The 115,343-nt window shown below is 39.0% G+C and carries 105 protein-coding genes and 1 pseudogene (2 of these 106 running past the window's edge); 21 read left to right on the top strand and 85 right to left on the bottom strand.

Annotated elements, in window-relative coordinates; translation table 11 throughout:
* The 8 genes from AC27JL_RS05765 to AC27JL_RS05730 form a co-directional block, all read right to left on the bottom strand.
* On the bottom strand, positions 1 to 1,119 hold the 5' portion of the coding sequence (locus tag AC27JL_RS05765; protein ID WP_487195064.1) for an EAL and HDOD domain-containing protein. Its footprint begins 96 nt before the window's first position; only the first 1,119 of its 1,215 coding nucleotides appear in the window; it begins with the start codon at positions 1,117 to 1,119; the stop codon falls past the left edge of the window.
* 92 nt (positions 1,120 to 1,211) lie between these two features.
* On the bottom strand, positions 1,212 to 2,747 hold the full coding sequence (locus AC27JL_RS05760) for a glycogen synthase (protein ID WP_487195063.1): 1,536 nt from the start codon (positions 2,745 to 2,747) through the stop codon (positions 1,212 to 1,214).
* Between the two features lie 70 nt (positions 2,748 to 2,817).
* The gene (glgC, locus tag AC27JL_RS05755) at positions 2,818 to 4,119 is read right to left on the bottom strand and encodes a glucose-1-phosphate adenylyltransferase (protein ID WP_006791778.1); all 1,302 of its coding nucleotides are present in this window, start codon (positions 4,117 to 4,119) and stop codon (positions 2,818 to 2,820) included.
* A gap of 18 nt (positions 4,120 to 4,137) precedes the next feature.
* Complete coding sequence (locus AC27JL_RS05750; RefSeq protein ID WP_487195062.1) at positions 4,138 to 6,669, bottom strand: glycogen/starch/alpha-glucan phosphorylase; 2,532 nt, start codon at positions 6,667 to 6,669, stop codon at positions 4,138 to 4,140.
* On the bottom strand, positions 6,662 to 8,725 hold the full coding sequence (glgX, locus tag AC27JL_RS05745; RefSeq protein ID WP_487195061.1) for a glycogen debranching protein GlgX: 2,064 nt from the start codon (positions 8,723 to 8,725) through the stop codon (positions 6,662 to 6,664). Before glgX ends, AC27JL_RS05750 begins: the two co-directional genes overlap by 8 nt.
* Entirely contained in the window at positions 8,718 to 10,955 is a 2,238-nt protein-coding gene (glgB, locus tag AC27JL_RS05740; RefSeq protein ID WP_487195060.1) for a 1,4-alpha-glucan branching protein GlgB, read from the bottom strand. The genes glgX and glgB overlap by 8 nt, the downstream gene beginning before the upstream one ends.
* Entirely contained in the window at positions 10,956 to 12,947 is a 1,992-nt protein-coding gene (gene malQ / locus AC27JL_RS05735; protein WP_487195059.1) for a 4-alpha-glucanotransferase, read from the bottom strand. It lies immediately after the preceding gene.
* A 9-nt stretch (positions 12,948 to 12,956) separates the two neighbouring features.
* A complete protein-coding gene (locus AC27JL_RS05730; protein WP_487195058.1) occupies positions 12,957 to 13,259 on the bottom strand; it encodes an isoamylase early set domain-containing protein in 303 nt (100 codons plus the stop codon).
* Positions 13,260 to 13,646: 387 nt separating this feature from the next.
* On the opposite strand from AC27JL_RS05730, the gene AC27JL_RS05725 reads away from it, so the two are divergent.
* Positions 13,647 to 14,561, top strand: coding sequence for a hypothetical protein (locus AC27JL_RS05725; RefSeq protein ID WP_487195057.1), 915 nt, complete (start codon positions 13,647 to 13,649; stop codon positions 14,559 to 14,561).
* Positions 14,562 to 14,594: 33 nt separating this feature from the next.
* On the opposite strand, the gene AC27JL_RS05720 is transcribed toward AC27JL_RS05725, so the two are convergent.
* The gene (locus tag AC27JL_RS05720; RefSeq protein ID WP_487195056.1) at positions 14,595 to 15,023 is read right to left on the bottom strand and encodes an Lrp/AsnC family transcriptional regulator; all 429 of its coding nucleotides are present in this window, start codon (positions 15,021 to 15,023) and stop codon (positions 14,595 to 14,597) included.
* 182 nt (positions 15,024 to 15,205) lie between these two features.
* Here AC27JL_RS05720 and AC27JL_RS05715 point away from each other — a divergent pair, with 182 nt between their 5' ends.
* The 4 genes from AC27JL_RS05715 to AC27JL_RS05700 are packed head-to-tail and all read left to right on the top strand — an operon-like array spanning position 15,206 to position 19,791.
* Positions 15,206 to 16,411 carry an aspartate aminotransferase family protein gene (locus tag AC27JL_RS05715; RefSeq protein ID WP_487195055.1) on the top strand — a complete coding sequence of 402 codons (1,206 nt, stop codon included), beginning with the start codon at positions 15,206 to 15,208 and terminating at the stop codon, positions 16,409 to 16,411.
* 45 nt (positions 16,412 to 16,456) lie between these two features.
* Entirely contained in the window at positions 16,457 to 17,491 is a 1,035-nt protein-coding gene (gene astA, locus AC27JL_RS05710; RefSeq protein WP_487195054.1) for an arginine N-succinyltransferase, read from the top strand.
* Between the two features lie 7 nt (positions 17,492 to 17,498).
* The gene (gene astD / locus AC27JL_RS05705; RefSeq protein WP_487195053.1) at positions 17,499 to 18,965 is read left to right on the top strand and encodes a succinylglutamate-semialdehyde dehydrogenase; all 1,467 of its coding nucleotides are present in this window, start codon (positions 17,499 to 17,501) and stop codon (positions 18,963 to 18,965) included.
* A 22-nt stretch (positions 18,966 to 18,987) separates the two neighbouring features.
* Positions 18,988 to 19,791 carry a DUF1338 domain-containing protein gene (locus AC27JL_RS05700; RefSeq protein ID WP_243534104.1) on the top strand — a complete coding sequence of 268 codons (804 nt, stop codon included), beginning with the start codon at positions 18,988 to 18,990 and terminating at the stop codon, positions 19,789 to 19,791.
* A gap of 77 nt (positions 19,792 to 19,868) precedes the next feature.
* Here AC27JL_RS05700 and AC27JL_RS05695 read toward each other — a convergent pair whose 3' ends face one another.
* On the bottom strand, positions 19,869 to 21,149 hold the full coding sequence (locus AC27JL_RS05695; RefSeq protein WP_243534102.1) for a flavohemoglobin expression-modulating QEGLA motif protein: 1,281 nt from the start codon (positions 21,147 to 21,149) through the stop codon (positions 19,869 to 19,871).
* Between the two features lie 145 nt (positions 21,150 to 21,294).
* Here AC27JL_RS05695 and AC27JL_RS05690 point away from each other — a divergent pair, with 145 nt between their 5' ends.
* The 7 genes from AC27JL_RS05690 (at position 21,295) to AC27JL_RS05660 (ending at position 28,143) form a co-directional block, all read left to right on the top strand.
* A complete protein-coding gene (locus tag AC27JL_RS05690) occupies positions 21,295 to 21,552 on the top strand; it encodes a DUF3081 domain-containing protein (protein WP_006791765.1) in 258 nt (85 codons plus the stop codon).
* On the top strand, positions 21,552 to 21,857 hold the full coding sequence (locus tag AC27JL_RS05685) for a hypothetical protein (protein WP_243534100.1): 306 nt from the start codon (positions 21,552 to 21,554) through the stop codon (positions 21,855 to 21,857). The genes AC27JL_RS05690 and AC27JL_RS05685 overlap by 1 nt, the downstream gene beginning before the upstream one ends.
* Positions 21,858 to 22,349: 492 nt before the next feature.
* Positions 22,350 to 22,925: a transcriptional regulator BetI gene (betI, locus tag AC27JL_RS05680; protein ID WP_008127893.1), complete on the top strand. Its 576-nt coding sequence runs from the start codon at positions 22,350 to 22,352 to the stop codon at positions 22,923 to 22,925.
* A 1-nt stretch (position 22,926) separates the two neighbouring features.
* Positions 22,927 to 24,390 carry a betaine-aldehyde dehydrogenase gene (gene betB / locus AC27JL_RS05675; protein ID WP_138739677.1) on the top strand — a complete coding sequence of 488 codons (1,464 nt, stop codon included), beginning with the start codon at positions 22,927 to 22,929 and terminating at the stop codon, positions 24,388 to 24,390.
* 11 nt (positions 24,391 to 24,401) lie between these two features.
* Positions 24,402 to 26,069, top strand: coding sequence for a choline dehydrogenase (gene betA, locus AC27JL_RS05670; RefSeq protein ID WP_487195052.1), 1,668 nt, complete (start codon positions 24,402 to 24,404; stop codon positions 26,067 to 26,069).
* Between the two features lie 145 nt (positions 26,070 to 26,214).
* Positions 26,215 to 27,432, top strand: coding sequence for a BCCT family transporter (locus AC27JL_RS05665; protein WP_008127897.1), 1,218 nt, complete (start codon positions 26,215 to 26,217; stop codon positions 27,430 to 27,432).
* Between the two features lie 9 nt (positions 27,433 to 27,441).
* Complete coding sequence (locus tag AC27JL_RS05660; protein ID WP_039037422.1) at positions 27,442 to 28,143, top strand: TorF family putative porin; 702 nt, start codon at positions 27,442 to 27,444, stop codon at positions 28,141 to 28,143.
* Positions 28,144 to 28,218: 75 nt separating this feature from the next.
* On the opposite strand, the gene AC27JL_RS05655 is transcribed toward AC27JL_RS05660, so the two are convergent.
* From AC27JL_RS05655 to fdxA, 5 genes are all read right to left on the bottom strand, one after another.
* A complete protein-coding gene (locus AC27JL_RS05655) occupies positions 28,219 to 30,141 on the bottom strand; it encodes a putative bifunctional diguanylate cyclase/phosphodiesterase (RefSeq protein WP_487195051.1) in 1,923 nt (640 codons plus the stop codon).
* 93 nt (positions 30,142 to 30,234) lie between these two features.
* Positions 30,235 to 32,142 carry a putative bifunctional diguanylate cyclase/phosphodiesterase gene (locus AC27JL_RS05650; RefSeq protein WP_487195050.1) on the bottom strand — a complete coding sequence of 636 codons (1,908 nt, stop codon included), beginning with the start codon at positions 32,140 to 32,142 and terminating at the stop codon, positions 30,235 to 30,237.
* Positions 32,143 to 32,371: 229 nt separating this feature from the next.
* Positions 32,372 to 32,830 (bottom strand): Sbal_3080 family lipoprotein, encoded by a 459-nt coding sequence (locus AC27JL_RS05645; RefSeq protein ID WP_004586456.1) that lies wholly within the window; start codon positions 32,828 to 32,830, stop codon positions 32,372 to 32,374.
* Positions 32,831 to 32,851: 21 nt separating this feature from the next.
* On the bottom strand, positions 32,852 to 35,095 hold the full coding sequence (locus AC27JL_RS05640; protein ID WP_487195049.1) for a carbohydrate binding family 9 domain-containing protein: 2,244 nt from the start codon (positions 35,093 to 35,095) through the stop codon (positions 32,852 to 32,854).
* A gap of 146 nt (positions 35,096 to 35,241) precedes the next feature.
* Positions 35,242 to 35,565: a ferredoxin FdxA gene (fdxA, locus tag AC27JL_RS05635; protein WP_006791755.1), complete on the bottom strand. Its 324-nt coding sequence runs from the start codon at positions 35,563 to 35,565 to the stop codon at positions 35,242 to 35,244.
* A 192-nt stretch (positions 35,566 to 35,757) separates the two neighbouring features.
* On the opposite strand from fdxA, the gene AC27JL_RS05630 reads away from it, so the two are divergent.
* Both AC27JL_RS05630 and AC27JL_RS05625 read left to right on the top strand, forming a co-directional pair.
* The gene (locus AC27JL_RS05630) at positions 35,758 to 37,365 is read left to right on the top strand and encodes an NAD(P)/FAD-dependent oxidoreductase (RefSeq protein ID WP_008127910.1); all 1,608 of its coding nucleotides are present in this window, start codon (positions 35,758 to 35,760) and stop codon (positions 37,363 to 37,365) included.
* 89 nt (positions 37,366 to 37,454) lie between these two features.
* Entirely contained in the window at positions 37,455 to 38,951 is a 1,497-nt protein-coding gene (locus tag AC27JL_RS05625) for an amidase family protein (protein WP_487195048.1), read from the top strand.
* Between the two features lie 33 nt (positions 38,952 to 38,984).
* Here the strand turns inward: AC27JL_RS05625 and AC27JL_RS05620 are convergent, their stop codons facing one another.
* From AC27JL_RS05620 to dapA, 21 genes are all read right to left on the bottom strand, one after another.
* Complete coding sequence (locus AC27JL_RS05620) at positions 38,985 to 40,286, bottom strand: DEAD/DEAH box helicase (protein ID WP_006791752.1); 1,302 nt, start codon at positions 40,284 to 40,286, stop codon at positions 38,985 to 38,987.
* An 89-nt stretch (positions 40,287 to 40,375) separates the two neighbouring features.
* Positions 40,376 to 41,605, bottom strand: coding sequence for a beta-ketoacyl-ACP synthase (locus AC27JL_RS05615; protein WP_277055041.1), 1,230 nt, complete (start codon positions 41,603 to 41,605; stop codon positions 40,376 to 40,378).
* Positions 41,605 to 42,330: a 3-oxoacyl-ACP reductase FabG gene (gene fabG, locus AC27JL_RS05610; RefSeq protein WP_076919770.1), complete on the bottom strand. Its 726-nt coding sequence runs from the start codon at positions 42,328 to 42,330 to the stop codon at positions 41,605 to 41,607. The genes AC27JL_RS05615 and fabG overlap by 1 nt, the downstream gene beginning before the upstream one ends.
* A complete protein-coding gene (locus AC27JL_RS05605) occupies positions 42,327 to 42,782 on the bottom strand; it encodes a hotdog family protein (protein WP_277055042.1) in 456 nt (151 codons plus the stop codon). The genes fabG and AC27JL_RS05605 overlap by 4 nt, the downstream gene beginning before the upstream one ends.
* A complete protein-coding gene (locus AC27JL_RS05600; protein ID WP_277055043.1) occupies positions 42,775 to 43,944 on the bottom strand; it encodes a beta-ketoacyl-ACP synthase in 1,170 nt (389 codons plus the stop codon). Before AC27JL_RS05600 ends, AC27JL_RS05605 begins: the two co-directional genes overlap by 8 nt.
* On the bottom strand, positions 43,944 to 44,531 hold the full coding sequence (locus AC27JL_RS05595; protein WP_277055044.1) for a DUF3261 domain-containing protein: 588 nt from the start codon (positions 44,529 to 44,531) through the stop codon (positions 43,944 to 43,946). The genes AC27JL_RS05600 and AC27JL_RS05595 overlap by 1 nt, the downstream gene beginning before the upstream one ends.
* Entirely contained in the window at positions 44,519 to 45,757 is a 1,239-nt protein-coding gene (locus AC27JL_RS05590) for an NAD(P)/FAD-dependent oxidoreductase (RefSeq protein ID WP_277055045.1), read from the bottom strand. Before AC27JL_RS05590 ends, AC27JL_RS05595 begins: the two co-directional genes overlap by 13 nt.
* 4 nt (positions 45,758 to 45,761) lie before the next feature.
* Positions 45,762 to 48,008 carry an MMPL family transporter gene (locus tag AC27JL_RS05585; protein ID WP_487195047.1) on the bottom strand — a complete coding sequence of 749 codons (2,247 nt, stop codon included), beginning with the start codon at positions 48,006 to 48,008 and terminating at the stop codon, positions 45,762 to 45,764.
* Between the two features lie 29 nt (positions 48,009 to 48,037).
* Entirely contained in the window at positions 48,038 to 48,559 is a 522-nt protein-coding gene (locus tag AC27JL_RS05580; protein ID WP_277055047.1) for an outer membrane lipoprotein carrier protein LolA, read from the bottom strand.
* 14 nt (positions 48,560 to 48,573) lie between these two features.
* The gene (locus tag AC27JL_RS05575) at positions 48,574 to 49,002 is read right to left on the bottom strand and encodes an acyl-CoA thioesterase (protein ID WP_039037437.1); all 429 of its coding nucleotides are present in this window, start codon (positions 49,000 to 49,002) and stop codon (positions 48,574 to 48,576) included.
* Positions 48,995 to 50,557, bottom strand: coding sequence for an HAL/PAL/TAL family ammonia-lyase (locus AC27JL_RS05570; RefSeq protein ID WP_475604454.1), 1,563 nt, complete (start codon positions 50,555 to 50,557; stop codon positions 48,995 to 48,997). Before AC27JL_RS05570 ends, AC27JL_RS05575 begins: the two co-directional genes overlap by 8 nt.
* Positions 50,541 to 51,500, bottom strand: a complete 960-nt coding sequence (locus AC27JL_RS05565) for a lysophospholipid acyltransferase family protein (RefSeq protein ID WP_277055049.1) — start codon at positions 51,498 to 51,500, stop codon at positions 50,541 to 50,543. Before AC27JL_RS05565 ends, AC27JL_RS05570 begins: the two co-directional genes overlap by 17 nt.
* Entirely contained in the window at positions 51,490 to 52,239 is a 750-nt protein-coding gene (locus AC27JL_RS05560; RefSeq protein ID WP_475604452.1) for a glycosyltransferase family 2 protein, read from the bottom strand. Before AC27JL_RS05560 ends, AC27JL_RS05565 begins: the two co-directional genes overlap by 11 nt.
* Positions 52,232 to 52,597, bottom strand: a complete 366-nt coding sequence (locus AC27JL_RS05555; protein ID WP_039037441.1) for an ApeI family dehydratase — start codon at positions 52,595 to 52,597, stop codon at positions 52,232 to 52,234. Before AC27JL_RS05555 ends, AC27JL_RS05560 begins: the two co-directional genes overlap by 8 nt.
* Positions 52,581 to 53,951, bottom strand: coding sequence for an AMP-binding protein (locus AC27JL_RS05550; RefSeq protein ID WP_475604451.1), 1,371 nt, complete (start codon positions 53,949 to 53,951; stop codon positions 52,581 to 52,583). The genes AC27JL_RS05555 and AC27JL_RS05550 overlap by 17 nt, the downstream gene beginning before the upstream one ends.
* Complete coding sequence (locus AC27JL_RS05545; RefSeq protein WP_254844967.1) at positions 53,938 to 54,474, bottom strand: COG4648 family protein; 537 nt, start codon at positions 54,472 to 54,474, stop codon at positions 53,938 to 53,940. Before AC27JL_RS05545 ends, AC27JL_RS05550 begins: the two co-directional genes overlap by 14 nt.
* Positions 54,475 to 54,506: 32 nt before the next feature.
* Positions 54,507 to 54,752, bottom strand: a complete 246-nt coding sequence (locus AC27JL_RS05540; RefSeq protein WP_004586477.1) for an acyl carrier protein — start codon at positions 54,750 to 54,752, stop codon at positions 54,507 to 54,509.
* Positions 54,753 to 54,774: 22 nt separating this feature from the next.
* Entirely contained in the window at positions 54,775 to 55,032 is a 258-nt protein-coding gene (locus tag AC27JL_RS05535; RefSeq protein ID WP_277055052.1) for a phosphopantetheine-binding protein, read from the bottom strand.
* Positions 55,029 to 55,814 (bottom strand): lysophospholipid acyltransferase family protein, encoded by a 786-nt coding sequence (locus AC27JL_RS05530; protein ID WP_487195046.1) that lies wholly within the window; start codon positions 55,812 to 55,814, stop codon positions 55,029 to 55,031. The genes AC27JL_RS05535 and AC27JL_RS05530 overlap by 4 nt, the downstream gene beginning before the upstream one ends.
* Entirely contained in the window at positions 55,807 to 56,502 is a 696-nt protein-coding gene (locus AC27JL_RS05525) for a beta-ketoacyl synthase chain length factor (protein WP_487195045.1), read from the bottom strand. Before AC27JL_RS05525 ends, AC27JL_RS05530 begins: the two co-directional genes overlap by 8 nt.
* A 119-nt stretch (positions 56,503 to 56,621) precedes the next feature.
* Positions 56,622 to 57,539 (bottom strand): 4-hydroxy-tetrahydrodipicolinate synthase, encoded by a 918-nt coding sequence (gene dapA / locus AC27JL_RS05520; protein WP_487195044.1) that lies wholly within the window; start codon positions 57,537 to 57,539, stop codon positions 56,622 to 56,624.
* A gap of 172 nt (positions 57,540 to 57,711) precedes the next feature.
* On the opposite strand from dapA, the gene AC27JL_RS05515 reads away from it, so the two are divergent.
* Complete coding sequence (locus tag AC27JL_RS05515; RefSeq protein ID WP_487195043.1) at positions 57,712 to 58,365, top strand: DUF6058 family natural product biosynthesis protein; 654 nt, start codon at positions 57,712 to 57,714, stop codon at positions 58,363 to 58,365.
* A 113-nt stretch (positions 58,366 to 58,478) separates the two neighbouring features.
* Here AC27JL_RS05515 and AC27JL_RS05510 read toward each other — a convergent pair whose 3' ends face one another.
* The 3 genes from AC27JL_RS05510 to AC27JL_RS05500 all read right to left on the bottom strand — a co-directional run bounded on the left by AC27JL_RS05510 (position 58,479) and on the right by AC27JL_RS05500 (position 60,964).
* Positions 58,479 to 58,766, bottom strand: a complete 288-nt coding sequence (locus AC27JL_RS05510) for a putative quinol monooxygenase (RefSeq protein WP_203987465.1) — start codon at positions 58,764 to 58,766, stop codon at positions 58,479 to 58,481.
* A 64-nt stretch (positions 58,767 to 58,830) separates the two neighbouring features.
* A complete protein-coding gene (dkgB, locus tag AC27JL_RS05505; protein WP_487195042.1) occupies positions 58,831 to 59,646 on the bottom strand; it encodes a 2,5-didehydrogluconate reductase DkgB in 816 nt (271 codons plus the stop codon).
* 145 nt (positions 59,647 to 59,791) lie between these two features.
* Positions 59,792 to 60,964: an MFS transporter gene (locus AC27JL_RS05500; protein WP_039037448.1), complete on the bottom strand. Its 1,173-nt coding sequence runs from the start codon at positions 60,962 to 60,964 to the stop codon at positions 59,792 to 59,794.
* Positions 60,965 to 61,078: 114 nt separating this feature from the next.
* Between AC27JL_RS05500 and AC27JL_RS05495 the strand changes: the two genes are divergently transcribed.
* Entirely contained in the window at positions 61,079 to 61,966 is an 888-nt protein-coding gene (locus AC27JL_RS05495) for a LysR family transcriptional regulator (protein ID WP_487195041.1), read from the top strand.
* 58 nt (positions 61,967 to 62,024) lie between these two features.
* Positions 62,025 to 63,062 (top strand): metal-dependent hydrolase, encoded by a 1,038-nt coding sequence (locus AC27JL_RS05490; RefSeq protein ID WP_487195040.1) that lies wholly within the window; start codon positions 62,025 to 62,027, stop codon positions 63,060 to 63,062.
* On the opposite strand, the gene AC27JL_RS05485 is transcribed toward AC27JL_RS05490, so the two are convergent.
* The 5 genes from AC27JL_RS05485 to AC27JL_RS05465 form a co-directional block, all read right to left on the bottom strand.
* On the bottom strand, positions 63,059 to 63,979 hold the full coding sequence (locus tag AC27JL_RS05485) for a GGDEF domain-containing protein (RefSeq protein ID WP_487195039.1): 921 nt from the start codon (positions 63,977 to 63,979) through the stop codon (positions 63,059 to 63,061). The genes AC27JL_RS05490 and AC27JL_RS05485 overlap by 4 nt on opposite strands.
* Before the next feature lie 2 nt (positions 63,980 to 63,981).
* Positions 63,982 to 64,791 carry an alpha/beta fold hydrolase gene (locus AC27JL_RS05480; RefSeq protein ID WP_487195038.1) on the bottom strand — a complete coding sequence of 270 codons (810 nt, stop codon included), beginning with the start codon at positions 64,789 to 64,791 and terminating at the stop codon, positions 63,982 to 63,984.
* 153 nt (positions 64,792 to 64,944) lie between these two features.
* Complete coding sequence (locus tag AC27JL_RS05475; protein WP_006791740.1) at positions 64,945 to 65,211, bottom strand: hypothetical protein; 267 nt, start codon at positions 65,209 to 65,211, stop codon at positions 64,945 to 64,947.
* A 313-nt stretch (positions 65,212 to 65,524) separates the two neighbouring features.
* Positions 65,525 to 65,911 (bottom strand): OsmC family protein, encoded by a 387-nt coding sequence (locus tag AC27JL_RS05470; protein ID WP_487195037.1) that lies wholly within the window; start codon positions 65,909 to 65,911, stop codon positions 65,525 to 65,527.
* Positions 65,912 to 65,920: 9 nt separating this feature from the next.
* Positions 65,921 to 66,310 (bottom strand): cytochrome b562, encoded by a 390-nt coding sequence (locus AC27JL_RS05465; protein WP_487195036.1) that lies wholly within the window; start codon positions 66,308 to 66,310, stop codon positions 65,921 to 65,923.
* Positions 66,311 to 67,009: 699 nt separating this feature from the next.
* Between AC27JL_RS05465 and AC27JL_RS05460 the strand changes: the two genes are divergently transcribed.
* Positions 67,010 to 69,853 carry a TonB-dependent receptor domain-containing protein gene (locus tag AC27JL_RS05460; protein WP_487195035.1) on the top strand — a complete coding sequence of 948 codons (2,844 nt, stop codon included), beginning with the start codon at positions 67,010 to 67,012 and terminating at the stop codon, positions 69,851 to 69,853.
* Between the two features lie 45 nt (positions 69,854 to 69,898).
* Here the strand turns inward: AC27JL_RS05460 and AC27JL_RS05455 are convergent, their stop codons facing one another.
* From AC27JL_RS05455 to AC27JL_RS05360, 20 genes and pseudogenes are all read right to left on the bottom strand, one after another.
* Complete coding sequence (locus tag AC27JL_RS05455) at positions 69,899 to 71,677, bottom strand: sugar phosphorylase (protein WP_487195034.1); 1,779 nt, start codon at positions 71,675 to 71,677, stop codon at positions 69,899 to 69,901.
* A 40-nt stretch (positions 71,678 to 71,717) separates the two neighbouring features.
* Positions 71,718 to 72,938, bottom strand: a complete 1,221-nt coding sequence (locus AC27JL_RS05450; protein ID WP_006791735.1) for a glycosyltransferase family protein — start codon at positions 72,936 to 72,938, stop codon at positions 71,718 to 71,720.
* Positions 72,931 to 74,676 carry an HAD-IIB family hydrolase gene (locus tag AC27JL_RS05445; protein WP_487195033.1) on the bottom strand — a complete coding sequence of 582 codons (1,746 nt, stop codon included), beginning with the start codon at positions 74,674 to 74,676 and terminating at the stop codon, positions 72,931 to 72,933. The genes AC27JL_RS05450 and AC27JL_RS05445 overlap by 8 nt, the downstream gene beginning before the upstream one ends.
* Positions 74,677 to 74,820: 144 nt before the next feature.
* The gene (locus tag AC27JL_RS05440; protein WP_006791733.1) at positions 74,821 to 76,059 is read right to left on the bottom strand and encodes a uracil-xanthine permease family protein; all 1,239 of its coding nucleotides are present in this window, start codon (positions 76,057 to 76,059) and stop codon (positions 74,821 to 74,823) included.
* 138 nt (positions 76,060 to 76,197) lie between these two features.
* Complete coding sequence (gene upp, locus AC27JL_RS05435) at positions 76,198 to 76,827, bottom strand: uracil phosphoribosyltransferase (RefSeq protein ID WP_006791732.1); 630 nt, start codon at positions 76,825 to 76,827, stop codon at positions 76,198 to 76,200.
* 142 nt (positions 76,828 to 76,969) lie between these two features.
* Complete coding sequence (locus AC27JL_RS05430; protein ID WP_487195032.1) at positions 76,970 to 77,926, bottom strand: protein kinase family protein; 957 nt, start codon at positions 77,924 to 77,926, stop codon at positions 76,970 to 76,972.
* A gap of 121 nt (positions 77,927 to 78,047) precedes the next feature.
* Positions 78,048 to 78,431 carry a DUF4174 domain-containing protein gene (locus tag AC27JL_RS05425; protein ID WP_487195251.1) on the bottom strand — a complete coding sequence of 128 codons (384 nt, stop codon included), beginning with the start codon at positions 78,429 to 78,431 and terminating at the stop codon, positions 78,048 to 78,050.
* A gap of 231 nt (positions 78,432 to 78,662) precedes the next feature.
* Positions 78,663 to 79,067 carry a hypothetical protein gene (locus AC27JL_RS05420; RefSeq protein WP_487195031.1) on the bottom strand — a complete coding sequence of 135 codons (405 nt, stop codon included), beginning with the start codon at positions 79,065 to 79,067 and terminating at the stop codon, positions 78,663 to 78,665.
* Positions 79,068 to 79,375: 308 nt separating this feature from the next.
* Positions 79,376 to 79,822: a hypothetical protein gene (locus tag AC27JL_RS05415; protein ID WP_305398892.1), complete on the bottom strand. Its 447-nt coding sequence runs from the start codon at positions 79,820 to 79,822 to the stop codon at positions 79,376 to 79,378.
* A 197-nt stretch (positions 79,823 to 80,019) separates the two neighbouring features.
* Positions 80,020 to 80,152: pseudogene (locus AC27JL_RS05410) on the bottom strand (IS3-like element ISCps9 family transposase); the annotation flags it as partial.
* A gap of 85 nt (positions 80,153 to 80,237) precedes the next feature.
* A complete protein-coding gene (locus AC27JL_RS05405) occupies positions 80,238 to 80,501 on the bottom strand; it encodes a hypothetical protein (RefSeq protein WP_487195030.1) in 264 nt (87 codons plus the stop codon).
* 983 nt (positions 80,502 to 81,484) lie between these two features.
* Positions 81,485 to 82,114, bottom strand: coding sequence for a hypothetical protein (locus tag AC27JL_RS05400; protein ID WP_277055070.1), 630 nt, complete (start codon positions 82,112 to 82,114; stop codon positions 81,485 to 81,487).
* A 108-nt stretch (positions 82,115 to 82,222) separates the two neighbouring features.
* Positions 82,223 to 82,654, bottom strand: a complete 432-nt coding sequence (locus tag AC27JL_RS05395; RefSeq protein WP_487195029.1) for a hypothetical protein — start codon at positions 82,652 to 82,654, stop codon at positions 82,223 to 82,225.
* Between the two features lie 105 nt (positions 82,655 to 82,759).
* The gene (locus tag AC27JL_RS05390; RefSeq protein ID WP_487195028.1) at positions 82,760 to 83,248 is read right to left on the bottom strand and encodes a hypothetical protein; all 489 of its coding nucleotides are present in this window, start codon (positions 83,246 to 83,248) and stop codon (positions 82,760 to 82,762) included.
* Positions 83,249 to 83,353: 105 nt separating this feature from the next.
* The gene (locus tag AC27JL_RS05385) at positions 83,354 to 83,659 is read right to left on the bottom strand and encodes a hypothetical protein (protein WP_039037464.1); all 306 of its coding nucleotides are present in this window, start codon (positions 83,657 to 83,659) and stop codon (positions 83,354 to 83,356) included.
* 129 nt (positions 83,660 to 83,788) lie between these two features.
* The gene (locus AC27JL_RS05380; RefSeq protein ID WP_487195027.1) at positions 83,789 to 84,403 is read right to left on the bottom strand and encodes a hypothetical protein; all 615 of its coding nucleotides are present in this window, start codon (positions 84,401 to 84,403) and stop codon (positions 83,789 to 83,791) included.
* Positions 84,404 to 84,535: 132 nt separating this feature from the next.
* Positions 84,536 to 84,859 (bottom strand): hypothetical protein, encoded by a 324-nt coding sequence (locus tag AC27JL_RS05375; RefSeq protein ID WP_487195026.1) that lies wholly within the window; start codon positions 84,857 to 84,859, stop codon positions 84,536 to 84,538.
* 130 nt (positions 84,860 to 84,989) lie between these two features.
* Positions 84,990 to 85,334, bottom strand: a complete 345-nt coding sequence (locus AC27JL_RS05370) for a TonB family protein (protein ID WP_487195025.1) — start codon at positions 85,332 to 85,334, stop codon at positions 84,990 to 84,992.
* Positions 85,335 to 85,447: 113 nt separating this feature from the next.
* The gene (locus AC27JL_RS05365; RefSeq protein WP_487195024.1) at positions 85,448 to 85,747 is read right to left on the bottom strand and encodes a hypothetical protein; all 300 of its coding nucleotides are present in this window, start codon (positions 85,745 to 85,747) and stop codon (positions 85,448 to 85,450) included.
* A gap of 134 nt (positions 85,748 to 85,881) precedes the next feature.
* The gene (locus AC27JL_RS05360) at positions 85,882 to 86,808 is read right to left on the bottom strand and encodes a hypothetical protein (RefSeq protein ID WP_487195023.1); all 927 of its coding nucleotides are present in this window, start codon (positions 86,806 to 86,808) and stop codon (positions 85,882 to 85,884) included.
* A gap of 378 nt (positions 86,809 to 87,186) precedes the next feature.
* Between AC27JL_RS05360 and AC27JL_RS05355 the strand changes: the two genes are divergently transcribed.
* Positions 87,187 to 87,297, top strand: a complete 111-nt coding sequence (locus tag AC27JL_RS05355; RefSeq protein ID WP_235591591.1) for a hypothetical protein — start codon at positions 87,187 to 87,189, stop codon at positions 87,295 to 87,297.
* 190 nt (positions 87,298 to 87,487) lie between these two features.
* On the opposite strand, the gene AC27JL_RS05350 is transcribed toward AC27JL_RS05355, so the two are convergent.
* The 5 genes from AC27JL_RS05350 to AC27JL_RS05330 form a co-directional block, all read right to left on the bottom strand.
* Positions 87,488 to 89,743 carry an acyl-CoA dehydrogenase gene (locus AC27JL_RS05350; protein ID WP_487195022.1) on the bottom strand — a complete coding sequence of 752 codons (2,256 nt, stop codon included), beginning with the start codon at positions 89,741 to 89,743 and terminating at the stop codon, positions 87,488 to 87,490.
* A gap of 472 nt (positions 89,744 to 90,215) precedes the next feature.
* The gene (locus AC27JL_RS05345) at positions 90,216 to 91,244 is read right to left on the bottom strand and encodes a zinc-binding dehydrogenase (RefSeq protein WP_010556710.1); all 1,029 of its coding nucleotides are present in this window, start codon (positions 91,242 to 91,244) and stop codon (positions 90,216 to 90,218) included.
* A 9-nt stretch (positions 91,245 to 91,253) separates the two neighbouring features.
* Entirely contained in the window at positions 91,254 to 92,666 is a 1,413-nt protein-coding gene (locus tag AC27JL_RS05340) for a TolC family protein (RefSeq protein WP_487195021.1), read from the bottom strand.
* Positions 92,659 to 95,811, bottom strand: coding sequence for an efflux RND transporter permease subunit (locus tag AC27JL_RS05335; RefSeq protein WP_008127493.1), 3,153 nt, complete (start codon positions 95,809 to 95,811; stop codon positions 92,659 to 92,661). Before AC27JL_RS05335 ends, AC27JL_RS05340 begins: the two co-directional genes overlap by 8 nt.
* A 10-nt stretch (positions 95,812 to 95,821) precedes the next feature.
* Complete coding sequence (locus tag AC27JL_RS05330) at positions 95,822 to 96,991, bottom strand: efflux RND transporter periplasmic adaptor subunit (protein ID WP_487195020.1); 1,170 nt, start codon at positions 96,989 to 96,991, stop codon at positions 95,822 to 95,824.
* Between the two features lie 120 nt (positions 96,992 to 97,111).
* On the opposite strand from AC27JL_RS05330, the gene AC27JL_RS05325 reads away from it, so the two are divergent.
* Positions 97,112 to 98,050: a LysR family transcriptional regulator gene (locus AC27JL_RS05325; RefSeq protein ID WP_033018912.1), complete on the top strand. Its 939-nt coding sequence runs from the start codon at positions 97,112 to 97,114 to the stop codon at positions 98,048 to 98,050.
* Here AC27JL_RS05325 and AC27JL_RS05320 read toward each other — a convergent pair.
* From AC27JL_RS05320 to AC27JL_RS05290, 7 genes are all read right to left on the bottom strand, one after another.
* Complete coding sequence (locus AC27JL_RS05320; protein ID WP_286890198.1) at positions 98,047 to 99,081, bottom strand: GGDEF domain-containing protein; 1,035 nt, start codon at positions 99,079 to 99,081, stop codon at positions 98,047 to 98,049. The two genes, AC27JL_RS05325 and AC27JL_RS05320, sit on opposite strands and share 4 nt — an antisense overlap.
* Before the next feature lie 105 nt (positions 99,082 to 99,186).
* Positions 99,187 to 100,158, bottom strand: a complete 972-nt coding sequence (gene moaA, locus AC27JL_RS05315) for a GTP 3',8-cyclase MoaA (RefSeq protein ID WP_487195019.1) — start codon at positions 100,156 to 100,158, stop codon at positions 99,187 to 99,189.
* A gap of 198 nt (positions 100,159 to 100,356) precedes the next feature.
* On the bottom strand, positions 100,357 to 102,648 hold the full coding sequence (locus AC27JL_RS05310; RefSeq protein ID WP_487195018.1) for a xanthine dehydrogenase family protein molybdopterin-binding subunit: 2,292 nt from the start codon (positions 102,646 to 102,648) through the stop codon (positions 100,357 to 100,359).
* A gap of 12 nt (positions 102,649 to 102,660) precedes the next feature.
* Positions 102,661 to 103,149: a (2Fe-2S)-binding protein gene (locus tag AC27JL_RS05305; RefSeq protein WP_010556716.1), complete on the bottom strand. Its 489-nt coding sequence runs from the start codon at positions 103,147 to 103,149 to the stop codon at positions 102,661 to 102,663.
* Positions 103,150 to 103,385: 236 nt separating this feature from the next.
* Complete coding sequence (locus AC27JL_RS05300; RefSeq protein WP_487195017.1) at positions 103,386 to 103,985, bottom strand: nucleotidyltransferase family protein; 600 nt, start codon at positions 103,983 to 103,985, stop codon at positions 103,386 to 103,388.
* Between the two features lie 3 nt (positions 103,986 to 103,988).
* The gene (locus tag AC27JL_RS05295) at positions 103,989 to 105,008 is read right to left on the bottom strand and encodes an XdhC family protein (protein ID WP_487195016.1); all 1,020 of its coding nucleotides are present in this window, start codon (positions 105,006 to 105,008) and stop codon (positions 103,989 to 103,991) included.
* Between the two features lie 167 nt (positions 105,009 to 105,175).
* Positions 105,176 to 106,036, bottom strand: a complete 861-nt coding sequence (locus AC27JL_RS05290; protein WP_487195015.1) for a DUF6279 family lipoprotein — start codon at positions 106,034 to 106,036, stop codon at positions 105,176 to 105,178.
* Between the two features lie 399 nt (positions 106,037 to 106,435).
* Here AC27JL_RS05290 and AC27JL_RS05285 point away from each other — a divergent pair, with 399 nt between their 5' ends.
* Positions 106,436 to 107,161, top strand: coding sequence for a tetratricopeptide repeat protein (locus tag AC27JL_RS05285; protein ID WP_006791705.1), 726 nt, complete (start codon positions 106,436 to 106,438; stop codon positions 107,159 to 107,161).
* A gap of 68 nt (positions 107,162 to 107,229) precedes the next feature.
* On the opposite strand, the gene AC27JL_RS05280 is transcribed toward AC27JL_RS05285, so the two are convergent.
* The 9 genes from AC27JL_RS05280 to dnaK form a co-directional block, all read right to left on the bottom strand.
* Positions 107,230 to 108,648 carry a coniferyl aldehyde dehydrogenase gene (locus tag AC27JL_RS05280; RefSeq protein WP_487195014.1) on the bottom strand — a complete coding sequence of 473 codons (1,419 nt, stop codon included), beginning with the start codon at positions 108,646 to 108,648 and terminating at the stop codon, positions 107,230 to 107,232.
* Between the two features lie 139 nt (positions 108,649 to 108,787).
* Complete coding sequence (locus AC27JL_RS05275) at positions 108,788 to 110,254, bottom strand: SLC13 family permease (protein WP_487195013.1); 1,467 nt, start codon at positions 110,252 to 110,254, stop codon at positions 108,788 to 108,790.
* A 204-nt stretch (positions 110,255 to 110,458) separates the two neighbouring features.
* On the bottom strand, positions 110,459 to 110,722 hold the full coding sequence (locus AC27JL_RS05270; protein ID WP_008127470.1) for a CBU_0592 family membrane protein: 264 nt from the start codon (positions 110,720 to 110,722) through the stop codon (positions 110,459 to 110,461).
* Between the two features lie 149 nt (positions 110,723 to 110,871).
* A complete protein-coding gene (locus AC27JL_RS05265; protein ID WP_008127468.1) occupies positions 110,872 to 111,123 on the bottom strand; it encodes a hypothetical protein in 252 nt (83 codons plus the stop codon).
* A gap of 110 nt (positions 111,124 to 111,233) precedes the next feature.
* A complete protein-coding gene (locus AC27JL_RS05260) occupies positions 111,234 to 111,611 on the bottom strand; it encodes a response regulator (RefSeq protein WP_006791700.1) in 378 nt (125 codons plus the stop codon).
* Between the two features lie 56 nt (positions 111,612 to 111,667).
* Positions 111,668 to 112,072 (bottom strand): DUF1761 domain-containing protein, encoded by a 405-nt coding sequence (locus AC27JL_RS05255; protein ID WP_039037633.1) that lies wholly within the window; start codon positions 112,070 to 112,072, stop codon positions 111,668 to 111,670.
* Between the two features lie 104 nt (positions 112,073 to 112,176).
* Positions 112,177 to 112,638: a Cys-tRNA(Pro) deacylase gene (ybaK, locus tag AC27JL_RS05250; RefSeq protein ID WP_487195012.1), complete on the bottom strand. Its 462-nt coding sequence runs from the start codon at positions 112,636 to 112,638 to the stop codon at positions 112,177 to 112,179.
* An 87-nt stretch (positions 112,639 to 112,725) separates the two neighbouring features.
* Positions 112,726 to 113,865, bottom strand: a complete 1,140-nt coding sequence (gene dnaJ, locus AC27JL_RS05245; RefSeq protein WP_006791697.1) for a molecular chaperone DnaJ — start codon at positions 113,863 to 113,865, stop codon at positions 112,726 to 112,728.
* 201 nt (positions 113,866 to 114,066) lie between these two features.
* A protein-coding gene (gene dnaK / locus AC27JL_RS05240) for a molecular chaperone DnaK (protein ID WP_008126292.1) crosses the window boundary here: on the bottom strand, positions 114,067 to 115,343 show its 3' portion. The gene runs 640 nt beyond the window's last position; the window shows 1,277 of its 1,917 coding nt (coding positions 641-1,917); the start codon falls outside the window, past its right edge — the gene reads right to left on this strand; its stop codon occupies positions 114,067 to 114,069.

Below are 115,343 nucleotides of genomic sequence, written 5' to 3'. Positions count from 1 at the left end.
TTCGAGTGCCCACCAGCTGCCGGTTTCGTATGCTTTAACAACTTTTAAAATGTAATACAGTGTGTTTTTTTCTTCGAGCAAGGCTGCTTTTATCTCATCCTGAAAAGGTAATTTTTCAACAAGCAAGCTCATTGGTTGATCTAATATAGCGTCAAGAAGCGAAAACAAGCCGGTTAAAAACGCCTCTCCTGACTGATGCTTAGCCACTTTTTTAGCAATCAATTCACAAAAGCGCGCACGTACGACGCACACTTGCATTAGCTCTGCAGGCTTTTTACCAGCGGTGTGAGCGGTCACAATTAAACTAACAAACTTTTTTAACCGCTCCTGGCCCAAATAAACCAGCGCTTGCTTTAAGGAGGCTATTTTACTTTGTATGGGAAATACGCCGCTGTTAATTAAACGTAGTAATTTATAAGCCAGTGCGGCATCCAATTCAAACAACGCTGCTATTTTGGTTAAATCTGGATTCGGGCCCATTATTTCAGCATATATTGCAACGACTAACCCGTAGTTATAATCAATGTCGTTGTGCTTCATCATGGTGGGTTTTGCAAAAAAGTAACCTTGAAAGTAATCAAAGCCCATGCCAGCAGCAACTTCGTATTCTTCCTGAGTTTCTATTTTTTCTGCGAGTAACTTAATTTGTTTGTGATCTTTGAGCTTTTTTATAATAGGGTGAATATCGTCTAATGGGGTTATGGTTATATCAAATTTAATGAGTTTAACCAGCTTTAAAAAGCGATCCCATTGTGGTTTGTATACAAAGTCATCAAGGGCTAAATTAAAGTTACTATGAAAGAGTTCTCGGCATAACTCGTAATTTGTATCAGTGGGCTCTATGCTTTCAAGAAGCTCTATTACAACATCTTGGCACGGTAAAAAGGCACACAGGTCAAGCTCTAAAGATTCAGGCCCAATGTTGATGAGTGCTTTTTTACCAGAGGTGATATGGCGTGTGCCCAAATTAAGTTGATTTTCCATAATAAGCCGTGCAGTTGCCTGCCCTTCGGCTATATCAGGAAAAAAGTTTTTAGGACTGTCCCTAAAAAGTAGCTCGTAAGCAACTACTTTTTGACGCCGATTGAAAATTGCTTGCCTTGCAACAAATACAGACACTTTACCTACTTTATTTTATTCCATTAATACCAAGTTATTAATAGCGTAAATAATCTAAAATGTCACTGTGCTTAAGTTAAATTAAACAAACTTTATTGGTACAGGGTTGAAATGTAATCACTTGCAACCTGAGACCACGAAAAGCGTACTGCTTTAGCATTAGATTTTATTTGCTGCCATTTTTTTGGATGTTGTTTATAAAATGCTAGCGTTTCGGTTAAACATGAAAGCAAAGTATGTGTTTGCTCACGTAATGTTGCGCCATTAAAACTAAACCCATTTTGATTGTGTTTTACCGTATCTTTTAATCCGCCAACACTATGTACTAAACAAGGTTGGCCTGCGCGCATTGCCAGCATTTGGCTTATTCCGCAAGGCTCAAACGAACTAGGCATTAAAAATAAATCACCTAATTGATACATTAAATCACCTACTCTTTGCGCATAACCTTTTAAAAATAGTAAATTTTCGTTACGTGCCATAGCTTTTGTAAACAATGCTTCTAGCGCTTTATCGCCAGAGCCTAATATGATTAAACGCCCACCCTGTTCATTAATACTATTACATACTGCGTCTATCGCAAGTTCACCATTTAATGGCTGACATAATAACAATACTTTTTGTTCTGTGAGTCTACCTACGCTTGTAACAATTGGCCCATTATTTGGTGTCGTTTTAAATTGCTTTAATCGTTGGTGCGCAATGTAGTGAACGCTTTCAAGCTGTTCGCTGTTGCTCATCCAAGCAAATAAGCTTTTTTCTGCCTCGTTGAACAACTCGTCCATAACTGCATTTGCAACTTCCAATGCAGGGTATTCACAGCCATTCAAAATGCCGACCACTTTACCTTGTTCGGCTGCATTTTGTAGGTCTTGTTCAAGCCCCTCCCCACCAAAAAAGCCATCATTGTAATTACTGGGTTTAAGCACTTCTTGGCTGTAGGTAGGCGACACTAAATGAATTTTGTCTGCTAAATTAATGGCGCTTCGCATTGGGTTAAAACAATTTGCATACCTTGGATCGCACAAGTGTTGCCCGTTGTAACTTAATGATGGAAACCAAGCTTCTAAGCTCGATTCATCGTGCTTAAAAGGCCTTATTCCTTGTAGTGCTAAATTGTGCACTGTGTACGCTAAATGTATATCGTGTAAAGCACTGTAACGTGGCTCAAACTTAAGTAAAACAGCAACGCATGCGCTATGCCAGTCATGTAAATGCAGCGTACTTGGGCGTTTAAGTAGTCCTTGCAATAATGCTTCGCAAACAGCCGCATTAAATAGCGCAAACTTTGTTGCATCGGTTGCAAATGGCCTACCCGGTGCATCATTACAATAAACGCTACCCGATTCACTAAACATTGGGTGGCTTATTACAATTTGAGTTATGTTATTTTTTGTTTGATCCACTTTAAACAAAGTCATTAAATGAGATTGAGCATTAAACGCCACGGTTACTTCACCTATGTAATGCCTATTTAATGGCTCAAGTCCATAATCTGGGATCACCACATCAACCGATACGCCATGCTTCGCAAGAGCCTTCGGGGCATCACGGACTACATCTGCTACACCGCCTACTTTAGCGCCAGGTAACGCATCGTTCTCTGCTGCAACCATTAATACATGCATTAATTTACTACTTCCTTTGTTTTAATAAGCTTACCCGCTTTAGGGCAAGCTTGTTTTGCCTAACTCTGTATTAAGCTAGTTTCTTATTTTCTTGTGTTTGACGCTCTAACTTTTTAGCAAGTTCACTAAGCATGTCGCGGGTAACAAGTACAATGCCTTTTTTTGATACCCTAAAACCATTTTCTTCATCTGTTTTACGGTCAAACCCTATTTCAAGCCCTGCAGGTATTTCACAACTTCTGTCTATTATTGCACGTTTAATTTTACAACCGCGGTTAATAATAGCACCCGGTAAAATAACCGATTGTTCAATTTCACAAAACGAGCGCACATGCACGTTAGAAAATAACAATGATTTTCTTACTGCCGAACCCGAAATAATACACCCTCCAGAAACTGTAGAGTCAAGGGCCATTCCTCGCCTGTCGTCATCATCAAATATAAATTTAGCTGGGGGTAATTGCTCTTGGTATGTCCAAATTGGCCACGCTGGGTCGTACAGATCAAGTTGAGGCTCAGGCATAACAAGCTCCATGTTAGCCTCCCAAAATGAGTCGAGTGTTCCTACATCGCGCCAATATGGCTGACCTTCCTGTTGAGGGTCTCTAAATGGGAATGCAAAAACGTTATGTTCTTCAATAATCGCGGGGATTATGTCATGCCCAAAATCACGTCCTGAGCCTTCATTTTCAGCATCTTTCTTAAGTTGCTCAAATAAGAACTCAGTATTAAATATGTAGTTACCCATGGATGCTAAACATGTACCCGGCTTGCCTGGCACTGAGCTTGGCATAGCTGGCTTTTCATCAAAACGACAAACACGACTTTCTTCATCTACTGTCATTACACCAAAGGTATCTGCAGCTTCTTCAACGGGTACTTCAATACAACACACGGTCATATCGGCCCCTTTTTGAACATGTTCAGCAAGCAATGCACCGTAATCCATACGATAAACGTGGTCGCCTGATAAAATCATTACATATTTAGGTAACTCATGACGAATAATATCCATATTTTGAAAAACAGCATCGGCGGTGCCGCAATACCATTCATCACCATGGCGTTGTGATGCAGGTAATATTTCAACCGATTCACCTAATTCCTTTTTAAAGTGCCCCCAAGCTCGATTTACGTGGCGAATAAGTGAGTGAGATTTATACTGTGTTGCTATACCCACACGCCTAACACCCGAGTTGATACAGTTAGACAAAGGAAAATCAATAATTCTGTGTTTACCACCAAAGTAAACGGCTGGCTTTGCACGCCAGTCGGTCAATTCGTGCAGGCGAGAACCACGACCACCAGCCAGTATTAACGCATACGTTTCTCTAGTTAGGCTACTTATGTAGCGATTTGCATAATTAGGCATACTATTCTCTCCATTTATCTAGCTTTTAGTGGCTTTACTGGTAGTTGTCGTTGAGTCAGTGTCACTAGTATTGAGTGGGGTTAAATGCCAAATGTCGTCACTGTATTGGCTTATGGTCCTATCACTTGAAAATATGCCACTGGCAGCGGTATTTAAAATACTCATTTGCGTCCAATAAGCTTGATCAGCATAGGCTTTATCTACTTGCTTTTGTGCAGATACGTAGCTTTCGAAATCGTGTGCAACAAGCCATGGATCGTGTGGGCTCTTAATTGCATTAATTACATCGTCAAATAGGCAAGGTTCAAATAAATTAAAGTGCCCGCTTTCTAGCAAGTGCATAACATTGGCTAAGTCGCTATTTTGTTCAATTAAATGTGCGGGGTTATAACGCGACTTAATATCATCAATCTGATGTGCCTCTGCACCAAATAAGAAGAAATTATCGGCACCAACGGCATCTCTAATTTCGATATTGGCGCCATCTAACGTGCCAATAGTTAATGCACCATTCATCATGAACTTCATATTACCAGTGCCTGAAGCTTCTTTACCGGCGGTTGAAACTTGCTCAGACAAATCAGTAGCTGGACAAATAACTTCCATGGCTGTCACATTGTAATTAGGTAAAAAAGCCACGCGTAAATACGACGACGCGAGGGGATCTTTATTGATCACATCTGCCACATTATTGATTAGCTTAATTATTTTTTTAGCCATGCAGTAACCCGGCGCAGCCTTACCACCGAGTAAAACACAACGTGGCACTAATCCTTGTGTATCACCACGACGAATGCGGTCATATAAATGGATAACATGGAGTATATTTAGTAACTGACGCTTGTATTCATGAATCCGTTTAACTTGTACATCAAACATCATGGATACATCAAACTCTACACCACAGCGCTCTTTCACTAAATCAACTAAACGTTGTTTGTTTGTTACTTTGGCTTTTTGCCACTGTGCTTGAAATGATGTGTCATCATAAAAACGACGTAGCTGGTTTATTTGAGCAAAGTCATGTACCCAATCGGTGCCTATTTTCTCACTAATCAATTCACTCAATGTAGGGTTACAATGGGCAAGCCAACGGCGAGGTGTAACCCCATTGGTTTTGTTATTAAACTTGTTAGGCCAAAGTGTATAAAACTCTTTAAATAAACCCGCTTTTAATAGCTCTGTGTGCAGTGCAGCAACACCATTAACTGAATAGCTGCCCACAATGGCTAAATAAGCCATGCGAATTTGCGGCTCCCCACCTTCCTCTATTAGTGATAGCTCTCGCTGTTTATCAACATCACCAGGCCAATGCTGTGCAACTTCGGCTAGAAAACGTGCGTTTATCTCAAATACTATTTCTAAAATACGGGGTAACAATTTTGAAAATAATGAAACTGACCATTTCTCTAACGCTTCTGGCAATAATGTATGATTTGTGTAGGCCATTGTTTTTGTGGTTATTTGCCATGCATCATCCCAGTCGAGCTCGTAATCATCAACTAACACTCGCATAAGCTCTGCCACAGCAATACTTGGATGAGTATCGTTTAATTGAAAAACATGGTAATCGGCAAAATCAGTAAAGCTTTCACCATGATCACTCACCCACTGATCAACAATATCTTGAATACTCGCTGATGATAAAAAGTATTGTTGGCGTAGTCGTAGCTCTTTACCATTTTCACTGCTGTCGTTAGGGTAAAGTACCATAGTGATTTGTTCGGCTAAGTTTTTTTGTGCAACTGCTTCTGAATAACTACCCGCGTTAAATTCAGTTAGATTAAATTCGTCGGTCGCTTCTGATTTCCATAAGCGTAGCGTGTTTACAATATTGTTTTTATAACCAGGAATGGGCACATCGTAAGGCACTGCTAACACGTCATGGCTACTAACCCACTGGCGGTGTTCCCTACCTTGTTTATCAGTATAACTATTTACATAACCACCGAACTTAATGCGCTTAGAATGCTCGGGAGCACTTAGCTCCCAAGGGTGACCCTCACGAAGCCAATTATCTGGTTGCTCTATTTGATTACCATCACTAATTGATTGGTTGAACATTCCGTATTCGTATCTAATGCCGTAACCCACAACGGGTAAAGCTAAACTTGCACAACTATCTAAAAAACACGCAGCTAAGCGCCCTAAGCCACCATTACCAAGGCCTGCATCATGCTCTGCGTCTTCGACCGTTTCAATTTCGGTACAATATTCTTGTAGTGCCGATGACACTTGATCCTCTAAATCAAGATTTAATACCGCATTGCCCAGGGCACGCCCCATTAAAAACTCAAGTGAAAGATAACTGGTTTTTCTGCTTTTTTGCTGTTTGATTTTTTTATTCGTTTCTCGACACCGTGCCACTAAACGATCCCGGATCGTCAATGCTAATGCATGGTACAAATACAGCTGTGACTCACCGACTTTATCTCGCCCTAGGGTGTAATAAAAATGGCGCGTTAAATCATCTTTTAAGGTGCTTTCGTCTATTACTGGGCCTTCTTGCCACCCCTTTACAACACATACTTGTTCAACTTGCTTAGCCATTAGCTACGTCCTCTAAGTTAGCACTAAAAACCCAACTACTTTGTGCAGAAATTTCAACGGGTGCATCTTGGTGAGTTGTTAAAGATGCATTATTTACACTTGATAAAACCATTTGCCACGAGGCATTAATAGGTGATGGAGGCAACTGACAACTGACTGATTTTTTATTAGCATTGAATACAATAAGTAATGCGTGTTTATTTTGCTTATCAAGCAAGCTATACATTAAAAATTGACGCGAATTCTCATGCCAATGCGAATCTGTCATAGTGTCACCTGTTTCGGTAAACCATTTCACTGTGAAACGTTCATCTATATCGTCTAAAAACACACTGTGTTTAAATGCACTATGAGCACGCCTAATTCTAAGTGCGTCGTCTATAAATTGAGTCAATGAATGATTAAGTTGTGACTCTTTCCAGGCAAGCCAACTCGTACGGTTATTTTGACAATATGCATTGTTATTACCCCCTTGAGAATGTGCCATTTCGCTGCCAGCAGCAATCATAGGCACACCTTTAGAAAGGATTAATGTGAGTAAAAAGTTTTTTTGTTGTTGTAATCTTAATGCGGCTACTTTTTCATCAGTGCTAAAGCCTTCTGCCCCGCAATTAAATGAGTAATTAGCACTGTGGCCATCTCTGTTATTCTCGCCATTAGCTTCATTGTGTTTATGCTCGTAACTCACTAAATCTGCAAGCGTAAATCCATCATGGCTGGTTATAAAATTAATACTATTTAATGGGCCTCGGTGGCTATGCTCAAATATATCAAACGAGCCATGTAAGCGTTTAGCCACGTTGGCTATAATCCCTTCATCGCCTTTCCAATAACGACGAATTACATCTCGGTATTGGTCATTCCACTCTCGCCAAGGTGGAGGAAAAGCCCCGAGTTGATAACCACCAGGGCCAATATCCCATGGCTCACTAATTAACTTTACCTTATTTAAAACAGGGTCTTGAGCAATAGTTTGTAAAAACGTATGCGCTGAACTAAACCCAGCCTTTGAGCGGCCCAGTATTGTTGCTAAATCAAATCTAAAGCCATCAACACCCATTACTTCAACCCAATATCGCAAGCTATCGAGCACTAACTGCAACGTTTTTGGGTGATCTATATTAATGGTGTTACCACACCCAGTATCGTTTATGTATACATTGGGTTGAGCTTCTACTGTGCGGTAATAAGCAAGGTTGTCTAAGCCGCGCAACGACAATATGGGGCCATCATTACCCGCTTCAGCTGTATGGTTGTAAACAACATCTAAAATAACTTCAATATCTGCAGCATGAAGCTCCTTAACCATCTGTTTAAACTCGTTAATATCGTCGTTTACCAAATAGTCTTTGTGAGGAGTGAAAAAGTTAAGCGTGTTGTATCCCCAATAATTTTGTAGGCCTTTGCCTGTTAAAAATTGCTCGCTAATGAAAGCATGCACAGGGAGTAGCTCTATTGCTGTTACACCAAAACTTTTTATATGGTCAATAAAATGCGGGTGGCTCAATCCTAAAAATTTGCCTTGCAGTGCCTTAGGTATTTGAGGATGACGACACGTAGTCCCTTTTACATGACACTCATAGATGACGGTTTTCGACCATCTGTGATTCGGTTTTTTATGTTCATACAAATCAATTGATGACACTTTTGATTTTGGTATATCAATGGCATTGTTAACGGTACTTTTGGTGCCTATTGGCATTTGGCCATAATGGCGTTCACTCCATGTAAACTCACCAAATAAATCTTTTGCGTAAGGGTCAATTAATAATTTATGTTCATTAAATAGCGAGCCAGTATCAGGGTTATATTCACCCTCAACCCTAAACCCATAAAGTGCCCCAGTGGTGAGAGGTGCAATATGGATACTCCAAATACCACCTTCATTTATATTCATAGCCACTTTTAGTATTTCAGAGTGGCCACTTTTATCAAATAAACACACATACGCTTGTGTCGCTTTTGGCGCGTACAATGAAAAATTAACACCATTTAAATGCAAGCTCGAGCCAAGAGGCTCAACAAGGCCGTGAGTTACTTCAAATTGATTACTCATCTTGTACCTTTTGCAAATAAATTGTTGTTAAGCCACCGATAGCAATAGTGATGCTTTGGTTAAAACCATGTTGAGGATTGTCGTTAGTGACAACAGTATTTGATTGGTTTTGCGATACTTTAATACCGGAACCAAAAAATTCGCTTTCATCCGTGTTTATTATTACTTTATAAACGCCTTTGCTCGGAACGCCTAAGGTATATTCTTGATATGACATAGGCGTAAAGTTGGCAATCACAACTACAAAGTCATGGGCATTTTTAGCGTAACGTACAAAGCTTAAAATGCTTTGCTCGTTATTATTGTTGTCAATCCAATCAAATCCTGCAGCACTTGAGTCAAGTTCATACAGCGCGGGTTGATTTTTATAAACCTCATTTAACGTTTTTACTGTCTGCTTTATACCTTTATGACTTTCATGTTCTAGTAAATGCCAATCAATAGAATGATCATGCCCCCACTCAGCACGTTGAGCTATTTCCCCCCCCATAAATAACAACTTTTTACCTGGGTGTGCCCACATAAATGCATAATAAGCACGTAAATTTGCGAATTTTTGCCAATCATCGCCCGGCATTTTTTCAATTAGCGCGCCTTTCCCATGAACAACTTCATCGTGACTCAGCGGTAAAATAAAGTTTTCACTAAATGCATATACCATCGAAAACGTGATTTCGTGATGGTGATGTTGCTTATAAAGTGGGTCACGTTGCATATACAACAAGCTATCGTTCATCCACCCCATATTCCATTTATAGCCAAAGCCTAGTCCATTGTGCTCAACACTCTGCGTAACACCTGGCCAAGCAGTCGACTCTTCTGCCACCATCATAATGCCAGGGTTGTTTTTATAACTGCGTAAATTAACCTGTTTGAGGCATTCAATTGCACCAAGGTTTTCGCGACCGCCATAGCAATTAGGTATCCACTCACCTTCTTTGCGGCTGTAATCTAAATACAACATTGACGCAACGGCATCTACTCTTAAACCATCTAAGCCAAATTGATGAAGCCAATACATTGCATTAGAAATCAAAAAGCTCTTAACTTCTGGACGGTCATAATTATAAATATAAGTATTCCAATCTGGATGAAAGCCTTGGCGCATATCGGCATGTTCGTACAAGTGCGTACCATCAAATCGGTGTAAACCATGGGGATCACTTGGGAAATGCCCAGGAACCCAATCAAGTAAAATCCCTACGTTATATTTATGGCATTGCTCTACAAAATATTTAAAGCTGTTGTAATCGCCAAAACGACTGGTTGGAGCAAACAGCCCAACAGGCTGATAGCCCCATGAACCGTCAAACGGATATTCACTTATGGGCATAAGCTGTAAGTGGGTAAAGTTCATTTCAAGCGCGTAGCTTACGAGTTTGTCGGCAAGTTCGGTATAACTTAAATAACGATTACCTTCACCTCGCTGCCACGACGCTAAATGCACCTCATAGATACTGATTGGTGCGTCTATATGATTACGCTTTTGCCTATTGCTTATTGCTTGTTCACTTAACGCTATTGCCTCTGGTTTGTATTGAAGAACACTCGCGGTACCAGGAGCCTGTTGCATTTTAAAAGCGTAAGGGTCTGCTTTTTCTATTACCTCACCACTTTGCGCTGTAATGGCAAATTTGTAGCACATGTCTGCTTTAAGCTCGGGAATGAATAACTCCCACACACCACTGGCAGGGTGAAAACGCATAAAATGTCGATTCGCTTGCCAAAAATTAAACTCACCAATAATTGAAACGCTGGCTGCATTAGGTGCCCACAAACAAAAACGAACGCCATCTACATCTTGCTGGTTGGTAAAGTGCGCGCCAAAGTGCAAGTATGCATGCTCTAAACTGCCCTCGTTAAATAAGTACATGGCATCTGTATCAAGCTCACTGTTAAAACTATATTCATCAAAAAACGTAGTCGAAGTGTCGCTATATTTGGCTGTACATAAATAAGGCGAGGTAGGCAACTGACTTACACGGGCTATAAATAAATTACTGTGCTTATATCTTTGCGTTTCAACTATTTGATTGTCAATTGACAAAGAAACATGGTGGGCATCAGGTAAATATACACGTACTTCTATATTTGATTCACTTACTTTATGTGCACCTAAAAAGCTAAATGGGTCTTTAAATCGCCCTATATTAAGTGCATTAACTTGGGCATCGTAGTCAGCGCTTTGAGATTTAGGTAATGCCGAACTATTTGAAGCTGTACTGCTCATTTAACCTTTCCTTATTGAATCGATTGCAGCTAAAAGCCTGGCGTTGTTTGCAAAAATTTCTTCACATGTATGTGTTAATACACGTCGCCAATTTGGATATTCTTTGTCTGTACCAGGAATATTCACCGGATATTGCTGTTCATCTAAATCATCTATTTGTAGTGCAAACAATCGAGAATCTGAGCCAGCTAAACACTGGCTAAGCGCACGATAAACCGACTTAGCATCGCTGTGTATCGTTAATGTAAGATTAGCTGTAGCATTGATAAAACGAAGCAGTCGCGTTTTTTCATCGATTCTCTGGTTGGTAATTTGCGTTGATTGTTCGTCGTCAATTAAGTGATATTGTTGTTTTATAGCTATGTCATCGTGCTGCCACCAGCCTGTAAAGGGCGGTACATCATGATTTGCAATCATCAATAAGCACTGAGGGGGTAATTCGTGTAACGGTAAAAAATCACCATCGTTTTGCTTTTCAAAATAAAATAAACTGTTTGAAAAAATACCACTACTTGATAATGCATGCTTTACTTCTGGAGGAACAATGCCTAAATCTTCACCTATAACTATGCTTTGATTAATATGCGACTCTATTTTCAAAATGGCCAGCAAATGTTCAAAGGGATAATAAATATAGCAACCATCTCGCTGACCATTATTTTCAAAACACCACCACAAGCGGCGAATAGCCATAACATGGTCGATTCTTAGCCCGCCTACATTCTGCATATTTTCACGAATTAACGAGCGGTAAAATGAGTAGTTATTGTGTGCTAAACTTTGCGGGTTTAAAGCCGGTAACCCCCAATCTTGCCCGCCCTCAGCCCAAGGATCAGGCGGTGCACCCACACTGGCATTATCGGCGAATAATGACCGTTGTGATTTGAACTCAACACCATCGCCAGCGCACCCAACAGCTAAATCATTAATCAGACCTATTGCCATACCCCCTTTCATACACCGCTCTTGACATAAACCAAGTTGAAGATGCGCTTGCCACTGTAGGTAATAATCAAAAAGAGAGGTTTGTGAATCTATTGTTTGTAAGGTGGGCTGATGTTTATCGCAAAAAGCATTGAATGCATCACGACGAAGCTTACTGGCTGTTAATTCAAAATGGCCGTACAGTGCTTTAAATAATTTATATTTAACGCGACTAACATCCTCGTAATTAATAAACTGCCCGCATTTATTTAAAAGAGAAGTCGCCTCATTACTTTGCATAATTTTTGCTAATTCAGCATTGTTTTTACTGTCTTCGCACAAATCAACAGAAATGTATAAAGGGTTTAGTAACGCACGACTATTAGGGCTGTATGGGCTTGCACGCTCAGGCATTTCGCAAAACAACAAATGCAGAGGGTTGAGCAAAATGTAATCCATATTGTGCTCACAGCACAAATCAACAAGCGTGAGTAAGTCTGAAAAGTCGCCAATTCCCAGTCTTTCTTTATTTTTAAGCGTATATAACTGAACCGACAACCCCGTTTTTTTTGTATCTTCAACTTGAAAAACACGCTCGGGCACAGACCAGATATCAGTACCTGCGTGCTGTTCACCTACTGTAATGTCTGCGTGGTAATACCCTGTTGGTATTGAAGGTAAAGGCAGTGCAATTTCAATATAACGGACACCATTAAAGTAGTATTCACCTGTAATTATTAAATCATCAAGGTTAGTAAATTCACACTCTATTCCCAGTTGTTCAACACTTACTAATGCAGTTTGGCTAAGTTGTCTGTCATCTATTTTCACTTTTAAATAACAGTCTGTTTGCTCAATTAAACTTACATTTGGCAAGAGCTGCATCCAAGGCTCTACATCGAGCTTGTAATTTAATTGAGCTATTTTGTTATGATCGTTTGTATCAACACCACAACATTGCAGGGCACGCTTGCGTGTATCTTCACTGAAAAATATGTGCTCGCCTGTGTATTTAGTAAACTCATAACCAATACCGTGTAAGTAAAACAACTGCGAAAGTTTGTTCATTTACAGGCCTTAATTAATACGTTGGGTGTTAACAATACTATTTTCAGTTCCAAAACTGTTAGCCTCATAAGCGTCTGCTGTATGATCGTTATCCCAAAATTCGCCATTTATTAAATAACGAAAGTGGTATTGTTGATCTAGAGGAAGGCGTTGTTTGCATTTAAACACGCCTTGTTTTTTATTAAGCTTCATTGGCAAGGGCTGCCAACTGTTAAACTCGCCAATTAAGCAGACTTCTTGCGCATCTGGGTGAGCAAATTCAAAGGTGATTTCCGCTTCATCTTTTGTTTTAAAAAATCGTTTATGCAACATAGTAGGCTCCAACTAAACAGTAAAAGGTATTTAATTATTGCCACAGGGCCTATTTTTAAGCTGGCGATGTGGGATTGTATTCAGTCAAACTTTAAGCTAACCGTATTAAAGCAAAATTTTGTTTACGCAATATTACAGTGCAACAAGTCTTTTTTATCGCACTTTATTAGTGCGTAAAACATAAAATATAGATATTAAGAATGACATATTTAGTACACAGCAATTTTCAAACCAATTGGAGCGATTTAACTATTTAATACTTACCTTTATTACACTGATGACTTGGTTTGAAGTAAAAAGAGAGCTTACCCAATAAACTGCTTTTGTTACGTATTCACATCAGTGATAATACACATCAAGTTAACGCTCTGAAATATCGTAAATTTCATGTTGAAAAAAAGCATTTTATTAACTACGGCATTAATTTTTTTAGTTGTCGCAGTGTTTATTATTTCCTCAATCTACACCTTATACAGTAAAAAGGAAATTTCATTCGACCCTAAACTCAAAGAAATATCAGGCATTGAATTTGATAAGCGCGATCGCTTGTGGGCAATTAATGATGGGGGTGACGATCCAAAGCTTTACCGCTTAAATAAAGATGGGTCGATTGCGCAAGAAATTTTAGTTTCTAATGCTAAAAACATTGATTGGGAAGACATGACTCAAAATAAATTTGGTCATTTCTTTTTAGGTGATTTTGGCAACAATAAAAATGATAGGCGTTGGCTGACTATTTATAAAATAGAGAATCCAATTGATATTAAAACCGATACAACAAATGCCGAAATAATAAAGTTTACGTACCCTGAAATGGATGGCAATCCAATAAAACCAAGTAATCGTAATTTTGATCTAGAAGCGTTTGTAGCCCTGGGTCGTCACCTTTATTTATTCACTAAAAACCGCACAGAACCTTTTGATGGCATTACAAATTTATACAAAGTAGGCGACCACGCTGCTAACTTTAAAGCCCAATTAATAGGATCTTTTAAAACCTGTACAACAATGGAAAAACTGTGCTGGATAACCTCTGCAGCGTTAAGCCCAGATCGTAAAAAACTCGTACTACTTGACTCTACCAGTATTTGGTTATTTGAGAACTTTAAAGGTGATCAGTTTTTCTCTGGTGATGTGTCTAAAATAGATTTAGGCATCGTTACGCAAAAAGAAGCCATCACTTTTTATGACGATAATACAATTGTATTCACCGACGAGGAGTTTAAAGGAATTGGTGGTAATGCCTACTTTCTAAAACTTGATAAAGCAAAAAAAGTGGTTGTTAAACGCGCTCTCCCATAGTGCAATAAAACATAAATTTACATAGGAAGTACATCAACGTTTAAACTTGGTTTCTAAAATAACCGAAGAAGTTGTACGTTCCACACCATCTAAATTACCAATATCATCGAGTAAATGGCTGAGTTTTTCTAAGTTTTGTGCTTGTACAACTGCAATTAAGTCAAACTCACCACTTATAGCATAAAGCTGTGATATCGCATCAATTTGCTTTAGCTCAATATTCGTCTTAGTAGTGAGCTTTTGAATCACCTTTATTGACACATGTGCCGATACCATTTTACTTAAAAAAGCATCGCCGTAATCTACGCTATACCCTTTTATAACACCGCTTTCTTCAAGCTTTAACATACGACTTTGCACAGTAGAGCGCGATAAATTAAGAATTCTAGCTAAATCAGAAATACTCGCTCTAGCGTTGGTTTTAAGGACAGAAAGTAACTTTTCATCTTGTGGAGTTATCATATTGCTTATTGATTTCGTTATTTTGACTTTTATTGTAATCATTTTTCACAAAATAGCACTGCAAATTTAACCTATAACCTTCGATAATAACCACTAATAACAAAAATTACCTAGCTGAGAAAACGCTAACGTTTTTATTTTGCTAATCTTTATTCAATATTCACAATTTTTAGGTGTACATAATGCAAGTAACAAGAGACTTATTTAACGATGTAATGGTGCCAAACTACAACCCGTCGGCAGTTATTCCAGTGCGAGGCGAAGGCTCACGTGTATGGGATCAAAATGACAATGAGTTTATTGATTTTGCAGGCGGTATTGCCGTTAATTGTTTAGGCCACTGTCACCCAGCGCTTGTTAATGCGCTAAAAGAGCAAGGTGAGAAAATTTGGCACTTATCAAATGTAATGACTAATGAGCCTGCCCTGCGTTTAGCACAAAAAATGGTTGAAGCAACATTTGCAGACAAAGTGTATTTTGCAAACTCAGGCGCAGAAGCTAACGAAGCAGCACTCAAGCTTGCTCGTCGTTTTGCTTTAGATGTACACGGCGAAGAAAAATCGCAAATCATTGCCTTTAACAAAGGGTTTCACGGCCGTACATTTTTTACTGTAACTGTGGGCGGGCAAGCTGCTTACTCTGATGGCTTTGGCCCTAAACCTGGCGACATTATGCATTGTGATTACAACGACATTGCAGCATTTGAAGCACTCATCAGTGATAAAACATGTGCCGTAATGATGGAGCCACTACAAGGTGAAGGCGGTATTATTTCACCAACAGATGAATTTGCTAAAAAAGTACGCGAGTTATGTACTAAACACAATGCACTGCTAATTTTTGATGAAGTACAAACCGGTGTTGGCCGCACTGGCGATTTATACGCTTACGAAGGCTTAGGTGTAGTGCCCGATATTTTAACTACAGCTAAAGCGTTAGGTGGTGGTTTTCCTATTGGCGCTATGATCACCCGCACTGCTATTGCAGAGCATTTAAAAATAGGTACGCATGGCTCTACGTACGGTGGCAACCCACTTGCCTGTGCAGTAGCAGAAGCAGCCTTTGATACAGTAAATACACCTGATGTACTAAACGGCGTAAAAGAGCGTGAACAGTTATTCCGCGATGGCTTAAACGCAATAAACGAAAAATACAACGTATTTAGCGAAGTACGTGGTAAAGGTTTACTTATTGGCGCTGTGTTAAACGATAAATATGAAGGCCGCGCACGTGACTTTTTAGTTGCCAGTGCTAACAATGGTTTAATGAACCTTGTTGCAGGCATGAACGTGATTCGTTTTACCCCTTCTTTAGTTATTCCATTTGAAGATATTAAAGAAGGCCTAGCACGCTTTGAAAAAGCAGTAAGCGACGTAGTAAACGGCTAATTTAATTAAGCGCGCCTCAGGGCGCGCTGTTGGAGCAAGTAATAAATGCAAGTATTACGTCCTATTACCACTGATGACTTTGCTGCACTTAAGCAAATTGCGATTGAATCGGGCCATGGGTTTACCTCACTTCCGGTGGACGATGAGCAATTAAAAGACAAAATAGACCGCGCCGAAAAAAGCTTTGCTAAAAATATCAATCAGCCACTCGATGAAAGCTACTTATTTGTTTTAGAAGACAGTGAAACAGGTGAGGTTATTGGAACAACCGCCATAGAAGCCGCTGTTGGCTTATCGGTGCCGCTTTACCATTACCATTTAGGTAAAACAGTACACCACTCACCTACACTTAATGTTTATAACACCGTAGATATTTTAAGCATGTGTAACGATTACACCGGATGCTCTGAAATATGTACTTTGTTTTTGCGCGAAAACAACCGCAAAGGTTTAACCGGGCGCTTTTTATCACGCTCACGCTTTTTATTTATGGCGCAGCATAGCGAACGCTTTGCCGATACCGTGATTGCTGAAATGCGTGGTGTAAGTGACGAAGAAGGCCATTCACCGTTTTGGCAGTGGTTGCAAGAGCACTTTTTTAGTATTGAGTTCCCCAAGGCCGATCATTTAGTAGGACTTGGCGATAAAGTGTTTATTAGTGAGTTAATGCCTAAATACCCTATTTACGTCAACTTACTCAGTAAAAAAGCCCAAGCAGTGATTGGCAACGTGCATGATAAAACTAAACCGGCGCTCAAACTGCTCGAAAAAGAAGGTTTTGAGCATCGTGGCTACGTTGATTTGTTTGATGCGGGCCCAACGGTAGAAGCAAAACTTGGTAATATTCGCAGTATTCGTGAGTCTCAAGTATGCCCTATTACAATTGGCGAGCTGGAACATATTAGCCAGCACAGCTCAGATACACTTGCCGTATGCAACCAAGGTGTAAGTGAGTTTAGAGCTACATTTACCCAGCACGCTCACTACAATCATGCAAAACACACATTAGTAATAAGCCAAGAAGTGGCTGATGCCCTTAATCTATCCCAAGGAGATGCAGCGCGTTTTTTCCGCCTGTAAAACAAATATGAACACACACCTTATAAATAACCAATGGCATACAGGTCAAGGCCCCGCTTTTAACTCTATTAACCCAAGTAACGGCGAAATTGTGTGGCAAGGTAATGGCGCAAATGCCGAGCAAGTAGATTCTGCAATTAATGCAGCTAGAGCCGCACAAGTACAATGGGCAGATACGCCAATTGAGTCGCGTATTACCATACTTGAAAACTTTGTAGCGCAATTAAAAGAGCACAGCGAAGAATTTGCAGCCATTATAGCGCGCGAAACCGGCAAGCCTCTTTGGGAAACACGAACAGAAGTAGGCGCTATGACAGGTAAAGTAGCCATTTCTATCAAAGCCTATAATGAACGCACCGGCACAACAGAAAACCCAATGCCGGGTGCTAAAGCCTTTATACGCCATAAACCACACGGTGTTGTAGCTATATTTGGTCCTTACAACTTCCCTGGGCATTTACCTAATGGCCATATCGTACCGGCTATTTTAGCGGGTAACACCGTGGTATTTAAACCGTCTGAGCTAACCCCTCACGTTGCTGAATTTACTTTATCACTTTGGTTAAAAGCAGGCTTACCAGCAGGTGTGATTAACCTAGTGCAAGGTGAAGTAGAAACAGGTAAAGCACTTGCTTCACATAAAGACATAGACGGCTTATTTTTTACCGGCAGCTCAAACACCGGCCATTTATTACATAAACAGTTTGCAGGCCACCCAGGTAAAATATTAGCACTTGAAATGGGCGGTAATAACCCATTAATAGTTAAAGATGTAGCCGATGTAAACGCTGCAGTGCACGATATTATTCAGTCTGGCTTTATTACTTCTGGCCAGCGCTGTACTTGTGCCCGCCGCGTGTTTATTGAGAATTCAACCAATGGCGATGCCATTTTAGAAAAACTAATTAGCGCGACTAAAAATATTGTTGTTGACGACAGTTTTGCAACTGACCAGCCATTTATGGGTGCAATGATAAGCGAAAGAGCAGCCCTTGGTATGGTTGCTGCGCAAAAAGAATTAGTTGAAAGCGGCGGCGAAATACTCGTTGAGCTTAAGCAGCTAAAAGCAGGCACCGGCTTTGTAAGCCCAGGTATTATTGATGTTACACATATCGCTAACATGGCCGATGAAGAACACTTTGGCCCGCTTATAAAAGTTTACCGCTACAACAACTTTAACAGCGCAATAGCAGAGGCTAATAACACCAGCTTTGGTTTATCAGCAGGCTTACTTGGCGATAACGAAGATGATTACAGCCACTTTTTAAAGCGTATTCGTGCTGGCATTGTAAATTGGAACCGCCCTATTACGGGTGCATCTAGTGCTGCACCGTTTGGTGGTATTGGTGCAAGTGGTAATCACCGTGCTAGCGCTTATTATGCTGCAGATTACTGCGCTTACCCTGTTGCGTCGGTTGAATCAGAAAAAGTGAATTTACCGCAAACTTTAGCACCTGGCTTAGTAATAGAATAATACCCATTTTTAAGGATTTAACATGCATACTAACGTAAATACATTATTTGAAAACCTATGGGATAACTATTTAGCCGTTACTCCATCGGCAGATAAAATTCATGACCTTTTAGGTTCAACCCAAAAAGACGACATAATTAACGACCATATTGCGCTACGTACGTTCAATATTGAAAAAGTAGGCCTTGAAAAACTAGCAGCACACTTTTTAGCGTTAGGTTACACAGAGTGCGGCGAATACCACTTTGAAGCTAAAAAGCTATACGCTAAACACTACGAACACAGCGATCCTCAGCAACCTAAAGTATTTATCTCTGAGTTATTAGTAGAAAAGTGCTCGCCAGAGTTACAAGCTATTGTTACCGATATGGTAAATCAAATTGATGAAAGTGCTGTAACGGCTGATAACTTTTTATATTCAGGTACACATTGGCAAGTAAGCGGTGAAACCTACAAGCAGTTATTAGCAGAAAGCGAATATGCTGCGTGGATGTCGGCATGGGGCTACCGTGCAAACCACTTTACTGTAAATATTAATATGCTTGCCAAGTTTGATAACATTCACGATGTTAACCAAGCGCTTAAAGATGCAGGCTTTGCGCTTAATACATCAGGCGGCGAAGTAAAAGGCTCACCAGAAGTGCTATTAGAGCAATCATCAACGCTTGCTGATGATTACGCCGTTACCTTTAGCGATGGCGAGCTACGCATCCCTAGTTGTTTTTATGAATTTGCCATTCGATACCCGAAAGCCGATGGCGAACTTTACACGGGGTTTGTTGCAGCGTCTGCAGATAAAATATTTGAAAGCACTAACGCACGCTAATTTGATGAAAACAAAAAAAAGCCCTTACGGGCTTTTTTTATGCTCACGAACTTAAGCATGCAGATAAAATACCTACATCATAAAAACAAGGGTTTATAGTCGTTTTCTAGTTGTTCAAAAGATAAGTCACCAATAAAGCGCCCAAAACTCAACCATGTTGCTAGTCCGCGTAAATCTTTAAAATGCGGGGGAACAAACTTAGGGCTTTCAATCACACCTAAATCATGAAGCTGGGAAATTAATCTAAAATCATCAATAGACAACTTACCGACTAATAACAACGGTAACTGATCGATTCGCCCTAACTGAATTGCCACACGTATTAAGTTATACACTAAAACAAAGCCTTTTATGTAGGCAATGTCTTTAGTAAACGGTAATCCTGTTGCTGTGCTGCCTCTAAATACACGCTGAGCCAACGTATAACTATCGTCTTTAGATATTCCTTGAGCTACGTAATCTCTATATATGTCTACAAACTCAGCCCCATCTATCACCTTGGTAACCGCTTGAATACGGTTAACTAATTTTGATAAGCGCCTAGGGGTAGATTTTAAAGTAATAATTTCAGTTAATACTGCTAAGCCCTCTTGTGTTACTGTTGAGCTTGGTGTGCCCTTACTTAAACAGGTTAAATAAGGTTGGGCTAAACCATTTTGAGTCGTGCCCACATGAATCCACCCTTCATGTACTTCTAATATATCTAATTCACGTTGTGAAAATTTAACATCTTGGTTTAGCTTTATATTGTTAGCACCTGCTGCTGCGTCGCTTACAATCCCATCGCTCAACATAACCTCTACATTTATACCTGGCATACTACTATTAACTTGCTCTGATAAAATTCGCACCGCGTCGCTAGCATCTATATTTTTAGGATCATCGGGTAAAATGTCGGCCATTAATAAATTTTGCAGTGGTTGCTCTAGCATATTCGCAAGCTCGGAGAGTGAAGGCTCACACGCATGGAATAAATCTTTAGGATGACCAAAAAGCTCAACTGATAAATCATGAAATTCAGGAGTACCTCGGTACTCCAACATACTTAATACCGTTTTATATTCGCCACACATTTTACCCATATATTGAGAAATGGGGTTTAACTGACCTAACTGGTTAATAATGTTTCGGTGTAATGTTGAAAACGCTTGACGCAACTCGCTAGGCACAAAGCCTAAATCGCGCTGTTGGTAGTATGCACGATCTATTAGAGGGTTTTTTTGACACTTTTGCCTAAAAAATTCCTCTTTGATCTGTTTATCCCAATTTATTGCATCAAGAATTCGAATAGGTGTTTGAAGTGCAATTAGTTGGTCTGATAACTCACGAGTTTTAAGCAGTAACGCCTTGTCTATCATGGTGAAAGCTCAATAAAAAATGAACCATGAGCATAATTTATAAACAGTAAATCGCCAAGTATTATCAATCAATTTTATCTGTTGTTTTAAGCTGATCGACCCTCATATCTAATACGTATTGAATCTTAAATTAAAGGTGTGATATATGAAAAATGAACTCGACAATAAACAAATACTTGCCGTGTACGAGCGAATACAAAAACGCGGAGAAACGAACGATGAAGGTAAGCATTATCAAGGTGTTACTGCATTTTCAGATATAGATGGATACACAATTTATTTACAAGGTAGTGGCGTACTATTACGCTTTGGGTTTCATAATACTTATCATCTTGATTACGAGCACGATAAACATAAAGATGATTTCTTAAAAAAATTACACAATATTGCTAACGAGGAATAATGTATCCAAGAAAAGTAAGAAAGCGCAGCGACAGCAAGCTCAATACTGCCTTTATTAATCAGGTAATAGCTGCGCTTAAATCAGATCCATCTAAACTCGCCGTCATTCAAAAAAACCTTGAACAATACAGAAGCCAACGCCATTTAAAACGGGGGTTTTTACTCGCAATAGAACGCTTTGACTGGGTATTTGAGGCAAGTGATGATGTTAATTTTATTTGTGAACAAATATTATCTGACGACTATATTGGAAATCGCCTAAGACGTTACCCCCTTCTATTCAAAGGCGTGATTAGCGAACAATAATAGCTATTATTTATACTAAGTAACATCTACACAAGCCAGATAAAAAGCCTCAGGTAATTTCCAAATTAGCGTGGTTAATATTATTTAGCCAGAGCTAGTTCCCTTTCTGTGCCCATAGTAATACTAACCTTCCTTAAGTTATTAGTGCACTAAGTAATTGTTGTGTTTGTGCTCACTTGGATTAAAAAAATACTATTAGTACTCTAATTATTACCACTCAAATAAATTTATTCATCTTTTATTTGATAACAAGGAGTAAAGATATAATTACACTCTTAAGTATTTCCAAAACAACATCTAAACCACTGTTTTAAATAGTAATTAACCATCTATTTCATCTATTTGCTTAAGCACTTCTCCTGTTGGTTTTATTAATAATTCATCTACATTTTAGTATCTGACTATTTACTTCACCCTTGAATTGTTAGAGCTATTACCTTAAGCTTATCTTTATTGAACGTTCAATTAATAAAAATTATGCCTAAAGTTGGAATGGAACCTGTCAGGCGTCAACAGTTAATTGACGCAACAATTGAGTCAGTGGCGATGCGTGGATTACAAGCAACCACTATTAACAGCATCAGTAAAAATGCAGGTTTATCGTCAGGCATTATTAGTCATTACTTTGGTGGTAAGCAGGGTTTAATAGAAGCAACTGTTCGTTATTTGCTTTCTAATCTTAAAAAAGACCTTATTGAAAAAGTGTGCAACAACACCAGCGCTACACAGCGCCTTATGTTTATTGTTGAAGCTAACTTTGCGCTTGTACAACAGCGCAGTGATACAACCAAAACTTGGTTGAGCTTTTGGGCGCAATCAATGCACGATGACGAACTCCACCGACTGCAAAATGTAAACAGTAAACGCTTGCAAAGTAATTTAGCATTCTCATTTAAGCAATTAATGCCTATTGAGCAAGCAAAACAAGCTGCTGAACTTAGCGCCGCTATGATTGATGGCCTATGGTTGAGAGCAGTATTGAGTAAATCAGACAAAAACCAGTTTAAACACAGTGAAACTCTAGCAAAAAGCTATGTAAATTCACTCATCAAGCAATATGGAGCCTAGCGTGAGCACACCAGTCTATCAAAATTTTATTAATGGCCATTTTCTTGCTAACCAAAGCGGTGAAACTTTTGATGTAACTAACCCTGCAACAGGTGAAGTTATTTACAGTGTCGAAGTTGCCGATGAATTTGTTCAAAACGCAGCCATTGAAAGTGCAAAGCAAGGTTTTGCACAGTGGTCTAAAATGACACCTATTGAACGCAGCCGTATTTTATTAAACGCTGTGGCAATACTTCGCGAACGTAACGATGAGCTTGCCTTAATAGAAGTGCTTGATACCGGTAAGCCAATGCAAGAAGCAAACTGTGTTGATATAGAAACCGGCGCCGATGTAATTGAATACTTTGCAGGCCTAGCCCCTGCGCAAGTAGGCCAACAACAAATGGTAGGCGAAGACTTTTACTATACACGTAAAGAGCCATTAGGGATTTGTGCCGGTATTGGTGCGTGGAACTACCCGCTACAAATAGCATGTTGGAAATCAGGCCCAGCCCTTGCTGCTGGCAACGCATTTATATTTAAACCATCTGAAGAAACGCCACTAGGCGCTATTAAACTTGCCGAAATTTTTGTAGAAGCGGGCGTACCTGCTGGCGTATTTAATGTAGTACAAGGTGCGGGTGATGTAGGGCAATGGTTAACTGCACATAGTGAGATTGACAAAGTGTCGTTCACTGGCGAAGTAGGCACAGGTAAAAAGGTAGTCGCAAGTGCTTCAGGTACATTAAAAGACGTAACCATGGAGCTTGGCGGTAAGTCGCCGCTTGTTGTGTTTGATGATGCAAATATAGAGCAAGCAGTAAGCGCAGCCATGCTAGGTAACTTTTATACCCAAGGCGAAATTTGCACTAACTGTACACGTATTTACGTTCATAAAAATATATATCAGCAATTTATTGATGAGCTTAAAACGCGAACAGAGAAAAATATTATTGCGGGCGACCCGCAAGATTTAAACACTAACTTTGGTGCGCTAATCTCTAAAAAGCATCAAGACTTAGTGATGAGTTATGTCAATAAAGGGATTGAAGAAGGCGCAACACTGCTTACCGGTGGTTCAACGCTTTCACCTGAATCTGCGCCTAATGGCTACTTTGTTGCACCTACCGTGTTTATTGATTGCAACGATGAAATGACTATCGTTAAAGAAGAAATATTTGGCCCAGTAATGAGCGTACTTGTTTTTGAAGACGAAGACGACGTAATTGCACGGGCTAATGGTACTCACCTAGGCCTAGCTGCGGGCGTATTTACAAGCGATATTAAACGCGCACACCGTGTTATTCATCAATTAGAAGCGGGTATTTGTTGGATTAATGCCTATGGTAACTCACCTGCTGAAATGCCTGTTGGTGGTTATAAGCAATCTGGTATTGGCCGTGAAAATGGCATAGAAACACTTGATCATTACACGCAAACTAAGTCTATTTATGTTGGTATGGCCGACATAGAAAGCCCATTTTAAGGCGCCCTACTATGAGTAATCATTACGACTATATTATTGTTGGTGCGGGATCTGCGGGTTGTGTTTTAGCTAACCGATTATCTGAAGATTCAAGCAACAAAGTGTTACTACTAGAAACCGGTGGCAGTGATAAAAGTATTTTTATAAAAATGCCAACGGCGCTGTCTATTCCTATGAATACCGACAAGTACGCATGGCAATTTCATACTCAACCAGAACCGTATTTAGATAACCGAAAAATGCATTGCCCTCGCGGTAAGGTACTTGGGGGCTCGTCGTCGATTAATGGCATGGTGTATGTACGCGGCCACGCAAAAGATTTTGATGAGTGGCAACAGCACGGTGCTAATGGTTGGGATTACCAATCGTGTTTACCGTATTTTCAAAAAGCGGAAAGCTTTTACCTTGGTGAAAACGCATATCGAGGTGGCAATGGCCCACTTGGCGTTAATAACGGTAACGAAATGCAAAACCCTTTGTACACCACGTTTATAAAAGCAGGTGTAGAAGCCGGTTACGCTAGTACAGACGATTATAACGCGTCACAGCAAGAAGGCTTTGGCCAAATGCACATGACCGTTAAAAACGGTGTACGCAGCTCGGCTTCTCGTGAATATTTAGACCCTGTAAAATCACGTAGTAATTTAACAGTCATTACTGGCGCACTTGCTCAAAAAGTTATTCTAGACGGTAAAAAAGCCACAGGCATTGAGTACAAAGTAAACGATAATGTTCAAACAGCACATGCAGCAAAAGAGGTTGTTTTAAGTGCAGGCCCTATTGGCTCTCCGCATATATTACAGCTATCTGGTATTGGCGATAAAGACATCCTTGAAAAAGCAGGCGTTGAAGTTAAACACCACTTACCGGGTGTGGGTCAAAATTTACAGGACCATCTTGAATTTTACTTTCAATACAAATGTAAGCAGCCAATTACACTAAACGGAAAATTGGGTCTTATTTCCAAGGGCATGATCGGCGCTAAATGGTTACTTACTCGAAAAGGTTTAGGCGCTACTAACCACTTTGAGTCATGTGCATTTATCCGCTCAAAGCCTGGAGTTGAATGGCCTGATATTCAGTATCACTTTTTACCAGCGGCTATGCGATACGATGGGCGTAGTGCATTTGCAGGTCATGGTTTTCAAGTTCACGTAGGTCATAACAAACCAAAAAGCCGTGGCAGCGTTACTATTCAATCAGCTAACCCTGAGCAACCGCCACAAATTTTGTTTAATTACTTACAGCACAAAGACGACATTGAAGGCTTTAGAGCCTGTGTGCGTTTGACTCGCGACATTATTGAGCAAAGTGCCTTTGATGATTACCGTGATGAAGAAATTCAACCAGGTAAACACATTCAAACCGACGAAGAAATAGATGCCTTTGTACGCCAAGCCGTAGAAAGTGCTTACCACCCTTCTTGCTCATGCAAAATGGGTGAAGACGAAATGGCCGTAGTTAATTCAAATACCCAAGTACATGGTATTGAAGGCTTACGTGTTGTTGACTCTTCTATTTTTCCAACGGTTCCTAACGGAAACCTTAATGCGCCTACGATTATGGTTGCAGAAAAAGCGGCTGACATCATTTTAGGAAATGTGGCATTACAAAAAGCAAATGCTGATGTTGCTATGACTCAAAATTGGCAAGAAACACAGCGTGAAGCAAAAATTTAATCAGCTACTTATAGGGTTAGCCTCGTCAGACTAACCCTATAAGCCTTGCAGTGGCGAACAACATAAATTGGTTATGTTGTAATAATGCAAGATTGAACAATAAAAAACGGAGTGCTTATGAATAACTCACTATTGGAGGGTAGCAATGACCATTTGGCTTAATGCTGGTATTATTTTTACCCTACTTGCAATTACAATCATTTTATTAAAATGGGGTAATGTACGTGTTGTTGGTGTTACACCAGTTAAAACACTTACTTTTATAGCAATACTCTTTACCTCAGGCCTTGATGTTGGCCTTATAATGTTTCCTTTAACTGAGTTTGCAGGTTATGCAGACATAAAAGCAAGCCCAGAATACGCGTTTGCAAATCCACTGGCCATTGAGTTTGGTTACTGGGGCTTTTTAATCTGGGGATTTTACTTTCTTACGTGCTTTTATTTCTGTGTAATAGAACCTAAAGTTAAATTTTTCGAAATTCCTTGGGTTAAATTTATCAATAATGTAGTAATTATTGGTACGTGTGCTTTTACCGCATACCTTTTACTTTCAAACCTTCCGTGGTATTTACCTGAAATTGGTGATGGTTCAAGTGTCGTTTCTGAGTTTTACTTAATTGTATTTGCAGCAATTTGTTTTGCGGTATATTCAAGTACAGATATTAAGTACGTACGATTTTTAAGTATTTCTACAACTTGGTTATTCATAGCACTAATTGGGTTTATGTGGGCTGGTGCCTTTGTATTGGGTGACAGTCAAATGTCAGCATTCACAGATAACTTAGCCTCTATCGGCACATACTTTGCCAACATAAATGAATTTGTTTTACCGCTTAACGATTACCATGAGTTTTACCTATTTTGGTGGTTTGCTTGGAGTATTATGATTGGACAGTTTACTTCTCGTTTTGTTGGCGGGTTAAAAACTTACCAAGTACTTGGCGCTATGTTGATTTTCCCTTCAATACCAATCGCAATTTGGTTCAGCGTACTTTACCACTATCATGAAGCGGGCATTCCAACGCAAGGCATTAAAAACTTTGCGATGGTATTTGTAGGTATTGTGTTTGTAATTAATTCACTTGATTCGTTAGTGCGTTTATACACAGATAATTTAAACATCACTGTAAAACGCTTTGGTAAAGCGAAGTATATGATTGGAAACATACTTGCTCTTTCATTATTAACATTATTGTTCAAGCTAGAGTTTTTACAAATACAGTGGGTAGGCGCATTGGTGATTGCCTTGTTTTTCCTATGTGCTGGCTTCATTGGCTATAGCAAATTTAAAACCGTTAATAGTATTGATAGCTCACCAAAAGCAAACAAGATTGACTACACTAAAATTGAGACACAAAGTTAGGGATTTATAATGAACAACAAACTAAAACAACTTGCAGTAGCATTGCCACTAGCACTTTTATCAACAACGGCAGCTGCAGACTGGTCAACAACTATTACAGCAGCATCAGATTACACTTTTAATGGTGTAAGCCAAACAGATAACGACCCTGCATTACAAGCAAGTTTAGATTATGCTTTTGATAATGGCGTGTATGCCGGTGTATGGGCGTCAAACGTTGACTTTGGTGACGATACTGATTTTGAACTAGATGGCTATGTTGGTCGCTATGTACAATTAAACGACAAGTTTAGCGTTGACTACGGTATTGCATACTACACATACCAAGGTAATAACAGTGATGGAAATTACCCAGAGGTTTACACTAAATTTGGTTACGCAAGTGACTACGGCCAAACAGAGCTTAACTTTTGGTACAGCTGGGATTATTTTGGAACAAGTGCGGGCCATGTAGTTTCAATGATTGCTCATACTTATGAACTTGCACCAAATCATGCAATACGTGCAAGTTTTGATATCTCTAATTCACTTGACGGTGAAAAATGGGCTTGGGATGTAAACCAAAAGAAATCGTATAATCACTACCGTCTTGCTTATCAAACAAGTTACGAAGGTTTTGGTATTGAAGTAGCAGCTGAAAATACTAGCCTTGACTACGATTACGCCGATGAGCGCATCGTGTTAGCAATTTCAAGAACATTTGATTTATAAAGATTAATTAATTTTAACTCTGTACATAAATTTAGCGAACCACAACCCAGGTTCGTTAAACTGAAAAAAGCCTCTTTATGAGGCTTTTTTATTGTTTAAATATTCAATTAATGCGCTTGAGGTCAGCGGTCTTGAAAAGTAATACCCTTGCAAATGCGTTACGCCAAGTTGAGTAAGCTTTTTGCACTGCAAAGGTGTTTCAACCCCTTCAGCAATAACATTAAAATTAAGCGAACTTGCCATTTGCACTACTGCGTTAACAATGCTTAAGCCTCTTTCATCCTCATCTTGAACAAAACTTTTATCTACTTTTACAATATCTACACCAACATCAAGCATACTTGATAAAGAAGAGTAACCGGTTCCAAAATCATCTATTGAAATTCTAACACCCAACTCTTGTAATGATTTAACCACATACAAAAATGTATGCTTATCGTTTGCAAATACAGATTCAGTTACTTCTAAATGAAGCTTATGAGCAGGAAAATTTAAATCCGCCAAAATGCTTTTAACCTTACTGGCAAACTCTATCTCCTTAAGCTGCATTACAGATACATTAATACTGACTGATAAATCTGGAGTTGATTTTTGAAAAGTAAGTGCTTGTTGGCATGCCGTTTCGAGTACCCAAAAACCTATTTTTGAAATTAACCCATACTGCTCAGCAATAGGTATAAACTCGTCAGGAGGAATGTTTTCTCCTTTCAATTGCCAACGTATAAGCGCCTCAATCGCATAAATATCATGTGTTTTAGAGTCAATAATTGGCTGGTATACTAACGAAAAACAATTGTTATTGAGCGCTGTTAAAAGCTCTTCGCTAAGCAGGCGCTTTCTTTCTAATTCTGAACGAAGCGACTCGCTAAAAAAACTTATTTGCCCACGATTCATTCTCTTTTGATGATACATTGCCATATCGGCATTTAAAATTAAGGCATCCAGACCTCTACCATGCTCTGGGTAAAGTGCAATACCTATGGTTGCCCCTACCCGTGCACCATGCTCTGTTTCTGGATGATCCTGCGTAATTGCATCAATAATTTCTTTAGCAAAATCGTAAGTATTTTCTTTGCATACAAAATCACTTAAAATTAAAAACTCATCGCCACCCCAGCGGCACTTTTGCTGATTATGAGCACACACGTCAGAAATACGTTTCGCTGTTCTTCTTAAAACATTATCGCCTACCTTGTGACCCATCACGTCATTTATATTCTTAAACCCATCTAGGTCTATAAAAAATAGCGCAAAAGGTGGATCTGGATAATGCTTAATTCTCTTTTTTGCATCATTTAAAAATGCATTTCGATTTAATAATTGAGTTAGCGAATCAGAGTTTGATAAATGCATTATTTCTTTAGTACGCGCGTCAACTCTTAGCTCCATTCTTTCTAGCAAATCGCTGTTTTGATTTTTTAAATGTATTGCCTGTTGTGTAAATGCAGATGCTTTATTTAGAGTTAACAAGGTAATTGAGCCATAGCCAATACCCAAAAAGCCGAGTACGTTTTCGTAATAGTCTTCAGACATTATTAGTACTAAAGCGTAGGGAAATAACAGAATAAAAGCATAAGCAAAACAGGTCAGCTTATGTGCTGACAAAACATTGGCAGAGCCACCACCAAGAGCGGATAATATAATTATGATACTTGTGGCTTCTAGGGGGGCAAAAGAAGTGTGAAAATACAAGGCATAACTGCACCATATAATGGCAGTTATAATAACCCCTGTTGAAAACTTTAGTAGGTCTAATTGGGTAGCCGTTTTGTTTGTTTTTAAAAATAGACGAATATCTAAAAAACGGATCCCCAAAGCAAGCAGCATAATAAGCCACCAAACTAGCTTGTCGTTATAGCTTAACAATCCGCCTTTATTAAAACTAAAAGCAATACATGCGCTGGCAAATAAAGAGACGAGTAAACCTGAATAAGCGTTCTCGTAAAGCAATCTAACGGTATCATTAAGGTTTTCTTTGATTAGGGAGCTTCGATGCATATTATCTAAGCCTTTACATTCGTTTTTATTATTAGTTTAACTAAAGCTATGCCTTAATTAAAAAATTGTCCAGTAAACGCCCTAGCAACACATTTATTTAGAAATTTCCCAGGCGCTAGAGCCAGATGCAGATAAATTAGCGTTATTATTACGTAACACTTTATTTCCTACATTAATTGACGACTCAGGTCGACTGACTAAATAACCTTGAACTGAGCTCACACCTAATTTTTTCACAAGCTCAAACTGGGCGATTTCTTCAACGCCTTCTGCGACAATTTTAAGCCCCAATCTTTGCCCAAGCTCACTAATTGTATTGAGTATGTCGTTATATTTTTTGCTTTTGTTAGCTTGTGCAATAAACGAGCGATCTATTTTTATAACATCGATGGGTAAATCTGCTAGCGTACTTAAAGAGCTAAACCCGGTACCAAAATCGTCTATAGCAATAGTTACACCGTCTTCTCTTAGCTTGCTCAACTCATCAATAATTCTAGAGCTTGCCTGAATAAAGGTAGACTCTGTTACTTCAAGCATTAAAGACGTTGCCGGTAACCCCGTACTTTTGAGGATTTTTGTGATCCAATCGTATATATCACGATGTTTTAACTGAATACCGGAAATATTCACTGATATTTTTACTTTACGCATACCTGCATTGTGCCAAGCAGCCATTTGTCTGCATGACTCAAGCATAATCCAATCACCTAACTCTAATATTAAATTTGATTCTTCAGCAATAGGAATAAATTCAGCGGGAGAGATCATACCTTCAACGGGGTGATTCCATCGAGTGAGCGCTTCAAAATAGTCAATCATGCAATCTTCTACATGCACAATTGGCTGAAAAGACAAATAAAAGTCTTTGCATGCAATGGCTAAACGAAGCTCTTCAAGTAAGTAATGATAGCGACGCATTTTATTACCCATTTCTGGAGAATAAACTTTAAAAATACCTTTACCATCACTTTTAGCACGATACATTGCTACATCAGCCAGTTGTAATAGTGCTTGTGGTGTAGATGCGCTTTCTGGATAAGTAGCAATACCAATGCTTGCACTAATTTTTACAATCTTATTGCCAAGCACAAAGTCTTTTTCAAGCTCACTAAGGACTTGTTTGGCTATGTCGACTACTTTGTCACTTTCGTCCAACGATTCAATAAATATAGAGAATTCATCACCGCCTAAACGCGATAAATTTTGTTCTAACTGGTTTGCAGAATTGATATTACTCAACTTATGGTGACGCAACACATTAGCTAATCGCGTGGCAACTTGCACCAGTATTTCGTCGCCAAAACTATGACCGAATGAATCATTTACTTTCTTAAACCCATCTAAATCTATAAACAATAATGCACAATTGAGTTCTTTTTGACCGGTTTGATTTATGTGCCTTCCAATATGCTCAATGTAGGCATGTCTATCGATGAGTTGTGTTAATTTATCTTGGCATATGCTTGTTTGTGTTTGCTTTAAATAATTAGCGACATGAGTATTTAAATTGTTTATTGACTGGCTTAAATTGCCAAGCCCTGACGGGTTGTCATGTTGGGGTTGTAGGTTAAAGGCTACAAGCAATTGATTAGCGTTGTTATTTAGCTGTGCAATTTGATGCTGATAAGAGATTTTTTTACGCTCTTTACGAATAATTGTAAAGCCAACAAACAATACCATACACACCAATATAAAGTTTATTGGCGACGTTAACGTCATTAAAATAAGCTTTGTTGAGTTTGCAGCGATAAATTCCGTGTCGGTAGTTTTAACTAACAAAAAATCGGCAGAAGGCTGGTGTATTAAATAGTGCCCATTGAGCATAGGGTTATACCAAGGCGCCATTTCGAGCGTTGTATCTACAATATCAAAGTGGCGCAAATCTATGTCAGGGTTGAATAAATTAATGCGGTTAATTTGGTTTGTTAGTTCGATGTTTAAACAAAAGCAAAATAAGATAAATACAAAAAAAATGCTGCCTAAGGGTTTAAATTTATTCATCAACAAAATCCATCTAAATTACTTATCCTATAAACCCGTTACTAAAGGACGATTATATCGTCTATTTTTAGTACTAAGCAAGCCATAGCACAGCCCTTATTCATTAAAATTTTTAGAACTGTACTCAAAAAGAATAAATTAATGCTTAATAATTAGCTAATTATAGAGTGTGATGAATAAAAATAAACCTTAAGCTTAAAATGTTTGAATAAACTAATATTACAAGTATTTAGTACATACCATCGATTAGTTCGATAATTTTTTCTTTCGCGTCTATAAACTTATCCAAACCACCGCCGGTGCGATAAGATGCTTGCGCAATTTTTTTATTGGTTTGAGCGTCTGTAACCCAAATATTTGCGTATGACATGTACAACGCTAAATCCCAATGCCAGTTAGCCACGTAATAAGCAACGGCATTACACCCTGCGATGTCAGCATTAGGTAATTCAGTTTGATACTCCTGATGTTTCAATACATAGTTAGCAGCAATTACACGTGTTTTGACGTTATGTTTTGCAAACCCTTCTTCCATTGCTGTGACAACGCCTTCTTTAACTGCCTTATGTTCAGCTATACATACTACTTCTGGTTTCACAGTGTCAAAGCGAGTTATATCTTGCTTAGCAGCACAACCCGCTAGGGTTGCTACCATTGCAGCTGCGATAGTTATTTTTATTGTTTTCATATTCATCCTTTTAATGGTTATTTAAAGTTGCCATGCATAGCTAACTTTTGTAAAAAATGTGCGTTGATCTCTTTCAACGTGTTTTAGGGAATCGTCTTGATAGCTTTTATCTGAGTAGCCTAAATAAAATAATGTTTGAGCATTAATTTTGTACGAGTAAACTAATTGGCTGCCATAGTCTTTATTAATGTGGCTAACTTGGTAGTAGTAGGCGTCTTTATTTCTGTCTATATCTTCAACCTGTAAAATCAGCTTTAACATTGATCGCATATTAAATTTATAATGCAGTCTAAAGTCGACTAAATTAGCTGTGTAAACGCGGTCATCTCGTGGGTTATCTAACTTACTATAACTGTGTCTTATATCCACTTGCCAATGATCGTTTATATCCCAAACTGCTTGCGTTTGTGTATTAATTACATCGCCAAGCTCTAAATTTGTATAGTCAATACGGCTTGCATATTCTAAGTAAAACGATAAGTTCAAGTCTTTTGTCGGATTAAGCGAAGTGTAAAGATAACCTATATTCTGATTGTAAAATTCATCGTAATAACTTTCTTTACGATGGATAAAACCAATATTAAATAAAGACTGCTTTTGCCCCTTAAAACTTAAAAAGCCTTCGTATTCTTCCTCAAGCAAGTCACCACTTTGCGACCAGGTTTTATCCCAATCAGCTTCATAAGACCATGACGTAATTAAATCTAACTCATCTCGATACCACGTTTGACCGCCACCAATTAGCACTTTTTCATAATCAACTTTTGCTTGGTATCCTAAATCGGTGCGATAATCCTCACCAATATTTTCATAAAATGTGTAAAGTTTATAGTCTCGCTTGTCACGCGTTAACTCAATTGCGTATGCCTGATCAGATTGCGTTTTGGATAGTCCATAGTTATCAACCAAAAAGTCAGAATTTCGTGTGTCAGCTGACGAAACTTGATAAAGCAATGTATCTGACTGATTAAACCAATAACTGCCATCAACTGATAGTACCGTATTACGATAATTATCGCTTTGTCGGTGTGTACTTGAAACACCCAACGTTCCTTGATCACCTAAGTCATATTGATAACGACCGACTGCTGCCTGTGTTTTTTCATTTAATGAAGCAAAACCAGAGCCTTGATTTGAAGGTAGTAGAATATTACTGTTTTCATCATCAGCTAACATAAGTGCATAGCTATGCCCATCCGTTTTACCGGTTAACTTAGCGCCTAAAGTTGGCTCTGCAATGGTTCGGGTGTATAAAAGCTCAAATAAGCTACTTTTAAAATATGAGGCACCATCTAAAAAGAAAGGTCTTTTTTCTGCATAATAGATTGAGTAGGTTGTATTCACATCAAGCTCTAGAGAATCAGTCTCTACCTGCGAAAAATCAGGATTAATAGTCGCATTTAATACCGCGTCTTTTGTTATTCCCCAGCGAAAATCTAAACCGGCTTCAGTATCTATGTTACCGTTCTCCCAGTCACCGGGAAGTTGCGCTTTATCATCGTGACGTAGCGCTGTAAGCGTTGGGGTAAGTTGTACATTTTTACTTGATTCAATTTCACTTAAGCCCGTTAACTTATCGAACTGGCAAAGGCTACATTTGACATCGCGGTCGAACCCCATGTTAGATATTTGATAGAGCACGTCCCGTGGGTAGTTCCTCATTAACAAAAAACCCCACGTTAAGTCTTTTTTATCTTCTGGAAAACGCAATGCCTTAAAAGGAATACGCATTTCAACTACATAACCTTCATCGGTAATTTTTCCGGCACTATCCCAAATTGCATTCCACGACGGATCAGACTGCCAACCATCGGTATCGCTCATGCGTAAATCGCCTTGTGCACCTAACGGGTTAACAAAAAACTCATAGCCTGAGCGCTCATCATTAAAGGTATCTATTACGAGTATGGCAGTGTCGTCTTGCCAAAGGGTATCTCGGTCACGAAGTGAAGCACGTATTTGATCTGGCTCCGGATCGTAAGCAATAAAACCAACATACAAATTTGTGCCATCTTCGTACATGTAGGCATCGGTTTTTACCGGAGGCGTGCCTCTTTCATTAGGCTCATCTTGAACGAGTAAAGGAACATAGGTCGCTTTTTTCCAATGCGCTTCATCAAGTACGCCATCAACACTGATATTTTGATTGATTCGTGCTAGCGATACCTGCTCTTTTTCTGCAAATACACAGAAGCTATTAAATAGGAGAAAAAAGGATAAAAGTAAAAGCGTGAGTGGTTTTTTTATAGTTATAAAGTACTGCATAAACATCCATTTAGAACAACTTTACCCAATATGAGTAATTTCTAAGCCGGAGTGTAATTTAAGCAGCTACATTTGTTAATACCTTGCAAACAAAATTTCGCTAAATATTAAATAATTAATAATAAAGGATTATTTTAATTGCACTGTTAGGTGTCGAGTAGCTTTAGCTTATTCTCAACTCCATTCCATGTGTCAGCATCATCTGGGGCAGATTTGACTTGGGTAATGCGTGGCCAAATTAAGGCAAGCTCTGCATTAAGTTCCGTGAACTCTTTTTGAGAGTCGGGTAGCTCATCTTCTTGATAAATTGCTTCAGCTGGGCATTCCGGTACACATAACCCACAATCAATACAATCAATTGGGCTAATTGCTAAAAAATTAGGGCCTTCAAAAAATGCATCTGCAGGACACACTGATACGCAATCGGTGTACTTACATTTTATGCAATTTTCAGTAACTACAAACGCCATAAATTTTTTGAACCATAAAGCTAATTTAATAGTTCGCGATCATACCCTTTCACCTCAAAAATACAATAAATAACTGCCATAATTAGCCAATTTAACGTAGTATATGCGCCCTTAATGTAAAGCCAATTCGTGCCCTACACTTTCTTATTGTGAGCGGATATACAACCGCTAAGACACCAAATAGAGATATTAATGATACGTTTAACTGAAATAAAATTGCCACTTGATCATGATGAAAATGCTATTGGCCAAGCCATTATCAACAAACTAAAAATACAACCAGAACAATTACACAGTTATAACGTATTTAAACGTGGCTACGACGCGCGCAAAAAAACAGCCATATTACTCATTTACACCCTTGATATAGAAGTTGATAACGAAACTGAGCTTTTAGCCACATTTGCAAAAGATCAACATGTTAAAACAGCGCCCGACACATCCTATAAATTTGTAGCTCAAGCAAATAAAAACATCACAGAGCGCCCCGTTGTTATAGGTTTTGGCCCCTGTGGTTTATTTGCAGGCTTAGTACTTGCACAAATGGGGTTTAATCCAATTATTGTTGAACGTGGTAAAGAAGTACGAGAGCGTACCAAAGACACCTTTGGCTTTTGGCGTAAAAAAGCACTAAACACCGAATCAAATGTGCAGTTTGGTGAAGGCGGCGCGGGTACATTCTCAGATGGCAAATTATATAGCCAAGTAAAAGACCCTAAGCATTATGGTCGTAAAGTTATTACCGAATTTGTTGAAGCAGGCGCACCTGAAGAAATTTTGTATGTAAGTAAGCCTCACATTGGTACGTTTAAACTTGTGACAATGATTGAAAAAATGCGCGCTCGTATTATAGAGTTAGGTGGTGAAATTCGCTTTAGTACCCGTGTAGATGATATTCACTTAGATGACGGTCAAGTAACAGGCTTAACCCTTTCTAACGGTGAACACCTTGAAACACGTCACGTTGTTCTTGCCGTTGGGCACAGCGCACGCGATACCTTTAAAATGATTCACGAAAAAGGCATTTATGTAGAAGCCAAGCCCTTTTCAGTTGGCTTTAGAATAGAACACAAGCAATCAATGATTGACGAGTGTCGCTTTGGACCAAATGCTGGCAACCCAATTTTAGGCTCTGCCGACTACAAGCTCGTGCATCATTGTAATAACGGACGCACTGTATATAGCTTTTGCATGTGCCCTGGTGGCACTGTCGTTGCGGCAACATCTGAAGAAGGCCGAGTTGTTACCAATGGTATGAGCCAATATTCACGCAGTGAGCGCAATGCAAATAGTGCTATTGTTGTGGGTATTTCACCTGAAAAAGATTTCCCAGGCCATCCTTTAGCGGGTATTGAGTTGCAGCGCAAATTAGAGGAGCAAGCTTACAAGCTAGGCGGCGAAAACTATGATGCACCAGCCCAGCTTATCGGCGACTTTTTAAAAGGCAAATCTTCTGCTGATTTAGGCGATGTTAAACCCTCTTACACACCAGGAATTAAGTTAACTGACTTAGGTAACGTATTGCCTGCGTTTGCTATTGAAGCATTACGTGAGGCTATTCCTGCTTTTAATAAGCAAATACGTGGGTTTTCTACTAATGATGGATTACTAACGGGTGTTGAAACGCGCACGTCATCACCCATTAGTATAAAACGTGATAGAAGCTTTCAGAGCATTAACACCAAAGGACTCTACCCTGCAGGTGAAGGCGCAGGCTACGCTGGCGGTATATTATCAGCGGGTATTGATGGCATTAAAGCAGCCGAAGCTGTTGCGCTTTCAATGCTTGAAAACGCTTAAACGCGCTATTTAGTTAATTATCGTAAAGCCTCACATTATGGGGCTTTTTTGTGTTAAAAGTAACCAAACAATTATTTGTGTACTTTTTTATGATAAAAAAATTATTGGGATTATTAACCTGGATTGTTGCTTTTAACACTTCAGCACTCGAGCTAAAAACAATAGATGAGATCCACTCAGCGTATAAAAATAATACAATTACCGCTCAACAACTTACTCAAGGCTATATTAAACGAATTAATCAGCTTAACCCTCAATTTAATGCCGTCATAAATATTGAACCTACAGCTGTTACGCAAGCAAAAAAAATTGATGAACTTAGTGCTCAAGGGCTGTGGGCTGGACCTCTTCATGGAATACCCGTACTTTTAAAAGATAACATAGAAACCACTGGATCATTACCAACAACAGCTGGCTCTTTAGCTCTTAAAAATAATATAACTAATAACGATGCATTTGTTGTTAAGCAGTTAAGAAATGCGGGCGCTATTATTTTAGGCAAAACCAATTTAAGTGAGTGGGCAAATTTTAGATCGTCTTACTCATCGTCTGGATGGAGTGCAGTTGGCGGGCAAACACACAATGCTCATGATACGACTCGTAATCCCTGTGGTTCGAGCTCAGGGTCAGCGGTTGCCATCGCACTTAACTTTGCCCCTGTTGCCCTTGGAACAGAAACCGATGGTTCTATCACCTGCCCCGCTTCTGTAAATGGCGTTTATGCTATAAAACCAAGCATGGGCCAGGTATCGCGCTCTGGTGTAGTGCCACTTTCTAGTAGCCAAGACAGTGTTGGTCCAATGGCACACTCATTAAAAGATGCCCGCCTAGTATTATCTGTGTTACAAGGACGCGATCCGCTTGATACTTCAACGCAGAGTTTTGAATTGCAAACACTGCCTAAAATTACAAAGTCATCATTAGTTATTGGTGCGTTGCCCAGTGAAAAGTTTACAGTGGAGACTCAGCGTTTATACAAAAAACAGCTCTCAGCGCTCAAAAAGGCAGGTCATACAGTAGTCAATATTGATATATCTGATGATCTAGCTACGCTTTTTTTCGATGAGTATTACATATTACTTTATGATTTTAATAAAGAAATAAACCAGTACTTAGCAAATACTCCTGACCAAGTAAAGATAAAAAGTTTAAGTGCATTGATTGATTTTAATAAACAAAACAAAGCAGCAGAAATGCCCCACTTTGGGCAAGATATTTTAATACAAGCCAGTGCTGTCGACTTAACACAAACAGACAAATACCAAAAAACTAAACACCGTTACCGCACACTGGCCACAGCTGCAATTACTAATTTATACAAAAATAATAATGTGGATGTTGTCATTGCCCCAACAACATCACCTGCATGGAAAACAGACTTAGTAAATGGTGATAACTTTCAAGGCAGTAGTAGTTCTTTATCAGCAATTGCCGGCACAACTCATATTACTCTTCCTGCTGGTCAAGTTAGTGGACTACCTGTTGGGTTATCTATTATTGCAAATAAAAACCAGCCACAGGCAGCTTACACACATGCTCAAATAATCGACGAAGCCTTTATTTCCACCATAAAAAAACCTGAGTAAAAACTCAGGTTTTATTAATTCTTATATGAGTTGTTATTTTTTAAGTGACAACTTTGCACCTTTTAAGCTTTTACGCACATTAGATATACGCGAACGGTTTACCGCGCGAGCTTCGCCCGTTGCTTGCCCTGATAACTTATTAGAACGAGTACGGCGTAAGTGAGCCGGCTTTTTACCTATTTTATCAATAAGCACTTCGCGGTTACTCACTTCATAGCCTTCAAGGTAAACACGCTTAATTTTTTGACCAATTAATGCTTCGATTTCAAATAATGTATTTTCTTCTTCACGGCTTACAAACGATATTGCTTGGCCTTGATTACCAGCACGGCCTGTTCGGCCAATACGGTGAACGTAATCTTCAGCAAGCCATGGTAAGTCAATATTAATTACACGCGGTAATCCATCAATATCAATACCACGCGCAGCAACTTCAGTGGCCACTAGCACGCGTACCTTACCTTCTTTAAATTCACGTAAAGCACGGCGTCGGTTACCTTGTGACTTATCGCCATGGCAAACGGTTGCAGGAATGCCATCGAGATTTAATTCTTTAACTAGCTCATCCGCTGTGTCTTTCATATTTACAAACACAAGTACTTGCTGCCAGTTCTTTTTACCAATCAGCTCAGAAAGAAGTTCTTGTTTGCGGCGCTCTTCCACTGGGTATACAACGTGCTGTACAGTAGATGCGGTACTGTTAGTTTGGTCAACACGCACAATTTCAGGTTGCTTAAGTACCTTAGAAGCAAATTGTTTAATAGCTGCAGGGAATGTAGCCGAAAATAATAAAATTTGACGGTCATCAGCACAGCTTTTAATCACAGTTTGCATATCTGTGATAAAGCCCATATCAAGCATACGGTCGGCTTCATCAAGTACTAGGTGTTTTACATTGGCCAAGCTTAAGTTACCTAGGCGAATGTGATCGAGTAAACGACCCGGAGTTGCGACTACGATATCAACGCCTGCTTTTAATGCGTTTTCTTGGCCTGCGGTATTCACTCCACCAAATAAACTCACTACTTTTAGTGAGGTATGCTTTGCATATTCTTTACAGTTATTGGCTATTTGCTCTGCTAATTCACGTGTAGGCGCTAAAACCAAAGCAGTAGGTGCATTGGTTGTGCTTAAGTCTGACTCAATTAATTTTTGGATAACAGGTAAAGCAAACGCGGCAGTTTTACCGGTACCAGTTTGTGCACTGGCTAAAACGTCTTTACCTTTACGAACAGCTGGAATTGCTGCGCGTTGAATGGGCGTAAGAGTGTGATAGTTGAGTTCGTCTAATGCCTGGATGATTTCAGGTGCGAAACTAAAAGATTTAAAATTCATGCTGTATAACCTACGGCCACATTATCAAGGGTCGCAAATTATACAGCAAAAACGCGTCAACAGTTAGTGATTAGTGTTTATAAACTTGATTAATCTTGCTCATACCGTTTAAAAATAAGAGATGTATTAATTCCACCAAATGCAAAGTTATTACTCATGACATAATCGGTGTTAATTTCTCGCCCTTGCATCTTAATATAATCAAGCTCAGCGCAATCATTATCTATGTCGGTTAAATTTATTGTAGGTGCAAACCAATTATCGCTCATCATATTAATAGTAGCCCATGCTTCTATTGCACCACACGCTCCTAAAGTATGCCCTAAATAGCTTTTTAAAGAGCTAATAGGCTTAACACCTAGTGCATTAAAAGTGGCATGAGACTCAGCAATATCGCCTCTATCGGTTGAGGTACCATGCGCATTGACATAACCTACTTTATCAGGTGATAAATTGGCATCTTGCAATGCCATTTCAATGGCTATTTGCATGGTATCTGAAGATGGTTGAGTAACATGTTGTCCATCAGAGTTACAGCCAAAACCGACAACCTCAGCCAATATATTAGCCCCTCGAGCTTTAGCATGCTCATACTCTTCAAGTATTAAAGTACCGGCACCTTCTCCTATAACTAAACCATCACGGTTTTTATCGAATGGGCGAGGCGTATTTTTAGGGGTCTCATTTTTAATACTTGTTGCATACAGCGTATCAAATACAGCTGCTTCGGTAATACAAAGCTCTTCTGCCCCCCCTGCTACCATTACTTTTTGACGACCAAACTTAATTGCCTCATAGGCGTAACCAATACCTTGCGAGCCAGACGTGCATGCCGAGCTTGTAGTGATCACTCGTCCTTTTAAGCCAAAAAACACGCCTACATTTACTGGCGCTGTATGTGCCATCATTTGAATATAACTTGTAGCTGTGACCCCAGACATTGAGCCACTTTCCAACATATTCGCAAATGCGAGAAGCGGCGGTGTTGAACCGGTGGATGAGCCATATGCTACACCGGTAGAGCCATCTGTAAGACTTTTATGTTCAAGTAAATCAGCTTGCTCAAGCGCACGCTCAGTTGCACTAGTGGACATAAGTGCAACTCTACCCATTGAGCGTATTTGCTTACGTTTATAATGGTTAGGTTTTTCAAAATGAGTGACAGGTGCAGCTAAGCGCGTATTAAGCCCATCAGCTTTATCCCATTCACTCATTGTTACAACTGCATTTTCACCTTTGATCAATGCGCTTTTAAATTCATTCCAATCATCGCCTAATGCGGTTATAACCGACATCCCTGTAACAACAACACGTTTCATTAAACCATCCCACCGTTAACCGAAATAACTTGGCGAGTAATGTAGGCTGCATCATCAGACATTAAAAATGCGACCGTACCTGCCACTTCGTTCACTGTTCCCATTCGCTTAAGGGGAATCATTTTCATCATTTCAGTAACCGGAAGCTCATCCGTCATTGCTGTTTCAATCAAACCAGGCGCTACACAATTTACAGTAATTTTTCGCTTTGCTAGTTCCAGCGATAGGGCTTTGGTAGCACCAATAATACCCGCTTTCGCTGCGCTGTAATTTACCTGTCCTCTGTTCCCTGCAATACCCGACACTGAAGCCATAGTGATAATGCGCCCACCTTTACGAGTTTGTACCATAGGCATAACCGTTGGGTGCACAACATTATAAAAGCCATCTAACCCAGTTCTAATTACGCTATCCCAATCATCACCCTGCATTGCCGGAAAAGCCATATCGTTAGTAATGCCCGCATTACACACCACCCCATAGTAAGCACCATTGTTTGTAATATCTTGCTCAATTTGTTGCTTCGCCGCAGCTCTATCACATACGTCAAATTGTAGTAGTGTAGTACTTTGTCCAAGTGCCTGTATTTCTGCACATGTTTGCTGAGCTTGCTCTAAACCATTTCTGCAATGAACAGTAATGTCATAGCCTTGAGCTGCAAGTTTAAGTGCAATAGCCTTACCTATCCCCCGGCTAGAGCCGGTTACTAAAATTCTTTTATTCATTGGTTTTCTCTTATAAACTCCAGCGGATCTTCTGGCTGAAATACATTTATTTTTGCATCACACAGTATTTTTTTATTTTCGCTTATTTGGCATTCAAACACACTCAAACCAGATTCGTCCTGGTAAAGCTTGTGAACATAAATAGTTAATTTACTGTTTTTAGAAAATCTGGCCTCATGGGTTTTATATTTTCGCGTGCCGATCAAAAAGCCTATTCTAACCGCTTCATTAATATCATTAGCTAATGCTCCAGCATAAGCAGCTATAGACTGGGCCATATATTCAATACCTATATAACTTGGCACTCCCTCAATTTGCTCATTATAAAAAGGGCTTTGAGGTGTAATAGTCACTGAGCAGGTTGAAGTTTCATCGCTGTATTCAACTAACTGTTCTATTAAAATCATAGGAGCATCATGGGGTACAACTTGCTCTATAGAATAATTATTCATTATGTATACCTAAAATCAAACTCGCATTATTACCACCGAACGCAAATGAGTTAGATAAGCAGTAATTTAATTTAACCGTACTAGCTTGCTCAATAACGTTAACATCAGCCAGCTTATTTCTTTGTGAGCATTTATTAAAAGGCAAAGTAATATTCCCTCTGCCTCTGAGCAACAGCCAACAGATACCTGCTTCAATTGCACCAGCTGCACCTAAAGTATGTCCAGTTAAGTACTTACTGGAACTCAGCGACGTATTGTTGCCAAACACGCTATTAATTGCAAGGGCTTCCATTTCGTCATTTTTAATTGTTGCTGTACCGTGTGCATTTATATAGTCAATATCACTAGGTAATAAATCAGCATCGGCCAGAGCAGCCTTCATTGCCGATTTTGCACCATTACCGCTAGGGTCTGGCGCCGAAATGTGATGAGCATCAGAGCTTTCACCACCACCTAAAAACATAACGCCATTTTCTAACGGTGCTTCTTTACTCATAACAAATAACGCAGCACCCTCACCTATATTAATACCATCTCTCTCATCGCAAAAAGGCTTACACATTCCTGTGCTCATTGATGCCAAGGCATTAAATCCATTAATGGTAAGTTTGCAAAGGCTATCAACGCCACCACAAATTACAACGTCTGCTAAGTCAGCGGTTATTAAGGCTTTTGCGCTAATAAGAGCTTTAGCACTTGAGGTACATGCCGTTGAAATACTATAACAGGGACCTAACGCCCCTACTTTTTGGGCTATGTAATGCGAAGGAGTGGCAAGTTCTTGATCAGCATATAAAAAGTCACTTGGCCACACACCTTTACTGTCGTGATCAGCTCGAGCCTGTTCGCCATCATGCACCCCTGATGTACTTGTACCTACCACAACAGCAATTCGTGATTTATCAATATGTGAAAAACTGTTAAGTGTTGGGAGTATTTGCTCAAGCGCTATATCAATTAACGTATTAATACGGCGCTTTTGATTTAGAGGAACGCAGTCTACATGCCCAACATAAAATGGCAGATCCTCTGTGCTTAATTCTTTTGTCTTTAAAAGCCGTGGTGCTTCATTATGTTGTAAGTTATTTAGGCTAAAAATTGTATCTTCAATACCTTTGCCCATTGCACTTACAATGCCTAAATCATTTAACCAAAAAGTCACTAGTTTACCTTCTCAAATGTAATTTGATAATGTCGCTCAGTATTATTTAGTACTATTTTATTATCGGTATAATTTATTGTAATAATCGAGCGGTTATCTTTTAATACACGCCTTTTTGTGGCTATCTGCTCCATAACCGCTCCAGATATTTTTTCATTAAGAAATAATAAAGGCCAATGCACTAAAGCAATATCTGCCAATATATAAGCAGGGTCTAAATCGACACCTACTATCATTTTAGTAATATTAGGTGGCTCATTATTTAGTTTTTCAAGCTTTAAAATAGGTAAGCCTTGTGTAGTCATTAATAATAAGTTGATAGTACCCTGCTTGTTTATTTCTAATTGTGCTAATAAAGTATGCTCTTTCTCATTGTTTTGAATATATAAAACATGCTGCCAATTTTGATCAAACATTTGCACAGGCACATGCGAAATATCAAGTGTAGTGGCTGCAGAAATATCAACACGCTCACTGCTTTTATATGTGCTACTACATGCTGTTATGCAACCACACACTAAAGCTATAAAAGTACCTCTTAAAAAGTGTCTGATATGAGCCTCAATAACTGGGATTAATTTTGACATAGCTGCGCTAATACATTTAAACGACGCTCACTTTGAGCAACAAATGGATTATTTTTATCCCATGCGTAACCCGCTAAAATAGCACTGATCATTTCACGAACCTGCGAGTTTTGTTCTGAATAAAAAATAACGTCTTGAAATCGGGTATCGTACCAACCTTTAACAAAGGTTTTAAAACAATCAACTCCTGCCTGCAATGGCTTGGCGTAACATTCATCAAAATCAATCACTTCTCCATTTAAATAATCATCAATAAGGGGGGCAATTAAGTGTGCAGACTTTAAAGCAATAGTCACCCCAGATGAAAACACTGGATCTAAAAATTCACCCGCATTGCCTAGTAAAGCAAAATGCTTTCCATGTAGCGTACATACATTAGCAGAGTAACCACTAACGCTACGCGCCTGTGTTATAGGCACGCGATTAGCTAAAAGTTTTTTTAAGTAAGGGTCTTGTTCTATAAACTGTTTTAAGGTGTCAGCTTCGCTACTCTCATTAAAGCGCGATTGCTTTGCCACAACCCCAATACTGGACGTGCCATCACTAAAGGGGATGAGCCAATACCAAACATCATTAAATTTAGGGTGAACGGTTATTAAAATTTTATTTCTATCAAACAGCTCGTCAGTAATGCCATCATTAAAGTGACTAAAATAAGCACTACGCACAGGAAAAGTAGAAGGTTTTTCTAAATTTAAAAGTTTTGGTAAAACTCGGCCGAAACCGCTCGCATCAAGTACAAACTTAGCCCTTACTTCATACGTTTGTTTTTTATTATTTTGCACTTGCAGCGTCGCACTAGCAGCTTCATCAGTAAAACCAATAACACTATGCTGATAGCGAATTTCAACGCCTTGATGCTGCGCTCTATCAGCAATCAGCTTATCAAAATCAGCCCGTTTAACTTGAAAAGTAGTACCCGGGCCTGGGCTAAATTTTTCAGTAAAATTTATAGCTGTATTTTGGCCATTACGATGAAACGCAGCACCATCTTTAAATTGAAAGCCAAGCTCATCTGCATGTTCATGTATTGTTTTAACTAGCCCAGCATCAGCTAAATATTCCATACATTGAGGTAATAAGCTTTCGCCAATTGAAAATCGAGGAAATAATTGTTGCTCTAGCACCAGCACTTTCCAGCCTTTTTGTACTAATAAGCTACTTACAAGTGCACCTGAAGGCCCTGCTCCTATAACCACAACATCATACTGCTCAAGGTTGTTCAAATTATTATTCCTTTTGAGACTTTAATACACTTAATGGAGATAAAATATATACGGCTAAAATCCCTACCATAACAGTAAGGCCAAAACTAAAAATGGCAGGGGTATTTGAAAAGGCGAGCATACCAAACACACACATCGAAGAGGCGGCCGACAAGCTAATGGCCAATACATTTACCGCCGTTAAGTTGTTAATTTGGTAAAACACTAAATAATCTATGGCTAGGCCAATAATGAGTAAGCCACCTAGCAGATTAAAAATTGAGATACTTCCTTGCGCTGCATTACATACCCAAAGCATAGTCAACAGGCTGACACTTAATGTTATCACCTGCACAGTGCCAATCCGAAGGCCAAATTTATAGCTAAATAAAACAAAGCAAATAACAATGGCCACGCCCAATGTAAGCAATAAATACTGGCTGTAGTTTTCAAGTAGGCTACTGATTTGCTTAGGCTTGTTATATATAAACGCATCTTCATAAGCATTAACGTTAGAAGTTAGCGCTTGCGTGGATACTCCCGATACAGAAAACCAAGTAACAGCTTTATTAGGCTCAACAAACATCTGTGCATTTAAAAGTACTGAAAAATGACTATTTGCTAAAGCGTCGTAACTCAAAAGTTCTGTGTTAGCTGACTCAACTTTTATCCCTGTATATTTTTCAGTAATAATTAACACATCGTTTTTAACAGCCCCATTAAAGAGCGCTAAATTATTTTCTTGCGTGCGCTTACTAGGGAACCAACGCTTAATAGCATTGTGTTTAAGATGCGGGTTAATACGCTTTAAATCACCTATTATTCGTTCTTGCTTTTGCAGTAGTTGTTCAGCATTTGATGCAAATAAAAACACAATGTGACTATCTAATTGCCCCATTAAAGTTAAATGCTTTTGCTCATTAAGTATTAGTTGCTGTGGGCTTGCATTTAGTAAACGTACATCGTTGTTAAATGAAATGGGTTTAAGATAAAACAAAAACATTAACACCAGCCCCAATACGAGTAAAACCGATTGCTTATAACTGTTAAAGCGCACCATTAAACCTAATAACTGCTGACTTTTAATCAAACTTCGCTCAGAGAGCACAAGCTTAGATTGCCAGATAGGTAATATAATTAATGTGAATAACCAAGCGCTCGCAAGCCCAGCAATTACAAACACTGCTACTTGCGATAAAAGTGAAATTGGCGCACCTAATAGACAGCTATAGCCTAGGCCTGTTGTAATAAAAGATAAAAGCAAAGCTGTTTTTGTGCCTTTGCTTAACCCACTACTTTGGTAAAAACTGTTGCCATACGCTAAATCAGTCATCGCATGAAATGCATAATCAATAGCTATACCAATTAGGGTTACAGCAAAAACCAGTGTTAATAAATGAATCGAATTAAACACAAATACCATGGCCGTAGCACCACCAGCCAGTGCACTAAGTACGGTTAAGCTTGCAAGTAAAATGCTACTGACTTGCCTAAATACCCAGAACACCATTAAAAGTAATGCGATTACACTAAGGCCACCAAATAAGCTCATTTCATACTTAGCTTGCTGAGCGTTTTCAGCTGTATGAAAAAGAGCACCTGAATAGCGAATAGTGGTCCGTGGGTAAGTAATATTTAAACTTTCAAGCTTATTTTTAATGCTGCTCGCAAGCTTAATAGACTCATCAATTGGAAGGCTATTATTAGGAATGGTAGCCAATATAACAGCATAATCCTTATGGTTTAAACGGCGCGTTAACCGCTCATTTCTTAAAGAGAATAACTGACTTTGTTTTAAATTATCGCCTATAAATGCAGCAAGACTTAAACTAATATCGGCTTTTAGTGTGGCACTTACAAAAGGGTTTCCTAATTGATTTAATTGAGTAAGGTAAAATGACTCAAACTGTGCTTTATCAACCATACTATTTTTATAATTGTCGCTGAGCAGCGCATGTTGATACGCAGAGAACACTGAAGATAACTGCTCAATGCTTGGCAGTTCAAAGCTATTTTTTATATCACGTTTTAACAGCCATGATTTAAGCTCGTCATGTGCTAAGTTTTTACTATCACCAGTAAATGAAAACATAATACGGTTTGCATTTTTTTTAAAAAAGACCTCTTCGCCGTACGCCAATTGAGAATGTGATTTTGGTAATAAACTAAACATGTCAGCATTTAATACAGGCTTAGTAATATACAAAGCAGCACAAAGTAAAACAGCTAAAAAACCAAACCATGTAATAAGTACACTAATACGTTTAATCACATCACTCTTCCGAAGGTTACTTACACTTATTAATTATTAGGTGTATTTGCATAAGAAAACTCTATTACTGTGTTGCTACCCGAGTGCTCATTTAAAGTTATACTTTGTACACGCTGGTTATATTCACAAAGAATAAAATGGCTAAACAGCTGTTTTAATAGCGTATCTTTTGGCTTTAATAATAAACAGTCTGTTTGGTTTGTTACATCAAAACGCGCATATAAGGCTTTCATATCTAATGCGAGTAAGTCAGTTAATAAGCCTACAAACTGCTCGCTGCCAGGCTGAGGAGTAAGCTCACCCTCTTTATTTTTAACAAATACTTGGCCATTCTCGATTAGTAATGTGCTTTGCACTGGTGTTTTTACATACCAAAGCAGCTTTTCCCCCTCAAGTGTAAACTCCCCTTTAGAGATGAATGGTTTAGAGAAGCCGGCAAAATGCTTTAATTGCTTAAATTCACCCGAAACTGTCGTAGCAGCTAATAAACTGGCACTAAAAAAAACAAAATAAAGAGCACTAACTAACACACAATTTTTTAAATAATTCATAGCATCATCCAATATTAGCTAAGTATTTTTGCAAGCTTATCAACTATCACCGCTGGTGAGGCAAACTGCATTTCTTTAGTCGATATCTCAACAGCAACTTGAGTGGTAGTCGCTTTAGTAATACGCTTATTCGTTATGGCATCTGTAATTACATAATCAATTTTTAATCGGTTTTCGAACTCTTTTAAATGCGCGGTCACTTTAATTTTTTGGGTAAATATGGCGGATGCCACGTACTTAATTTGCATATCCACTATTGGCCACGCATAACCCGACTCCATCATTTGAGGATAGTCGTAATCAAATAATCGCAGTAACTCACAGCGAGCCACCTCTAAGTAGCGAGGGTAATTACCATGCCATACAACATTCATCGGATCGCAGTCATGAAATGGAATTTCAATTTCCACTTCATGAGTTAGCAAAGCGCCTCTACTATTCATATAAAGCCCAACGTTTTTCCTGAATATAACTAATGGTTTGTCTAAGCACCGCTTCCATTGGCCTATCTTCAGTTAGGTTTTCGAAATAATGAGTTATGTCAGTATACATCGCTTGCATATCTGCAGTTAAACTTGAAAATTCAAGTTCGCCTTGTTTAATACGCAGCCTCACCCCTTGAATACTTGCTAGTAACGTACTTGCAATAACCTGCTCTGTAAGCTGTAAAATACGCAAACAATCACGTGAGGCAATAGTCCCCATACTTACTTTATCTTGATTATGGCACTCAGTAGAGCGAGAAAATACACTTGCAGGCATCGTTAACTTAAGCGCTTCAGCAGTATAGGCACTGGCGCCTATTTGCACGGCTTTAAAGCCATGATTTATGTAACGACGTTCAGCCTCACTGTCTGATAAATTTGATGGTAATCCATTATTAAATTTAGTATCGACCAATGAAGCGATTTGCCTGTCGGCTAAATCTGCCAGATTTGCAATCGCCGTTTTCATACTATCCATTGCCATTGCAATGTGGCCGCCATAAAAATGGCCACCATGAAGTACATGTTCACCCTCGCCATCAATAATGGGGTTATCGTTTGCAGAATTAAGCTCGTTTTCTATCATCTGCCTGAAAAATGGCAAACTATCTTGCAATACACCAATAACATGCGGTGCACAGCGAATAGAGTACCTATCTTGCAGTCTATCAGCGTTACGAGGATGGTCATGATGGTTTAAATCATCTCGTATCCATTTAGCAACTTGTTGTTGCCCAGGATGAGGCTTAACAGAGAATAAAATTTCATCAAAATGATGACTATTACCTTTAAGAGCAAGGCTAGACAATGCTGTAATCCTACTTGCAAGTTTTGCTAAATAATTGGCTCTATCAAACGCTAAACAAGCCAGTGCGGTCATCACAGCTGTACCATTCATAACTGCAAGCCCCTCTTTTGGGCGAAGCGTTAAAGGCTTTAAACCAGCCGCTAGCATTACCTGTGCGCTGTTAAGTATTTTATCTTTGTAAAAAACATCACGTTCACCAACCATAGCACCTGCTACATACGACAGTGGGGTTAAATCACCGCTAGCGCCTACCGAACCTTCTTGAGGAATAACAGGTACTATATCAAGGTTTAAATAGTCTTTGAGAAGATTAAGCATTTCCCAGCTTACGCCAGAATAGCCTTGTGAAAGTGATGCTAAGCGCGTAGCTAAAATTGCACGCCCTTGTACTTTATTAAACACATCACCTAGTCCACAACCATGAAAGCGTGTTAAATGTAATGGCAGCTCATCAACTAAGTTAAGTGGCACAGGAACCGTAACTGAGTCACCATAGCCTGTAGTTACTCCATAAATCACACCATCTTCTTTGAGTAGAGAGTCTAAAAAGCTAAGCGCGCTATCAATTTTTGCGCTAAATTGCTCGCAGCCACTTAATTGCACCTGAGTATTTTGATGTGCAATATTAACAATATTTTCAATAGAAAGTTGTTGGTTTCCAAAAAGCTGTACTTCCTGAGCTGACACTCTACTTCTCCTTTGCATTGCTGCGTTCTACTTGCTGATCGTTTTGCCAGAAATCATAAAAATTAAACCACTGAAAAGGATACCGCGCGGCATAAAAGCCTAAACGTGCAGAAAAATCTGTAATTACAGTGGTTAATAGACCTTGCCTTTGTGAGCGGGGTATTTTTAATGTTTGGCTATAATGTTCAAAAATCACATGATACTTTTTTGTTTTTTTATCTTTTAAGCAAAATAAAAAATAAACGGGGCAATCTAATAATGCAGCTAATATAAAAGGCCCTTGAGAAAAAGATGCAGGCTTACCTAAAAACTCAACACGTGTTGATCGCTCACCCGTTGTAGTGCTTGTTCTATCACCAACAATAACGACTATTTCACCCTGCTCTACTTTATCTTTTAATAGAATGGCTAGATCAGGCCCCATATCGCTCACTTGAATTAAGTTAACCGACACCACGGGATTAATTTTTTTAAGCATTTTATTAAATTCAACAGAGTGATGAGTAAATACAAGCACATTAATTTTTTTACTGCTACGATGCTGGCTCAGTGCTCTACATACCTCAAGGTTACCCAAGTGAGAGCCAATAAAAATGGCCCCTTGCTGTTGCTCATTTAAATCAATAAACAGCTGTTCATTAGTATATTGGATATCCTTTTTTGAAATTCGACCGAGCCAACCATCAATTTTATCAAGGGCGCTATCGGCAAAACTACAAAAATGCAAAAGCTGTTGTTTAAAAGTTACTTTACGCTCAACATTATTGTAATTATTAACTTGAGCTAAAAACTGCTTAGAAGCCGCGCGTGCAACTTTACCGGTAATAAACAAATAGCAAACAACCGGGAACAAAATAACCCACAGCCCTTTACGACCAAGTATTTTATGGGCAAATAGTAATATTTGTATACCTAAAAAGTTACCTCGCTCTTGCATTTTAGACCAATGTTTAACGGCCATAACGTCTCTTATATTTATGCCACAGTAAAACAGGTGAACGAAGCAGCATGCCAAAAAATAAACGCGTATGTAACCACGAAATGCGCACATTATCTTGAAGTGGCTGAAAGTGTGACAAGCCATTTTCTGGGTAAACAACCTGGCTTGGTAAAAAAACAAATGGAACGTTGCGCCAATATAACCTAACTAGTATTTCTGGATCAAAGTCCATACGCTTACCGAGCTTAACCTCACTCATAAGCTTATTAGTCACATTTAAGGGGTACACTCTAAAACCACACATTGAGTCAACAATTTTAAAGCTGAGCGTTTCTATCCATACCCACACATGGGTTAAATAACGTGCTAAGTAACGATGTTTAGGAACCGATTCATCATACACTGGGCAACAACTAACTAATGCCTGTGGGTGTGTATTTGAAAGTTCAATCAACTTTTTGATATCTGATAAATTATGCTGACCATCTGCATCTACTTGTATCGCATGGCTATAACCTTGCTCATACGCGCAGCGCAATCCTGTTTGTACCGCACCGCCTTTGCCTTCGTTTTGCTCATGCGATATAAGAGTGAGGTGGGCATATTTTTTCTCAAGAGTAGCAAAAAGAGATTTAGCCTGCACACTACTGGCATCATCAACCATTATTATCGGCAGCGTATACTCAGTTAACGCTGCAAGTACTTCATCAATAACACTTACATGATTAAAATTAGGTATAACAATACAAAAATTATTCATCTGTATCACTTTTAAACACTATGCGCCCAGAGGCGTGTTGGCCTTTATCTGATTGATACGAAAAGCCATACTTACCGCTCGGTTTTTCTTCTACAGTTAATTTAATTGTTAGGCCAGGGGTAATAACAACCTGAAACTTAAGCACTTCAATATCTTTTACTTCACGTTTAACATTAAAGTATTTTCGCACGGCATCTACGGCCCAATCGAGCTGCACTACACCTGCTAAAATAGGGCCTTGACTAAAGTGACCTTTAAAATAATCTAAACTTGGCGGTATAAAAAGCGTTAGGCAATGACCCTGTGTTGACGATACACAGTTAACAAGTTCAGGCTTTGTGTTAATCAGCTTTGACAAAAAGAGACTCCAATACTTTTAAATTTATTTTAGCTTGCGTGTTGTAGGGTAATTGATTTAGAAAACGCCATTTTTTAGGCGTACAGATCCCTTCAAAACGATTCAATGTATGTGTTTTTAAAAGCGTATTAGTCGCTAACTTTCCATTGGCGTTTAAATATGCTTGTCCTTTCTGTGTAAGCACTATAACAGCGCCTAATACTAAACGTTTCCCATTTAGCGTTATTACTTTAGCTTCCTGCACCCACTCACTTTTGCATAAATGTAGCTCTAGTTCGTCAAGGCTTAAGCGTTTTTCTTCAAGCTTTATAATACGGTCAAAACGACCTAGTAATTCAAATTGGCCATTTTGAAATAATGTACCTCGGTCATCTAATAAATAGTTTGTTTGCTCAACTAAAGGCGAATTCAACACTAATCGTTGTTCAGAGGTACTGTGTAATGTGATCCCTAAAAATGGCTGCCAATGACTAACGTTCTCTAAAGACACAACCTGACGATATGCAATTCCGCCAGTTTCGGTGCTGCCAAATACTTGAGTAATGGGTTTATTTAGCTGTTTATTTAAAGTGACAGCGTCTTCATTTTGAAGCGGCCCACCGGATGAGAAAACCCACTGTAAATGTGACTTTTCTTCTATTAAAACGTTATCTTGATGCAGCCGCTTTAGCTGTGCCGGACTGGATATAAACACGGCCTGTGTATTTGTTTTAAGTTTAGTAGCAATATGCTCGGGGTAGTTAAGCAAGTCTGTATCAATTATGTAGTTATTGCTAAGCGGCCATAACACTCTAAATAACAAACCGTAAATATGCTGATGCGAAACACTGGCAATAAATACAGGGTTACGTTTTAAAGCAAACGTACTGTTGAGCGTTTTTATCTCTTTATTAAGCACTCGCCACGATTTAAAAATAGGCTTAGCTTGACCTGAAGAGCCTGAAGTATAAAAAACAAGGTTACCTTCACTCGGCCAAGCAATTTTATTGAACGGTGTGTAGTTAGGTGTAGTTGTTAAATTACCAATATTTTCAAATGGCGTAGTCGCATGCTCGACCAAATCACTATCGCCCAAATAGTAAGGGGTTTGCTCTAAAAGCGCATTGAGTGTTTCGCTTTGACCATTAGGCGGTAAAATTATAGTCCAACCTTTATGCGCCAATGCAAAAAGGTTTACAGCAAAATCATAGCTACTACTGTTGAAAAGCACTGCCGATGCTTTAGTAGGCGATTGCGGAATTTTAGCCAAAACTTGATTAATATCATTAACAAATTGACGCTCAGATAACGCTGAGCCGCTATGATTAAATCGAATATTTATGCTTGCGTTATCTAAAGTATTAAACACCTGCATTCCTTTTTACTTTTTTCCTTACTAACCACTCTACTGCAAATAAAACACCCATAATAATGTATGCAATAAAACCGTTATAAAATGCCCACACATCAAGACTTGTAAACACACTAGTGTATAACGCTATACTGGCGTTAAAAACAAAAAAAACGCACCATATTTTAGTTACATTTTTAGTGTACGAAATGGCTCTCTTATCAAGCTTTGGCTCAGTGATACGCGCAAACGTTTCTATGATGCTTGGACCCTTATAAAGCGAGTAAGCAAAAACAAAAAACATAACAGTATTTACAATAACCGGATAAAGCCGAATACCAAAATCACTGCCGATAGTTTTTGATAAGCCAATAGCTAAAATTCCAAGTAATGAGGCTGGCTTTATCCATGGCATTTTAGCTAATAAAGGCTTGCTTAACCAAAGCCTTATTATTAACAGTGTTAATAAAATCACAGTGAGTAAATAACTGTTGAAACGTGTCAGCCCTATATAAACAATGAAAGGGTAACACGTTAAAAAAATCATTATTAACGCTGTTAAAAATGCCTTAAACATGCTTATTTAACGAGCTTTTCTATTTCAGATACAACATCTTGCACAGTGCGAACTTGTTTAAATGCGTCAGGCTCAATTTTCTTACCTGTAATTTCACGTAACTTAACAACTAAATCTACAGCGTCGATACTGTCTAAGTCTAAATCTTCGTACAGGTTAGCTTCTAAAGAGATATCTTCAGCATCTATTTCAAATTCATTTTCTAAAATGCCGTGTAATACATCATAAATTTCAGCAGCGGTTTTCATTATTATTCCTAGTGTGTGTTAATTAAGTACGTGATTGTTCTATAAATTGCGCTAAAGAGTTAACACTCGCAAAATGCGCTTTAGTTTGTTCTGAATTTGCATCAATTTTTACGTCAAATTCTTTTTTGATAGCAAGCCCGAGTTCTAGCGCATCTATGCTATCTAGCCCTAAACCGTCTACAAATAATGGCTCGTCGTCTTTTATATCGGCAATGGTCATATCTTCAAGATCTAGGCTCGAAATAATCAATTGTTTAATTTGTTGTTTTAATTCACTCATATATAGCTAAGCTCTTTTGTAAAGTATTGTTGTAAGCCTTTCGTAAGCAAGCGAGACTGTATTGCAGGTACGTCGCTTGTATAAATAATATCGCTTTTGAAAGAATGTGGTGCTAGTTGCATAGAAAAATGCGCTTGGTATGGGGCTACTCTGTACCAAGGTGTCTCTTTAGTTAACGTGTTAGGTTTCATTTTAATCAATACGGTTGTTATAGGAGCATGGCATCTAAGGGCTATATTTGCAGCCCCCCTTTTAAATTTAAGCGTATTATGAGGTACTGAACGTGTTCCCTCAGGAAAAACAATTAAGTTATTCCCTCTTTTTAGTGTTTGTTCGCATTCCTTTAATAGTTCTTGCGGGTCTTCATTGCTTATATAACCTGTACTTTTTATCACACCACGCATAAAAGGGTTTGTAAAAAGGTGTGCTTTTACAACGCAATCAACATTTTTAATGACCGATATAAGTACCACAACATCAATAAGTGATGGGTGATTAGCCAAAACAAGCTCGCCTTTCAAATTAGCTAAATGGGCTTTATCTTTTATATGAAAACGGATAGCGCCACTGTGGTGCATTAAACCGACAAAAAATTTAAAACTATAATGCACTACCGTACGCGCATTTTCTTTTTGTTTTACAGGACAGCGTTGAAAAAAACGTTGAACAGGGAATATAAGTAACGCTAAAAATAGACCACCTAAACCAAATAAACTAAAACAAAGGCCAGTGGCTATAATACGCCAAATAAGGCCTATTACTCTTATTGTTGTGTTAAACATAGTGGCTTAGCAACCAACCATTAGCACTGGCGCTTTGTTTGTTAAACATTGCTTTTGCGCACTCTAAACTTAAAGGAGTAGTTGAATGCCCACAATTATTAGCCGCCTGTTTGGTTAGACTAAAATGAGCTTCATTTTCTGTAGCTAATCGCATAACTAACGCAATAGAATGAGTTATTTGTTTCTCATCAGCAAATGTCGTGTAGGGATCAGGAAGTGATTCATCAGTATGAACAACTAATATATGTGTTTGCTTAAACTCTACTAACTTTATGTATGCTTCTATTAAAGCGCAAGCAAAGCTATCCTTACCCGCTGCAATAGCAATCATAGGTTGGGTGTTACCACTAATAATACTGTACATCCCAATAGCAGCATTATGCACACTTAAGCCAAAGCCTGTCGGTGATAAGGGCAGTTGCTCAGCGAGGTCACCTAGTAAGTTAGCTGTTTTATGAAAATCGCCATGTCGTGACGAAAAAACAACAGGCATATTTTCATACGGTTTTTCATTTGTAACCTGGTACGCACTATGTAAAACCATTTTCACAAATGGCGTCATCCTTCTGCGCTGCATTGCAGTTACCCAGCTTAATGTTATTGGTGATGAGTCATACCAATTTTCAAAGAGGGCTTGTCGCTGTTCAGGCTTAATCCATGTAGCGAGTTCTTCAACAACAAATTTCACAAATAAACGTTATTTAGTAAGTAAGGGGGCGAGAATTTTACCGACATTAGCAATAAAAGTAAAATATTCATTAAATAAATGCCAGCACTTACTAACTGTTCAGCGCTGGCTCATATAACCTAAGAAAGCAAAGCAATATCACTTTGTTTTATACACTTAGCTTTATTGCCCGCAATATCATCAACGTTAAGCTCGTTTATTAAAGCCTCGCCTTGTGCTTGTTGCTCATCGCTCAGTGGCAAATACGGCAATCTAAATACGGGGTTTACCGCGCCCGTCATCATCAATGCCGTGTTTATTGCAATCGGGTTTGGCTCGCAAAACAACCAGTTCATTAAAGGTTGTAATGAGCTATTTAACGCATCATTTTTAGTATCCATTAGCTGGCGAAACAACCCAGGAATAAGATTAGAGGTAACCGATATAACACCGTGGGCTTTGTGTACATGGCGTGCGTCGTGCGCTTCGTCATCGTTACCAGACCAGCACGCAATACCTTGCTGCTCGTAATGTGCAATTCGCTCGTTACCACCGCATTCTTTTACACCAATTAAGTTAGGGTGTTTTGCTAATGGCTCAATAATATCAGGTGTTAAATCTTGCCCTGTGCGCCCTGCTACGTTGTAAATAAACGCAGGGCCTATATCGAGCACGCGTTTAAAGTGCTCTTTTACACCCGCAATAGACGTACGGCCATAATATGGATTAATTTGCAGCGCTGCATGCATTCCACTTGCAAAGCCATATTTAGTGGCTTTTATTGCCTCGCGTGTATTATTACTGCCTGTATTACCAACAATTAGTAACTGATTGCCATACTTGTTTGCACTGTGCGCAATAAGCATTAAATGCTCTTCCCAGTTCATTAACTGACCTTCGCCGGTTGTACCACCAACCACAATGCCATCTACACCCGCTGCAATTTGTATTTCGACGAGTTCATCATACTTGACTAAATCTATTTCACCATTAGCTAAATACGGGGTTTTAATAGCAGTAATTAAGCTTGCTTGTTTAATTTGTTCTAGGGTGCGCATAAAAATTCATTATTTATAAAACTTGCGTTATTTGTAACATACTTACACGCATTTTTGCAGGCCTAAGCTAATAATAAACGTAAAATGGCTTGTGTTATTTAGTTTGATAATACAAAATACAAATACTGTACATTTAAACAGTGTTTGTATTTTTAACTTTAAGCGAGCCTTTATGCGTTTATCTGACTACTTAGCCACTCATTTTTATACCACCGATGAGCTTTGCCATGCTTTAAATATTGACGCCGAGCAACTAGATACGTGGCAGCAGCAAAGTATTTTTCCTAAACCAAGTTATTGTATAAAAAGCCAGTTAAGTTGCAGCTCGTATTCTGGTTTGTATGAATGTGAAGAGTACGATGATTATTACCCGCGAGGTTGTGTAAATTGGGGGCAAGGGCTAATAAAACAAAAAATTGAATCCTCAAGCAATGCCTTTAATTACTTTGAGCAGCAGTACACAGCAAGCCTGAGTAAACTTGCTCAGCAAGGCTTTAATTTTAATGAAGAATTATTTGGCTGCGAAATAGACGAGCATTTACAGCAAGTGTGGCAACAGTTTTTATGCAGCAAATACGGCGTACTGACACAAAACGGTTTAATTGACGAAATAGTCTGTGTGGATATAGGACGCCTGCTGGTAGACGATATTACTGAATTGCGCACTAAAGGAAGTTTAAACCAACAAGAACGCACGCAACTTCACCCCGCTATGAAACTGCTTAATAAAGCATTAGGGCACGGGGCTGATCACGAAAAACAACACACATTGCGTGCCCGTTACATAGATGCACTTATTTTAAAGTACGATTTATCGATTAAATAAATACGGCTGAGATTTATACAAGCTTGGGGTTTAAAATACAGAGTAACGCAAATGGCGATATAAGTTTACGTCGCCACTGTATTTTACTAACTAACTAATAAGAGTACTTTTTACTAGCCAATGGTGTTGTAAACGTCAATATTACTGCTTGTTAGAAGCCCGGTAACTTGTGTTCCAAAAGCTTTAAAATGTGGCTCGTTTTTGTGCGATTCAAAATGCTCATCTGATGCCCACTGCTCAGTCACCAAATAAGTCGTTTGCTGCGCATCACTTTTTACCGATAGCTCATAACGTAGACAGCCAACTTCTTGGCGCGAGTACTTTTGCAGGTTTTCGAGTGCAGTTAATACAACATCTGCATCAATATTTTTACTCGAAATAGTGGCGATTACTGTTAACATGATCAGTCCTTTTTAAAAACAAAGGTGCAGTTTTGCTACACCTAATGTTGTTTTGCGTATTTTATTACTGATCCCACTGCGGCGCAAAATCAGGCGTTGCTTGGCGGTCGCCACAATCAAGTGCATCAATACGGGCAATGTCTTCATCATCTAACTTAACATGGTCGATAAAGTTATCTTCCAAGTTTTTACGCTTAGTTGACGATGGAATCGTAGTCATATCATTTGCGTTTTCCCAAGCAATTACAACTTGCGCAGGTGAAGCGTTATGCTTATTCGCTATATCAAGAATCGTTTCATCTTTTAGGACTTTACCGACCACAAACGGCATATAAGCCGTTACGTGTATGGCGTGCTGAGCACAAAACGCACGTAATTTTGTATTGGTTAAGTACGGATGTACCTCAACTTGGTTAGTAAATATTTCACGCGAGTCTAGCGTTTGCATTGCTTCGTTTAAGTTTGCAATAGTGAAATTAGACACGCCAATATGTTTTGTTAAACCAAGCTGTTTAGCTTTTAAAAGCTCAGTTAGGTACTCACTCATTGGCTCATCGTTTGATGGCGCAGGCCAATGAATAAGCAATAAATCAACAGAGTCTACTTGCAGCTTTTCTAAAGACTTTTCTACGCTTGCAATAAAATCAGTTTTATTGAGTTTGTTATTCCACACTTTAGTCGTTAAAAATATTTCGCTGCGCGGAATGTTACTATCTTTTATAGCTTGGCCTACTTGCTCTTCGTTACCATAAATTTGCGCTGTGTCTATATGGCGAAACCCGACATCTAATGCCATTTTTACCGAGTTGTATGCAGTATCGCCTTCTAAACGAAATGTTCCAACACCTAAATTCGGCATTTCAATTACACGTTGTGTCATGAATCTATCCTTATACGTTGGTTTAAAATACAGCTATTGAATAGCGTTAAAAAATACACCTTTTACTTTCTCAAAAAATAACCTCACAGTAGCTATGAGGTTATAAAAATGCGTTTCAAGGGTTTAATGATACAAAGTTTACACTTTATGCTCGCTGAATTTCACGCTTATCAAGCAAGCCACTGTAACGAGTCACTATAAGTGCCAATACAGAAATAACGGCGCCTATCCATGCTGTGTCTCGCAGAGTCATACTTTCCACTACGCTTCCACCAATGATTGAGCCAAGTGCAATACCAATATTAAAAGCGGCTATATTTAATCCAGATGCAACATCCACAGCATTAGGTGTATGTTTTTGTGCTTGTTTTACAACGTAAAGCTGTAAGCCTGGCACGTTACCAAACGCAAAGGCGCCCCAAACTAAAATTGTAAGTACGGCAGCTACTTTATTATCCATGGTAAATGTAAGTGCCAATAAAATAATGCTAAGAGCACTAAATATAATACTGAGTGCACTTATTGGGCCGCGTTTATCCGCAAGTTTTCCACCCCAAATATTGCCTACCGCTACAGATGCACCATAAACCAGCATAATTAAACCAATAGCTGAGGGTGCAAAGCCAGTTTCCTGCTCTAAAATCGGCGCTAAATAAGTAAATGCTGTAAACGTGCCGCCATAACCTAAAATAGTCATTAAATATACGAGTAATAAGCGCGGTTTAACAATAACCTGAAGCTGTTCTTTAAAGGTTGCAGGGATAGACTGCTTCAAGTTTTTGGGTACCAAAATAGCACTTCCTACCAAAGCAATTAAGCCCAACACCGATACCACTAAAAATGTTGCACGCCAGCCAAAATGCTGGCCTATCCACGTTCCTAATGGCACTCCTGTTACAAGTGCAACCGTGAGTCCCGTAAACATAATTGCAATAGCGCTGGCCTCTTTATCTTTACTTACTAAGCTTGTGGCAATCATAGAACCAATTGAGAAAAACACCCCATGGGCTAAGCCTGTTAAAATACGCGCAAGTATTAATGTTTCATAACTTGGCGCTTGCCATGCTAATAAGTTCCCCAGCACAAATAAGCCCATTAAGCTTATAAGTACAATTTTACGATTCCATTTCCCGGTGAGTGCAGTAAGTACCGGTGCACCAATAGCCACACCTACCGCATATAAACTCACTAGCAAACCCGCTGAAGGTAGGCTTACGCCTAAATCGTTTGCAATAGTAGGCACTAATCCCACTATTACAAACTCGGTTGTTCCTATTGCAAATGCGCTTAAGGTTAGCGCCCACAAAGCCAATGGCATAATTAAATCCTCATTATTAGTTAAGAATTACAGTTTGACTAAAAATGTGTTTGCAAAAAATAGCATTAGTGACAAAATACTTTTGTAAAAAATGCAAAAGTAAGGTGCTAAAATATGGCTCAGCATGCAAAAACCGAAGACTTAGAAATGTTTTTAACGGTAGTAGATAGCGGGAGTTTTTCAGCAGCTGCTAATTTGCTTGATCAGCAAGTAGCAAAAGTGTCGCGTGCCGTATCTCGTCTTGAAAATACATTACAATGTACGTTACTAAACAGGACCACTCGCCGATTAGAGCTAACCGAAGAGGGCCATACCTTTATTAAATATGCTCGTGATGGCTTAAACACCTTACAAACCGGCGAAGAGGCAATCAAACTGTTAAAACAGTCACCCAGTGGAAAGTTACGTATTGATGCAGCAAGCCCTTTTGTACTGCACCAATTGGTACCTTTGATTGCTGAGTTTAATATGCAGTACCCCCACATTATGCTTGATATTACCTCTCACGACAGCATTATTGATTTACTAGAGCATAAAACTGACCTAGCCATACGTATTGGTGATTTAAAAGATTCAAACCTGTATGCAAAAAAGTTGGGGGCCAGTAAATTGCATTTGGTCGCAAGCCCTGAGTATTTGAAAAACGCACCTGAACTTACTCAAGCAAGCGATTTGGGCCAACATAAACTTATCGGCTTTACCGACTCACCCGCGCTCAATAACTGGCCTCTTAACATACCCTCAAAGCTTTCGTTTGAAATCACAGCAAGCAGCGGCGAAACAATTAGACAACTATGTATAGCAAACCAAGGCATTGCTTTACTCTCGCATTTTATGATTGGAAACGATTTAAAAGCTGGTAGGTTAGTCAATGTTTTAGCAAATAGTATTAAAACACCAAACCATCGAGAAGATATACAAGCCGTTTATTACAAAAACAGTGCGGTGTCGTCTCGCATTGTTGTATTTTTAGATTTTATAAAACCAAAGCTTGCATTATAAGTGGCCTTTTTACGCTTTTAATCAGTATAAACAGACTTATAATTAATAAAGGATTTATATGGACTCGTTAACACAGGTTGCTTTGGGTAGTGCTGTAGGCTACGCCGTGCTAGGCAATAAAATTGGTCGTAAAGCGGTATTTTGGGGTGCAGCGCTTGGCACCTTGCCCGACCTAGATGTTTTTTTACCTTATGGCGGCCCTGTAGAGTCATTTACTTATCATCGCGGTTTTAGCCATTCCTTCTTTATCCATTTATTAATAAGCCCACTTATCGTATGGCTTATATTAAAATTACACTCTGGCATGCAAACTTACAAAGTGAGATGGTTTTGGTTAGTGTTTTTGTGCTTATCAACCCACGCATTGCTAGATAGTTTTACCGTATATGGCACCCAATTAATGTGGCCGTTTACTGAGCACCCTTTTGCGTTATCAAATATGTTTATAATTGATCCCCTTTATACACTTCCATTATTGCTAGGAGTCGTGTGTACGTTACTTCCTAAAGTATCATCAAACACCGCCTACAAAATTAATAGTATTGCGCTTGGATTAAGCTCACTTTATTTATGTACGTCTTTTGCATTGAAAGTCATGATTGATGACAAAGTAAAAACGGCGCTAAACAACAAAAACATTACGTATGAGAAGTATATAAGCACACCAGCGCCACTTACTACCTTGCTTTGGCGAGTCGTTGTTATGTCTGACGAGCATTACTATGAAGGCTATGCCTCTGTATTTGATGAACCCGACGAGGTAACACTTAGTGCATATCCTACAAATCCCTCGCTATTAAATAACATTAAAAATGAATGGGGTGTAAAACGCTTGCAATGGTTTACAAAAGGGTTCTATTCAGTAAGAGAGCAGCAAAACAAAGTGATTTTGTCAGACTTGCGCATGGGAATGGAATGTCAGTATGTGTTTAATTTTCAAGTAGGTGAAATAAATTCAGAGGGAGTCACAGCCAGTAATTTTGACAAAATAAGTCAACGTCCAAGCTTCAATGATATGGATAAAATATGGGATAGAATTTGGCAACCCAGCAATTCACTCCTCAACAATACATGCAACAACGATACTAATCATTAAATAGTGTTATCGTCCCCAAACAGCTGAGTTCTATTTTTACCAAGCGATTTTGCTTGGTAAACAGCGTTGTCTGCTTGTGTAAATAAATCTATAAATGTGTTTATTGTATTACTTATGGTCATACCTATACTCACAGTCACAGGCTTATTATCGACTAATATGTCCGCAATAATGGCATGCAATCTATTACAAAATAGTAAGGCCCCTTTTTTATCTGTGTCTGGTAGCATGATTAAAAATTCTTCACCACCATAGCGGGAAATTAAATCGGTTTGTCGTCCAAAACTTTTTAGTGCTTGCCCAAGCTCTTTTAAAACACGATCGCCTTCTAAGTGGCCAAAAGTATCATTAATTAATTTAAAATTATCTATATCTATAACAAGCAAGGCTACAGACTGCTTTGATCTTAACGATTGTTCTAACAGTAAAGTACTGCGGTAATTCATTTCTCTTCTGTTTAACAAATTAGTTAGCTCATCAGTAGAAGCTAATGACTTTAATTCTTCAGCCTGCTCTTCTAGTTTTTCTCGTGTTTTAATTAGCTCATCATAAAGTTGATCCTGCTTTGATGAATTAAAAAGGCTCCAAAACACCTTCCCCTCTTCATTTATTTGAGCATTAATAGTCATGGGGGTTTTTCTCCCTTGTCCATTAAAAATAATTAGCTGCATTTCTTCGGATGTTTTTTCGTGAAGCAAGGTAGGAATAAGATAACTTTGAAAAAATATTCTTGATGATTTGGTCAAAATTTTATTTATGTTTTGACCCACTAGTTCATCACTTTTCCAATAAAGGTGCTCTTCAAAATAGCTATTTACATAAATAATCGTATTTTTAGAATCTGTGATCAAGGCACCACTGAGAAAACAGTCAGCTGAATAAGATGCTTTTTTGTTTTCTGTTTTAATGGATTTCACGCTTATTGCTTTACGTAATCAGTAATAGATTGACTTACAACCTCTGGGTGAGTCATTTGCAAGCAATGGCCTTGTGCACTTATAACAATGAGTGAACTCGATTGTATTTCCTTTTCAATGTACTGGCCAACAGAAACATCAGCGAGTGCATCATCTTCGCTTTGTAAAATGAGTGTAGGTTGTATAATTTTTGTGAGTAAAAAACGATAGTCAGAAAAAAAGGTCGCCTCTGCAAAATTTTTGGCTATGACAGGATCAGTTGAACAAAAACTACCTGAAAGCTCCCCAATCAACTCAGCTGAGTTAGTATTACCTATAACCAGTGGTGCTAAATAGTCAGCCCAACCAATATAATTTTTATCCATTAAGCTTAATAATTCTTGCAGGTCTTCTTTGTCGAACCCGCCTTGGTAATCTGGCGGGAAATTTAAGAAGCAAGGAGAAGGACACACCATAATTAATTTACTAATTAAATCAGGCCTTTCAACTGCCGCAAGCGCGCCTATCATTCCACTTACCGAATGGCCAACAAATACGACATCCGATAAATTTAACTCTGTGCACACCTCTATTACATCTAAGGCATAACCTTCTAGTTTTTTGTATCGTTGTTTGTTGTATTGAGATATGTCTGAATTACCTGAACCCACATAATCAAACAGTACAATTTTAAACTGCTTTTCTAAATAAGGAGTTAAAAAACGCCACATGTTTTGGTCACATCCAAATCCATGTCCAAATAGCAATGTTTTAGAGCCGCTACCAATTACCTTTACATTGTTTCTCGTTTTTATCGATTCTGAATTTAGCACTTTAAAGCACGCCTTTATCTGTAATATAAGTAATGTTATCGACAAAATGTTAAAAGCTAACTCGTATTAACTCTTACTCAAATTAACCGCCGTATAATCTTTATCAATAAATCTTAGTATACAACCAATACAAGCTATTAATTAAATAAAGATTTAATTTTGATGTTCGTATTGGCCTCTATATACCTCAAATACTTTTAAAACAGTATGTTGGTCTTTTGATAGATTATCGTACCAGTCATCAAATAATTCATCATTTTCTTGCTCGCTCAACGCCATATAATGAGCTAGTAGCTCAATAATGTCGTTATTATCGCAGCCAAGATGGTTAACTTGCTGTGCTAAGGCACTATGGTCGCGCTCTCTTAAGGTCTCCATTACCCCTTGATCTATTTGTTCTTGTTGTATTGCGTCGCTCATAAAATACCTCAGTATCTACTGTAAATATGTTTAACTATTTTTATTGTTGTGTTTATAGTTATAACAGCCTAAACATGAATAGCCAGTATTTTTGAACTAAGTGATTACTTTTTGATTTATTTGTTTAAATAGCCACCAAGAGTGCTTATAAAAGCATCACATATTGAAAAACCAATAAAAAACACACCAAATTACAACTCGTAATTGTTGTGTTTATAGCTATCTAAAAACGTCGTATTTTAGGGTGAGCGGCAAGGCAAGGGTATTAAAATGAAAGAGGTAACTCGTTAAAGTTACCTACATATTGGTGAATTTATTTTACAACAACAGAAAACTCAGGCACAGCTTGAATTACTTTTTTAACAGTACATGTATTTACTGCCGCAATTAATGCTTTTTTATACTTTTGAGGAAAACCATCAGGCAAATTAATTTCGATTGAAAATAACTTTTTACCATTTTCATCTACATTTTCGTTGTTTTGTGTAAGTGTCATACCTTCTGTTGAAATGTCACGTTGCTCACAAAATTTTCGCGCATAAAACCCTGCACACAAAACCATACTCACTAAAAAGTAGTCAAATGGTTCTGGGTACTCTGCACCACCACCAGCCGAAATACTCTGATCGCTAATTACTTCCAAATCACCAAATTTAGCACTTTGCTTTTGGCCTTCTAATAATGAAACCGAAATTTCCATAACTATTCCTTACTTTCCAAACAATAATTCAAAAAAGCCTGGTGGCTCATGTAGTTTATGATATTTTTTTCGTAAATCATCAATGCGTTTAAGCGGTACTTTAGCAGCAGTAAGCCCTTGCTGATTAGCCGCTTTTTTTGCAAGCCTTGCTTGTGTAAGCACTTTATCAAGCCCCTTAACCGACTGTTCGGGCTTCTTGTAAAACTTTGCCGTTTTGCTTACTTCCACCAGCTTAATAAATTCATCAATTGCGGTATTAAACTCTGTTAACTTGCTAGCTTGTACCGCTTTTTTATAAGCAAGCCCTGTGTTTTTCATGTTTAATTCTAGATCAATAGTCTCGCTGGCATAACTGAGCGAGCTAAATAAAATGACAATAATGAGGTAAGTGTATTTCATGAAAAGCCCTAAAAAAACTGATAATACAAATTGTATCAAGTAAACAGAATAAAGTAACGAATCAGCAATCACTCTTTATATGCTGTAAAGGGGGTTTACAACTTAATATTGGTAATAGTCAGCATTAAGTTAAAGTTAAAATCAAATAACTACCTATTTTACTAACATTGAATGTATCTAGATCAACAAATGAATAACGACACATTTAATAAAGATGATGAAATTTACTCAATTTAAACATTTATTTTAATAACACCATTGAACGCCCAGCTCGCTAAATCAGCAAAAATATACATTTAAGTAACTTAATAGCACAATTAACAAACACACCTGTTAATTACATCTGCAATTTAACTAGCATTTTGACGAGTCAAATAAACAGCAAATAGATCAAAAACTCCGCGTCAATTTTAATATTAATAACTCAATGTAAACAACGTGGCTAAAAAAGGTAAACAACCAAGAAAAGCCCCATCTTATTGTCATCATAATTTAAACAAAAGTAACAACTTATAACACTATAAATAAAATTAATTTCAAACCTTAACATAACAATATAGAGGCTTTCAGAGGGTTTAATCTTATTTGCGAGCGTGCAATAATCGTTAGTTCTTTAGCCAAATGTGATGACAATGTTGCTATTTAACTATGCCAATTTTGTTAAGCATTTTTTCATAACAAACACCCATTAGGGAACTCATGAAACATTATTCTTTAATTTCCAACAGCATTAAATGTGCACTACTAACCGCTGCTGCAACAGCGAGTAGCACAGTATTAGCTCAAGATGAGCAAGTAGCAAAAAAAATAGAACGCGTTGAAGTAACAGGCTCACGCATATTACGTGAAGGCGCAATTGCACCGGCTCCCGTAACCGTAATCAGTGGCGATCAACTTGTAAATAGTGGCGCTGTTAATATTGGTGAAGCATTAAATAACCTTCCTGCACTGGGTAGCACTTATTCAATGGCTAACTCTGGTCGTTTTATAGGTACTGCAGGTTTAAACATCCTTGATTTACGTAATATGGGAACAGACCGCACACTTGTACTTGTAAACGGTAAACGTCACGTATCAAGCTCTGCGGGCTCTCAATCAGTTGACACTAATACAATTCCAAGCGTATGGATTGAACGTGTTGAAATTATTACTGGTGGCGCCTCTGCTGTATATGGTGCTGACGCCGTAACGGGTGTGGTTAACTTTATATTAAAAGATAATATTGAAGGTTTAGATGTAAGCCTAACCCGTGGCTTTGCCGACCTAAATAGCTATAACAACAAAAAAGCGACTTTTTCATACGGTTCAAACTTTAATGATGATCGTGGTAATGCAGCTTTTGCAGTAGAGTATTCTTCACAAGAGTCGTTAAATGCCCTAGACCACCCATGGACAAGCACATCGTTCAGAAGCCTACGTAATCAGGCACAAACCGATGAAAACAAAGACAGCGCAGACTTTCCAGACAAAATACTAACACCTAACGCAGGTTACTACGCGATTAACAACGCAGGTGTTTATGCATTAGAAAATGGTTACACAAATAGCTTTAACCCAGATAGTACCGCTCGCGATTTATACATTGGTGACAATGTTGACGGCCTTTCATGTGCTAACTGTGACTTTTTTAACCTAGGTCAGTTTGAAGAAATTCAACCTGAGTTTGAGCGTTACAACGTAAACTTTAAAGTTAACTACGATGTGACTGATGATTTAAATGCTTACTTCGACGCTAAATATGTAAATAGCCAAGGCGAAAGCATAGGCCAACCTGCGTTTTTCTTTTTTGATAGCGACAACAGCATTAAGCTAGATAACCCATACCTAGACCCAAGCATTAAAGCGCGTATGGAAGAAGAAGGTGTTGAGTCAATCATGGTTAACCGCATGATGACTGACTTAGGCCGCCGCGTTGAAAACAACACCCGTGAAACAACCCGTTTTGTTACAGGCTTACAAGGCACTGTATTTGAAGATTGGGAACTAGATACATCAATCGTATACGGTAAAACAGAATTAGAGCGCGAAAATGGCGCTAACATGATTTTAGCAAACTACTTTAATGCGCTTGATGCCACTGAAGATGCAAATGGTAATATTGTGTGTCGTAGCGCAGAGGCACAAGCTGATGGCTGTGTACCTGTTAATATTATGGGCTTTGGCGCACCAAGCCAACAAGCCATTGATTACATAAACACAGTGTCTATTGGCGACTCCACCATTGAGCAAACTGTTGTATCAGCTTCGCTTGCAAACGGCGCTATTTTTGAGCTACCAGCCGGTTATGTAGGTATTGCTTTTGGCGCAGAGTATCGTAAAGAAGAAAGCGAAACGAACGAGCCAGATAACGCAGAAGGTACATTTTTTAACGCACTAGGCGAAGATAAAGGCTCGTTTAACGTGCGTGAAGTGTTTTTTGAAGCTTCAATGCCTATCTTAACTGATTTACCGCTTATTCAAGACTTAGTGTTTGATACCGCGGTACGCCATGCCGATTACAGTACGATTGGCGAAGCAACAAGTTGGAAGCTCGGTTTAGATTGGACAGTAAACGACGAGCTACGCGTGCGTGTAACGCAATCTGCTGCCCTTAGAGCACCTAATATTGGTGAAGTATTTGGTGCACCTAGCCAAACTTTCTACAGTGTTGACGATCCATGTCGTGCTGAAAACCTAAATGACTTGTCAAACAGCACGACCCGACGCGCTAACTGTGCTGCATTAGATGTAGCAAATGATTTTAACTCAGACTACGATTCAGCGTCTTTAAATGGCTTAACAAGCGGTAACCGTGACGTAAAAGGTGAAGAGTCAACAAGTACAACAGTAGGTATTGTTTACCAACCAGAGTTTATTGACAACGCAGTATTAACTATCGATTACTGGGAAATTGAACTTGAAGATGCCATTGATACAATCAGCGCGCAAGATATTCTTGACCGCTGTGTAGACAGCACTACTGGCATCAACAACCAGTACTGTAATTTAATTACGCGCGATGCAAACAGCGAAATTTCGTTAATCCAAAACTCTGTATTAAACGTGGCGGGTCAAAAAGCATCGGGGGTTGATTTCGAACTAGGCTACGATTTTGAAGCCCTAGAAGGTAGCTTTAAAACACGTTTAATTGGTACTTACTTAATTGAACGAAAAGACTACCCTTTCCAAGATGATCCAAGCAACTTTATTGAAGCAGCAGGTACTTCTGGCGAAGCTAAATGGCAAGCAAATCTATCTGTAAGCTACTCAATTGACCGCTTTTTCAGTACTGTTGAAACACGCTTTATTGACGAAGTAGACCTTTATACAAATGTTGAACTTGCTCAAAACTCAAACCCTAATAGCAACATGAGCTACGGTAAATACTTTATTACCGATATGACTGTAGGTTACAGCTTCGATAGCGGTGTTGGCGTTAAAGTAGGTGTAGATAACCTATTTAACCGTGAACTACCATACGGTACACGCGGTACAGGCGCCGGTAGCGCAAGCTACGATAACATTGGCCGCTTTGGTTATGTAAGCTTTTCTTACAAGCTTTAATTTAAAGTGAATAATAGGCCAGGCAACGCTTGCCCGGCCTATTTGTTATTTTATATTACTTAGCCAAACACATTGATACGGTTCAAGTTCAATCGTTAACTGCCCTTCCTCTATTGTTTTTCCTGACACTAAGTCAAACCACTGCTGAGTATTAATTAAATTTAAGTCAGCCAATAAAAGTGTTTGCGGTTTATCGCTAATATTAAATACACAAAAAATACTTTGTCTGCGGTCTATACTCTGGCGCCAAAAGCCAAATAATCCACCAGAAAGATGTAACGTAAACTGAGTGGCATTAGGATGAAATGCACGTTGTTTTTTACGCACACCTAATAAGTTTTTAATTGAAGTAAACACTTTGTGATGATGGCTGTATTTTTCGCCAATTGCGGCTAACAGTTTTGATTCTTGCCAACGATGGCGATTAATTGCCCTGTTGTGTTGCGAGTTTTCAAAACGCTCATAATCATTGGTTGTGGCAAGTAAACTATGAATATATAAGCCAGGTATCCCCTCAAGCGCGAACATAATGGCATGCGCGCACATAAAACGCTCAAAGCCAAATTTGTCAGGCCCATTATGTGTTCCTTGCATTGCATCAAATAACGCAATATTTAACTCATATGGTGTATGGGTGCCATCATTACTGGTTCGCATTGAAACGCGACCACCAAATTGCATGGTTGTACTGACCAGCGACGCCACTTCAGTTGGCTGCAATAATCCCTCAATTGGACGAAGCCCTATACCATCATGAGACGCAATAAAATTAAAGTATGCGGTACCGTTTTGCGCAGGTGGCATGCTCATCATCCAATGCTTGAGTGCCGAACTATCACCACTTAATAAGGTATGCAGTAGTAACGGAGGTAAAGCAAAGTTATAAATAGCATGCGCTTCATTGGCATTACCAAAATACGAAAGGTTTTCTTGGTTTGGTATATTTGTCTCAGTGATGATCACCACACTTGGCTCAACATGCTCAATAAGCGTGCGCATTAGCCTAACGGCTTCGTGGGTTTGTGGCAGGTTAATACAACTTGTATTAAGTTGTTTCCACAAAAACGCCACTGCATCGAGCCTAAAAAGCCTCACACCGTTGTCTAAATAATGCCGAATAATGCCTACAAACTCTTTCAAAACCTCTGGGTTTGCAAAATCAAAGTCAACTTGATCATGGCTAAACGTACACCACACATGCTTTTCACCACTGGGAGTTGTTACTGTATTGAGTAAAGACGATGTGCGCGGACGAACAACTTGGCTTAAATCATCGCTTAAGCTTGCAGTTTTAAAGTAATCTTTGCCGGGGTGTAAATCATTTAAAAAGTTTTCAAACCAAACGCTTCGGCTAGAGCAATGGTTAATAACTAAATCAGCCATTAGCTTTACATCTTTAGCAATGCGTTTTATGTCTTCCCAATCACCTAACGACTCGTTGACTTGCACGTAGTTCATCACCGCAAACCCCTCGTCAGAGCTATACGGGTAAAAAGGTAAAATATGCAGGGCGTTAATTTGCATATCGCACTGCTCTTTTATAAATCGATGCAAGGTTTTTAGTGGGGCTTCGATTGGGTTTGCTACCGCAAACTCAGTGTCGTCGTGCTTTATAATCGAATCACCATAAGCAATCAGTACAATATCTTGCTCATCCCATCGGTTAGTGTGTGGAGTTGGGTCGCGAAGTGGACTGTCACCTAAAATAATTTTAATGAGTTGCTGTGCAAACTCTGCTATCGATATAGGCAGCTCAACATCTTTGTAAATAATGTGTAGATGCTGCTCTACTCGCTGTAAAAATAATTCATTCACTGTACTCACACGCGACTCCTTTAACCGTTTTTATATTTATTTTTTTAACTTAGCTGTATTCTTCGTTATCGAGCTCTACCGCCTCTTTTAAACGTTCAAATACATCAGGCATAGCCGATACCACTCGATTCCAACTTGGCACAAATGGCGCTTCCATTGGGTTATCTAAAAAGTGTTGGCCTGCTTCCATAATGTTTTGTGCAAACATTTCTACGGCTTTTTCTTCTTGGTGAACATCCAGTGTTAGCCCGTTCATAAGCGCATCATTGTGGTAGGTTTCAATAAAATCTAAGCCAATTCGGTAGTACGTTGCTTTTAATGAACGAATTGTTTCGCTAGTAAATGTAACCCCTTGCGTAGCGAGTTTTCTAAATAATGCCTTGGTAATATCAATCGACATTTTAGACAAACCGGCACTTTGATCGTCAAGCGACAACGCTTGATGTTTATGGTCGTAGTTATCGGCAATATCTACTTGGCATAAACGGTTATGCGAATAGTTTCGATACATTTCACTCAATACGCCTATTTCAAGCCCCCAGTCACTTGGAATACGAATATCGTTTAATACGTCGCGCCTAAACGAAAACTCACCCGCTAATGGGTACCTAAACGAATCCATATATTCAAGGTAGTCTGTATTACCTAAAATGGTTTTAAATGAGCGCAACAAAGGTGTGACTAATAAACGCGATACGCGCCCATTAATTTTGCCGTTGGCTGTACGCGGGTAAAATCCTTTACAAAACTCGTAGTTAAAACGAGGGTGTGCAACCGGATAAATAAGACGTGCAAGTAAGCTTCTGTCATAGGTTAAAATATCGCAGTCATGAAGCGCTATAGACTCAACCTCGGCGGTTGCAAGCTTATAACCCATGCAATACCAAACGTTACGCCCTTTACCCAGCTCTCTTGGTGCAACGCCTAATTCTTGAAGCTCTTTATCAAGTGCTTGCAAACGTGGGCCGTCGTTCCACAACACTTTGTGATTTTGGTTTAACTCTTTAAAAAAACCAAGTGCATGGCGGTATTGCTGCTCATCGGCTCTATCTAAGCCAATTGTTATTTGCGACAAGTACGGCACTTCTCTTAACTCTTTTATTATATTTTGTAGTGCCGGACCTTCTAACTCACTAAATAAAGAAGGCAGAATTAGCCCCATAGGGCGTTGTTTACTAAAGCTTATTAGCTCTTCTTCTAGTGCTTCAATCGGTCTATCTGCAATATTGTGTAAAGTCGTGATAATGCCATTTTGATAAAAATCAGCCATGTGATTTTTGCTCCTCAATAGTATTTAAAATGCTGCTAATGCTTGGCAATGTTGTTATTTCTTCAACCCAGCCCTGCGGCGCGGGCGATTGAGAATAACGTGCCTTGTTATGCGATAATTTAACCGGCTTTTTACTGCTTGGGTTATTGATGATGATGGCGATATCAGCGTGTTCTAACATCTGCTTATCGTTGTCACTATCACCTAGGGCTATTACTGTGAGAGGCTTTCTAAAATGTTGGGTAAATTGTTTAACTAACCACTGCTGCGCAGCGCTTTTGTCGGTATTTTTAGCAATATGAATAAATCGGCCACCTATCTTTATTTCGTAGCCAAGTGCTGTTACGTCATTTACAAAGGTATCGAGTAATTCATCACTGCCATACCAGTACAAAGGATCGGAGTAATCGCGTGTTTGAGCGCGCTTAGCTTGCGCATTGTTTAATCCGGTAAGCTCGCTTATTTGCTCGCTGCTTAACTCACTAAATAATTTATAGTGTGCTTTATATTGTGCATCTAATGAGTCTAAATCACTTAACAAGCTTGATAGCGGAGACGCTAAGGCGTAACACCAATAACCTGCCACTTCTTTACAGCCTATTGGCTTAAGCTCAAAATAGTTTTGCGGTATAAATACTGCTGCGCCATTTTCAACAATAAAAGGTTGCTGAATGTTCAAATCGTTTTTTATTTCAACCACTTCGCAAAATGTTTTGCTGGTATTAAATACCACAGGAATGTGTGCGCTTTGTAACTGCTGAAGTAGCTCGCTTACATTGCTTGTGTTGTAATCTGTATGGTCGAGTAAAGTACCGTCTAAGTCAGTAAAAATAATAGGCTTTAAGGTATCATCACTTGTTAAGTGCATGCTTACTATGTCTCGATTGCTATCAAGCTCAATGAGTGCGTTTGCTTTGCGACTCAATGTATTTAAGTTTTCGCGGGTTATACGCTCAAAATGAGAAATAAAATAAACTAACTGCTCGTCTGTCATCGTGCCTGTACCAACGCCACTTTTAGCTATTAGCTTTTGTTCTTGCTCTTTTCGCCACGTAAAAACATCTGAAAAGCTAGGCGCTTTGAGCATGATTTTATAATCTATTTTATTAAAAATAGATTTATATTCGTTTGCTAAGCAGCTATTTATACAACGACGCCACACACCTTCTTTATCACTTAATTGTTCTAATTCATTCAGAGGTTCGCTTAGTGAAAATAGCGGCTGTGGCTCGCTTCCTACACACCACCCTTCTAAAAATACAATATCAACAGGCGCTACATTTTTAACCCAATCTTGCTCTGCAACGCAGTCGTCTTGGTGTTTGTTAAAACGCGGTAATGCTACGCCCACCTCACCGGCTAATAACTGAGTAATTGTTTTATTCATCAGGTCGGTATCGTGTGTACCGGGTACGCCACGTGTTACAAATAAAGGATGTACGTCTTGAGCTAGTTGCTTACGGCTTTCTTTACCTAGATAAAAATCGTCGATTGATAAAGCGACCGTATATAACGACGTATTGTTGCTAAACCACGTGACTAAAAAGTCTGCTAAGGTTGTTTTGCCGGAGCCTTGGCAACCATTAATGCCAACAAAAAGAGGAGTTGATGATTTTTTTGATTCGAGAATGTCATGCGCAAGAGGTACAAAGTACTGCTCACTTAAATATTGATACTTTAAAGGCAGTTGATGCTTTGCTAAAAACGGGGTTATATCCACAATATTGGCCTCTGACATAGTAACTCCTTAAATACATAGTGTTCAGAGTACTAAATGCAGGGACTAGACCAACATTATTTTTATAACCTTTTTAATAGGTTATAAAAAAGGCGCGTTTAAAACGCGCCAAATTGGTGCAAATATTTTAACTAATGTTCAAAGTTAAGCAGCGGTTTGCTCTACTTTGGGGAGTACTAAATTAAGCACTATACCTAAAACGGCACACAAGCTAACGCCCTCTAAACTAAATTGACTGCTGCCTATGTGCATTCCGCCAATGCCACACACTAAAATAAGGGCAACAATACTTAAGTTACGAGGCGCTGTTAAATCATCACCCGACTTAACCAACGTATTGAGTCCAACGACCGCAATCGAACCAAATAATAAAATCATAATACCGCCCATCACAGGCACCGGTATGGTTTGTAACCCAGCCCCCATTTTTGCAATAAATGCCAGAGCAATAGCAATAATAGCGGTCCACATCATTACTTTTGGATTAAAGTTTTTAGTTAGCATTACCGCGCCAGTCACCTCTGAATACGTCGTGTTTGGCGGGCCTCCAAATAACGACGCTGCAGATGTTGCTAATCCATCACCAAACAAAGTACGGTGCAGACCTGGCTTTTTTAAAAAGTCTTTTTTAGTCACTTGGCTTATAGCCATCATATCGCCTATATGCTCAATAGCTGGCGCAATGGCCACAGGCACCATAAACAAAATAGCCTGCCATTTAAACTCTGGCAGTGTAAAGTTTGGAATAGCAAACCAGTGTGCATTACTTACCGCATCAAACTGCACTACCCCCAACGCAAGCGATAAACCATAGCCCGAAATTACGCCTGCCAATATAGGAATTAACTTAAATACTCCTTTACCCCACACGGCAAAAATAAGCGTTACCACAAGTGAAAACATGGAAATTAAAATAGCACTGTTGTAATCAATTAGCTGAACACTGCCATCACCTGTTTTACCCATTGCCATGTTAACTGCAACAGGCGCAAGCGCTAAACCTATCACCATAATAACGGGGCCAACAACAACCGGTGGTAAAATTTTATGAAGAGTCGCCACACCTTTAAATTTAACTAACAAACCTAACAACATATAAGCAACGCCAGCGGCCATTAATCCGCCCATCGTAGCGGGTACGCCCCACATTTGTACTCCTGCAATAATGGGAGCTATAAACGCAAACGAAGAGGCTAAAAATATTGGTACCTGCCCTTTAGTCACTAATTGAAATAGTAATGTGCCAACACCTGCAGTAAATAGCGCCACACTAGGATCAAGCCCCGTTAATAACGGCACCAATACCAATGCACCAAATGCAACAAATAGCATTTGTGCGCCGGTTAAAATTGTTTTAATTGAAAACGTTGCGTTACTTTTCACTACACACTCCTAAATTTAAACATTGCTTTTTGCAGTTATAAAGTAATAAACAAACACGAAAAAGGCCTTCCTCAGAAAGCCTCTTTAATGATTGCATTGCCCATAACGCGAAACACAATTAACGCTAATTAATGACGACTACACCGTACCAAATATTTTATCACCCGCATCACCTAAACCAGGCACTATATATCCTTTCTCATTTAAGTGGCTGTCTACCGCTGCGGTAAATATTTCTACATCAGGGTGAGCTGCTAACGTTTTTTCTACCCCTTCAGGGGCTGCAACTAACACTATAACTTTGATTTCTTTACAGCCCGCTTTTTTTAACATGTCTATTGTGGCAATCATCGAGCCACCTGTTGCAAGCATCGGGTCAATAACCAAGCTAAGACGTTGTTCAATGTTACCAACCAACTTCTCAAAATAAGGAATTGGCTCAAGCGTTTCTTCGTTGCGTTGAAGGCCAACTACACTCACTTTAGCCGCAGGCAACAACTGCATAACACCATCCATCATACCTAAACCTGCACGTAAGATAGGCACCACTGTAATTTTTTTGCCTTTAATATGCTGTACGTTAAGTTTGTTACCGTCCCAACTAGTTATTTCATTGTCTTCAAGGGGAATATTTTTCGTTGCTTCGTACGTTAATAATGTGCCAACTTCCGAGCACAGCTCACGAAAGCTTTTAGTGCTAATGCCGAAAGCGCGCATTAAACCTAATTTATGTTGAACAAGTGGATGAGTAATAACGTGAATAGCCATGATGAAAACCTACTTAGACAATAATTAGCGATATTTTATATTAAAAATGATCATTTGACCTGTAGTTTTAAACCAATTCTCATACATTGTGCGCAAATATATATGTTTGTTTGATATTTATGCACAACACAATTGTAAAAGTTCAGCTGTTGGTTTCAAGCCAACTAACAACTTGGTCATGCATATAACTATTTATTTTATAATGCTCCGGGCTCCAGCCGGCTAAAAAGCGATAAAAATCAGCCCAAGCAGCAGGCCACAACGCCTTCCATTCCTTTATTACCGCTTGAGCAGGTATATTAGGTTGATACTGAGTTAGCGCATGTTCTAACTCATAAAAATAATAGGTAAGTTCGCTTGTTGCATGAGCATGTAATTCTTCACAGCTATAGCAGCTCGTCATAAAATACATAACATCCACTATACCAACGCCAGCGCCTGTGTACTGAAAGTCGTAACCACGTATTTCATTATTTGAATTAACGGCAAAATTGGCCACTTTAGCATCGCCATGTAGTAACGTTTTATATCTAGCGTGTTCTAACTGATAAGCTAATTTTTTAGCTGCCGCTTTTATATCAAACTGATTATTAGGGTTTGATACAAGCGCGTTAAATTCATCTGGCCGGGTATTTAAATGCCAATAACACCCTTGCTCCCACAAATCATCATGTTGCTTATTTAAATTAAACGCATGAAAGTGAGCAAGCCACTTTAATATTGGCTTTATATGCAACGAGCTGGCTTGCGTAAACCCAAACTGAGTAAAATTTTTAAACACCAGCGCATACTCATCGCCACAATTAATAGCACTCACACATTCAATACTGTTTGCTGTTTTAGGTAAATGCTGGCTGTAATGCTTATAAAAGTTATATTCAACATTATAAGACTGCTGCTTTCTTTTTAATGCAAATTCGCTTTGCTTAATTTTTGGATGGTTTATGTGATTGGGTATTCTAATCGCCTTTATAACACAAGGCACATTATCAAGCCTGCACTCAATAATACTGCCACACCCGCTCCAAAGCGAAGTAAGTGTTGCACCTATTTCAATGTGTTTAAAGTGAGGCTGTAATAAAGGAAGGTAAAATGCCATAGCTGTATTAAGTAATTAATTTTTTGTAGTTTAGCATTAGACGGTATTATTAGTGAAAGTACTTAATTAAACCCAATGCTTTAACAAGCCCACAGCTTTTATTTTTAAATGGCACCCATTTTTAATTTTTTAGTTGTACTTCTCGCTGTCGCATGTACATGGCATCTATAATCGAAAAAAGTGCTTTAACATCAATGGTGCTTCCTTGAGATTTAATGCCCCCATCTTTTCCTATTAAAGTAACGGTATTGTTTTTGAGTTGATATTGCTGCCTAACATTTAACATGAACGACTCGGATAACCGACCAGAGTAGTTAGTTAAAGCCTCACTTTCTTTCAAAATAAACCAAACTATGTGTCGGTCATTAATCCCTTCTGAACTGTTTTTCATAAGGCTTAATGCGTGATCAGTATTTGTAGGTTTATTTAATATAATCAGGCGATTTTCCCATCTTAAACTGGATAAGTCATTCAATGGAATACTTTCACTAGCATTCGAAAACATGCTGAATACGAGTAATAGAAGGTATTTGAGATATCTCATAACATAGCCTAAAAATAGAGTTTATAAGTAAAATACGTTCTATTTGGCTTTGCGGTTTTGCTTATTTTACTTTTTAGCGTTTATTGCTGTAAAATGTTTGCGTGGGCGACATAGTTGTTTTAACCCGCTTAGAGTGCAAAATTTAGAATGGGTGTCTTGTTAATTTTTTCATAGTCAAGCGTTAGTTGCCTACTACTCTAGACTTTTTAAAACTTGTCTGGCTTCCGCATCTAAGTGCCTTACCCAAACTCTAGAGTCCTTTTTCAGTAAAATTATCCTGTCCATTAACTCTCCATGAAATGAACAACCCGTGGTCGTTTGATTTATTTTATTTGCTGTTCCTTTCAAGGAACGTTCTGTAATTAACCTAACACTCTTTTGAACGGGAATGATAATACGATATTCAATCTCCTCTGATGGCTCGTCTAAATCATTTAGCAAAACTGCTTCAGCGTCTGGAGAAAAAATTCCTGTGATGTAAGCTATTGCAACAACGTCAGCTTCAGCAACTTCCTTTGCAAGATCAACAGGCGATGGCCGGCATGCTAGCAATGGGAAACATATTAAGAAAAGCACTAAAGCCAGAATCTTAAGCATAATACTCCTTGGCAACTAATAGGACTGTAAAATAACTTCAACAGTCAAACTCAATTAAAAAACGGGCTTCTATAATTAACCCTAAGCGTTTTTAAAGCATTAGGTAATGCATTTTAACCCCATAAAACAGGCTGCTTTTATTTTAAATGAGTAATTCTACAGCCTCAATGCCCTGATAACTGATAACTGATAACTGATAACTGATAACTGATAACTGATAAATTTCATTTGACTGGTTTTTGCCCGCAAAAGTGAAATAGAAAAGTTACAAAGTAAAATTTATCCGTTTATTCTGTTTGTTAGAGGGGTTAATTGTCTGAAGTTATTTCTATATTTGGATCTTGACTCTTTATTTTTAAGCCATGTCCAGATTCAGTTTCAACAACATCAATTCTATATACCAAATGGTTACTACATTTTTCGATTTCCCAGTAATCAGTAAAACTCTCTACATCTTCTGTTTTTGAAATGAAAACGGGCATGAGGAACCCTTTGAGTCCCACTTTTGCTTTTTGATCTTCTGTAGCTAAAATAGGATTTTTTCCTTCCTTATACTTCTCATTCAGTGTTCTTTTACTATTTACTATTATTTGATTGTTTTTACAATTTATTGACTGAGTATCACGTAGTATTTGCTCTTTTACTTCACGTTCTAGCTTTGTATAGTTAGCTAAGCTCGAGGTTTCCTTATCATAAAATGGTTGAGCGCAACTAAACAGCATCAGGCACGATACCCAAACAGTTACTTTTTTCAATTTAGTACCTACTCCTTTGATTTAAATTTACCCCTAAATAACATGTAGCTTAACTCGTCTTAAATTTATTTTTATTGATGGTTCAACCATAGCCGAGTTCCTATCTAGATTCAATTAGTTATACCAATCTTACGAGATATATTAAAATAGGATATACGATTATTCTGGTATTTAAAATCACATATACCTTGCGCTTTTAAAGAATGAATACCTAACGCCTCGGCAATGTCCTTTGACATGACATCGTCTCGTAAGCTTAGTTCTACTACTTTGATTTTTGAAATTAACGAGGTAAAACCCTGTCTTTCTAGGTTGGGTATATCTAGGCATTTTAGCCTCCTCAAAGTGATGAGGAGGTGTCCACTAAAACGGGTGAGGATCAAATTCTGTGTGTAGCGACTTGTTATATGCTATTTCACTCTTTTTCAACTTCACATTTTTCAGGATGATGTTGTTGCTGAAATGAATTACATGATATTTTTATACCTAACTCTTTTGAAAATTCCCCTGTTAAGAAATAGATACATACAAATGCAATAAAACCAAAAAGAAAGTTCCTTAAGTTTCGTGCTTTTTCGATTAAATTTGATTCTTTAAATTTTAATTGCACTAGATTTTTGAGTGTAAATATAAAAATGCCCCCTAAGAGAATCATTATAATTAGACCATAAAGACTCATATACCTCCTAGCATATAACGTTTAAATAAGGGGCGCAGGGCATAATGGCGAAGCCGCCCTGCGTGTATGCGTCCCAGCCCGTGCAGCGAGCGTTCTTGATTTTTTTGTTAGGTAACATTGCAAATATTACCTAGTAACTTGCTGACTTTAGAACTTAATAGTGTGGCAACTATTAACGCTATAATTTGAAACGGAATAAGAAAAAAACCACCAATTAGAAACGCTTGTATTAAATACCCATTGAGTAGCCCTGACACTACAAAGTACCCCATAAAAACGAGATTTAGCAACAATAACACTAGAGCTTTAGAGTTGGGGAATTTACCTTTAAACAATAAGGCTGCATTGACCACGAATATCAGTGGAGTCGTTAAGTAAGTCAATACAAGTATTTCTGTTCCCATTCCCTGTTACCTAACGGCTGCATAAGCGGCGATTAATTATGAGCTAAAATTATTGAGCGCAGCGACAATAGCCCATTGTTAATTGTCCGAGCGAACCTGTGAGCGAATTAATGCACTTGTTAGATATTCTTTAACTTTTTTAGTTGCTTAACACCCAAAAATGTACCAATAGGAATAAATAAAAGCCATAGATACGCGAAGTATTTGCAGTAAAGAATAAACAACTTGGAGCTATGATTTTTGTTTAATAACCAAATACTGATAATTAGACCAATTAAAGCGGGAATTATTTGGATAAGAGAAATAACAATACTTGCCGAAATATGACCTGCTACTAAATTAGGATCGTTTGTAGATAATTCTAGGAATGCGGAATATAAGCCTGAAATGAAGTTAAACAACGATAAGAGTAAAAAGCATTGTAAAACGATACTTATAAATTTTAATAGATTAAACAAACTCGAACCTTTCCTGAATACCTAACGCCGTTTTAAGCGGCAAATTGCAGTTGGCTAAAATAAGTGAGGTACGAACAAAAAGCCAACTGTAATTTGTTCGACTTGAAAACCCTTGTTAGGCCTACACTAAATCCCTCTTAAAATCATCGTATAGCTTCTGCACAATAGGGCCTGCAGCCGCATTAAAAAATTTAAGCATTGATTCTTTAGATGAAAACAGATCCTTTAGTTTTATAGAATACCCAGGAGCAACTGGAGAAATTGGAATAGCATTATAAGACCACATTATTTGACCTGAACTATCGAATAGCTGTGCTGCGATATTAAAGCGTGAATTAAATTCATCAGAAAACCCATGCACCATACCTAAAACGACAACATTAAGTGTAATAACTAACTTATTTTGAGAGTTGCTATCAAAATTAATCTTAAGATTATCTGCTTTTACTTTTTCAATGAATTGATTCTGGACGATCTCATTTAAACTTATACGGTGTTCTTCCATAAATCTTAACGCCAGCTCTCTTACGCCCAAACCATCTCCAGCAGTTCCAGAATAATAATAACTGACACCTGTCCATTGAACTTCTACGGTACTTATAGCGGTTAGCATAGAGTTGTCATTTGGGCTTGCTTCAAGTTTTACAGTTTGTAACTGTTCGAAATTTTCTTTTTTAAGTTTTACACTCGGGACTGATGAACATCCACTAATAAAGATTATAAAAAGAAGTACTAAGTAATGAAATTTCAAAGAAACTCTCCTGTAGGCCTAACGCCGCAAATAAACGGCAAAAATAGTTGGCTAGAATTTGTGAGGAACGAACAAAGCCAACTGTTTTTTGTCCGTTTAAACGACTTGTTAGCAGTGCATTACGCAAATGCTAGAATCGTCATTTATATAACTGTAGCCTTCAATGGTTACTGATTGAGACTTTAAACCATAAGTTGGAATTGAAGTAGCCACAATCGGAAAATTAAGCTTAATTAAGTCTGCTTTAGATGGCTTGGAGGTACCAAACCAAAAACTTACAATTTCATCTTTTGCAAACATACATGGTTGAGAATATTCAACCTCAGCCAACCCGTAATAAATAAAACCTACAAACTCAAAATCATTTGCGTCAATAAAGTTAGCTCTGACAATAATGTTTGCATTAGGATCTAGTGCATCACTTTCATTCGCAGGAATGATAACTGTTTCATCATAGCTATCGTCCTTCCACATAGGAAACTGCCAAACAGTATGTTCAGATAAATCCTGAAGTGTGATTTCCCAAATTTGCTTGCTCATAACTTCCTTGTACTGCTAACGCCCTAATAATGGGCAAAAAATTGTTGGCTAAAATGTTGAGGGACGAAAACAGCCAACTGTTTTTTGTCCTTATTTATTAGCTTGTTATATTCCCCAAACACAAACCTCATATTGTGGGGATTGACTCTCATTGTATTCAAAAATAATCCCAAAGTCTTGGGATTCTCCTACCCAAGATAAATCTTTGTAACCACCATTATCGCAGGTTAACAACTGCGTAATACTGAACAAATTTAATTTTAATTCACTCGCACTAATTTGATAATGCATTCCTTGTAAATCAAAACTAAGCCAACCAACAAGTTGTTCTGAGATTGTAAGGTTCTTAATAGCAATTACTGCAGATTTAAAGTCTAAATACTCTGTTCGTTCCCAACCAATTACATTTTCTCTACTAGGTTGACAGTTGCCGTCTGTCCAACTGGTCATCGCCAAATTTTTAATTGCATCTTTGCGATCTGTTCTGGGCACAGATTCAAAAATTGACTGCATCAAAGGATTAAGACATGAGACAAACTTCTCATGTTTTTTTCTACAATTAAATTCGTGCAGCTTCTGTTCGAGTTTACTCATATCTATAAGGGAATATAACGCCCCTATTAAACGGCACAGACTTTCTGGCTAAACTGGGAACGAAGTGACTCCAGCCAGCGAGTATGTGTCCGGTTGAATGGATTGTTAGGTTTCACTTAAACCTCTAAATTCAATTAACTTCTTTACTCGCTCTTCTTTCATGCGACACAGAGTATTCTCCAATTCTATATCTGAACCAAAACTAGCAACTCCCGACGAAACGCCACTAAAAATTTGAAAAATACTCCCAAGGACTCCTAACTCGCCTTCCTTATCATCATAAAGTGGCTGTCCAGCTGATTTTAGGCGTTGATACAACTCTATTGCTCTATCTGGATATGCTTCATCATCAATTGATGCCCATGCCTCATGAAGCTCATTGATGGTGTAAATCGAAAAATCAATACTCATAAATACCCGTGGAACCTAACGCCTCATTAAGAGGCAAAAAATTGTTTGCTAAAATGTTTGAGGTACGAAAAACAGCAAACTGTTTTTTGTCCTGCTTTAATGACTTGTTATTAGCCACTTACCCTACACTTATTTCTTAATGTTTTTTGGTATAAAACCAAGTAGTTGTTCAGTGCTTTGAATCGTTAGCCGTTGCTCTGGAAACTGGTGCAATTTAATATTTAAGTACTCAGTGCCAGAAATTAATTTACCTACTCGTTTAAGAAAACTAGGTGTTTTATCCGAAAACAAACCACTTTCCGATGTAATAGCTTCAATGTCTTGCCAAGGAATAAACAAGTTTTTATGACCAAACTTAAAAGGAAAAAGTACTCTTAAATAAACTCCTTTGCTGTTTGCTGCAACTTTCAAAATACCATTATGTCTTGTTTTGCCGATATACCCATTTCCAGTTTGGAAATTTTCGTCTGGATTATCGTATTTATTATTTCCATACTTTTTAGCTAAATTTTGCCAGCCACTTTCTTTTCCTAACGTATAAGAGACACCAAACCAACCAGCTATAAAAACGATAAAAAACCAGTGAGAGGTTAAAAAAGACTCTAATAAGTCCTGAAAATTAATTACATACTCTTGAGCGATAAGAGGTATTTCACCACCAGTGCCAGAATAGAAAGAAAGGATGAAAAATGAAAAAAATGAAACAGCCCAAATTAATCCAATAAACTTTAAAACAATCTTCATACTATCCTTGTGGCTTATAACGCCCTGTTAAGGGGCTGATAATGTTTGGCTAAAATGTGTAGCGAAGCGGAACCGAGCCAAACTTTAGCAGTCCCGCCTTGAACAGCTTGTTATATGCAAACTGCTCCCTAACTAATTAAAAAATGGCGTGAACAACGATGCCACATAAAATAATAAAACAAAACTATAAGCTAACAAACAGCCTTTGAAACACTCTTTTAAATCTGCTGTTTCATGGCCATGTTTTGCTTTTTTAAAGCCTAAATAACTCGGAACTGGATATGTAAGTAAAACTAAAACAATAACCCAGTTTGCAATGAGTTTATCGGAATCAGGCGCATCAAAAATGAACACTGACATGAATAATGCGACAGGCCATGCAATTATCGTAAGGGCTGGTAAAAATGCTAAAGCCAACAATGGAATGGATAATGGATGACTGTGAGTTGGTTGCATAACTTCCTTTGCATATAACGCTTTGCTAAGGGGCCATTAATAGTTGGCTAAACTTGCGCGAAGCGCCAAGCCAACTGTTAATTGTCCCAGTGAGTTTACGAACGAACTTGAGCAACTTGTTATAAGCCATTTACTCAAATTTTTCCGAATCGTATTTAAAAGTTACATCAAAGCATCGTTCTGCATGCTTTGATAGATTAAATTTCCATTTCTTTAATGCACGAAGTGATTGCCTATCAAAAATTCTTCTTGGCTGAGAACGACTAATTTGGTGTTCTACAACCTTGCCTTCGCTATTCACTATTACCATAAAGTCAACGTAACCGACACCTATGAACCTTTCGGAATGTATCGGCCACTGAGGGTTTTCAGCTTCAATTAACGCAAATTTTTCACCTATGCACGAATCTACCTCATACATTTCGGTATTAACAAATGACACTAAAGTTGAGGCTAAAACTAATTCGATCATCATGGCTTATAACGCCTGATTAATAGGTAAAACAGTGTGGCAGTTTTATTGCGTCGTTTGCAACTAAAAATGACAGGCTAGTTTTATCCTTTTCAATCACTTGTTAGGTATACATTTCACGAAAGCGGACCTAAATCATTATTGTCTGCCATGACATTAAACTCCGATTCTTCTTTTTTTATAGCAGGTAATTTTACAAATAATTTACAACCTGAAAAAGACAATAAAGTTAGAGATATCAAACCCATAACAATAGTGAAAGAGTTTTGTTGTGGATGTGGTCCAAAATATTGTGGCGTAAAGCAATATGTGAATGCCTGTCCATGAGGGTAAAAGCTCTCATACATAGTCACAATAAAAGCAATTAAACCTAAACTTAAAATGAAATAATTTACCCAACTAGAATATTTACGCATATATCCCTTGTATACCTAACGCCTTGCTAAGCGGCGAAAAATTGTTGGCTAAAATTAGCGAGGAACGAGCAAAAGCCAACTGTTTTTTGTCCGTTTGAGCAACTTGTTAGGGCTACCATACATTGCCCATCATATTACTTTAAAGTTTCTTTTGTTTTAAATATGTACGCAAGTTCATGTCCGTCTTGCCAACTTTTCATATCATGGTGCTTCTCAGCTATATTAATTGCTACTTTACCTAATTCAATTGATGCCGCAGTTATTGAGCCAACAACAGGTCCTCCAAACAAACCAGCAACGAGACCTGTACCTACTGCTGCTTGTAGAGATTTGGCATCTAGAAGCATTGATAAAGAGGATGTTACTGTTTTAAAACCAAATTTCTTACAAGCTTGTTCATAACAATCTAATCTTCGACACAAATCATCTTCAATATAGGTTATTGGTTTTCCGTCAAAATTTTCGTGTATAAATAACTTCAATCTTGTGAGTTGTTTACTAGATTGAATATCCTTTCTAATTTCCAACACCTGTTGCCAATCAGCTTGGTCAGCATCAATTAGATTTAGATTTGAAAGAGTAATAGCTGGGTCTGATTGTTCTTGTTTATCTGAAACAGGGATTGCTACTGAATAATGTTGAAAACCAACGTCTTTCGCATAGTTAGTTACTATGGAACGTATAGACATTTCGTTTGGCAAAGTTGCGCCTGCAAAATAAGCTTGTAAAAACTTTTGGTGTTCGAATGTGGGATCATAGTGCTTGGAAGAACCAGATAAAACTGCATAAGGCCTAACTTTTTTAGCAAAATCAGTCCAATGTTCATTGACCACTTCAAAAATTCTGGTGGCATGGCTATAATTTTTATCACCTTCAACGCCATCAATTAAATGAGAAAACGCAACTGATGGAATTTCTTCAGGGTAGCCTACCAAGACGTCTCCGACGTCACTATCTCCGCGCATTCTTCCTAAGTTAATAGGGAGTACTCTATCAAAATAAAGGGCAGCCTCTTTAAAGTTCCCAAAACATAAAATAGCGCTTGATCTGATGTACGACATATTTCCCTGTAGCCCTAACATGTTTATAGCGAGCTAATCGCGCGTATTTCTACCACAGCGTAGCTCGTTTTCTTATTGGTTTATTATTAACAAACTTGCCAACTAATTGCCAGTGTTATTAAAATTCACCCGCGCGCGTTTTCTTCTTAGTATAAAACGAGCGAATGGGTCGTTTTCTTGACTATGCGAGCGACGAAGCCATGGCTGTGCATATATACAGCGCTAATTTGACGAATTGAAAATAAAAACTTGCTCTGCGTATTTAAATTACATTGCGGACTATATGCTCACTCGACAGTATTCATTCAGAACTATTAATGCTTATTTGAGTCGGGTCCAAACTTTATTCACTTTCACGACAAACGCCACCCAAGCTCAATGGGAAATTCAGAAGTCGAAGCGTTTTTAGACCATATTCTATTAAAACGTAACATGTCAGCTAAAACACAAGCTGCTAATGGAGTTGTTAGCCCTTTTTCAAAATTATGAGCGTCTTTTTTTAATCCTCTAGCGTTACATATTCGCTTTAAGACCAATATCGCTATCTATTGCTACTTTAAAAAACACATAAAAAAGCCCCGTTTGGTTTTAATCAAACGGGGCTCCACACTAATTAGTCACTTAAGAATAAAAGCGCCGATTTTGCTGGCGCTTTGCATCATTGAATTAGCTTTGTAGCTTACTGGTTAACCACACTTTTAAGTGGGTTAACTGGTTGTGCGTTGTCATCTAATATGTTCATATCAAAATCGAACTCATCAACACGAATCGCTTTTTCACGTTTCTTGTTGTAATCAATTAACTGAGCAAACTCAGCATCTGTAATTACGTTTGCAGCAAGTGCGTTTTCAAGCGTAATGCTAAAACGAGCACCTGGCTTGATGGTTCTTGCACGTAATGCTTTTTTAACTTTTGCAAGTTCAGCTAGTGATGCAATTTTAGCTTTATAAGCTTGCTCGTTAATATGATGACCGTCGCCTTCAATAGGCTTAACTAAATGCGTTATTTGCGCTTTAAAAGCTGTGTCAAGCTGTGCTTGTTCAGCTAATTCGCGGATTAAATCATCGCTGATTTTTGGCATTTTAGTTGAGTAGTTCATTGTAACGAAACGAATAAACTTACGAGTACCACTTGCAGGGAAGTTATCTAAGAACTTGTGCAATGCTTCTTCTGCGCTTTGTAGTGCAAAACGAGTTGCATAATGGAAGTAAGGTGCTGCTTGCTCGCGCTCGCTGCTCGCCACTTTTTGCTCGTAGTATTTAATTGATGCCATAGCTGCATACAAGAAGCTCATTACATCGCCTAAACGTGCTGATAGCATTTCTGCTTGCTTTAATTTACCGCCAAGTACTAACAACGAGAAGTCAGCGTATACTGCAAGTTTTGCAGATAGTTTGTGTACTGCTTTTTCGTAGTCACGTACTTCTGGTAATGCTGAGCTTGCGCCAGCTGTAAATGGTAATACACCTAAACGCAATGCACGTAAGCTGTTTGCTGTACTGTAACCAATTGTTTTACGTAAAATACCGTTAAATTCTGCATCAGCGCCTTTGTCGTCGCTGTGGATTGATTCAACCATAGATTGTAAGTATGGGTGACAACGCATAACACCTTGACCAAATATCATCAGGTTACGAGTAAGGATGTTTGCACCTTCTACAGTAATTGCAATAGGTTGTGCGACGTAGCCACTTGCTAGTGTATTTTGTGGACCGTTTTGAATCGCTTTACCGGCTTGAATATCCATCGCCGAGTCTAATACGTCGCGGCCAAGTTCAGTCATGTGGTATTTAGCAATTGCCGTTACTACCGACGGTTTTAAGCCCATGCCTAAACCTTCAGTTGTAAGTACACGCATTGCTTCTTGAAGGTATGTTTTACCCGCAATGTCAGCAAGCTTTTCTTGTATACCTTCAAACTGACCGATTGATAGACCAAACTGCTCTCGTACTGCTGCGTATTCAGATGCAGATTTAAGTGCAACTTGCGCTGTACTTACACCTAGCGCGGGTAGTGAAATACCACGCCCAGCACCTAAACAGCTAACCAGCATTTGCCAACCACGGCCGATGTTTTTCTGACCACCAATAACAAAATCCATTGGTACAAATACTTTGTTACCACGTGTAGTACCGTTGTAAAAACGGATACCCATTGGATCGTGGCGATTACCAAGTTCTACACCTGGGTGCTCTTTTGGAATTAAGGCACACGTGATACCTAGGTTTTCTTTACCACCTAGTAAACCGTCTGGGTCAACTACTTTAAATGCTAAACCAAGAACAGTTGCGATTGGTGCAAGTGTGATATAACGCTTGTCCCATGTAATTTCTAGGCCAAGAACTTCTTCGCCGTTGTGCATGCCTTTGGTTACTTTACCAACGTCTGGAATGCCGCCTGCATCAGAACCCGCTTCAGGGCTTGTTAGGGCAAAACATGGGATGTCTGTGCCGTTTGCTAAGCGTGGTAAGTAATGCGCTTGTTGCTCTTGCGTACCGAAGTGAAGAAGTAGCTCACCCGGACCTAATGAGTTAGGTACCATTACTGTTACTGCTACTGCAGAACTTTTAGTCGCAATTGTGCCAACAATTGTTGAGTTTGCGTAAGGGCTAAACTCTAAACCACCAAATGACTTAGGAATGATAAGCGAGAAGAAACGTTCTTTTTTCAAAAACTCTAAAATGTCATTCGGTAAGTGAATGCCATTTTGAATTACTGAATCGTCAATCATGCCTAGTAGCTCTTGTACAGGGCCGTCAAGGAATGCTTGTTCGTCAGCTGTTAGTGTAGCTGCTGGTACATCGCGTAATGCACTGAAATCAGGCTTACCTTGATAGATAGAACCTTCAAGCCAAACATCACCCGCGTCTAGCGCTTCTTGCTCAGTGATAGAAATACTTGGTAAAACTTTTTTTAACTTTGTACGTAAACTCATGATTGAACTCATCCGACCAGATAAATAATACCTACATTACGTCATAAAAATCGCTTTAGATCAATTACTCTATTCAATTAATTAACAGTTTTTTCAATTTATTTTCTTTACTCGAACGTAAACTGTTGAAACACAAAGGCTTACACCTGTACGCTGAAAATGATAAATTTTTTAAGATTGATTGATAAAACGCCGTGCAAAGGCACCAAAAAGCAAATAATCTGCAAAGCGGGTAATGAATTAGGGTGTTTTTTTAAATACAGACTGTTTTAATTTTTAAATTTAAGCCTGATTTATTGTATTGAACAGGGTAAGTTGACACGTTAAATACGTGATTTATGGCCACTCAAGTTTTTTAAAATGCTTTTGCTTATTAGTGTAAATGTATAAAAAATAATAAGTGAATGACACCTAAAAAAGGCATAAAAAAACGCAGCTTAAACAGGCTGCGTTTTGTATTAATCAGAGTTTTTTAACAGCCTATTTTTACGACATGCTTGCCTGTAAAACCACCCGCGAGCTGCGTGTTTAAGGCATTAGATACCGCGTTTGCGTTAAACTCAACAGGCGTTAAGGTCGGTGCTTTAATATCACCATTAGTGGCGCCTTCGAGTAATAAATTACCCATAAAGCTCAAGCGTTGCTGCGCACATAAACTATTAGCGAGCCATGCACCACCAAGCGACACAACACTTATATTTGGCGCGCGCCGGTACATTAGATCTTGTTCAAAACAAGGTAATGGATTTAAACACGCTATTTTTCCGCAAAAACGCATGAGTTCGATATTACGCGCTGTCGACTCTCCACCCACGGTATCGATTACTGCATCGAACCCTTGCGGCCCTAGCTCTCTACGAATTTTTTCACACAACTTTTTATCGTTGTAGTCAAACACAACATCCGCGCCAAGCTGTTTAACGAGTTTATGGTTTTTCTTAGAGGCTGTTGCAAATACATCAGCGCCACGCTGTTTAGCGTACTGAATAGCAAACTGCCCCACTGCACCTGCCCCACCTTCAATAAAAACAGTTTGACCTTCGGTGATACTAATTTTATCTAAGCTAATTAGTGCTGCCATTCCGGCGCAAGGCAGCACAGCAGCAACCGCTGGGTTTAACTCTTGCGGTACAATAGACACTGCAAAATTAGGCACTTTTGTGTATTCACTCAGTACCCCTTGCCCACCTACGTTGGCGTGCCACATGACTCGCTCGCCAACATTAGGAAAAATCCCTTTACTTGCTTTTACTACAACACCTACCGCATCAAGCCCCAAAATATGAGGGTACTGCCACTGACAAAAACCTGATTTTGCAAAATGCCCATCAACGGGGTTTAAACCAACATATTCTACTTTTATCAGTAGCTCGTTATCTGAACACTCAGGAACAGGTAACTCAATGTCAGCTAAATTTATTTGATCATTCGGTTTTTCCAATACAATGGCACGCATTGTGTGCGGTATAGTATTTTGCGTTAAAATATCAGTATCAGACATCGTTAAACTCTACTTATTTGTGTTACTTAGTGCATAGCTCCATTGCCCATTAAATGATTGGTACGCATTGACCTTAGCAAGTAACGATAAAATGGTTGTTTCAACTGCATTTTCTTGTGCTATTAAAACATCCTGCCGCGCATCTAACAACTCTAGATAAGGGATTTGGCCTTCTTCATACATGGCTTCTGCTTGTAAAAAGGCTTTATTAGCAAAGTCATAACGTTCATCTGCAAAACGTTTTTGCTGTGCCTGATTAACTAACCCCTGCAACGAAAGCTCACTTTTACTAAGTGCTTTAAGCACCACGTTTTGATAATCGCTGTAAGCGGCTTCACTTAAAAACTGTTGTGCGTCTCGTTGTGCTAAAAGAGCAGGATAGCTTAAGATTGACCATTGCAACTTAGGCGCAATTTGCCATTGCTGCTGTGTATCGCTAAAGCCATTACTACCTAGACTTAACACACCTGCAAAGCCACTTAGGCTTACATCTGGTAGTAAAGCTTTACTGGCTGCCACACTTAAACTATTGGCTTGGCTAAAATCATAAATTGCACGGCTAATATCTGGCCTCAGTGCAATAGCGGCATTTGGCTTACTAAGTGTTACGTCAAATTTATTGCGTAACACACTCAGTTCATTTGTTAATTCAATATTTTGAGTTAAACGCCCTGTAAGAACAGCAAGCGTTGATAAATCACTGTACTTGGCAAACTCAATGGCAGGAATTAACGCTTGTTGCTGGCGTAATTGCGCTAGGGTGCGGTTTAAATCAAGCTCACTTGCAACACCTTCATCAACACGCGCTTGTAACACATCAATACTTTGCTCAAGCGCTTGTATTTGCAAGCTAATAATGCGCTGTTTTTCAGCATTGCCTTGATAGCTAACAAACCCTTTAACAACCGCTGAAACAACTTCAATTTGGAGTAAACGAACTTGCTCTGCTTGGCTCATAGCCGATGCATTTGCGGCATCAACTAAAGCAGTAACTCGGCCAAATAAATCAAGCTGCCAATTAAGTGCAAAATTAGCACTTGATTGGCGTGAGTTTGTATCTCCTAAGCCGCTTCTTTGAGCGCCTACCTCAACACCACCTTGCGGTAAATATTGTGCTTTTTGCTCGCCCAGCCTAGCTAATGCACTTTTTAGTACAAGCTGACTTGTTTTTAGGTCGTAGTTTTTAGCGAGTGCATCTGATACTAATTGATTTAGCTGCTCAGACTTAAGCGCGTGCCACCAGTTAGTTTCATCTGCACCACTTAGTTGGTCAGCAACTGCAGCACTGGCAACAAATTCGTTAACTGTTTTTTGCTCGTCAAGCACGTCAACCTTACTTGCGCAACCAGATATGAGCGTGACCATTAATACAGAAGCTACGGTTAACTGTGTTTTAAACCGCTTTGCTATTTGATTAGTCATTTGATAACTCCTGTGTGTTACCTTTTTTCTTTACAACAAGCATGTAAAACACCGGGGTAAACAATAAACCAAACACGGTTACACCAATCATCCCAGAGAACACGGCATTACCCATTGCATGGCGCATTTCAGCCCCTGCACCCGTTGCTAGTACAAGTGGTATAACACCCGCTGTAAACGCGATTGATGTCATAAGTATTGGGCGTAAACGCATACGACATGCCGCTAATATTGCATCAATATGCGATAAGCCTGTATCGTTTTTATCTTTTGCAAATTCAACCATTAATATCGCATTTTTAGAGGCCAAGGCCACTAGCACAATAAGCGCTATTTGCGTAAATATATTGTTGTCTGAACCCACAAACCAAACACCAAGTAATGCTGAAAATATCGTCATTGGAACAATTAAAATAATTGCCAATGGTAAGCGTAAGCTTTCATATTGTGCAGCCAATACCATAAACACAAGTAACACAACTAATGGGAACACATACACCATAGTGTTGCCTGCTAATACTTGTTGGTACGTTACTTCAGTCCATTCGTACTCAATACCACTGGGTAGGTTGTCGGCCAAAATAGCCTCAATTGCCAGTTGAGCTTGGTCAGAACTAAAACCAGGTGCAGGACTGCCGTTAAGCTCTGCGCTTGGGTAACCGTTGTAGTGCATTACACGGTCTGGACCAATTGTTGGCGTAACCGTTAGGATTGAGCCTAATGGCACCATGTTACCTTCACGATTTCTTACTTTGAGGTTAAGAATTTGATCAGGGTCTAGGCGATAATCAGCATCAGCTTGCGCATTTACTTGGTACGTTCGGCCAAACATATTAAAATCGTTTACATACACAGAACCCAAGTATATTTGTAAAGCATTAAATACTTCGTCAAGCGGGATGCCTTGAATTAGCGCTTGTTCACGATCAATATCAATATCCATTTGTGGAACTTGAATTCTAAAGCTTGAGTAAAGCCCCATTAATGCTGGATCTTGTTGCGCTTTACCAATCACTGTTTGTAGGCTGTTAAATAACGCTTCAAAACCTTTGTTTGCTCTGTCTTCAATTTGAAGTTTAAAGCCACCTGTAGTACCTAAGCCTTGAATTGGCGGCGGTGGAAATACTGCAACAAACGCTTCGTCAATTGCTGCAAATCGTTGATTTAACTGCGCAGCTATAGCCATGGCCGATTTACTCGGATCGGTTCTATCTTCAAATGCATCTAATGGGGTAAACACAATCCCGCTGTTAGGGCTGTTGGTAAAGCCATTTACTGATAAACCCGGAAACGCAACCGTATTAGCTACACCTGGTACTTCAAGTGCAATTTGCTGCATTTGTCTAAGTACATCCTCAGTACGGTCAAGGCTTGCTGCATCAGGTAGTTGTGCAATGGCAACTAAGTACTGTTTGTCTTGTTGTGGAATAAACCCACCAGGTACTGCATCAAACAGCTTAATGGTTCCACCTACTAGGGCAACATAACCGATCATTACAATAAAGCTCATACGAATTAGTTTTTTAACTAATTTTTCGTAGCCTTTGGCCCCTCGGTCAAATACACGGTTAAAGGGTTTAAATAACCAGCGGCCAAATAGTTTATTTAACAAACGTGTGAATGCATCTGGCTTAGTATCGTGAGACTTTAACAACAGTGCCGCTAATGCTGGCGACAGCGTTAACGAGTTAATTGCTGAAATCACCGTTGAAATAGTAATTGTTAAGGCAAATTGCTTATAAAATTGCCCTGAAAGTCCGGTAATAAATGCCGTAGGAATAAACACAGCACACAATACGAGTGCAATGGCAATAATTGGCCCTGTTACTTCGCTCATAGCAACACGTGTTGCCTCAAGCGGCGATAACCCTTGTTCAATGTTACGCTCAACATTTTCAACTACAACTATGGCGTCATCCACCACAATACCAATGGCAAGTACTAAACCAAACAGCGACAAGGTGTTAATAGATACGCCTAACCACTGCATTACCGCAAACGTACCAATGAGTGAAATAGGCACAGCAATAAGTGGAATAATAGAAGCACGCCATGTTTGTAAAAACACAATCACAACAATCACTACTAGTACAATAGCTTCAAGCAACGTGGCAATAACAGCATCAATAGAGCCACGAACAAATACAGTCGGGTCATAAACTATGTCGTATTCTACACCTTCAGGAAAGTCTTTTGATAAACGCGCCATGGTTTCGCGTACTTGGTCCGAAAGCTCAATGGCATTAGACCCTGGGCGTTGAAATATAGGCATTGCAAGTGCAGGTTGTGAGTCAAGCTCAGCACGCAAAGAATAGCTGTCTTGGCCAAGCTCTACGCGGGCAATATCTGTTAGGCGTGTTATTTGGCCTTCATCACCCACTTTAATAATTACTTGTTCAAACTCTTCAATACTGTTTAAACGCCCTTTTACATTTAACAGAACTTGAAATTGACTGTCGTTAGAAACCGGCTGTGCACCCAAGCTACCTGCTGCTACTTGTTGGTTTTGTGAACGAAGTGCAGTTATTACATCGGTTGCTGTTAGCTCGCGTGCTGCTAGCGCATCTGGGTTTAACCATACACGCATGGCGTATTTACCTGCGCCAAATAAACGCAAGTCACCCACACCCGGTAAGCGTGCTATTTCGTCTTTAATATAGAGGTCGGCATAGTTAGACAAATACGCGGTATCGTGCGATTTTTCTGGTGAGTACAAGTGCACCACCATGGTTAAATCGGGTGACGATTTTTCAGCCACCACACCTAAACGTTGCACTTCTTCAGGTAAACGTGGCAAGGCGCTGTTTACACGGTTTTGTACTTGTACTTGGGCGCGGTCTAAATCAGTCCCTAGTGCAAATGTAACCGTCAGCGTCATACGACCATCACTGGTTGCTTGAGAAAACATATACAGCATGTTTTCTGTACCATTAATTTCTTGCTCTAACGGCGTTGCTACCGTTTGCGCTATTACCGTTGGGTTAGCTCCTGGGTAGCTTGCTGTTACAACCACGGTAGGAGGCACGACTTCTGGGTATTCACTTACCGGCAGTTGGAATAACGAAATACCACCAGCAATTAATATAACCAAAGACAGCATGGCCGCAAAAATGGGTCGCTGTATAAAAAAGTGTGAAAATTTCATCTAAAAAACCTTATTGCTTTGCGACTAAGCTTGAATCGTCATTGTTCATGGTGAACGCAACATCACTGCTATCAATGGTTACTTTGTTCGGTGCCACAGGCATACCTGGTCCAACACGAGCAGGGCCATTTACGGCTATTACATCGCCCTCTGAAAGACCTGAGGTGATGACACGAAGAGAGCCATAACGCTCACCCACTGTGACTAATTTATACTGCAGCACATTGTTTTCACCCACAGTTAAAACAAAGCGGTTTTTTAAGTCAGTCCCTATTGCTCTGTCTGGCACAATTATTTGCTCTGTCACTGAATTAGCAGCAAGCTTAATACGCGCAAACGACCCTGCACGTAATTGGCTGTTATCCTGATCAAATACAGCACGCACACGCAGCGTACCTGTTGATGAGTTAATTTGATTATCAATAAAGTTAATGTACCCTTTGTAAGCAAAATCGCGTTCGCCTACTTTTTGCATTACAACGGCTTGGCGAATTTTTGAGGTCACGTTACTAAAATCGCTATTCCAGGTGCGTTCGTCCACATCAAAATAGGCGTACATTTTTTCGTTAGAAACAATGCTGGTAAGCACGCTTTGCCCTGCAATGATGTTGTTACCTTTCGTGATATTGGCACGCGAGATCACACCGTCGATAGGTGACACAATGGCTGTAAATTCTAAATCAAGTTCAGCTGATGTTAGCTGTGCTTGTAATGCAGCAAGTTGTGCTTCGCGTTGGCGTAATACAGAGGTACGTGACTCTGCTTGCTCAGTTGAAATTGCTTTACGTTCAGTTAAGCGCTCAGCGCGTTTAGCTTCGCTTTTTGCTTGCTCAAGCGCAGCTTGTGCACTGTTAACTTGGGCTTTTAAACTAGCAACAACCGCCGCAAACGGACGGTCATCAAGCTTAAATAATACATCGCCTTTTTTAACAAGGTCGCCTTCATTAAACGTAATTTGTTCTATAACACCAGATACGCGTGGCATAAGTGCAACTTCTTGCGGTGACTCTAAGCGAGTTGTGTAGGTGTGCCAGCTTTGTACTGGTTTAACAAGTACGTTAGCAACATCTATAGGTTGAAGAAATTGTGCTTGAGCCGAAGGCGGTGTGCTTTCATCAGCACAACCAGCAAGTGTTAAAAATGCGCCTGCAAATGCAGCAGCGATAAGGTGTTTTTTCATGAAGACGCTCCTTTAATTGATTAAGAACGCATACTACGGGTTATACCTGCGGACAAAAACCATAGATTTTTAAATTCATTAATGCCAAAATGGCATCAATAGTATTGTTTTGGTGGTTTTATGGATACGACAAGTCGGCTTTTAATGTTGCTTGAAGTGGTTGAGCAAGGCTCTTTTGCTAAAGCTGCCGAATTACGTAATATCGATCGCTCTGTGATCTCTAAACAAATTAGTCGTTTAGAAGATGAGCTAGGGGTTAGATTGCTAAACCGCACTACTCGCTCATTTTCACTCACTGCCGCTGGTGCAGAAATGATAAAAAAAGCCGGTGAGCTCAGAGAGCTGCTTGGCGAAACCGTGCGCATGGCCGAAAACTACCACTTAGAGCCTCGTGGCGTCCTCAAAATTACTTCATCAACACTCATTGGTAGGCGCTACTTACAACCAGTACTTAATGACTTTCAAAAGCGCTTTCCTCAAGTTGAAGTTGAATTAAGGCTTGATGACAGATTAGTAGATATTGTATCTGAAGGGTTCGATTTAGCATTTCGTATTGGGGAGCCAAAAGATTCATCACTCATTGCAAGAAAAATTGCACGTAATCGCTTATTAATTGTTGCGGCCCCCGAGTTTATAAGCACGTATGGTATGCCATCCACCATGGAAGAACTAGCAGATTTGCCTGCGGCAAGTTATGCGAGCAACTCTATGAGAGTTGAAACAGTGGACTATTACAATAGCTCGGGTGAGCCATGTGAGCAAAAAATAAAAAGTGTATACCGCGCCAACGACGCTGAAGCACTGCTAATGAAGGCCATATCTGGCACCGCTTATTTTGTAGCACCGGCATTTATAATCGGTGACGAAATTACTGAGGGTAAATTAATTCCTATATTAACGGATGTGAAGTTAATGGATTACAGTGCTATGTATGCTGTTTATCCGCACAGAGATTTACCTGTACGTACACGGTTATTTTTTGATGCAGTGCGCGAATATTTAGGAAAAGATAAACCAATTTGGGAACGCGGCATCCCAAACTTTGAAAAAATGTATTAAGCAGGTACTTCTATTTGCTTTAATTGCTCTTTTGAACTTGCATATACTTTATTTCGACCTAAGCGTTTTGCTTTGTAAAGTTGTTTATCAGCCGCAATGAAAATAGATTCAAGCGAGGGGTTAGCTTGATAGTCAGCTACACCAACACTGATAGTAAGTTTAATTGCATGCCCCTCAATATTAAACGGTGTTTTTTCAACAGTTTCTCTTAACTTTTCAGCTGCAAATAAGGCTTCGTCTTTACTATTAAAAGAATGAATAACGGCAAACTCCTCACCGCCAACCCTAAACACGTACCCCTTTGCTAAGGTTATTCTTAAAAGCGTTGCAATTTCAGTAAGTACTTTATCGCCTACATCATGGCCAAATTTGTCATTTATTTGTTTGAAGTAATCTAAGTCGAGTAAAAATAAATAGGTATTTGTTTTATCAACCAGCTCTACTTCAAAATAGTGGTTCATTGATAACCGGTTACCTGCGCCAGTTAATGGATCAAGTAGTGCTAGGTTTTTTAAACGTTTGGATGAAAGCGCGCGGCTTCCCTCAAAAATATGCGAAACAGTCCAAATACTGACATAAGCCAATAGTAAGTTAATCGCCATATTTAAATTTACTATAGGATCAGGCGAAGATTTACTTAATAAAATCAGTGATTGAATAAAGAGGACAGTACCTGAGAAGAAAATTCCGTATCGCTTTCCCATTAATAAGTAACACAATACAGGCAAAGCGAATGACCATACAAATAAGCCATATTTAGGTTCTGATATATAATTGGCGTACAAAACTATAATACAAACCAATACACACATTACAACAGACTGCCAAAACCGCAATGCATGCTTACTTAAATGATGAATGGTATACAGGCAATAAATTGAAAAACAGAGCTCTAAAAAGCCGAGCAAATAGACACCACTGAATACGTTTAATGCGCTAAAAAATAATGACACAGAACCAAAAAACAAACACATCCATACAAGAACGTGCTTTCTTAATGCTTTAGTACTATTTAGAGCGGTGATATCCATTCAATTAACTCAATAACGTCGAACTAAGGGATTATTCTACCTTGTAATAAATATATAACAAGTGTAATCGAGTGTTATTGCACCACATTGTGGCATTTTTAACCGCTAACCACCCAGCATTGAAAGGTTAGTTGTTACACCTGTTTCGCCTTGATGTAGCAAATGAGTTGGCTTTTTAGTTTTAATATAGCGAGATAGCTGGTTTATAAGTGCTTGGTTTGAGTTTTCATTCATGTACTCTCGTAATGAAATACCTTGCTCTGAAAACAAACAAAGGTGTAATTTACCCAAAGAAGACACTCTCAGCCTGTTACATGTGTTACAAAAGTCGTTGCTGTAAGGCATTATTAAGCCAATACGCCCTTGGTAATCAGGGTGGTAAAACTCCTGAGCAGGACCGTCTGTAATGCTTCTAATGACAGGTTGCCACCCTGCTGCACGTAATCGTACTTTGATTGACTGGCCGGATACGTGATTTTTATCAAAAAATGCCTTATTGTCGTTAGTTTGCATTAGTTCAATAAAGCGCATAGTGACTGGGCGATGCTTTAAATACGCTAAAAATGTGTCGAGCTCTTGACCATTATATTGCTTCATTAACACGCTATTTATTTTTACCGATTCAATACCGCTGTCCAACGCGGCGTCTATGCCTTTCATCACGGTATTAAATTTATCGTGACCGGTAATAGTATTAAACATTCTTGGATCAAGTGTATCAATACTCACATTAATCGCATTAAGCCCTGCATCTACCCAATCATTAATGTGCTTATGCATTGAAAAGCCGTTTGTTGTAGCAGCTATTTTTGTAATGCCCGGCGTATCTTTTGCCACACGAATAACATCTATAAAATCTTTTCTAAGGGTGGGTTCACCGCCAGTAATACGCAGCTTGGTAATACCATGATGCGCAAAAGCGCTAATAGTATTACTAATTTCATTCAGTGAAAGGAATTCTCTGTCATGGTCACATTGGTAGCCATCGGGTAAACAATAAACACATTTAAAGTTACACACATCGGTAATCGATAAGCGTAAGTAACTAAATTTTCGCCCTGCTGGGTCGATGAGCATAAAAAACCTTCACTTTACTTTGTTTGACTGGGCCTGTGAGTATTACAGGTTATGCTTTTATTATGGTTGTAGGTTAACACACGGATTTTGGCTTTATTAATATAAAATAAAGGCCTTATGTATTTAATCTAATATGAGCCTAATAACTCGCACTGCAAAAGCGTGTAAATTTAAGGTTTACACGCTTTTGGTGTTTATTTAGGCTTTTAAACCTTTTACAACGGCACTTGGTTTCATTGGTAAGTCACGTAAACGTACACCTACTGCATTGTATATGGCATTGCCAATTGCTGGCGCAACGCCAATAACACCTGGCTCCCCTAACCCTACAGGAAACTCATCACTTTGCACAAACTCGATGTCCATTTCGGGTACATCTTGCATTCTCAGTGGAAGGTAAGTATTAAAGTTTGTAGCAGCTACTTGGCCATTTTTATAAGAGTTGGACTCATGTAAGGCCATACTCGCTCCCCATAATAATGACCCTTCTAATTGAGCCATCGCACCATCAGGATGTACAATTAAACCAGCGTCAACAACAGCGTATAACTTTTTAAGGGTGATTTTGCCATCACTTTTGTTAACGTGAACATGGGCTGCAGTGCCAATCCATGCTGGCATGTGGCGCTCTTGCCCTGAACTAACCGAAAAACCAATGCCCTCGTTTTCGTTAAGCTTTATTGAGCTAACTTTGTGTGACACTTTTTTTAGTACGTCATGTAAACGGCGCGCGCCGCCCACACTTTCAGGTGCTTTACCCGCTTGTTTTCCTTTACCGTCAAGCATTGATAAACGAAACTTAACCGGATCAATACCTTGCTTGTGCGCTATTTCATCTATAAAAGACTCAAGGCTCCATACAATCCAACCCGGTCCAACTGAACGTAACCAACCCGGCGTAAAAGTGTTTTGTGCTAACTCGTTATTGATAGCACGAGCACAATGGTTACTCATGCTATACCAGTGATCAGCACCTGAGGCAGAAAACGAATCAAATTTACCATTACCATCAACACCAGGAGCCAAAAAACCTGGCGCCATTGCTTTAGTTGGCCAGCCTGCAGCAAACGCATGCTCTAATGCGCTAAGCTCTCCCTTTTCACCGAACGAAGCGGTTAATTTAGCCGTAGACGCTGAGCGAGACTGATCAAATAAACTGTCATCTTCACGGGTAAATACAAGCTTAACCGGTTTACCTATTGCTTTTGCCGTTAATGCAGCAGGGACTGTCCAATCACCAAATAAACGACGTCCAAAGCCACCACCCAAGTAGTAAGGACGAATAATGACTTTATTTTGCTCTATATCGAGGGCTTTGGCTAAAGCAGGTAACGTGAGTGATTGCCATTGGTTACCCGTATGTACAATCCAGTTACCGTTTTTAAATTCAGCTATGGCGTTAAGTGGCTCTAATTGGTAGTGACTCGCTGTCGCCGTGGTGTAAGTTGCATCAAATGTGTTTTTTGCATCGGCCAAAACCTGAGGCGTATTGCCTTCATCTACAAATAAAGTACCGGATGCGCTATCGTCACATAATTTTTTACCCTGCGCCTGAATATCTGCCTCGGAAACGTTGGCCGTTTTGCCTACCTGGTAGCTTACATTTAATGCATCAACCGCTTTAATAGCACTGTGATAATTATCAGCCAGTACAACAACCCACCCCTCAACGGTATTGCTAGGATCGTTTAATATTTCAAAACCGCGATAACCTTTAATTGCTTTCGCGCCACTGTCATCAACGCTTGTTACTTTACTACCGTAACGTGTCGGAGGAATAACCGGACGCGCATACACCATACCTTCTATTTCAACATCAATGCCATACACTGCTGTTCCGTTTGTTTTAGCGGGTATATCTAAAGCTTTAAAATCTTGATTTAAGCCGGTTAAATGACGTTTATTGGCTGGTTTTAAAGGAAGCTTTGCAACTTCTTCACTTGTAAAGGTAAGATTAAATTCACCTTTTTGTACAATATCAGCGTAACTTACCGATTGACCACCAGCAACAATTTGCCCTTTTTGTGCAATACATTGCTCTGGTTTAACCCCTAGCATTTTAGCCCCTGCATCAATAAGGGCTAAGCGACCTGCGGCACCCGCTTGCGATAGCGGTTTAAAACTTTGAAATACTGACCACGAACCACCTGTAACCATATATCCCCATTTCTCATGGGTGTCTACGTAAGTAATTGATACTTTATCCCAATCACACTCTAACTCGTCGGCCACTATTCGTGCTAAAGCAGTACCAATGTGTTGGCCCATTTCAGCCTTTGCAATGCTAACCTCTACCCCACCATTGGTATCCATTGTCCACCAAATAGTGGGTGAAAACGCCTGTTGTGAAATTGATTCTTTGGCGCTTAAAGAACCTGAAAGTAACGCAGGCGCAAATGCCATTACCAAGCCCGCACTAGCACTGCCAATCATAAATGAACGACGATTTAAGTTGACGGTTTCGCTGTTTTTTTGAAATGATTTTTTCATTATCCGCTCCAATTAAACGTCTTGCTCATTTGGGTTAAACATCTGTACTGCGCTTTGTGACTCATCGGCCGCACGTTGTATTGCCGACTTTATACGTTTGTACGCCATGCAGCGGCAGTAGTTACCATTCATATGATTGACAATTTCTTCGTCTGTTGGCGACGGGTTGTCTGCAAGTAATGTTGCCGCTTGCATAATCTGCCCAGACTGACAATAACCACATTGCGGTACTTGCTCTTCAACCCATGCTTTTTGAAGCGGGTGTTCGTTATTGAGACCTTCAATAGTGGTAATGTTTTTACCCGCTACAGCTCCTACAGGTAATACACATGAACGTGTAGCCTGTCCATCTAAATGCACTGTACACGCACCACACATTGCTATGCCACAACCAAACTTAGTGCCCTTTAGCCCTACTTCATCGCGAATAACCCATAGCAGTGGTGTATCTTCACTTGCTTGTGATTCAATCACTTTGCCATTAATTGTAAACGTTACCATAACCCGCCCCTTGAATTAGCTCTCAATCAACTGCACTGCGATTTGTGCTGAGCAGTTGGTAATATCATTAAAATTAAAGCAACTTGATCCTCGACATTGCTCTTAAGTTGTATGCGCAACTTTATGCCCTGCGCAGTATGTATTTATATAAACATGTTCAATTAAAGTTTAGTTTGTTTTTTTATTTAAGCTGAACCTCTGTTTGAGGTAGATTTATTGCCTAAAGTTTTAATTATTTAATTTAGCGCCTGTTTAGCGGTATAACAATTTAACTGCTCAACGGTATCTATGTCTGCGCTTGCCTTATTTAGTAAAACGCAGTTTACAATACCGCCGGATTCACGAAGTAGATGTTGAGCGCCTTTGTCATTAGACAAAGTGGTGAGTAAATCAAAATCATCATGAGGAAAAATTGCCGGCACACCTAATCGTTCTCCATAGTTAGCACACCATCGAGTGGGGTTATTCTGAAAACTAGTGACTAACTGCTGAATATCGCACGCCTCCAATTCAACCTGATCGGCTAGCATAAATAAAATGCCATCCCAACCGTCACTATGCCTTAACTGATTAGCTGCAAGCGCGATTGATTTACCTAACCCTTGCTGCCAATCTAAATTACAGATAATTTCGACATTATTGTAGTGCTTTAGCGCTTGAGTAATTTCGTTATGCCAGGCGCCTGAAACAACATAGACGGCACCCGCGTCTAACTGTTGTAAAACGTCAACTGCACGCGCGATCATAGTTTTATTGTTGCCCACATTTGCTATTAATTTGCATCCATCAAAACGAGACGACTGTCCTGCGGCTAACAACACTTTTGCTATGCGCATACTTCACTGACCCCAATTGCTTAGGGATGTAGCATCTTTATTAGAAAGCACGGCGTGCATTTCACTAATAAGTGACAATGCAATACTTTCTGGCGAGTCGCCACCTAAGTTAAGCCCTACAGGCCCAAAAACAGGCGCTTTAACCTCTTGTATAGCTATATTGGCTTGCTCAAAAACTTGTGCTCGTCGGTGCTTAGGACCCAGCAGCCCCATATATTTTAAATTAGACTGGTTCAACGCATATAGTGCATTTGCATCCAGCTCAACACTGTGGGCCATTAATATGCTGGCATCCACCTTTTGCTTTTCGCAATATTGGGTTAGCTCTTGAGGCGGACAACGTAAAATTGCATCTGCCTGCTGAAAATATTGCCTTTTAGCATTAGCCGCGCGGGGATCCCACACAGTCACAACCCAACCCAGCTGCTTAGCAATAGAATAAACGGCAACAGCGTCGGCACCGCCACCCACAATTAAAATATGTGGGGCTGGGTATACGGCCACTTGAAGCCAATGCTGATTATTTTTTTCAATGATTTGTGCTTTACGATTAACAGAAAGACCATCAGAAACATTACGTATTGAAAAAACGCCCTGCCCCAACGCACAAAGAGGTTGCACTGGTTGTAAATAATAACCTGACACTTTTTCTTTAAGAGCATTAAAAACAAAATCGAGATTTAGGTATTCATTGGCGCTATTAACTGACTGTAAAACAATATGGACAACACCACCACAGCCAATACCTAGCTGAAAAGTTAAGTCATCTTCATCGGTGGCATCATAGGTAATCGTTTTTGACGTAAGGGAGGTCATTACTTGTTTGGCGTGGCGCTGAATATCTGCCTCTAAGCACCCACCGGAGAGCATACCCAATCGCTGCCCTAAGCTAGAAATAAGCATCATGGCGCCTAGCTTACGGTAGCTCGAGCCTTCAATTTTATACAATGTAGCCAAAACCCATTGCTGTTCGTCTCGTAAAGGGTGCCACGTTGCAAGCATGCTTTTTAAATCAGTTACCATATAAGTGCCGTTAGAATCCTTTATTTATGTATTTTCATAGCTTATAAAATTTAGCTGTAAATAACTGACTAATTTTAAAAACGTTTAACCTACGTTGAGCCTACTTAGTAAGATCATATTTATATTATATAAATGAAATTTTCTTACTCAATGTAAAGGTTTAAATTTTACGGTTCCATTAAATCGTTTAGGGTTTCAATTAGGCTGTCAAATTCATCATTAACACTTTCGCGCTGTTTGTTATTCAATGTTGGGGCTAGTTCGATTAATAAATTGACATATAAATCAAGGTTGCTGGCATTTATGGCTAATTGCTCTTCGCTCATAAAGGCTTCACGCTCTTTTATTACATAGCTTAATTTAGTTACAAACTCATCTTCAGAGAGTGTTTCATCAACCATTATTGATTTAGCTGCATCTAATCGAGTTTGTTTGTAATCGAGCCACAGCTCCCCTAACTCCGTATGCTCGTTATTTGCGTCTGTAATAAGTTGCTTTTGCTGGTCAGTGAGCTTACCCAGCCAATCTGAGTAGTAGTCTAACTGGTTTTCTAGGCGTTTAGTTTTACGCTCTTTACTAGATTGTTCGTTATATTGCTCACGATCTTCGTTAATTTGATCTTGAATATTTTGTATAAATTCATCGCGCTGATCTGTAGAGAGCGTATACCCTAATTGCGCAAGCGAAAAATGCGCATGCTCAAGAAGGTTTTTCCAGTGTGCCCTAGCAAATACTACCTGCTCTTTTAATTGAGCATGATTTAGATTTTGATTAAACAACGACTTTAAATTTTCAATATCTTGCTTGTATGCTGGCAACTGTGTATCGCGGTGCCATTGCTGTGTGGTGTTAATAATCTCTTTTAATTGCTTGTTCTGTTGTTTGTTTAAATCAACGTAATCATCAACCCAAAATGACGATAACCAAGTTAAATTATTATATGTAAACGACGCAGAACAACTCGTTAATAGCAGTACGCTTAACGCAATAGTTATATGTGACAACTTATTTTTTATTGTTTTTAACATTTTCACCTCTGCAAATATAAACGCTTCACTTAGCTAAGCACTTACATAATGAACCTACGTAACGTGAACTCGCTACCTTAAATAGCATAACAGTCAAAAGTTTATAATTAGCAACTTTTCGCCATGCTTTGACATAGTTATTTCTTTTAAATTTTCTGTTATATCTGTATCTTACGCTTATAAAATCGAACGTGTTAGAAAAAACGCCCCCGATTTGAGCTATAATCACAAACAGAGTTTATCTAAACTTAAATGCACGCTAGTTTGTTTGTAGTAATAAAATAAACCTAAAATATAGCAACGTTATACGCCCTTAAATAGCTGCAAGTGCAATAGTGTTGCAAATAAAATGGTTTTATTTAACTCACAGTGAAACGATTACTTTTTGGAGACATCGCTATGTCACAGTTTAATTTAAAAACGTTATTACTTACGGGTGCTTTAATTGCGAGCCCTTTTGCGAATGCAACCCTTGAAGAAGGTATTATTGCGGCGAACGAAGGTCGCTTTGAATTCGCTTTAAAAGAATTTGAATACCTTGCCGACAAAGGGTTTGCACCTGGCATTTACGAGCTTGCTAAATTATACGAAGAAGGCCACGGCGTTACACGCGATTATTACAAAGCAGCCGATCTATACAAAAAAGGCGTAAAAAAGAATCACGCAGACTCAATGTTTGCATTAGCGGTATTATACGACGAAGGCAAAGGCGTTAAGTTAGACAAACAAATGGCTTTATCTCTATTCGAAAAAGCAGCCAAAAAAAACATGCCTGCCGCACAGTTTAACTTAGGCGTGATGTATTCAAATGGTGATGGTGTTAGTCACGACTACAAACTTGCTAAAACATGGTACGAAAAAGCCGCTGGGAATAACTATTCTTTAGCGCAATTTAATTTAGCGCTTATGTACTTCGAAGGGCTAGGAATGCCTAAAAACCTTGAGAAGTCATACATATGGAATACAATTGCCGAATACAATGGCAATATGCAAGCAAGCCATAGTCGAAAGTTAGATGAGCGTTCGATGCTACCTAAAGAAATTGAAGAAGCAAAAGAAAAAGCTGACGCAATTTACACTAAAATTCTTGCAGGTACCTACGCAGGTGAAGGACGTCTATTTTAGGTTAAGCAAAAAATAAAGCTGGACTTAGTGTCATTGCACATACTTAGTTCAGCTTTTTTTGGCTTGTTTTACTTAATATATAACCACTTTAGCAACCTGGTTAGTAGTTTACTTTGCTTAAGTAACAACCCTATGCGCGGGTTAAAAGAACCAGAAACGAGTGTATTTTTAGCGTGACTAAACGTTAAAAACCCTTCCTTACCGTGATAGTGCCCCATACCTGAATGACCCACCCCACCAAATGGCGCGTCGTCAGCAGTTACTTGTACTAAAGTGTCGTTAACCGCAACGGTCCCACTAAGCGTTTGTTTAATAATGTACTCTTGCGCCTCTTTATCTTGACCTAAAATATAAAGAGCAAGTGGGTTAGGATGCTGTTTAATATAATCAAGAACGTCTTCTAATTTCTTATAACTCTTAATTGGCAATATAGGCCCAAATAGTTCATCTTGCATAAGTTGCATGTCGTCGGTCACGTTCGTTACTAAATGCAGACCCATACGATGTTTATCTGCATCTTGTTGATTTTGTTCAAGTGGCTTAATAACATTTGCCCCAAGTTCTTGTGCTTGTACTAAGTATTCGGCTAGACGCGCATAATGTGAGTCACTAATAATAGAGGTTAAGTTTTTACCTTCAACACCCTGCTTAAAATGCTTTTTATAAAGCTCACATAACTGTTTAATAAGCTGGCTTTCTAGGGTATTAGGCACAAATACATAGTCTGGCGCGACACAAATTTGCCCGGCATTTGCCATTTTCCCGAATAACAGTGCGTGTGCTGCTTTTGCAACATCAGCTTGCTCGGTAATAATCACTGGTGACTTGCCACCAAGCTCTAAAGTAACGGGAGTTAAGTTTTTACTGGCTGCTTTCATTACTAATTTGCCAACCCCAGTAGAGCCGGTAAATAATAAGTGCGCAAAAGGAAGAGACGAAAATTCGCTGGCAACGTCGCTGCCGCCTTGGACCACACATACATGCTGACTCATTTTGTCATCAAAAAGCTTTTCTAATACGGCATTAGTATGTGGTGTAAATTCGCTGAGTTTTAACATTACTTTATTACCGGCTGCGATAGCGGTGATCACTGGCACAACCGCTAGCTGTATTGGGTAATTCCACGGTGCGATAACACCTACCACGCCTTTAGGCTGATAGGTAACACTCACTTTAGACGGCCATAAGCTAAGCCCCACAGAACGTTTACTAGGCTTTGACCATTTAGGTAATTTTTTAATAATGTGCGAAAGCCCTTGCACGGTAGGCAAAATATCACCAAGTAAGGTATCAAACGCAGTCCGGTAGCCAAAGTCTTTAGATACTGCACTGATAAGTTCTTCTTCTAGCTCTACAATGCGCGAACGTAATTTTTTTAAAATGGCAATTCGAGAATGAATAGAAGGATAAGGATTATCTAAAAACGCATTTTGTAAACTAGTAAATTGTGCTGATAAAGAGGCTATTTGTGCTGTGTCTGTTGTCAAAATAGATTACTCGACTTTTAATGTTATTGTCGACTATAACCCTGATCTGTTTTTCGAGCAATAACACTAATTTACCTATTACAACCACACACATAGTGATTAAGAGTCGCTTTGTTTAAGATACAAACCGACTCAATTTTTAAAAATTAAATACTGTTTTTGCGAGCGTTATTGTTACAAGTGTAATTAATACGATAGCGACTAGGTTAAGTGCAAAACCTGCTTTGATCATATCGCGAATTTTAATTTTTCCCGAGCCAAATACAATGGCATTTGGTGGTGTGGCAACTGGCATCATAAACGCACAACTGCATGCTATAGCGGCAGGAATAACCCACACTAAAGGCGAGCCAAAAATACTTTCAGCAACTGGGCCTAATAACGGCAAAAAGCCCGCCGCAGTAGCTGTATTACTCGTGATTTCGGTTAAAAAGGTGATAAGCGCTACAACAACTACTATGCCCATAACTAACGGAATAGCACTCGCCCCTTCTATCATTTGTGCAATGTATTGCGCTAAACCAGAAGATTTAATCTGTGATGCTAACGATAAACCACCGCCAAATAATAACAATACGCCCCATGGCACTTTAGATGTACTTTGCCAATCTAAAATTCGCTCATCACTGCCCTTCTTAGCTGGCAAAACAAATAACAACAAGGCTGCTGTAATAGCAATAGCAGTGTCTGAAATGCTAAGACCCGATAAATCAGCTAATAGCGGTCTAAAAACCCAACATAACGCGGCTAGTACAAATACTGAAAACACACCTTTTTCAGCTCGTTGCAACGCACCGAGTGCAACAAGTTCATTTACAAACATAGCCTTACTGTCTTTAATGTTTTCTGAATTTTTATCAACTTTATAGCTGAATTTAGTAAGCCATATCCAACACACCAGTAACATCACAATTGCTAAAGGCACACCTAGCATCATCCATTGCCCAAAGCCTATTTCAATTTGGTAACTTTCAGATAAGTATGCTGCCATAAGCGCGTTAGGCGGTGTTCCTATTAACGTAGCAATACCACCAATGCTGGCACCATAGGCAATTGATAGCAGTAATGCTTTTGCAAATCCATCTTCACCAGAATCAGAGTGACTCACTAAGTGAATAATTGATAACGCGATAGGTAACATCATCACCGTTGTAGCCGTGTTTGACATCCACATAGATAAAAATGCTGTTACTAACATCATTGCTAAAATTTGTAAGCTCGGTTTTTTACCCGCATATAACATAGTGGTTAACGCAATTCGTTTATGTAACCCCCAACGTTCCATAGCTATTGATATTAAAAAACCACCCAAAAATAAAAATATAAGTGGGTGTGCATAAGGCGCCGCCGTAATTTTGATAGGCGCAATATTTACAAGTGGGGTTATTACTAGCGGTAACAATGAAGTTGCAGGAATAGGAACAACCTCAGTCACCCACCAAGAGGCCATCCAAAATGTTAAACCTGCGGTTTTAAAGGCTGTATCAGATAGGCCATTAGGTGGATCTAATAAACAGGTTAACAACATTACTATGGGCCCAAGCCAAAGCCACACGCTACGTATAATAGAATGTGTTTGATTAATATTATTTAGGTTGCTTACCATCACCGCGCCAAAAGCTATTTAACAGACGACACAGTAAAGAAGATAGTAAGGACTTGTCAAATGGATATCAGCCATAACCAAATTTGCATAGAGTTAAAGGCTTAGAGCATTTAGTAAGAGTGATAAGTGTAAGGCATCAAAAAATTAAGAAGGGCAATTTATAGAAACGCCGTAAACAAGAGGTCTACGGCGAACATATCAAAATTAACTAGTCGCTAATGCTGATCTATTTTTTATATACTTATATAAACCAATTAATGAGGCAGCTATCCAAAATATTTCTATCACAAAGCTTGCTAAATTAAAGTTATAACAAAGGCTTATTAATAATAAAATCGCCCCTGTTAGGTTCATCATGTTGTACGTCAAGCTGGTTGGTGTTGTTTTACCTAATTGAAGTAGAAAAAACGAGCCAACAACTAAAAATGTGCCTGTCATACCGATGATGTCAAATAAGAGTGCTATCACGAAACTATCCTTTATCCATTTTTAAATAACCCAAAAAACTGGCCCATTCCATGGGGAGGGTATTTTTCATTCATTGAAACAGCAAAACCGGGCGATCATAGCAACAAAGCAGTTTCAAACAAGGCCATATGTCCGCATATGTTTTTAGCTTATTTAAATGTAACTTTTCCACCTATCATTTTGTAGGCAGGTGCGCCGCGGATTAAAGCAGGTCTTGCAAAAGCCCGCTCACAACTTGGGCAAATACACGGAATTTTTGTGAAGTCTTGAGATATACGCTCTTTAAAACACTTAACAAGCGCCCCCTTCCCCCCTTTGCGATATTTAAAAAGTTGCGTTTTGCATGACGAGCAAAAAATATCAACGGTTTTTATAGGGCCTTTTTTGTTTGGTTGTGCCAAAACACCTCCGTAATTAATAATTATATTTAAGGTTAAATAAGATAAGTTTAATGAGGTAGCCCGTAAATTAAAACAGCCGTAGTGACTAGAAAGTATTTTAACCGCCCAGTTCATGACTTATTGGCAGTAGCTAAAACATGATTTAAGTGATCAGCGAGGCATTTAAGGCTAAAGGGCTTAACAATAATGCCTGAAACTTTAGCTGCGATTACATTTTTTATAGTTTTAGAATTATCTTCGCATGTCACCATCAAGACAGGAGTTGAGGTAAGCTGTTCGTCATTTCTTATTCTATTTAGTAAATCTTTACCGTCCATTTTGGGCATATATAAATCAGTGATGACCAAATCAAAAGACTGCTTTTTTAACAGTGTGAACGCCTGAATACCATCGGTCGCTTCAACAATATCAAGATAGTTTAGATTTCTAAGCATGTTAATTAATACATGTCGCATCAGTGGTATGTCATCAACAACAAGTATTTTCATATTATTTAGTTACCTGAATAAATAAAGAGATAGGCAATTTTTTGTTTATAAATCAATTATGGCCACCCGCCTAAAATTAATCCCATCAACGAAAATTGGCTTACATAGTAACCACTGTTTATCAAAAAAAGTTTTACTGGACGCTGCTCATAAAGATAACTTAAACCCAAAGAGCTGCTCACCCAAAATAAACCAATAGCAAAACCAGTCCCTACACTCAAACCCAAGCTCGACTCGTTACCTAAAAATATCGACAGTACAAATGCAGCCAAAAATGAAAGTAAAAACGTGCCAACACATACGCGTTTTTTATTAGCACTTTGTAAGTCAAGCTCGGTCAAGCCGCAACTTTCAAGCCAAGCTTGTCTAAATAATAAGTTTGAATACCAAACACTACTTAACGTAAACGACGAAAGCGCAGCAACCAGTATCGAAATAAAATTAATATCCGAAAAATTCATACAACACTGAAATTTCCTGAATCGTAACGTCTTTTTAATGTAGTTAATATTAACTAAAGCAGCAAATACTAAAGTGTAACCGACACATAAATAACTACAAACTATTAGAACAATGCAAACGTTGCTTTTGTTAACTCAGCTACATCGTCTATGGCTAACTTTAACTCCAAACCACGCTTACCGGCACTGACATATATAATTTCAAACTCACTAGCACTGCTGTGAATATATGTTTTAAGACGTTTTTTTTGTCCTATTGGGCTCACACCTCCAAGTATATAACCGGTACTTACATTTACTTTTTGAGGCGCGGCCAAGGCCACTTTTTTTGTTTTTGCCACTTTAGCAAGCTGTTTAAGATTAACTTGTTGAGATACGGGGGTGATGGCAACGATTAATTCACCTTCATGCGTTTCTAGTACAAGTGTTTTAAATACTTGCTCACTATTTAAATTCAGTTTTTCAACTGCCTCTAAACCATAGTGACCATAGTTTGCATCGTGCTCATAGCTCAGTATTTCGAACTTTATTTTTTGTTTTTCGAGCAGTGCGATAGCGGGTGTCATTGCATTCTCACTTTTTTAGAGGTGTTAGCAAATTTAAAGCAAAAAAAACGGCGCTGTAAAGCACCGTTTTTTTAAACAACATAATTTTTACTTTGTTAAGTCATCAAAAAACTTTTTAACACCATCAAAAAAGCCTTGCTCTTTAGGACGGTTTTTTGAGCTATCTGTGCCCATGCTTTCTTCTAACTCTTTAAGTAGTTCACGTTGGCGCTCGTTAAGATTGACAGGTGTTTCAATAACTACCTTACAAATTAAATCACCTTGTGCGCCACTTCGTACAGATTTAACACCTTTGCCACGCATACGGAACATTTTGCCGGTTTGCGTCTCTGACGGTATTTTAAGTTTTGCACGACCATCAAGTGTAGGTACTTGAATTTCACCGCCTAAACCAGATGTAGTAAAGCTAATAGGTACTTCACAATATAAATTGTTACCTTCACGCACAAATATATCGTGTTCTCTTACAGATACTTGTACGTATAAGTCACCCGCTGGTGCGCCATGTACTCCGGCTTCACCCTCACCCGATAAACGAATACGATCGCCTGTATCAACACCCGCTGGTATTTTCACCGACAACGTTTTAGTTTTTTCTACACGGCCTTGACCATGACAGCTGTTACAAGGGTCTGAAATAATTTGACCTTGTCCCTGACACGTAGGACATGTTTGCTGAACAGCAAAGAAACCTTGGCGCATTTGCACCTGGCCTGCACCATGACAGGTAGTACATGTTTTAGGTTTAGAACCCGCTTTTGCACCGCTTCCATCACAAGGGTCACAACTTACCCATGTTGGTACTTTAATTTCTACTTCTTTACCACGAACCGCTTCTTCAAGCGTTAAATCCATGTTGTAACGTAAATCAGAACCGCGTTGCTGGCGAGATTGACGTCGGCCACCGCCGCCACCAAAAATGTCACCAAACACATCGCCAAATACGTCACCAAAATCGCCATGGCCGCCACCAAAGCCGCCATGACCACCGCCACCGCCTTGTTCAAAGGCAGCATGACCGTATTGGTCGTACATCTGGCGTTTTTGATCGTCAGTTAGAATTTCGTATGCTTCTTTTACTTCTTTGAACTTGGTCTCAAGCTCTTTATCGCCTGCGGTACGATCTGGATGATATTTCATCGCTAAGCGTTTATACGCTTTTTTTATGTCTCGCTCACTCGCATCTTTGCTTACGCCGAGGACTTCGTAATAATCGCGTTTTGACATATCTATCACACTACTCTTTCTATTTTGCAGCGTAAGCTGCGGGATAAACCGATAAATCTAATCGATTTATCATTGAATTATGAACCTTAAATATATGCAAAAGGCGCGACAAGCTATTGCTCGCGCGCCTCATTTGTTCATCCTAACCTAAACACCTAACCGAGTTAAGTGTTTTTGGTCAGTTAGAAGCGTCGGCAACAATTACTTGTCGTCTTTTACTTCTTCAAACTCTGCATCAACAACGTCATCATCTTGCTTAGCTGATTGTTGTTGCTCACCTGCGTCTGCTTGACCTTGCTGTGCTTTAGCTTGAGCAATTTCCATTAACTTTTGAGACTTTTCAGCAAGTGCTTGCGTTTTAGCTTCAATTTCGTCTTTGTTGTCGCTCTTAATTGCAGCTTCTAAGTCTACAACTGCAGCTTCAATCGCTTCTTTATCTTCACTTGGTAAAGCATCGCCCGCTTCTTCAACTTGCTTACGTGTACCGTGAACCATTGCATCTGCTTGGTTACGAACAGCTACAAGCTCTTCAAACTTTTTGTCTTCTTCAGCGTGCGCTTCTGCATCACGTACCATTTTTTCAACTTCTTCATCGCTTAAACCTGAAGACGCTTGAATAGTAATTTTTTGCTCTTTACCTGTGTCTTTATCTTTAGCAGATACATGTAAGATACCGTCAGCATCAACATCAAATGTTACTTCGATTTGTGGTGTACCACGTTGAGCAGGACGAATACCTTCAAGGTTAAATTGACCTAAAGATTTGTTGTCGCTTGAACGTTTACGCTCACCTTGTAACACATGAATTGTTACCGCAGACTGGTTATCTTCTGCTGTTGAGAACGTTTGTGATTTCTTAGTAGGAATCGTCGTGTTCTTCTCAATAAGCGCTGTCATTACAGAACCCATTGTTTCAATACCTAGAGACAATGGAGAAACGTCTAGTAATAGTACGTCTTTAACATCACCTGCTAGTACGCCACCTTGGATTGCCGCGCCTACAGCTACAGCTTCATCAGGGTTAACGTCTTTACGTGGCTCTTTACCGAAGAAATCAGCAACTGTTTTTTGTACTAAAGGCATACGTGTTTGTCCACCAACAAGAATAATGTCGTTGATGTCGCCTACTGATAAATCAGAATCAGCAAGTGCACGTTTAAGCGGCTCTAGAGATTTAGTTACTAAATCTTCAACAAGTGACTCAAGCTTAGCGCGTGTTAGTTTCACGTTCATGTGCTTAGGACCTGTTGCATCAGCAGTTACGTACGGAAGGTTAACTTCTGTAGATTGTGCTGAAGAAAGTTCAATTTTTGCTTTTTCTGCAGCTTCTTTAACACGTTGCATTGCAAGTGGATCTGTTTTTAGATCTAAGCCTTGGTCTTTCTTGAACTCTGCTACTAAGTAGTTGATAACACGGTTATCGAAATCTTCACCACCTAAGTGAGTATCACCATTGGTAGCTAGTACTTCAAATGTGT

Source organism: Pseudoalteromonas sp. 4NS20-0020, assembly GCF_057554385.1.
Note: the sequence above shows the minus strand (reverse complement) of the source record. Positions and strands in the feature narration are given on the sequence as shown.

What these genes read in the sequence shown, in the direction of transcription:
- AC27JL_RS05450 (WP_006791735.1), bottom strand. Translation starts at nt 72,938, where the DNA reads ATGGCTGATTTTTATCAAAATGGCATTATCACGACTTTACACAATATT.
- AC27JL_RS05285 (WP_006791705.1), top strand. Translation starts at nt 106,436, where the DNA reads ATGTCACAGTTTAATTTAAAAACGTTATTACTTACGGGTGCTTTAATT.
- AC27JL_RS05720 (WP_487195056.1), bottom strand. Translation starts at nt 15,023, where the DNA reads ATGATAACTCCACAAGATGAAAAGTTACTTTCTGTCCTTAAAACCAAC.
- AC27JL_RS05515 (WP_487195043.1), top strand. Translation starts at nt 57,712, where the DNA reads ATGCGTTTATCTGACTACTTAGCCACTCATTTTTATACCACCGATGAG.
- AC27JL_RS05560 (WP_475604452.1), bottom strand. Translation starts at nt 52,239, where the DNA reads ATGAATAATTTTTGTATTGTTATACCTAATTTTAATCATGTAAGTGTT.
- betA (WP_487195052.1), top strand. Translation starts at nt 24,402, where the DNA reads ATGAGTAATCATTACGACTATATTATTGTTGGTGCGGGATCTGCGGGT.
- glgC (WP_006791778.1), bottom strand. Translation starts at nt 4,119, where the DNA reads ATGCCTAATTATGCAAATCGCTACATAAGTAGCCTAACTAGAGAAACG.
- astD (WP_487195053.1), top strand. Translation starts at nt 17,499, where the DNA reads ATGAACACACACCTTATAAATAACCAATGGCATACAGGTCAAGGCCCC.
- AC27JL_RS05655 (WP_487195051.1), bottom strand. Translation starts at nt 30,141, where the DNA reads ATGCATCGAAGCTCCCTAATCAAAGAAAACCTTAATGATACCGTTAGA.
- AC27JL_RS05690 (WP_006791765.1), top strand. Translation starts at nt 21,295, where the DNA reads ATGAAAAATGAACTCGACAATAAACAAATACTTGCCGTGTACGAGCGA.
- dkgB (WP_487195042.1), bottom strand. Translation starts at nt 59,646, where the DNA reads ATGACACAACGTGTAATTGAAATGCCGAATTTAGGTGTTGGAACATTT.
- AC27JL_RS05685 (WP_243534100.1), top strand. Translation starts at nt 21,552, where the DNA reads ATGTATCCAAGAAAAGTAAGAAAGCGCAGCGACAGCAAGCTCAATACT.
- AC27JL_RS05320 (WP_286890198.1), bottom strand. Translation starts at nt 99,081, where the DNA reads ATGGATATCACCGCTCTAAATAGTACTAAAGCATTAAGAAAGCACGTT.
- astA (WP_487195054.1), top strand. Translation starts at nt 16,457, where the DNA reads ATGCAAGTATTACGTCCTATTACCACTGATGACTTTGCTGCACTTAAG.
- AC27JL_RS05475 (WP_006791740.1), bottom strand. Translation starts at nt 65,211, where the DNA reads ATGAGCGACGCAATACAACAAGAACAAATAGATCAAGGGGTAATGGAG.
- AC27JL_RS05495 (WP_487195041.1), top strand. Translation starts at nt 61,079, where the DNA reads ATGGCTCAGCATGCAAAAACCGAAGACTTAGAAATGTTTTTAACGGTA.
- AC27JL_RS05390 (WP_487195028.1), bottom strand. Translation starts at nt 83,248, where the DNA reads ATGAGTAAACTCGAACAGAAGCTGCACGAATTTAATTGTAGAAAAAAA.
- malQ (WP_487195059.1), bottom strand. Translation starts at nt 12,947, where the DNA reads ATGAACAAACTTTCGCAGTTGTTTTACTTACACGGTATTGGTTATGAG.
- AC27JL_RS05665 (WP_008127897.1), top strand. Translation starts at nt 26,215, where the DNA reads ATGACCATTTGGCTTAATGCTGGTATTATTTTTACCCTACTTGCAATT.
- AC27JL_RS05530 (WP_487195046.1), bottom strand. Translation starts at nt 55,814, where the DNA reads ATGTTTAACACAACAATAAGAGTAATAGGCCTTATTTGGCGTATTATA.
- AC27JL_RS05355 (WP_235591591.1), top strand. Translation starts at nt 87,187, where the DNA reads ATGGGAAATTCAGAAGTCGAAGCGTTTTTAGACCATATTCTATTAAAA.
- glgB (WP_487195060.1), bottom strand. Translation starts at nt 10,955, where the DNA reads ATGAGCAGTACAGCTTCAAATAGTTCGGCATTACCTAAATCTCAAAGC.
- AC27JL_RS05425 (WP_487195251.1), bottom strand. Translation starts at nt 78,431, where the DNA reads ATGTTTTCGAATGCTAGTGAAAGTATTCCATTGAATGACTTATCCAGT.
- AC27JL_RS05340 (WP_487195021.1), bottom strand. Translation starts at nt 92,666, where the DNA reads ATGACTAATCAAATAGCAAAGCGGTTTAAAACACAGTTAACCGTAGCT.
- AC27JL_RS05310 (WP_487195018.1), bottom strand. Translation starts at nt 102,648, where the DNA reads ATGAAAAAATCATTTCAAAAAAACAGCGAAACCGTCAACTTAAATCGT.
- glgX (WP_487195061.1), bottom strand. Translation starts at nt 8,725, where the DNA reads ATGAGTAATCAATTTGAAGTAACTCACGGCCTTGTTGAGCCTCTTGGC.
- AC27JL_RS05300 (WP_487195017.1), bottom strand. Translation starts at nt 103,985, where the DNA reads ATGCGCATAGCAAAAGTGTTGTTAGCCGCAGGACAGTCGTCTCGTTTT.
- AC27JL_RS05430 (WP_487195032.1), bottom strand. Translation starts at nt 77,926, where the DNA reads ATGGCATTTTACCTTCCTTTATTACAGCCTCACTTTAAACACATTGAA.
- AC27JL_RS05305 (WP_010556716.1), bottom strand. Translation starts at nt 103,149, where the DNA reads ATGGTAACGTTTACAATTAATGGCAAAGTGATTGAATCACAAGCAAGT.
- AC27JL_RS05575 (WP_039037437.1), bottom strand. Translation starts at nt 49,002, where the DNA reads ATGAATAGTAGAGGCGCTTTGCTAACTCATGAAGTGGAAATTGAAATT.
- AC27JL_RS05375 (WP_487195026.1), bottom strand. Translation starts at nt 84,859, where the DNA reads ATGCAACCAACTCACAGTCATCCATTATCCATTCCATTGTTGGCTTTA.
- AC27JL_RS05445 (WP_487195033.1), bottom strand. Translation starts at nt 74,676, where the DNA reads ATGTCAGAGGCCAATATTGTGGATATAACCCCGTTTTTAGCAAAGCAT.
- AC27JL_RS05510 (WP_203987465.1), bottom strand. Translation starts at nt 58,766, where the DNA reads ATGTTAACAGTAATCGCCACTATTTCGAGTAAAAATATTGATGCAGAT.
- AC27JL_RS05715 (WP_487195055.1), top strand. Translation starts at nt 15,206, where the DNA reads ATGCAAGTAACAAGAGACTTATTTAACGATGTAATGGTGCCAAACTAC.
- AC27JL_RS05405 (WP_487195030.1), bottom strand. Translation starts at nt 80,501, where the DNA reads ATGAGTCTTTATGGTCTAATTATAATGATTCTCTTAGGGGGCATTTTT.
- AC27JL_RS05650 (WP_487195050.1), bottom strand. Translation starts at nt 32,142, where the DNA reads ATGAATAAATTTAAACCCTTAGGCAGCATTTTTTTTGTATTTATCTTA.
- AC27JL_RS05630 (WP_008127910.1), top strand. Translation starts at nt 35,758, where the DNA reads ATGATACGTTTAACTGAAATAAAATTGCCACTTGATCATGATGAAAAT.
- AC27JL_RS05370 (WP_487195025.1), bottom strand. Translation starts at nt 85,334, where the DNA reads ATGATGATCGAATTAGTTTTAGCCTCAACTTTAGTGTCATTTGTTAAT.
- AC27JL_RS05700 (WP_243534104.1), top strand. Translation starts at nt 18,988, where the DNA reads ATGCATACTAACGTAAATACATTATTTGAAAACCTATGGGATAACTAT.
- AC27JL_RS05615 (WP_277055041.1), bottom strand. Translation starts at nt 41,605, where the DNA reads ATGAAACGTGTTGTTGTTACAGGGATGTCGGTTATAACCGCATTAGGC.
- AC27JL_RS05545 (WP_254844967.1), bottom strand. Translation starts at nt 54,474, where the DNA reads ATGATTTTTTTAACGTGTTACCCTTTCATTGTTTATATAGGGCTGACA.
- AC27JL_RS05570 (WP_475604454.1), bottom strand. Translation starts at nt 50,557, where the DNA reads ATGCAAAGGAGAAGTAGAGTGTCAGCTCAGGAAGTACAGCTTTTTGGA.
- AC27JL_RS05760 (WP_487195063.1), bottom strand. Translation starts at nt 2,747, where the DNA reads ATGCATGTATTAATGGTTGCAGCAGAGAACGATGCGTTACCTGGCGCT.
- AC27JL_RS05385 (WP_039037464.1), bottom strand. Translation starts at nt 83,659, where the DNA reads ATGAGTATTGATTTTTCGATTTACACCATCAATGAGCTTCATGAGGCA.
- AC27JL_RS05640 (WP_487195049.1), bottom strand. Translation starts at nt 35,095, where the DNA reads ATGCAGTACTTTATAACTATAAAAAAACCACTCACGCTTTTACTTTTA.
- betI (WP_008127893.1), top strand. Translation starts at nt 22,350, where the DNA reads ATGGAACCTGTCAGGCGTCAACAGTTAATTGACGCAACAATTGAGTCA.
- AC27JL_RS05380 (WP_487195027.1), bottom strand. Translation starts at nt 84,403, where the DNA reads ATGAAGATTGTTTTAAAGTTTATTGGATTAATTTGGGCTGTTTCATTT.
- AC27JL_RS05345 (WP_010556710.1), bottom strand. Translation starts at nt 91,244, where the DNA reads ATGTCTGATACTGATATTTTAACGCAAAATACTATACCGCACACAATG.
- AC27JL_RS05725 (WP_487195057.1), top strand. Translation starts at nt 13,647, where the DNA reads ATGTTGAAAAAAAGCATTTTATTAACTACGGCATTAATTTTTTTAGTT.
- upp (WP_006791732.1), bottom strand. Translation starts at nt 76,827, where the DNA reads ATGGCTATTCACGTTATTACTCATCCACTTGTTCAACATAAATTAGGT.
- dapA (WP_487195044.1), bottom strand. Translation starts at nt 57,539, where the DNA reads ATGCGCACCCTAGAACAAATTAAACAAGCAAGCTTAATTACTGCTATT.
- AC27JL_RS05620 (WP_006791752.1), bottom strand. Translation starts at nt 40,286, where the DNA reads ATGAATTTTAAATCTTTTAGTTTCGCACCTGAAATCATCCAGGCATTA.
- AC27JL_RS05730 (WP_487195058.1), bottom strand. Translation starts at nt 13,259, where the DNA reads ATGTTGCATAAACGATTTTTTAAAACAAAAGATGAAGCGGAAATCACC.
- AC27JL_RS05660 (WP_039037422.1), top strand. Translation starts at nt 27,442, where the DNA reads ATGAACAACAAACTAAAACAACTTGCAGTAGCATTGCCACTAGCACTT.
- AC27JL_RS05360 (WP_487195023.1), bottom strand. Translation starts at nt 86,808, where the DNA reads ATGTCGTACATCAGATCAAGCGCTATTTTATGTTTTGGGAACTTTAAA.
- ybaK (WP_487195012.1), bottom strand. Translation starts at nt 112,638, where the DNA reads ATGACACCCGCTATCGCACTGCTCGAAAAACAAAAAATAAAGTTCGAA.
- AC27JL_RS05695 (WP_243534102.1), bottom strand. Translation starts at nt 21,149, where the DNA reads ATGATAGACAAGGCGTTACTGCTTAAAACTCGTGAGTTATCAGACCAA.
- AC27JL_RS05625 (WP_487195048.1), top strand. Translation starts at nt 37,455, where the DNA reads ATGATAAAAAAATTATTGGGATTATTAACCTGGATTGTTGCTTTTAAC.
- AC27JL_RS05490 (WP_487195040.1), top strand. Translation starts at nt 62,025, where the DNA reads ATGGACTCGTTAACACAGGTTGCTTTGGGTAGTGCTGTAGGCTACGCC.
- dnaJ (WP_006791697.1), bottom strand. Translation starts at nt 113,865, where the DNA reads ATGTCAAAACGCGATTATTACGAAGTCCTCGGCGTAAGCAAAGATGCG.
- AC27JL_RS05580 (WP_277055047.1), bottom strand. Translation starts at nt 48,559, where the DNA reads ATGAATTATTTAAAAAATTGTGTGTTAGTTAGTGCTCTTTATTTTGTT.
- AC27JL_RS05290 (WP_487195015.1), bottom strand. Translation starts at nt 106,036, where the DNA reads ATGTTAAAAACAATAAAAAATAAGTTGTCACATATAACTATTGCGTTA.
- AC27JL_RS05500 (WP_039037448.1), bottom strand. Translation starts at nt 60,964, where the DNA reads ATGCCATTGGCTTTGTGGGCGCTAACCTTAAGCGCATTTGCAATAGGA.
- AC27JL_RS05460 (WP_487195035.1), top strand. Translation starts at nt 67,010, where the DNA reads ATGAAACATTATTCTTTAATTTCCAACAGCATTAAATGTGCACTACTA.
- AC27JL_RS05335 (WP_008127493.1), bottom strand. Translation starts at nt 95,811, where the DNA reads ATGAAATTTTCACACTTTTTTATACAGCGACCCATTTTTGCGGCCATG.
- AC27JL_RS05565 (WP_277055049.1), bottom strand. Translation starts at nt 51,500, where the DNA reads ATGGCCGTTAAACATTGGTCTAAAATGCAAGAGCGAGGTAACTTTTTA.
- AC27JL_RS05260 (WP_006791700.1), bottom strand. Translation starts at nt 111,611, where the DNA reads ATGAAAATACTTGTTGTTGATGACATACCACTGATGCGACATGTATTA.
- AC27JL_RS05605 (WP_277055042.1), bottom strand. Translation starts at nt 42,782, where the DNA reads ATGAATAATTATTCTATAGAGCAAGTTGTACCCCATGATGCTCCTATG.
- fabG (WP_076919770.1), bottom strand. Translation starts at nt 42,330, where the DNA reads ATGAATAAAAGAATTTTAGTAACCGGCTCTAGCCGGGGGATAGGTAAG.
- AC27JL_RS05330 (WP_487195020.1), bottom strand. Translation starts at nt 96,991, where the DNA reads ATGAAAAAACACCTTATCGCTGCTGCATTTGCAGGCGCATTTTTAACA.
- AC27JL_RS05535 (WP_277055052.1), bottom strand. Translation starts at nt 55,032, where the DNA reads ATGAGTGAATTAAAACAACAAATTAAACAATTGATTATTTCGAGCCTA.
- AC27JL_RS05350 (WP_487195022.1), bottom strand. Translation starts at nt 89,743, where the DNA reads ATGAGTTTACGTACAAAGTTAAAAAAAGTTTTACCAAGTATTTCTATC.
- AC27JL_RS05645 (WP_004586456.1), bottom strand. Translation starts at nt 32,830, where the DNA reads ATGAAAACAATAAAAATAACTATCGCAGCTGCAATGGTAGCAACCCTA.
- AC27JL_RS05325 (WP_033018912.1), top strand. Translation starts at nt 97,112, where the DNA reads ATGGATACGACAAGTCGGCTTTTAATGTTGCTTGAAGTGGTTGAGCAA.
- AC27JL_RS05295 (WP_487195016.1), bottom strand. Translation starts at nt 105,008, where the DNA reads ATGGTAACTGATTTAAAAAGCATGCTTGCAACGTGGCACCCTTTACGA.
- AC27JL_RS05595 (WP_277055044.1), bottom strand. Translation starts at nt 44,531, where the DNA reads ATGTCAAAATTAATCCCAGTTATTGAGGCTCATATCAGACACTTTTTA.
- AC27JL_RS05540 (WP_004586477.1), bottom strand. Translation starts at nt 54,752, where the DNA reads ATGAAAACCGCTGCTGAAATTTATGATGTATTACACGGCATTTTAGAA.
- AC27JL_RS05470 (WP_487195037.1), bottom strand. Translation starts at nt 65,911, where the DNA reads ATGGAAATTTCGGTTTCATTATTAGAAGGCCAAAAGCAAAGTGCTAAA.
- AC27JL_RS05275 (WP_487195013.1), bottom strand. Translation starts at nt 110,254, where the DNA reads ATGGTAAGCAACCTAAATAATATTAATCAAACACATTCTATTATACGT.
- AC27JL_RS05550 (WP_475604451.1), bottom strand. Translation starts at nt 53,951, where the DNA reads ATGCAGGTGTTTAATACTTTAGATAACGCAAGCATAAATATTCGATTT.
- AC27JL_RS05750 (WP_487195062.1), bottom strand. Translation starts at nt 6,669, where the DNA reads ATGGCTAAGCAAGTTGAACAAGTATGTGTTGTAAAGGGGTGGCAAGAA.
- AC27JL_RS05465 (WP_487195036.1), bottom strand. Translation starts at nt 66,310, where the DNA reads ATGAAATACACTTACCTCATTATTGTCATTTTATTTAGCTCGCTCAGT.
- AC27JL_RS05420 (WP_487195031.1), bottom strand. Translation starts at nt 79,067, where the DNA reads ATGCTTAAGATTCTGGCTTTAGTGCTTTTCTTAATATGTTTCCCATTG.
- AC27JL_RS05395 (WP_487195029.1), bottom strand. Translation starts at nt 82,654, where the DNA reads ATGAGCAAGCAAATTTGGGAAATCACACTTCAGGATTTATCTGAACAT.
- AC27JL_RS05255 (WP_039037633.1), bottom strand. Translation starts at nt 112,072, where the DNA reads ATGAATTTTTCGGATATTAATTTTATTTCGATACTGGTTGCTGCGCTT.
- fdxA (WP_006791755.1), bottom strand. Translation starts at nt 35,565, where the DNA reads ATGGCGTTTGTAGTTACTGAAAATTGCATAAAATGTAAGTACACCGAT.
- AC27JL_RS05365 (WP_487195024.1), bottom strand. Translation starts at nt 85,747, where the DNA reads ATGCGTAAATATTCTAGTTGGGTAAATTATTTCATTTTAAGTTTAGGT.
- moaA (WP_487195019.1), bottom strand. Translation starts at nt 100,158, where the DNA reads ATGCTCATCGACCCAGCAGGGCGAAAATTTAGTTACTTACGCTTATCG.